The 111,060-nt window shown below is 67.5% G+C and carries 114 protein-coding genes and 1 tRNA gene (2 of these 115 running past the window's edge); 55 read left to right on the top strand and 60 right to left on the bottom strand.

What is annotated here, in order from left to right:
- The 15 genes from AC3WQA_RS14855 to murU form a co-directional block, all read left to right on the top strand.
- Nucleotides 1-184: the end of a TrbL/VirB6 family protein gene (locus tag AC3WQA_RS14855; protein ID WP_492675816.1), read on the top strand. Its footprint begins 854 nt before the window's first position; only the last 184 of its 1,038 coding nucleotides appear in the window; its start codon lies beyond the left edge, outside the window; the stop codon is at nucleotides 182-184.
- 5 nt (nucleotides 185-189) lie between these two features.
- Entirely contained in the window at nucleotides 190-666 is a 477-nt protein-coding gene (locus tag AC3WQA_RS14850; RefSeq protein ID WP_492675815.1) for a DUF4189 domain-containing protein, read from the top strand.
- A 73-nt stretch (nucleotides 667-739) separates the two neighbouring features.
- On the top strand, nucleotides 740-1,717 hold the full coding sequence (locus AC3WQA_RS14845; protein ID WP_492675814.1) for a TrbL/VirB6 family protein: 978 nt from the start codon (nucleotides 740-742) through the stop codon (nucleotides 1,715-1,717).
- 5 nt (nucleotides 1,718-1,722) lie between these two features.
- Nucleotides 1,723-2,202: a DUF4189 domain-containing protein gene (locus AC3WQA_RS14840; RefSeq protein ID WP_492675813.1), complete on the top strand. Its 480-nt coding sequence runs from the start codon at nucleotides 1,723-1,725 to the stop codon at nucleotides 2,200-2,202.
- Between the two features lie 2 nt (nucleotides 2,203-2,204).
- Complete coding sequence (locus tag AC3WQA_RS14835) at nucleotides 2,205-2,969, top strand: hypothetical protein (protein ID WP_492675812.1); 765 nt, start codon at nucleotides 2,205-2,207, stop codon at nucleotides 2,967-2,969.
- 77 nt (nucleotides 2,970-3,046) lie between these two features.
- The gene (locus tag AC3WQA_RS14830) at nucleotides 3,047-4,303 is read left to right on the top strand and encodes an XVIPCD domain-containing protein (RefSeq protein WP_492675811.1); all 1,257 of its coding nucleotides are present in this window, start codon (nucleotides 3,047-3,049) and stop codon (nucleotides 4,301-4,303) included.
- 159 nt (nucleotides 4,304-4,462) lie between these two features.
- Complete coding sequence (locus tag AC3WQA_RS14825) at nucleotides 4,463-5,038, top strand: hypothetical protein (protein WP_492675810.1); 576 nt, start codon at nucleotides 4,463-4,465, stop codon at nucleotides 5,036-5,038.
- 13 nt (nucleotides 5,039-5,051) lie between these two features.
- Nucleotides 5,052-6,218 (top strand): glucosaminidase domain-containing protein, encoded by a 1,167-nt coding sequence (locus AC3WQA_RS14820; protein WP_492675809.1) that lies wholly within the window; start codon nucleotides 5,052-5,054, stop codon nucleotides 6,216-6,218.
- A gap of 10 nt (nucleotides 6,219-6,228) precedes the next feature.
- Entirely contained in the window at nucleotides 6,229-6,669 is a 441-nt protein-coding gene (locus tag AC3WQA_RS14815; protein ID WP_492675808.1) for a hypothetical protein, read from the top strand.
- Between the two features lie 44 nt (nucleotides 6,670-6,713).
- Entirely contained in the window at nucleotides 6,714-7,034 is a 321-nt protein-coding gene (locus AC3WQA_RS14810; protein ID WP_492675807.1) for a hypothetical protein, read from the top strand.
- Between the two features lie 178 nt (nucleotides 7,035-7,212).
- Nucleotides 7,213-8,985 carry a type IV secretory system conjugative DNA transfer family protein gene (locus AC3WQA_RS14805; RefSeq protein WP_492675806.1) on the top strand — a complete coding sequence of 591 codons (1,773 nt, stop codon included), beginning with the start codon at nucleotides 7,213-7,215 and terminating at the stop codon, nucleotides 8,983-8,985.
- Nucleotides 8,986-9,104: 119 nt separating this feature from the next.
- On the top strand, nucleotides 9,105-9,650 hold the full coding sequence (locus AC3WQA_RS14800; protein WP_492675805.1) for a hypothetical protein: 546 nt from the start codon (nucleotides 9,105-9,107) through the stop codon (nucleotides 9,648-9,650).
- A complete protein-coding gene (locus AC3WQA_RS14795) occupies nucleotides 9,647-11,572 on the top strand; it encodes an alpha/beta hydrolase family protein (RefSeq protein ID WP_492675804.1) in 1,926 nt (641 codons plus the stop codon). Before AC3WQA_RS14800 ends, AC3WQA_RS14795 begins: the two co-directional genes overlap by 4 nt.
- Before the next feature lie 96 nt (nucleotides 11,573-11,668).
- Complete coding sequence (locus AC3WQA_RS14790; RefSeq protein ID WP_492675803.1) at nucleotides 11,669-12,676, top strand: aminoglycoside phosphotransferase family protein; 1,008 nt, start codon at nucleotides 11,669-11,671, stop codon at nucleotides 12,674-12,676.
- Nucleotides 12,673-13,374 carry an N-acetylmuramate alpha-1-phosphate uridylyltransferase MurU gene (murU, locus tag AC3WQA_RS14785; protein WP_492675802.1) on the top strand — a complete coding sequence of 234 codons (702 nt, stop codon included), beginning with the start codon at nucleotides 12,673-12,675 and terminating at the stop codon, nucleotides 13,372-13,374. Before AC3WQA_RS14790 ends, murU begins: the two co-directional genes overlap by 4 nt.
- Before the next feature lie 304 nt (nucleotides 13,375-13,678).
- Here the strand turns inward: murU and secF are convergent, their stop codons facing one another.
- The 5 genes from secF to queA all read right to left on the bottom strand — a co-directional run bounded on the left by secF (nucleotide 13,679) and on the right by queA (nucleotide 19,446).
- A complete protein-coding gene (gene secF / locus AC3WQA_RS14780) occupies nucleotides 13,679-14,635 on the bottom strand; it encodes a protein translocase subunit SecF (protein ID WP_492675801.1) in 957 nt (318 codons plus the stop codon).
- 76 nt (nucleotides 14,636-14,711) lie between these two features.
- On the bottom strand, nucleotides 14,712-16,595 hold the full coding sequence (gene secD / locus AC3WQA_RS14775; protein ID WP_492675800.1) for a protein translocase subunit SecD: 1,884 nt from the start codon (nucleotides 16,593-16,595) through the stop codon (nucleotides 14,712-14,714).
- Nucleotides 16,596-16,719: 124 nt separating this feature from the next.
- Nucleotides 16,720-17,046 (bottom strand): preprotein translocase subunit YajC, encoded by a 327-nt coding sequence (yajC, locus tag AC3WQA_RS14770; protein WP_492675799.1) that lies wholly within the window; start codon nucleotides 17,044-17,046, stop codon nucleotides 16,720-16,722.
- 105 nt (nucleotides 17,047-17,151) lie between these two features.
- Nucleotides 17,152-18,288: a tRNA guanosine(34) transglycosylase Tgt gene (gene tgt / locus AC3WQA_RS14765; RefSeq protein ID WP_492675798.1), complete on the bottom strand. Its 1,137-nt coding sequence runs from the start codon at nucleotides 18,286-18,288 to the stop codon at nucleotides 17,152-17,154.
- Nucleotides 18,289-18,414: 126 nt separating this feature from the next.
- On the bottom strand, nucleotides 18,415-19,446 hold the full coding sequence (queA, locus tag AC3WQA_RS14760; RefSeq protein WP_492675797.1) for a tRNA preQ1(34) S-adenosylmethionine ribosyltransferase-isomerase QueA: 1,032 nt from the start codon (nucleotides 19,444-19,446) through the stop codon (nucleotides 18,415-18,417).
- A gap of 110 nt (nucleotides 19,447-19,556) precedes the next feature.
- On the opposite strand from queA, the gene AC3WQA_RS14755 reads away from it, so the two are divergent.
- Nucleotides 19,557-20,108, top strand: coding sequence for a PH domain-containing protein (locus AC3WQA_RS14755; protein WP_492675796.1), 552 nt, complete (start codon nucleotides 19,557-19,559; stop codon nucleotides 20,106-20,108).
- 7 nt (nucleotides 20,109-20,115) lie between these two features.
- Here the strand turns inward: AC3WQA_RS14755 and AC3WQA_RS14750 are convergent, their stop codons facing one another.
- Genes AC3WQA_RS14750 through AC3WQA_RS14730 form a run of 5 tightly spaced genes read right to left on the bottom strand, consistent with a single transcriptional unit; the run spans nucleotide 20,116 to nucleotide 24,763 of the window.
- Nucleotides 20,116-20,718: a response regulator transcription factor gene (locus tag AC3WQA_RS14750; protein WP_492675795.1), complete on the bottom strand. Its 603-nt coding sequence runs from the start codon at nucleotides 20,716-20,718 to the stop codon at nucleotides 20,116-20,118.
- On the bottom strand, nucleotides 20,715-21,878 hold the full coding sequence (locus tag AC3WQA_RS14745) for a sensor histidine kinase (protein ID WP_492675794.1): 1,164 nt from the start codon (nucleotides 21,876-21,878) through the stop codon (nucleotides 20,715-20,717). Before AC3WQA_RS14745 ends, AC3WQA_RS14750 begins: the two co-directional genes overlap by 4 nt.
- On the bottom strand, nucleotides 21,875-23,044 hold the full coding sequence (locus AC3WQA_RS14740; RefSeq protein WP_492675793.1) for a sensor histidine kinase: 1,170 nt from the start codon (nucleotides 23,042-23,044) through the stop codon (nucleotides 21,875-21,877). Before AC3WQA_RS14740 ends, AC3WQA_RS14745 begins: the two co-directional genes overlap by 4 nt.
- 19 nt (nucleotides 23,045-23,063) lie before the next feature.
- Nucleotides 23,064-23,858: an ABC transporter permease gene (locus tag AC3WQA_RS14735; protein WP_492675792.1), complete on the bottom strand. Its 795-nt coding sequence runs from the start codon at nucleotides 23,856-23,858 to the stop codon at nucleotides 23,064-23,066.
- Entirely contained in the window at nucleotides 23,858-24,763 is a 906-nt protein-coding gene (locus tag AC3WQA_RS14730; protein WP_492675791.1) for an ABC transporter ATP-binding protein, read from the bottom strand. The genes AC3WQA_RS14735 and AC3WQA_RS14730 overlap by 1 nt, the downstream gene beginning before the upstream one ends.
- Nucleotides 24,764-25,051: 288 nt before the next feature.
- Between AC3WQA_RS14730 and AC3WQA_RS14725 the strand changes: the two genes are divergently transcribed.
- The 4 genes from AC3WQA_RS14725 (at nucleotide 25,052) to AC3WQA_RS14710 (ending at nucleotide 28,584) form a co-directional block, all read left to right on the top strand.
- Nucleotides 25,052-26,548, top strand: a complete 1,497-nt coding sequence (locus AC3WQA_RS14725; protein WP_492675790.1) for an aminotransferase class III-fold pyridoxal phosphate-dependent enzyme — start codon at nucleotides 25,052-25,054, stop codon at nucleotides 26,546-26,548.
- 190 nt (nucleotides 26,549-26,738) lie between these two features.
- Nucleotides 26,739-27,017 (top strand): PsiF family protein, encoded by a 279-nt coding sequence (locus tag AC3WQA_RS14720; protein ID WP_492675789.1) that lies wholly within the window; start codon nucleotides 26,739-26,741, stop codon nucleotides 27,015-27,017.
- Nucleotides 27,018-27,123: 106 nt separating this feature from the next.
- Entirely contained in the window at nucleotides 27,124-27,759 is a 636-nt protein-coding gene (gene upp, locus AC3WQA_RS14715) for a uracil phosphoribosyltransferase (protein WP_492675788.1), read from the top strand.
- Nucleotides 27,760-27,879: 120 nt separating this feature from the next.
- A complete protein-coding gene (locus tag AC3WQA_RS14710) occupies nucleotides 27,880-28,584 on the top strand; it encodes an arginyltransferase (protein ID WP_492675787.1) in 705 nt (234 codons plus the stop codon).
- 75 nt (nucleotides 28,585-28,659) lie between these two features.
- Here the strand turns inward: AC3WQA_RS14710 and AC3WQA_RS14705 are convergent, their stop codons facing one another.
- Together AC3WQA_RS14705 and purT are read right to left on the bottom strand one after the other, a co-directional pair.
- Nucleotides 28,660-30,180, bottom strand: coding sequence for an FMN-binding glutamate synthase family protein (locus AC3WQA_RS14705; RefSeq protein WP_492675786.1), 1,521 nt, complete (start codon nucleotides 30,178-30,180; stop codon nucleotides 28,660-28,662).
- Between the two features lie 313 nt (nucleotides 30,181-30,493).
- The gene (purT, locus tag AC3WQA_RS14700; protein WP_492675785.1) at nucleotides 30,494-31,675 is read right to left on the bottom strand and encodes a formate-dependent phosphoribosylglycinamide formyltransferase; all 1,182 of its coding nucleotides are present in this window, start codon (nucleotides 31,673-31,675) and stop codon (nucleotides 30,494-30,496) included.
- Nucleotides 31,676-31,814: 139 nt separating this feature from the next.
- On the opposite strand from purT, the gene AC3WQA_RS14695 reads away from it, so the two are divergent.
- Entirely contained in the window at nucleotides 31,815-32,435 is a 621-nt protein-coding gene (locus AC3WQA_RS14695) for an SCO family protein (protein WP_492675784.1), read from the top strand.
- On the top strand, nucleotides 32,432-32,872 hold the full coding sequence (locus AC3WQA_RS14690; protein WP_492675783.1) for a copper chaperone PCu(A)C: 441 nt from the start codon (nucleotides 32,432-32,434) through the stop codon (nucleotides 32,870-32,872). The genes AC3WQA_RS14695 and AC3WQA_RS14690 overlap by 4 nt, the downstream gene beginning before the upstream one ends.
- 9 nt (nucleotides 32,873-32,881) lie before the next feature.
- On the opposite strand, the gene AC3WQA_RS14685 is transcribed toward AC3WQA_RS14690, so the two are convergent.
- From AC3WQA_RS14685 to AC3WQA_RS14660, 6 genes are all read right to left on the bottom strand, one after another.
- A complete protein-coding gene (locus AC3WQA_RS14685) occupies nucleotides 32,882-33,739 on the bottom strand; it encodes a cytochrome c oxidase assembly protein (RefSeq protein ID WP_492675782.1) in 858 nt (285 codons plus the stop codon).
- A 63-nt stretch (nucleotides 33,740-33,802) separates the two neighbouring features.
- Nucleotides 33,803-35,713, bottom strand: coding sequence for a GldG family protein (locus AC3WQA_RS14680; RefSeq protein ID WP_492675781.1), 1,911 nt, complete (start codon nucleotides 35,711-35,713; stop codon nucleotides 33,803-33,805).
- 2 nt (nucleotides 35,714-35,715) lie between these two features.
- Nucleotides 35,716-36,450, bottom strand: coding sequence for an ABC transporter permease subunit (locus tag AC3WQA_RS14675; RefSeq protein ID WP_492675780.1), 735 nt, complete (start codon nucleotides 36,448-36,450; stop codon nucleotides 35,716-35,718).
- Nucleotides 36,447-37,373 carry an ABC transporter ATP-binding protein gene (locus AC3WQA_RS14670; RefSeq protein ID WP_492675779.1) on the bottom strand — a complete coding sequence of 309 codons (927 nt, stop codon included), beginning with the start codon at nucleotides 37,371-37,373 and terminating at the stop codon, nucleotides 36,447-36,449. The genes AC3WQA_RS14675 and AC3WQA_RS14670 overlap by 4 nt, the downstream gene beginning before the upstream one ends.
- A 134-nt stretch (nucleotides 37,374-37,507) precedes the next feature.
- Complete coding sequence (locus AC3WQA_RS14665) at nucleotides 37,508-37,771, bottom strand: hypothetical protein (RefSeq protein ID WP_492675778.1); 264 nt, start codon at nucleotides 37,769-37,771, stop codon at nucleotides 37,508-37,510.
- Between the two features lie 201 nt (nucleotides 37,772-37,972).
- Nucleotides 37,973-39,232: an NAD(P)/FAD-dependent oxidoreductase gene (locus AC3WQA_RS14660; protein WP_492675777.1), complete on the bottom strand. Its 1,260-nt coding sequence runs from the start codon at nucleotides 39,230-39,232 to the stop codon at nucleotides 37,973-37,975.
- Nucleotides 39,233-39,330: 98 nt separating this feature from the next.
- Between AC3WQA_RS14660 and AC3WQA_RS14655 the strand changes: the two genes are divergently transcribed.
- The 5 genes from AC3WQA_RS14655 to AC3WQA_RS14635 all read left to right on the top strand — a co-directional run bounded on the left by AC3WQA_RS14655 (nucleotide 39,331) and on the right by AC3WQA_RS14635 (nucleotide 44,186).
- On the top strand, nucleotides 39,331-40,620 hold the full coding sequence (locus AC3WQA_RS14655; RefSeq protein ID WP_492675776.1) for a hypothetical protein: 1,290 nt from the start codon (nucleotides 39,331-39,333) through the stop codon (nucleotides 40,618-40,620).
- Nucleotides 40,621-40,712: 92 nt separating this feature from the next.
- Nucleotides 40,713-41,096 (top strand): BlaI/MecI/CopY family transcriptional regulator, encoded by a 384-nt coding sequence (locus tag AC3WQA_RS14650; protein ID WP_492675775.1) that lies wholly within the window; start codon nucleotides 40,713-40,715, stop codon nucleotides 41,094-41,096.
- A 2-nt stretch (nucleotides 41,097-41,098) separates the two neighbouring features.
- A complete protein-coding gene (locus tag AC3WQA_RS14645) occupies nucleotides 41,099-42,331 on the top strand; it encodes a M56 family metallopeptidase (protein ID WP_492675774.1) in 1,233 nt (410 codons plus the stop codon).
- Nucleotides 42,332-42,389: 58 nt separating this feature from the next.
- On the top strand, nucleotides 42,390-42,944 hold the full coding sequence (locus AC3WQA_RS14640; protein ID WP_492675773.1) for a C40 family peptidase: 555 nt from the start codon (nucleotides 42,390-42,392) through the stop codon (nucleotides 42,942-42,944).
- A gap of 228 nt (nucleotides 42,945-43,172) precedes the next feature.
- Nucleotides 43,173-44,186, top strand: coding sequence for an IS30 family transposase (locus AC3WQA_RS14635; RefSeq protein ID WP_492673427.1), 1,014 nt, complete (start codon nucleotides 43,173-43,175; stop codon nucleotides 44,184-44,186).
- A 156-nt stretch (nucleotides 44,187-44,342) separates the two neighbouring features.
- Here the strand turns inward: AC3WQA_RS14635 and AC3WQA_RS14630 are convergent, their stop codons facing one another.
- A complete protein-coding gene (locus AC3WQA_RS14630; RefSeq protein ID WP_492675772.1) occupies nucleotides 44,343-44,828 on the bottom strand; it encodes an FKBP-type peptidyl-prolyl cis-trans isomerase in 486 nt (161 codons plus the stop codon).
- Nucleotides 44,829-44,865: 37 nt separating this feature from the next.
- Nucleotides 44,866-46,098, bottom strand: a complete 1,233-nt coding sequence (locus AC3WQA_RS14625; protein WP_492675771.1) for an MFS transporter — start codon at nucleotides 46,096-46,098, stop codon at nucleotides 44,866-44,868.
- Nucleotides 46,099-46,273: 175 nt separating this feature from the next.
- On the opposite strand from AC3WQA_RS14625, the gene AC3WQA_RS14620 reads away from it, so the two are divergent.
- From AC3WQA_RS14620 to AC3WQA_RS14570, 11 genes are all read left to right on the top strand, one after another.
- Nucleotides 46,274-47,605, top strand: coding sequence for a DEAD/DEAH box helicase (locus tag AC3WQA_RS14620; protein WP_492675770.1), 1,332 nt, complete (start codon nucleotides 46,274-46,276; stop codon nucleotides 47,603-47,605).
- 120 nt (nucleotides 47,606-47,725) lie between these two features.
- Entirely contained in the window at nucleotides 47,726-49,705 is a 1,980-nt protein-coding gene (locus AC3WQA_RS14615; RefSeq protein WP_492675769.1) for a DEAD/DEAH box helicase, read from the top strand.
- Nucleotides 49,706-49,855: 150 nt separating this feature from the next.
- Nucleotides 49,856-50,452, top strand: a complete 597-nt coding sequence (gene rnhB / locus AC3WQA_RS14610) for a ribonuclease HII (protein ID WP_492675768.1) — start codon at nucleotides 49,856-49,858, stop codon at nucleotides 50,450-50,452.
- A gap of 122 nt (nucleotides 50,453-50,574) precedes the next feature.
- Entirely contained in the window at nucleotides 50,575-51,942 is a 1,368-nt protein-coding gene (locus AC3WQA_RS14605; RefSeq protein WP_492675767.1) for a DUF6861 domain-containing protein, read from the top strand.
- Nucleotides 51,943-51,948: 6 nt separating this feature from the next.
- A complete protein-coding gene (locus tag AC3WQA_RS14600) occupies nucleotides 51,949-52,647 on the top strand; it encodes a GAD-like domain-containing protein (protein ID WP_492675766.1) in 699 nt (232 codons plus the stop codon).
- A gap of 53 nt (nucleotides 52,648-52,700) precedes the next feature.
- Complete coding sequence (gene dnaE, locus AC3WQA_RS14595) at nucleotides 52,701-56,246, top strand: DNA polymerase III subunit alpha (RefSeq protein ID WP_492675765.1); 3,546 nt, start codon at nucleotides 52,701-52,703, stop codon at nucleotides 56,244-56,246.
- Nucleotides 56,247-56,769: 523 nt separating this feature from the next.
- Nucleotides 56,770-57,726 carry an acetyl-CoA carboxylase carboxyltransferase subunit alpha gene (locus AC3WQA_RS14590; RefSeq protein ID WP_492675764.1) on the top strand — a complete coding sequence of 319 codons (957 nt, stop codon included), beginning with the start codon at nucleotides 56,770-56,772 and terminating at the stop codon, nucleotides 57,724-57,726.
- Between the two features lie 57 nt (nucleotides 57,727-57,783).
- Nucleotides 57,784-58,539 carry an NYN domain-containing protein gene (locus tag AC3WQA_RS14585; RefSeq protein WP_492675763.1) on the top strand — a complete coding sequence of 252 codons (756 nt, stop codon included), beginning with the start codon at nucleotides 57,784-57,786 and terminating at the stop codon, nucleotides 58,537-58,539.
- Nucleotides 58,532-59,833: a tRNA lysidine(34) synthetase TilS gene (gene tilS, locus AC3WQA_RS14580; RefSeq protein WP_492675762.1), complete on the top strand. Its 1,302-nt coding sequence runs from the start codon at nucleotides 58,532-58,534 to the stop codon at nucleotides 59,831-59,833. The genes AC3WQA_RS14585 and tilS overlap by 8 nt, the downstream gene beginning before the upstream one ends.
- Before the next feature lie 46 nt (nucleotides 59,834-59,879).
- The gene (locus AC3WQA_RS14575) at nucleotides 59,880-60,134 is read left to right on the top strand and encodes an exodeoxyribonuclease VII small subunit (RefSeq protein ID WP_492675761.1); all 255 of its coding nucleotides are present in this window, start codon (nucleotides 59,880-59,882) and stop codon (nucleotides 60,132-60,134) included.
- Nucleotides 60,118-61,014: a polyprenyl synthetase family protein gene (locus tag AC3WQA_RS14570; RefSeq protein WP_492675760.1), complete on the top strand. Its 897-nt coding sequence runs from the start codon at nucleotides 60,118-60,120 to the stop codon at nucleotides 61,012-61,014. Before AC3WQA_RS14575 ends, AC3WQA_RS14570 begins: the two co-directional genes overlap by 17 nt.
- Before the next feature lie 67 nt (nucleotides 61,015-61,081).
- Here the strand turns inward: AC3WQA_RS14570 and AC3WQA_RS14565 are convergent, their stop codons facing one another.
- Nucleotides 61,082-61,453: a DUF4870 domain-containing protein gene (locus AC3WQA_RS14565; protein WP_492675759.1), complete on the bottom strand. Its 372-nt coding sequence runs from the start codon at nucleotides 61,451-61,453 to the stop codon at nucleotides 61,082-61,084.
- 149 nt (nucleotides 61,454-61,602) lie between these two features.
- On the opposite strand from AC3WQA_RS14565, the gene AC3WQA_RS14560 reads away from it, so the two are divergent.
- The 4 genes from AC3WQA_RS14560 to AC3WQA_RS14545 are packed head-to-tail and all read left to right on the top strand — an operon-like array spanning nucleotide 61,603 to nucleotide 64,447.
- Complete coding sequence (locus AC3WQA_RS14560) at nucleotides 61,603-62,439, top strand: alpha/beta hydrolase (protein WP_492675758.1); 837 nt, start codon at nucleotides 61,603-61,605, stop codon at nucleotides 62,437-62,439.
- A gap of 1 nt (nucleotide 62,440) precedes the next feature.
- Complete coding sequence (locus AC3WQA_RS14555) at nucleotides 62,441-62,815, top strand: hypothetical protein (protein ID WP_492675757.1); 375 nt, start codon at nucleotides 62,441-62,443, stop codon at nucleotides 62,813-62,815.
- Nucleotides 62,812-63,225: a DMT family transporter gene (locus tag AC3WQA_RS14550; protein WP_492675756.1), complete on the top strand. Its 414-nt coding sequence runs from the start codon at nucleotides 62,812-62,814 to the stop codon at nucleotides 63,223-63,225. Before AC3WQA_RS14555 ends, AC3WQA_RS14550 begins: the two co-directional genes overlap by 4 nt.
- A gap of 16 nt (nucleotides 63,226-63,241) precedes the next feature.
- Entirely contained in the window at nucleotides 63,242-64,447 is a 1,206-nt protein-coding gene (locus AC3WQA_RS14545; RefSeq protein WP_492676370.1) for a DegT/DnrJ/EryC1/StrS family aminotransferase, read from the top strand.
- 32 nt (nucleotides 64,448-64,479) lie between these two features.
- Here AC3WQA_RS14545 and AC3WQA_RS14540 read toward each other — a convergent pair whose 3' ends face one another.
- Complete coding sequence (locus AC3WQA_RS14540) at nucleotides 64,480-65,358, bottom strand: hypothetical protein (RefSeq protein WP_492675755.1); 879 nt, start codon at nucleotides 65,356-65,358, stop codon at nucleotides 64,480-64,482.
- The gene (locus AC3WQA_RS14535; RefSeq protein ID WP_492675754.1) at nucleotides 65,351-66,421 is read right to left on the bottom strand and encodes a GNAT family N-acetyltransferase; all 1,071 of its coding nucleotides are present in this window, start codon (nucleotides 66,419-66,421) and stop codon (nucleotides 65,351-65,353) included. The genes AC3WQA_RS14540 and AC3WQA_RS14535 overlap by 8 nt, the downstream gene beginning before the upstream one ends.
- A 92-nt stretch (nucleotides 66,422-66,513) precedes the next feature.
- Between AC3WQA_RS14535 and AC3WQA_RS14530 the strand changes: the two genes are divergently transcribed.
- From AC3WQA_RS14530 to AC3WQA_RS14520, 3 genes are all read left to right on the top strand, one after another.
- Entirely contained in the window at nucleotides 66,514-66,783 is a 270-nt protein-coding gene (locus tag AC3WQA_RS14530) for an acyl carrier protein (protein ID WP_492675753.1), read from the top strand.
- Entirely contained in the window at nucleotides 66,783-68,015 is a 1,233-nt protein-coding gene (locus AC3WQA_RS14525) for a beta-ketoacyl-[acyl-carrier-protein] synthase family protein (RefSeq protein WP_492675752.1), read from the top strand. The genes AC3WQA_RS14530 and AC3WQA_RS14525 overlap by 1 nt, the downstream gene beginning before the upstream one ends.
- A gap of 181 nt (nucleotides 68,016-68,196) precedes the next feature.
- The gene (locus AC3WQA_RS14520) at nucleotides 68,197-69,258 is read left to right on the top strand and encodes a diguanylate cyclase (RefSeq protein ID WP_492675751.1); all 1,062 of its coding nucleotides are present in this window, start codon (nucleotides 68,197-68,199) and stop codon (nucleotides 69,256-69,258) included.
- Here AC3WQA_RS14520 and recQ read toward each other — a convergent pair.
- Entirely contained in the window at nucleotides 69,242-71,056 is a 1,815-nt protein-coding gene (gene recQ, locus AC3WQA_RS14515; protein ID WP_492675750.1) for a DNA helicase RecQ, read from the bottom strand. The genes AC3WQA_RS14520 and recQ overlap by 17 nt on opposite strands.
- Nucleotides 71,057-71,182: 126 nt before the next feature.
- Here recQ and lplB point away from each other — a divergent pair, with 126 nt between their 5' ends.
- From lplB to AC3WQA_RS14500, 3 genes are read left to right on the top strand one after another with little or no spacing between them, the layout of a single operon-like run.
- On the top strand, nucleotides 71,183-71,473 hold the full coding sequence (gene lplB, locus AC3WQA_RS14510; RefSeq protein ID WP_492675749.1) for a lipoate-protein ligase small subunit: 291 nt from the start codon (nucleotides 71,183-71,185) through the stop codon (nucleotides 71,471-71,473).
- Nucleotides 71,470-72,246, top strand: coding sequence for a lipoate--protein ligase family protein (locus tag AC3WQA_RS14505; protein WP_492675748.1), 777 nt, complete (start codon nucleotides 71,470-71,472; stop codon nucleotides 72,244-72,246). Before lplB ends, AC3WQA_RS14505 begins: the two co-directional genes overlap by 4 nt.
- A 44-nt stretch (nucleotides 72,247-72,290) precedes the next feature.
- Nucleotides 72,291-72,773 (top strand): YajQ family cyclic di-GMP-binding protein, encoded by a 483-nt coding sequence (locus AC3WQA_RS14500; RefSeq protein WP_492675747.1) that lies wholly within the window; start codon nucleotides 72,291-72,293, stop codon nucleotides 72,771-72,773.
- Between the two features lie 14 nt (nucleotides 72,774-72,787).
- Here AC3WQA_RS14500 and AC3WQA_RS14495 read toward each other — a convergent pair whose 3' ends face one another.
- From AC3WQA_RS14495 to AC3WQA_RS14485, 3 genes are read right to left on the bottom strand one after another with little or no spacing between them, the layout of a single operon-like run.
- Nucleotides 72,788-73,306, bottom strand: a complete 519-nt coding sequence (locus tag AC3WQA_RS14495; RefSeq protein WP_492675746.1) for an adenine phosphoribosyltransferase — start codon at nucleotides 73,304-73,306, stop codon at nucleotides 72,788-72,790.
- A complete protein-coding gene (locus AC3WQA_RS14490; RefSeq protein WP_492675745.1) occupies nucleotides 73,306-74,214 on the bottom strand; it encodes a DMT family transporter in 909 nt (302 codons plus the stop codon). Before AC3WQA_RS14490 ends, AC3WQA_RS14495 begins: the two co-directional genes overlap by 1 nt.
- A gap of 8 nt (nucleotides 74,215-74,222) precedes the next feature.
- Nucleotides 74,223-74,501 carry a putative signal transducing protein gene (locus AC3WQA_RS14485; RefSeq protein ID WP_492675744.1) on the bottom strand — a complete coding sequence of 93 codons (279 nt, stop codon included), beginning with the start codon at nucleotides 74,499-74,501 and terminating at the stop codon, nucleotides 74,223-74,225.
- Nucleotides 74,502-74,609: 108 nt separating this feature from the next.
- Between AC3WQA_RS14485 and AC3WQA_RS14480 the strand changes: the two genes are divergently transcribed.
- The 5 genes from AC3WQA_RS14480 to AC3WQA_RS14460 all read left to right on the top strand — a co-directional run bounded on the left by AC3WQA_RS14480 (nucleotide 74,610) and on the right by AC3WQA_RS14460 (nucleotide 79,784).
- Nucleotides 74,610-75,662 (top strand): sensor domain-containing diguanylate cyclase, encoded by a 1,053-nt coding sequence (locus AC3WQA_RS14480; protein ID WP_492675743.1) that lies wholly within the window; start codon nucleotides 74,610-74,612, stop codon nucleotides 75,660-75,662.
- A 39-nt stretch (nucleotides 75,663-75,701) separates the two neighbouring features.
- Entirely contained in the window at nucleotides 75,702-77,450 is a 1,749-nt protein-coding gene (locus AC3WQA_RS14475) for a glutamine--tRNA ligase/YqeY domain fusion protein (protein ID WP_492675742.1), read from the top strand.
- Nucleotides 77,451-77,459: 9 nt separating this feature from the next.
- A complete protein-coding gene (locus AC3WQA_RS14470; protein ID WP_492675741.1) occupies nucleotides 77,460-78,020 on the top strand; it encodes a deaminase in 561 nt (186 codons plus the stop codon).
- The gene (locus AC3WQA_RS14465; protein ID WP_492675740.1) at nucleotides 78,017-78,721 is read left to right on the top strand and encodes a TVP38/TMEM64 family protein; all 705 of its coding nucleotides are present in this window, start codon (nucleotides 78,017-78,019) and stop codon (nucleotides 78,719-78,721) included. Before AC3WQA_RS14470 ends, AC3WQA_RS14465 begins: the two co-directional genes overlap by 4 nt.
- Nucleotides 78,722-78,788: 67 nt before the next feature.
- Nucleotides 78,789-79,784 carry a YncE family protein gene (locus tag AC3WQA_RS14460; RefSeq protein WP_492675739.1) on the top strand — a complete coding sequence of 332 codons (996 nt, stop codon included), beginning with the start codon at nucleotides 78,789-78,791 and terminating at the stop codon, nucleotides 79,782-79,784.
- Between the two features lie 524 nt (nucleotides 79,785-80,308).
- Here AC3WQA_RS14460 and AC3WQA_RS14455 read toward each other — a convergent pair.
- From AC3WQA_RS14455 to AC3WQA_RS14430, 6 genes are read right to left on the bottom strand one after another with little or no spacing between them, the layout of a single operon-like run.
- The gene (locus tag AC3WQA_RS14455) at nucleotides 80,309-80,962 is read right to left on the bottom strand and encodes a hypothetical protein (protein ID WP_492675738.1); all 654 of its coding nucleotides are present in this window, start codon (nucleotides 80,960-80,962) and stop codon (nucleotides 80,309-80,311) included.
- Nucleotides 80,959-81,606 carry a hypothetical protein gene (locus tag AC3WQA_RS14450; protein ID WP_492675737.1) on the bottom strand — a complete coding sequence of 216 codons (648 nt, stop codon included), beginning with the start codon at nucleotides 81,604-81,606 and terminating at the stop codon, nucleotides 80,959-80,961. Before AC3WQA_RS14450 ends, AC3WQA_RS14455 begins: the two co-directional genes overlap by 4 nt.
- The gene (locus tag AC3WQA_RS14445; protein ID WP_492675736.1) at nucleotides 81,603-83,678 is read right to left on the bottom strand and encodes a YfjI family protein; all 2,076 of its coding nucleotides are present in this window, start codon (nucleotides 83,676-83,678) and stop codon (nucleotides 81,603-81,605) included. Before AC3WQA_RS14445 ends, AC3WQA_RS14450 begins: the two co-directional genes overlap by 4 nt.
- Complete coding sequence (locus tag AC3WQA_RS14440; RefSeq protein WP_492675735.1) at nucleotides 83,675-84,052, bottom strand: CHC2 zinc finger domain-containing protein; 378 nt, start codon at nucleotides 84,050-84,052, stop codon at nucleotides 83,675-83,677. The genes AC3WQA_RS14445 and AC3WQA_RS14440 overlap by 4 nt, the downstream gene beginning before the upstream one ends.
- A gap of 29 nt (nucleotides 84,053-84,081) precedes the next feature.
- The gene (locus tag AC3WQA_RS14435) at nucleotides 84,082-84,222 is read right to left on the bottom strand and encodes a hypothetical protein (RefSeq protein WP_492675734.1); all 141 of its coding nucleotides are present in this window, start codon (nucleotides 84,220-84,222) and stop codon (nucleotides 84,082-84,084) included.
- The gene (locus AC3WQA_RS14430; RefSeq protein WP_492675733.1) at nucleotides 84,219-84,437 is read right to left on the bottom strand and encodes a helix-turn-helix transcriptional regulator; all 219 of its coding nucleotides are present in this window, start codon (nucleotides 84,435-84,437) and stop codon (nucleotides 84,219-84,221) included. Before AC3WQA_RS14430 ends, AC3WQA_RS14435 begins: the two co-directional genes overlap by 4 nt.
- 229 nt (nucleotides 84,438-84,666) lie before the next feature.
- On the opposite strand from AC3WQA_RS14430, the gene AC3WQA_RS14425 reads away from it, so the two are divergent.
- Nucleotides 84,667-85,629, top strand: a complete 963-nt coding sequence (locus AC3WQA_RS14425; protein WP_492673425.1) for an IS1595 family transposase — start codon at nucleotides 84,667-84,669, stop codon at nucleotides 85,627-85,629.
- A gap of 48 nt (nucleotides 85,630-85,677) precedes the next feature.
- Here the strand turns inward: AC3WQA_RS14425 and AC3WQA_RS14420 are convergent, their stop codons facing one another.
- Nucleotides 85,678-86,214 (bottom strand): hypothetical protein, encoded by a 537-nt coding sequence (locus AC3WQA_RS14420; RefSeq protein ID WP_492675732.1) that lies wholly within the window; start codon nucleotides 86,212-86,214, stop codon nucleotides 85,678-85,680.
- 173 nt (nucleotides 86,215-86,387) lie between these two features.
- On the opposite strand from AC3WQA_RS14420, the gene AC3WQA_RS14415 reads away from it, so the two are divergent.
- On the top strand, nucleotides 86,388-87,401 hold the full coding sequence (locus AC3WQA_RS14415) for an IS30 family transposase (protein ID WP_492673427.1): 1,014 nt from the start codon (nucleotides 86,388-86,390) through the stop codon (nucleotides 87,399-87,401).
- Nucleotides 87,402-87,593: 192 nt separating this feature from the next.
- Here AC3WQA_RS14415 and AC3WQA_RS14410 read toward each other — a convergent pair whose 3' ends face one another.
- The 26 genes from AC3WQA_RS14410 to AC3WQA_RS14285 all read right to left on the bottom strand — a co-directional run.
- Nucleotides 87,594-88,805: a tyrosine-type recombinase/integrase gene (locus tag AC3WQA_RS14410; protein WP_492675731.1), complete on the bottom strand. Its 1,212-nt coding sequence runs from the start codon at nucleotides 88,803-88,805 to the stop codon at nucleotides 87,594-87,596.
- A gap of 177 nt (nucleotides 88,806-88,982) precedes the next feature.
- Nucleotides 88,983-89,058 (bottom strand) — tRNA-Lys (locus AC3WQA_RS14405).
- 60 nt (nucleotides 89,059-89,118) lie between these two features.
- A complete protein-coding gene (queC, locus tag AC3WQA_RS14400) occupies nucleotides 89,119-89,814 on the bottom strand; it encodes a 7-cyano-7-deazaguanine synthase QueC (RefSeq protein WP_492675730.1) in 696 nt (231 codons plus the stop codon).
- A gap of 166 nt (nucleotides 89,815-89,980) precedes the next feature.
- Nucleotides 89,981-90,670 carry a 7-carboxy-7-deazaguanine synthase QueE gene (queE, locus tag AC3WQA_RS14395; RefSeq protein WP_492675729.1) on the bottom strand — a complete coding sequence of 230 codons (690 nt, stop codon included), beginning with the start codon at nucleotides 90,668-90,670 and terminating at the stop codon, nucleotides 89,981-89,983.
- Nucleotides 90,671-90,680: 10 nt separating this feature from the next.
- On the bottom strand, nucleotides 90,681-91,505 hold the full coding sequence (ybgF, locus tag AC3WQA_RS14390) for a tol-pal system protein YbgF (RefSeq protein ID WP_492675728.1): 825 nt from the start codon (nucleotides 91,503-91,505) through the stop codon (nucleotides 90,681-90,683).
- Nucleotides 91,506-91,547: 42 nt separating this feature from the next.
- Entirely contained in the window at nucleotides 91,548-92,054 is a 507-nt protein-coding gene (pal, locus tag AC3WQA_RS14385; RefSeq protein WP_492675727.1) for a peptidoglycan-associated lipoprotein Pal, read from the bottom strand.
- Between the two features lie 241 nt (nucleotides 92,055-92,295).
- Entirely contained in the window at nucleotides 92,296-93,630 is a 1,335-nt protein-coding gene (gene tolB, locus AC3WQA_RS14380) for a Tol-Pal system beta propeller repeat protein TolB (RefSeq protein ID WP_492675726.1), read from the bottom strand.
- Entirely contained in the window at nucleotides 93,627-94,571 is a 945-nt protein-coding gene (locus AC3WQA_RS14375; protein WP_492675725.1) for a cell envelope integrity TolA family protein, read from the bottom strand. The genes tolB and AC3WQA_RS14375 overlap by 4 nt, the downstream gene beginning before the upstream one ends.
- On the bottom strand, nucleotides 94,558-95,013 hold the full coding sequence (tolR, locus tag AC3WQA_RS14370) for a protein TolR (protein WP_492675724.1): 456 nt from the start codon (nucleotides 95,011-95,013) through the stop codon (nucleotides 94,558-94,560). The genes AC3WQA_RS14375 and tolR overlap by 14 nt, the downstream gene beginning before the upstream one ends.
- A 14-nt stretch (nucleotides 95,014-95,027) precedes the next feature.
- The gene (gene tolQ / locus AC3WQA_RS14365) at nucleotides 95,028-95,711 is read right to left on the bottom strand and encodes a protein TolQ (RefSeq protein ID WP_492675723.1); all 684 of its coding nucleotides are present in this window, start codon (nucleotides 95,709-95,711) and stop codon (nucleotides 95,028-95,030) included.
- Nucleotides 95,712-95,743: 32 nt separating this feature from the next.
- Entirely contained in the window at nucleotides 95,744-96,148 is a 405-nt protein-coding gene (ybgC, locus tag AC3WQA_RS14360; protein ID WP_492675722.1) for a tol-pal system-associated acyl-CoA thioesterase, read from the bottom strand.
- The gene (ruvB, locus tag AC3WQA_RS14355; RefSeq protein WP_492675721.1) at nucleotides 96,145-97,188 is read right to left on the bottom strand and encodes a Holliday junction branch migration DNA helicase RuvB; all 1,044 of its coding nucleotides are present in this window, start codon (nucleotides 97,186-97,188) and stop codon (nucleotides 96,145-96,147) included. The genes ybgC and ruvB overlap by 4 nt, the downstream gene beginning before the upstream one ends.
- Before the next feature lie 213 nt (nucleotides 97,189-97,401).
- Nucleotides 97,402-99,285, bottom strand: coding sequence for a potassium transporter Kup (locus AC3WQA_RS14350; RefSeq protein WP_492675720.1), 1,884 nt, complete (start codon nucleotides 99,283-99,285; stop codon nucleotides 97,402-97,404).
- A gap of 167 nt (nucleotides 99,286-99,452) precedes the next feature.
- On the bottom strand, nucleotides 99,453-101,363 hold the full coding sequence (locus tag AC3WQA_RS14345) for a potassium transporter Kup (RefSeq protein WP_492675719.1): 1,911 nt from the start codon (nucleotides 101,361-101,363) through the stop codon (nucleotides 99,453-99,455).
- A gap of 13 nt (nucleotides 101,364-101,376) precedes the next feature.
- Nucleotides 101,377-101,970, bottom strand: a complete 594-nt coding sequence (ruvA, locus tag AC3WQA_RS14340) for a Holliday junction branch migration protein RuvA (protein WP_492675718.1) — start codon at nucleotides 101,968-101,970, stop codon at nucleotides 101,377-101,379.
- Nucleotides 101,967-102,539, bottom strand: a complete 573-nt coding sequence (gene ruvC, locus AC3WQA_RS14335) for a crossover junction endodeoxyribonuclease RuvC (protein WP_492675717.1) — start codon at nucleotides 102,537-102,539, stop codon at nucleotides 101,967-101,969. Before ruvC ends, ruvA begins: the two co-directional genes overlap by 4 nt.
- A 100-nt stretch (nucleotides 102,540-102,639) precedes the next feature.
- Nucleotides 102,640-103,353, bottom strand: a complete 714-nt coding sequence (locus tag AC3WQA_RS14330) for a YebC/PmpR family DNA-binding transcriptional regulator (protein ID WP_492675716.1) — start codon at nucleotides 103,351-103,353, stop codon at nucleotides 102,640-102,642.
- Between the two features lie 81 nt (nucleotides 103,354-103,434).
- Nucleotides 103,435-104,067 (bottom strand): esterase/lipase family protein, encoded by a 633-nt coding sequence (locus AC3WQA_RS14325; RefSeq protein ID WP_492675715.1) that lies wholly within the window; start codon nucleotides 104,065-104,067, stop codon nucleotides 103,435-103,437.
- 192 nt (nucleotides 104,068-104,259) lie between these two features.
- Nucleotides 104,260-106,023 (bottom strand): aspartate--tRNA ligase, encoded by a 1,764-nt coding sequence (gene aspS / locus AC3WQA_RS14320; protein WP_492675714.1) that lies wholly within the window; start codon nucleotides 106,021-106,023, stop codon nucleotides 104,260-104,262.
- Nucleotides 106,024-106,134: 111 nt separating this feature from the next.
- Nucleotides 106,135-106,683, bottom strand: coding sequence for a DUF3011 domain-containing protein (locus tag AC3WQA_RS14315; protein WP_492675713.1), 549 nt, complete (start codon nucleotides 106,681-106,683; stop codon nucleotides 106,135-106,137).
- A 114-nt stretch (nucleotides 106,684-106,797) separates the two neighbouring features.
- Nucleotides 106,798-107,085, bottom strand: a complete 288-nt coding sequence (locus AC3WQA_RS14310; protein ID WP_492675712.1) for an FmdB family zinc ribbon protein — start codon at nucleotides 107,083-107,085, stop codon at nucleotides 106,798-106,800.
- A 271-nt stretch (nucleotides 107,086-107,356) separates the two neighbouring features.
- The gene (locus AC3WQA_RS14305; RefSeq protein WP_492675711.1) at nucleotides 107,357-108,085 is read right to left on the bottom strand and encodes an adenosylcobinamide-GDP ribazoletransferase; all 729 of its coding nucleotides are present in this window, start codon (nucleotides 108,083-108,085) and stop codon (nucleotides 107,357-107,359) included.
- Nucleotides 108,085-108,642: a histidine phosphatase family protein gene (locus tag AC3WQA_RS14300; protein WP_492675710.1), complete on the bottom strand. Its 558-nt coding sequence runs from the start codon at nucleotides 108,640-108,642 to the stop codon at nucleotides 108,085-108,087. Before AC3WQA_RS14300 ends, AC3WQA_RS14305 begins: the two co-directional genes overlap by 1 nt.
- Nucleotides 108,639-109,682 carry a nicotinate-nucleotide--dimethylbenzimidazole phosphoribosyltransferase gene (gene cobT / locus AC3WQA_RS14295; RefSeq protein WP_492675709.1) on the bottom strand — a complete coding sequence of 348 codons (1,044 nt, stop codon included), beginning with the start codon at nucleotides 109,680-109,682 and terminating at the stop codon, nucleotides 108,639-108,641. Before cobT ends, AC3WQA_RS14300 begins: the two co-directional genes overlap by 4 nt.
- Nucleotides 109,682-110,200: a bifunctional adenosylcobinamide kinase/adenosylcobinamide-phosphate guanylyltransferase gene (gene cobU / locus AC3WQA_RS14290; protein ID WP_492675708.1), complete on the bottom strand. Its 519-nt coding sequence runs from the start codon at nucleotides 110,198-110,200 to the stop codon at nucleotides 109,682-109,684. The genes cobT and cobU overlap by 1 nt, the downstream gene beginning before the upstream one ends.
- A protein-coding gene (locus AC3WQA_RS14285) for a cobyric acid synthase (protein WP_492676369.1) crosses the window boundary here: on the bottom strand, nucleotides 110,188-111,060 show its 3' portion. Its footprint extends 582 nt past the window's final position; 873 of the gene's 1,455 nt are visible here — the last part of the coding sequence; its start codon lies beyond the right edge, outside the window — the gene reads right to left on this strand; the stop codon is at nucleotides 110,188-110,190. The genes cobU and AC3WQA_RS14285 overlap by 13 nt, the downstream gene beginning before the upstream one ends.

The raw sequence follows: 111,060 nt of genomic DNA, 5'->3' as shown, positions 1-111,060 counted from the left end.
GGCGCAGTACCTAAATCCAAATCCAAGTCCAAATACAGGTGCTGAATCGGGTGGAGGAGGCTACAACGCACTACCAGGTTCCGCCTCCTCCAGTGGTGCCCTTTTGGGCAAATCAGGCTATACGCAAGTAGCCGACGTCACCAAGCAAGGCGGCAGCTTGGCAAACCCACTGGTAGGAAGGTGATATTCATGCAAACCTCTTACTTACTCGTGCTTTTATTGGTCGCCACCACTGCTCATGCCCAGGACTGCGGCGGCATGGCGAACGCGGGAGGTGTATGCGTACCTCCCGATGTGGCTATGCCTGGTTATCAGCAACAAGCCCCACAACCGCCTCCGCAGATATGGGTGGATCATTGGGGCGCAATTGCCACTAATGAACCTACCGGAAGTTTGGGAGTGGCCAATAATATGGCCAGTCAAAGTGAGGCCGAACAGGCGGCTCTTGCAGACTGTCAATCGAAACACGGAGCTGCGTGTAAACTTGAAACGTCATATCGTAATGGGTGTGGCGCGTTAATCGGAAGCACTACAGGATATGTCGTCGCCTCGAAGGCCACCCTAGATAAGACAGTTCAAACCGGCATGTTGACTTGCACCAATGCTGGATATTCAAACTGCCACGTCTACTACTCCGCCTGCAGCCTTCCTGTCCGAGTTCAATAAATTCCCGCCGATGACTTGCGCACTCACCCTCGACAGCCATGTCTTTCGCGCTGCCCCAAGGCGACGCGATACCGTGGCTGTGCGCTACCGCGTCCTCACCAGCCAGATGCGCGAGTCGCTGATGGGCGTGGTTCTCAGCATGGCCCGCGTCGTCGTCATCGTCTCTGTCGCCACTACGGTCGGCATCTTCGCTCCCAACCTGCACACCCTCGCCACCAGCACGCTCTCCACCGACATCAACCAGCTCTTTACCGGCGACGATTCCACCCTCGCCCATACCATCGATACCAACTTGGCCGAAACCCAACTGGCCTTGTCCGCCATCGACACCGTGCAGGTACCCTCAGGCGACACCGAAGACGCCGCCGCCAAGGCCCGCGCCCAGACCTTCGTCATCTTCGGCACCGCCAGCCCGCCCATGGCCGCCGCCGCCATGCTGCTGCTCTACGACGTCGCCCTCGCCCTCATCATCGGTCTCGGGCCGTTGTTCATCATGTGCCTGCTCTTCGAGCAGACCAAGCCTCTGTTCCAGAAATGGCTGATGTACGGCATCGGCACCCTCTTCTCCATGGGCATGCTCGCCTTCATCAGTTCGCTGGTGCTCCAACTCACCTTGCGGGTGGCCGGAGCCCTGTGGTCGGCCGACGTCATCAACGGCATCACCGGCATCGGAGCCGAGGGCTTCACCAGCCAGTCCATGCAACAAGGTGGGCTTAGGCTGCTGATGACCTTGCTGGTCATTTCCGTGCCTCCCATGGCCGGCAATTTCTTCTCGGCTACGTTGGGCAGCTTCAGCCCCTACAACGTCTTCAGTCGGGCGGGCCAGCCGTCACCGAATGGGCAGCCGCCGGGGACGTATGAATATGGTTGGCATGGGCCGGCATTAGCGGGTACTGGGCATACCTCATTTGGAAATCAGCCTAGTAGTACAGGTATCCATAGCCCACCGGCTTCTACTGGCGGAACCCGTTTGGGCAATGCGGGTTACGCGCAGGTCGCCGACGTCACCAAGCAAGGCGGTGGTTTGGCTAATCCACCGGCATCAAGGTGACAACCATGAAAGTGTCATATCTCCTCATCCTTTTAGTAGTCGCCACCGCCACTCATGCCCAAGACTGCGGCGGCATGGCGAACGCAGGCGGCACATGCGTTCCTCCCGATGTGGCTATGCCAGGTAATCAGCAACAAGCCCCGCAACTGCCTCCGCAGAAATGGGTAGATCATTATGGAGCGATTGCAGTGGATGGCGACAAGGGGCTTGTCGGAATTTCAACGGATGCTAACAGTTACCAGCAAGCAGAACAATTAGCACAGTTGGACTGCGCATCAAAAGGAGGAATCACATGCAAAATTCAAATTTCCTATCGCAATCAATGCGTCGCAATGATTATTGGAAATGATGGTAAATTATTCAATACAAATGATGGACCTACTGTAGATGCAGCCACACAAAAGGGCATGCAAATGTGTACGCCAGAAGCAAATGATTGCCGTGTCTACTACTCCGCTTGCAGCCTTCCGGCACGAATTCAATAACCATGTCCACCGTTACGCTCCTTTCCAACCGCATCGCCATCGCGCTTGCCTTTGGCACCTTGCTGTGCGCCTGTAACGCCTCGTCAGGGCATGACTCGAAGGCGGCCGGAACGCAGACACCCCCTGCTCCCGCCGCTTCCGTCACCACACAGCGCGATGCCGTCTCACGGAAGAACATCATGACGCCACTGAACCAGTTGTTGCACATCCTCGCCGGCCCGGCAGCGCCATGGAGCGCCTTCGACCATGTGCCCGGTGTGCAATGGCGTGATGCCAAGCCGCAAACCAACCCGGATGCACCCGCGCCAGGCCTCGCCTACGACCGCAGCGGCGCGCTCATGCTCAGGGGTTTCGGCATGGTGGACGTACCAGACGGCCAGCAAGGCGCGAAAGCCGGCACCAAGCAAGACAATGAAGGCCATGCAGGCGTGACTCTGAGCGGCGATGCCAAGTCGGTGCAATCCCTTTCCGTACTCAAGTTCTACCCCAGCGAGAACTATCAGGACATTCTGCAAAAGCAGTTCGACAGCAGCGTTTCGATCAGGCCGATGGCCAGTGCCTGCGCACTCGACTACGGCACCACTGCACCCAACACACAAAACAACGCTTTCTACCAGATAACCCTTGATTCGACTTCCCTCCCGCTCTACGCGGAAGCTTTCATCGATGACGGCACGGAAAGCCACGGCCCGGGTTCGACCACGTTCGTGCTTTACCGCAACAAGCCGACAAAGCGCATCGCAGCAATGCATTGCAAGGAGCATTGACCTAATAACACCGCTTCATTCCACCCTTCGTCATATCCAAGAGGACATGCAGCATGGCTGATAGACGAGATCACGCAGTGGCCACTGCGGACGCATACCATCAGGGCAACATCGCCGGCCTGGACGACGCGATGACACGCCGTCTGATTGCTTCCACGGTGATGACCGAAAGCAATGGCGGCGATTTGGCGATCACCAACCGGCAGGGTTACGTCGGTCGCTACCAAGCAGGGGCCGGCTGGCTGGCCGACGCTGGCTACATCGACAAGCACAAGCTCGCCGAGGCCATGCAGGGCCATCGGAGCGAATGGGTCTGGGCCGTCTCGGGCGGCATGACCCGGTTCCTGGAGGATCCTTCCAACTGGGAAAACGGCCTGAACCTGGAGAAGTACAAGGCTTCTCCTGATCTGCAAGATCGGGCGTTCAAGATCAATAGCGACCATGCCTACCATCAAGCTGTCCGAAGCGGCGTGTTGAAGGAAGGCGACGATCCGGCCAAGGTGGCCGGCTTCCTGAAAGCACGCCACATCGCGGGCTATGCCGGTGCCGTGGCCACCGTGACCGGCGGTCGCGTGATCCGTGACAGCAACGGCACCAGCAACTACGACTACATGCACGACATCACCCGCAATCGTGACGGGTTGGATCAACGCATGGGCCACACGCTCCACAGGCAAGATGGCCAAACCGATCCGGCGCGCTCCCATGTAACTGATAACGTGCTTAAAGAAGGCACCTACGGCCAAGCCGTGCACGACCTGCAAGCCAACCTCGCCCAGCTCGGCTACACCGACCACCACGGCAAGCCGCTGGCGGCCGACGGCGTTTTCGGCATCGACACCCGCCACGCCGTGGAGCGCTTCCAGCACGACCACCACCTCGCCATGGACGGCAAGGCCGGCCCGTCGACCCAATATGCCTTGCACTCCGCTCTCCAGCGGCACACGACTGCGCTTGACCTGACCAGCCAGAAGCACCCCGACCATGCCCTGTTCGAGCAGGCCCTCGCTGGCGTGCGCGCGCTCGACGCGCACGGCCGGCCGACCGAACAGCAGCAGCTCAACCTCGCTGCCGCACTGGTCGTGGAAGCCAAGCACAACGGCTTGGCTCGCATCGACCAGGTCGCCTTGGGCGACGATGGCCGCAGGGTCATCGCCATCCAGAACCCTGGCTCGCCGTGGGAGGCGAAGTTTGGCTCCGTCGATACGGTAGCGGCCCTGCAGACGCCGGTGGCGCGCAGTGCTGAACAGGCTGCCGTCGGGCCAGCGCCGTCTGTTGCGCCGTCGGAACCCTTCGTTCAATCACCCGTGCCATCGCAGACATGGGCTTTGTAATGGCGGCCCGCCCATGACTGGCACACTCGACCGCCACGCCTTGTGCCTGGCCTCCGGGCAAGGTGGAGCCGTGCGTCATGCCGTGGCGACCGGTTCTTGCACCATCGCCACGTCGACTATCCCGCCTGCAGCCTGCCCGTCCGCATCCAATAGGCAAAAATGAAAGTATCCCTCGCTCCGACCCTTGCGCTCTCCATCCTTTTTGCAGCCAGCGCATGGGGGCAAAGCTCCAATGCTTCCATGCCATCCAGCGTCAGCCTCTATGCCAAACCCGGCATCGGCGGGGGGCAACAATGCCTGGTCGGAGCTCAGACAGACGACGACGGCATGAATGAAAAACCCGTTGCCTATCTCCAAAAATCATCCACCACCGTGATCTGGCATGCTTCGTTGCGGCTGCCTCCCCACACTTATCAGGCACGAGCGACGCACTGTGTCGGCACGCCCACCACGCTCTACGTATTGGTGCAGGGCGACACGCAGCCCGAGCAGTCCTTGTCGCAGACCCTGCTCGAGGTCGTCGCCCTGAACCGCGCAACGGGCGCTGTCACGGCTACCAAGGTGATCGAACCACCGAACGTCAGTGATGCCCACACGGCATGGGTCGAGGATGGAGACGAGCATTTTTCGACACGGGGCAACGATTTGATCGTCACGGGAAAATACGCCCTACTTTCCAATCGGGACAATCCACGGGACTTCTCATTAAAAGTCCCGCAGAACCTGCATCCTTGAAGAGGGTCGCACCATGAACGAGAAGGAGCGATTCATCGCCGAACTGTACCCGGCAGCCGTCAAGGTATCCCAGGAAACGGGCATGGCCTGGCAAACGATTCTGGCGCAGGCGGCGCAGGAGACAGGCTGGGGTCAACACCAGTTGTCAGGCACTCACAATCTTTTCAACATCAAGGCGGACAGTAGCTGGCACGGCCCCAGCAAGACGTTCCGCGTGTGGGAAATCGAAAACGGCCAGAAGGTATGGCTGGACCAATCCTTCCGCGTCTACGCCTCCCACGAAGACGCCTTGCGGGATCGGGTTGAGTTCCTGCGCGACAACCCGCGCTATGCCAAGGCGGGGCTGTTCGACGAAAGCACCAAAGGCAACCTGGAAAAGGAAGCCGCCGCATTGCAACGAGCCGGGTATGCCACCGATCCGCAGTACGCCAGCGGCCTGGCGCGCGTATTCAACAGCCCGACCATGCAGCACGCCATCAGGGAAGCGCAAACACTGGAGACAACCGGGCACCTCGCTCCGAGCGTCCATCCACAACATGTCGCTTATCCGCATCAGCAAGCGAGCCTCGAAGAAGGCGCCCGCGGCCCCGTCATCGCCACTTTGCAGGCCAACCTCGCCCAACTCGGCTACATCGACCGTCACGGCAAGCCACTGGCGGCCGATGGCACTTTCGGCATCGACACCCGCCATGCCGTGGAACGCTTCCAGCACGACCACCACCTCATCGTGGACGGCAAGGTCGGCCCGCTCACGCAGCAAGCTTTGCACGTTGCCTTGCAAGAGCAGGCCACCAGCCGCGATCTGGCCAGCCCGCGCCATTCCGACCATGCCCTGTTCGCCCAGGCGCTGGCCGGCGTGCGTGCGCTCGACGCGCACGGCCGGCCGACCGAACAGCAGCAGCTCAACCTCGCTGCCGCACTGGTCGTGGAAGCCAAGCACAACGGTTTGACTCACATCGACCAGGTCGTCTTGGGCGACGATGGTCGCAGGGTCATCGCCATCCAGAACCCTGGCTTGCCATGGGAGGCGAAGTTCGGCTCGGTCGACACGGTTGCGGCCCTGCAGACACCGACGACCCGCAGCGCCGAACTGGTTGCCGCCGTGCCGGCGCCGCCTGTTGCGCCGTCGACACCCTTCGTTCAATCGCCCGCGCTATCGCAGGCTTGGGTTTTGTCATGACGGCTCGCCCATGACTGGCACACTCGCACTCGACCGCCGCACCATGCGCCTGGCCCCCGGGCAAGGCGGAGCCGTGCATCATGCCGTAGCGGTTGGCCATTGCGTCATCGCCGGCCGGCTTCGTGAATCGCGGTTGGCCGTGGTGTTCAACATGACGCGCAGCGCGGTCATCGTTTTCTTCGCTGCCTTCATGTCCATCGGCAGCACGAGCCGGCATGACCTGGTCGCCAGCCAGTTGCCCACCGCAGTCACCCCGTTGTTCGCCGGCAGCAACGAGTCCACTCCGGACAGCATCAACAAGAACCTTGTCTGCCCCGTGGCCGCCATCAATGTCGTGCGGGCACCGAGCAACGACGCAGCAACTGCAATCCGCAATGCAACCCTGCTCATCAGCGATTCGACAGGCGAAGCAATTGCGATTGGAACCACCCCACTGTTTCACAACGCTTAACCGATCCACCATCCGCCGTTTTCGTGACCACAAGGAGTCAAGTCATGCAACTACGCACCCTGCTTGCCGCTCTCGCCATCAGCGCCACCGGATTGACCATTGGCACCGCCCGGGCCCAGGGCCCAGATCCGTGCAGCGTATTCCAGTGCATGGCAGGCATTTCCGGTTATGGCACTTCGGGCGGGCCAGCCTGTACCGCGCCCGTCCTCGCCTTCCACGCCATCCAGGTGTGGGATCCGGAATTCGACAGTGGGTCTACGGCGACAGCGCGCCGGCAATTCCTCATGACTTGCCCTGGAGTCCAGGAACCGACCAATCTGGCCATCCTCAATACCATCATCACGACATGGGGCTATAGCCCCTGAACCCCCTCCGCATAGCACCACAGTATGACCACACCTGATTAGCGACGTTGCTCGGCTGCAAATGGCCGCTCTCCCGCCAGCGCCTTTGGGAGAAGGGAACGTTAGCTGGGTCTCGTCGCCAACCAGGTGGCTACATGCCATCCATGAGCCACACAAACATCCAACGAGACTTTGAAGGATGAGCCAAAGCAAGTTGATCTTCGCGACGATGCTGCTCCTGGCCGCCCTGATGGGCGGCCTTTATCTCTCCGCCGAGCTCACCTCCTGGCTGCTTGGCCTGAAAGGCGTGCCGCTGCACTGGAACACCTGGTGGCAATATCACCAGGTCGCCAAGCTACCGGCATACGCCCCCTACGCTGGCAAGATCACGTTGGCCGGCGGTTTGGGTTTCGGCCTGCCCTTGCTGGCATGGTTGCTCCTGCTGATCCCACTGTTCCGGCGCAAGGCCGAGTCCCTGCACGGCAATGCCCGCTTTGCCAACCTCGCCGACCTGAAGCGCGCCGGCCTGCTCAAGCAGACCCCGCAAAGCCTGCTCATCGGCAAGTACAAAGGGCGCTACCTGTGGCTGGGGGGCGCCCAGCACGCCATGGCCATCTCGCCCACGCGCTCGGGCAAGACCACCAGCATCGCCATCCCGGTGCTGCTCTCCTACGCCCAGTCGATGGTGGTACTCGATCTCAAGGGCGAGCTGTTCAAGGCCACCAGCGGCTGGCGCGCGGCACAAGGCCACGCCATCCACGTGTGGGCGCCCTACGACGATGAAGGCCGCACCCACCGCTTCAATCCCCTGACCTTGCTGGCCAGACTGGACGCCGGCAAGCGCCTGGGCGATATCCAGACCATCGCGGCCATCCTGTATCCCGATGAGCCGGGCAAGGACCCGTTCTGGACCAGCCAGTCGCGCGCTGCCTTCGCCGCCTTTGCGGGGTACCTGTTCGAGGCCTGGGATGCGCAAGGCCGGCCCGACCCGAACACCTCGCCCTCGTTCCCCAGCTTCGAGCGCATCCTGCGCTTCTCCAGCGGAGCGGGCGGCACGGGCATCAAGGCAACCCTGCAAGGCATCCTCGCGGACGCCTCCAGCGCCAGCGCGCAAACGCGCACGGTGTTCGGCAACCTGGCGGGACTGGCCGAGCAGACCTTCTCCTCGGTCATTGCCACTGTGCAGGCACCGCTGCAGCAATTTCTCAGTCCCATCCTCGCCGCCGCCACCAACGCCACCGACTTCGACGTAACCAACCTGCGCAAGCGGCCCACCACCTTGTACGTCGTCATCCCCACCAACAAGCTGGACGAGAGCAGCAAGCTCCTGAACATCTTCTTCAGCACCGTGATCGGCGCCAACCTCGGCAAGCAACTGGGCGAGGAACCGGAGCTCAGGCACCAGTTGCTGATGCTGATGGACGAATTCACGGCGATGGGGCGCGTGGACGTGTGGGCCAAGCGCATCTCCATCTCGGCCAGCTACGGCGTGCGCGACCTGTGCATCGTGCAAAGCCGGGCGCAGCTGCGCTCGGCCTACGGCGAAGACGACGCACAGAACTTCATCACCAACCACGGCGCGCAAATCGTGTTTGCCCCACGCGAGCAGAGCGACGCCAACGAGTACAGTGAGATGCTCGGCTACAAAACGGTGCGCCGGAAGCAACGCAGCGAAAGCCGAGGGCGCGGCTCCAACCAGATCTCCATCAGCTACAGCGAAGAGAAGCGCGCGCTGTTCCTGCCACAGGAGATCAAGGAGCTGCCGCAGGACGAGGAAATCATCTTCTACGAGGGCTGCAAGCCCATCCGCGCGCACAAGAACTGGTTCTTCAAGGACAAGGAACTCAGGGAAAGGGCGAGCGCACCGCCAGCGAAGATACTGATACCTGCACAAACATCACTCGGCACCACGACCGACAAGGATGTAGTCCAACCACGGAGCGGCGCGATCGTGCGGCAACTGGCGCAATGAGGTTCCAAATCATGCAGGCATTCTCCACACAACGACGCTCATTGTTCCCCACGGGGCTTCAAAAGCTCGCTGCCGCGTCGGTTCTTGTTCTGACCCTGGCCACAGGATGTTCCCACTCCATGAACGAAATCGACGCTGGCAGCGTGAAAGCCCATCTCAATCCGCACCCCAAGGAACGGTACGAATTGACGTTCACGATCCACGATGCGCCGGGGCCGTTCGATTCGGTGACGGCAGGAGCGCAATACGAAGTCGGCAACCCCACATGCATTCCCACCGACACTTTCAGCGGCGGGAAAAGCGACTCGCCGGGTGTCACTCGACCTGTACCACTTGAGCGCATCGCGCCACAAACCTATCGCGGCGAGGTAGCGGTAGACCTGCTTGCGGACGAAGACCTCTTCGGCCTCGGGGTCTGCCATTGGAATGACATGGGCGCCGGTATCAACCTCGTTGCACATGGCGTCACTTTCAATGCGGTTATCGGGAAGGATGACATCGTGGCCCAACGAACGGCACCAACATATTTCTGGAAAGATCACTATACGAACCCACCAATGAAGGGCTATTCGGCAGGTGGGGTGCCATATTCGGTCTATGTAACCGCGCCGGATCGCACAAAGTATTTTTCCATTGAAATCCTGGCCACGAGGATCGTGCCATGATCGTCAATCTCGAAGATGCAGCAGCGCTCTCGAAAGACGCTTACCAAAGCGATGCCGACCGCCCGGTCAATGCGCCCAAGCCGTTCGCTATCAACGGCCATCCATACAAGATCATCGCCGCCATCAGCGATCCGACGACCGGCTACCGTGCCCGCGCCTACCAGCGCACCGACACGGGTGCGGTGGCGATCGTCGAGTGCGGCACCATGTCACCCCTCCAGGACGGCGGTCTCGATGCCGCCACCGACTTCCTGATGGTGCGCGACCAGACCAACCGTCAGTGGCCCGAAGCGCAGAAATTCGCGGAGAAAGCCATTGCCGTCGCCAAAGCTTCTGAGCCTACATTTCGCCACCCCATCGACATCACCGTCGTCGGCCACAGCTTGGGCGGCACGCTGACAGAGTTGACATCGGCGAAATTTGACCTCCCGGGCGTAACCTTCAACGCTTACGGCGCAGTGGATCTGGGTTACGGCGTGCCCGAGGGCGGCAGCCGGGTGACCAACTACGTGATGGCCGGAGATGTGGTGAGTGCGGGCAGCCGTCACTACGGAAAAGTCGTTACGCTCGCCAGCGACGATGACGTACAGGCACTGAAGGCTGGGCGCTATCTAGACGCGGCCCCGGGTACGCCACCGCCGAACCCGTACCTGACGATGAGTCTTGCCGACCATGGCGTAACGCACTTTTCACCCGACGCCGGCAGCCACATGGTGAGCGTGCTGAACCCCGTGATGCTGGCGCGATACGAGAAGAACTACGCCGACCACAAGGCCGCCATCGACCATTATCGCCACGATGTCTACGAAGGCCGGGCCGAACTGGGCGCGGCGCTGCGTGACACCGGCAGCCGCGACTTTGCCTCCACTTGGAAAAACCTTCCGCCACGCCTGCAGCAGCAACTGGCCGAATGGCATGCCCATGAAGTGGATACGCCGATCCGTGCGGCGATAACGCAAAACGCCGCCGCGCTCGGCATCGAGCACGGCTTTGATCAAGCGGGCGCCGCCATGCGCGCAGCCGGGCAGTCCGCGCACGCCATGGATCAGCGCATGGCAGCCAGCGTGCGCCGCACCGGCTTCGACGTCGCTCCCGCCATGCCCGCCGCGCCGCTGGCCGGCGTGGCCTTGGCCGAAGGCGTGCACCTGCACGGCGAGCTTGCCCAGGCTGTAGGCCGTTTCGCCGGTGCGCAAGCGGAGCATGCTCGGCAAGCCGTCCAGTTCGGCACGCGTGTCGCCGCAGCCGCCGCCACGACGGTTGTGCACGCGGCCGAATCCAGCGTCGTCGATGGCGCGGACTTGGCCCAGGGCACCTATCGCGGCGGGAAGGCTGCGTTTGATCGCACCGTTCAAGCCAGCGAGAGCGCCAGCCAAGCCGTGTCGCAAGGCATCGACGCCATCGGACGCGCCGCCCGTCGCACGGGTGGGTCGATCCACGACTTCGCCGAACGCACAGGCGCAGCTTATGCGGAAAGCACCATGCTTCGCGGGCAAGCGGCTGCCGACACCCTAACGCCCCGCTCGCCATCGGATGCGCACAGGAATCCCGCCATACCGGATCACCATGATCCACGCCACCCCGACAGCGCCCTGCATGGGCTCTACAACGAGCTGCACCGGCGCATCCCGGACGCCGGCGAGCGGCGCCTGTTACAGTTCACGGCAGCCTGCCATACACACCACATCGACACCCACAACCTTGGCGTAATCCATCTCGACGAAGCGAACGCGACCATGCATTTCAACGGCAACGACATCTGGGCACGACCCGTCGGCGTCAACTTCAGCCAACCCTCGCCCACGCCGGAGCAGTCCATCCAGCACATCTTGCAGCACGACCAGCTGCAGGCACAGTCGGGCCAGATCCACGCGCAGCAACAGGCGCAGCAGCAAGGATCACAACGCGGCGGCCTAACCTTCTGATCATCCGGCATGCGCTGGTGGCAACCACGCAGGACAATAGCCCTGTTTACCATGCAGAAGCCGGATACCTTGGCGGCAAACACCACGCTCATCTTTATGCCATCCAACGACCGCGCCACCGCCCGCCTCGCGTGGGCTCGCGCCACGCTTGACGACGCCGCGCTGACGCTGGAGTCCGCTTCCTCCGACGCCAGCTTCCGCAGCTACTGGCGCGCCACGCAGACGGGGCAGAGCTGGATCGTGATGGACTCGCCGCCGGAGCGCGAGGACCCGCGGCCGTGGCTGGCGATCGGCGAGCGGCTCGCGGCAGCCGGGCTGCACGTGCCGAAGGTGGCGGCGCGGGATCTGGAGCAAGGCTTCCTGCTGATCGAGGATCTGGGTTCGCGCCTGTACCTCGACGTGCTGGACGACACCAACGCGGACAGGCTTTACGGCGACGCGATGGACGCGCTGCTCGCGATGCAGACGCGCGTGGACGCGCGCGACCTGCCCGCGTTCGATCACCCTGTGCTGGTGGCCGGCCTGGAGGTGATGCCGCAGTGGTTCCTCGAACGCCACCTCGGCCACACGCCAAGCTGCGGGGAGTGGGACGTGCTGGAGGCGGCCTTCGACGCGATCATCCGCAACGCGCTGGCGCAGCCGCGCGTGTTCGTGCATCGCGACTACCACAGCCGCAACCTGCTGGTGACGGACGCGAACAACCCCGGCATCGTGGATTTCCAGGGTGCGCTGCACGGCCCGCTCACCTACGACCTCGCCTCGCTGCTGCGCGACGCCTATATCGCCTGGCCGCGCGAGCGCGTGGAGGGCTGGGTGGAAGCGTATCGGCAGCGGCTGCTGCACGCCGGCATGCTCGACGCCGGCGTCGACACCACGCACTTCCAGCGCTGGTTCGACCTGACGGGCCTGCACCGCCACGTGCGCGTGCTGGGACAGTTCTACCGGCTGTGGTATCGCGACGGCAAACCGGGGTATCTCAAGGACGTACCGCAGGTGTACCGCTACGTGGTCGAGGTGGCGTCGAGCTACCCGGAACTGCGCGACTTCGCGGCCTTGCTGCAACGCCATGCACAAGGCCGCGACCTCAGCCAGGTGGCGGCATGAGGCACGCGCTGATCTTCGCTGCCGGCCTGGGCGAGCGCATGCGACCGCTCACCGAACGCACGCCCAAGCCACTGCTCGTGGTCGGCGGCAAGCCGTTGATCGTGTGGCATCTGGAGAAGCTCGCCGCACTCGGCGTGAACTACGTGGTGGTGAACACCTCGCACCTGGCCGAACAGTTTCCCGAGGCACTGGGCGATGGTTCACGCTGGGGGCTGCGCATCCGATACGCCTACGAGGGTGCCACGCCGTTGGAAACCGGCGGCGGCATGTTGAACGCGCTGCCATTGTTGGGGCCGGCACCGTTTCTCGTGGTCAGTGGTGATGTATGGAGCGATGCCGATTACGCCGCCCTGCCCGCCGAGCCCACCGGCTCGGCGCATCTCTTGATGGTGGACAACCCGCCGCACCATCCGTTGGGCGACTTTGCGCTGGATGCGCAGGGATGTCTGCACGCGACAGGCGCGCCGCGCTGCACCTACAGCGGCATCGGCGTGTTCCGCCATGAATTCCTGGAAGGCTGGCGCGAGATCGTGGGCGAGGCGCCGGGCGCGGAAGCGAAGCCGCCGCGCTTCAAGCTGCGCCCGCTGCTGGAAGCGGCGATGGTGCGCGGCGCGCTGCATGGCTCGCTGCATCATGGCCGCTGGGCGGATGTGGGCACGCCCGAGCGGTTGGCGGCACTGGATCAGTCGCTGCCGTAGGAGCGCGCTGACGCGCGATGGCGCTTTTGGCGAAAGGCATCATCGCCCGCGAGCGGGCTCCTACAGTGGCATTGTGGAGAAAAGCGAAAGCTGCCCGCTCTGCCCTGCGGGCATCTCTCCCGCAGGCGGGAGAGAGATAGCGCAGCTGCAGGAACCGCCCCCTCCACCGCTTGCGGGGGAGGGGCTGGGGGAGAGGGCCAGCACCCTCGCGGCGAGGCTGCAAAGCCCCTTTCTGCCCTGCGGGCATCTCTCCCGCAAGCGGGAGAGAGTAGCCAGGATCGCCCGCGAGGCGGGCGATGCGATCTTATGGGCGGCGAGCGAGTTCCGGGTTTTCGCGGGTCACCGGCATCAGGTCCTTCTTCGACACGCCCAGCCACAGCAGGATGGGGCTGGCCACGAAGATGGAGGAGAGCGTGCCGACCACGATGCCGATCAGCATGGTGATGGCGAAGCCGTGCACGGCCGGGCCGCCGAAGAAATACAGCGCGGCCATGGTGATGCCGGTGAACAGCGAGGTGATGATGGTTCGGCTGAGCGTGCTGTTGATCGAGCGGTTCAGGATCTCTTCCGGCTCGGCCTTGCGCGCGAGGCGGAACAGCTCGCGGATACGGTCGAACACCACCACCTTGTCGTTGATCGAGTAGCCGATCACCGCCAGCACCGAGGCCAGCACGGTCATGTCGAACTCGCGCTGCACCAGCGCGATCACGCCCAGCGTCACCAGGGTGTCGTGGATCTCGGTGAGCACCGCGGCCACCGCGAAGCGGCGCTCGAAGCGTATCCACAGGTAGGCCATGATGCCCAGCATCACGAACACCGCAGCCACCATGCCATCGCCCTTGAGCTCCGCGCCCACCTCGGCGCTGACCGAGGCACGGCTTTTCAGCGTGGCGTCGGGGCGGGTGGTCTTGAGCGCCTGCATCACCGTGGTGGACACCTTGTCCAGCTGCACCTGGCCCTTGGCGTCCTTCATCGCGGCGGTGGGCTGCATGCGGATCGACACCTCGCGGGTGCCGCCCACGCTCTGCACCACCACGTTGTCCAGGCCGCCCTTCTCCAGCGCGCCGCGGACGTCGGTGGTCTGCACCGGCTTGTCGTAGTCCACCACCAGCGAGACGCCGCCGGTGAAGTCGAGGCCGTAGTTCAGCCCCTTGGTGGCGATCAGCACGATGGAGCCGAGCATCAGGAGCACGGCCAGCGCCACGCTGAAGTTGCGGATGCGCAGGAAGTGGATATTGCTGTTGTGGTTGAAAATTTCCATGGAATGGCTTCTCTATGCGGAAATCCGTTTCCGGGGTAAAAGCGGCCATCCATGGCCGCCATCTCGATAAGGCCTCTTACACCGACAGCGTCTTGAGCTTGCGGCGGCCGTGGATCAGCGCAGTGAACGCGTGCGTCATCACCACCGAGGTGAACATCGAGGTCAAGATGCCGATGCCCAGCGTCACGCCGAAGCCGCGGATCGCGCCGGTGCCCATGGCGGTCAGCGCCAGTGCGGCGATCAGGTGGGTGACGTTGGCGTCGAGAATGGTGGCCCAGGCCTTGTCGTAGCCGGCGTGGATCGCTGCGTGCGGCGTGCAGCCGTTGCGCAGTTCCTCGCGCACGCGCTCGCAGATCAGCACGTTGGCGTCGATCGCCATGCCCAGGGTGAGCACGATGCCGGCGATGCCGGGCATGGTGAGGGTCACCCCGATCATCGACATCACCGCGATCAGCACCAGCAGGTTGAAGAACAGCGCGATGTCGGCCACCAGGCCGAACAGCTTGTAGTAGATCGCCGCGGCGATCAGCACCAGCAACAGGCCCAGCATCACCGAGTCGAAGCCCTTCTTGATGTTCTCCTGGCCGAGGCTGGGGCCGATCACGTTCTCCTCGACAATGTCCATCGGCGCGGCCAGCGAACCGCTCTTCAGCAGCAGCGCCAGCTCGGAAGCCTCCTTGGTGCTGCCCAGGCCGTTGGTGGAGAACTCCTTGCCGAACGGACTCTGGATGGTGGCGTCGTTGATGACCGCATACGTGGTCTTGGGCGTGCGCACTTCCTTGCCGTTCACCGTGGAGGTTTCATACACGGTGTTGATGAGCACCACCGCCATCGGCTTGCCGACGTTGGCGTTGGTGAACTCCTGCATCTTCTTGGCGCCGGAGGCGTTCAGCGTGACGTTCACCGAGGGCGTGCCGTTCTGCTGGTCGACGCCGGAGCTGGCATCCACCAGCTCGTTGCCGGTGACGATGGGGCGCTTGCCGACCAGCACCGGCGCATGGCCTTCGCTGGTGTAGTAGAGGTTGGCGTCGGGCGGGATGCTGCCGGTGCGCGCGGCTTCCACCGCACGCGGGTCGCCGGGGTAGCCGATGCCGGCACGGTATTCCAGCGTGGCGGTGGCGCCGATCAGTTTCTTCGCCTCGGTGGGATCCTGCACGCCGGCCAGTTCCACCACGATGTGGTCTTCGCCCTGTTGCTGGATCAGCGGCTCGGACACGCCCAGCGCGTTGATGCGGTTGCGCAGCGTGCCCAGGTTCTGCTTGATCGTGCCCAGCGCGATGTCGCGCAGCTTGTCCGGCTTGATGGTGACGTTGAGCACGTAGCGGTCACCGGTGCTGGGGCCATTGATGACCACCAGATCCGGCGAGCTGTCAGCGATCAGGCTGGCCGCGCTGTTGCGGTCGTCGCTGGAACGCAGCACCACCACGATGCCCTGCCCGGCCACCGTGCTGCGCGCCACCGACTCGTAGCGCAGGTTCTTCTGGCGCAGCTGGCCGCGGATATCGTCGGCATAGCTGTTTTCCAGCTTGTCGACCACGCCGCTCTGGTCCACCTGCATCAGGAAGTGCACGCCGCCTTGCAGATCCAGGCCCAGCGGCATGGAATTGGCGCCGAGCATGGCCAGCCAATGCGGCACGGTGGACTGCAGCTTGAACGCCGCCGTGTAGCCGTCGCCGAGCAACGTCTTGATGGTATCGGCGCCGCTCTTCTGCACGTCGGCATTGGCGAAGGTGGCCAGCAGGTGATCGCCCTGCACCAGCACCTCGCCGGTGGCGATCTTGTCCTTGGCCAGCGCCGTCAGCACCTTCTGCCGCACGGCGTCATCGATGGGGGCCGAACCCTTGTTGGCGGTGACCTGCACCGCGGGCAGCGGCACGAAGGCGTTGGGCAGCGCGTAGAGGACGCCGAACAACATCACCAACACCACCAGCGCGTACTTCCAGCGTGGAAAATCGCTCATTCTGTGATCCCTCGCAGCCACTGCGCGCCGTCGATGCCGGACGGCCGTTTCCCCGGCTGCAATGTGTTTTTTATGCTCGCCCGCAGACGCGGGCGTCAGAAAATGCCAGACCTCGGCAACCGGCTCAGGCGGACTTCAGCGAGCCCTTGGGCAGCACCTGGGACACCATGCCTTTTTGCAGCTTCACCTTCACGTTCGGCGCGATTTCCACCGTGATGAAGGTCTCGCCCACCTCGTCCACGCGGCCGGCGATGCCGCCGTTGCTCACCACCTCGTCGCCCTTGGCCAGCGCCGCGACCATGGCGCGATGTTCCTTCTGCCGCTTGGTCTGCGGGCGGATCATCAGGAAATACATGGCGCCGAAGGCCACCGCCATGAAGATCAGCATGGAGAAGCCGCCGGTCTGCGGTGCGGCCGCCTGGGCCAGGGTGAAAGTGATCGGTAAACTCATCGTTCGCTAGCTCGCAAGTAGTGGCGCATGCAGGAAATTCCGCCCATGGCGCCCAAAAGATTCCCGATTATGCCATGCGCCCCCGCCGCCCGCACGGCGCGGTGGTCACGCCCTGGCGCCTTCGCCCGCGCCCTGCCGCCGCGCATGGAAGGCGGCCACGAAATCCGCCAGCCGCCCCGCCGCGATGGCCTCGCGCAGCCCCGCCATCAACCGCTGGTAATGCCGCAGGTTGTGCATGGTGGCGAGCTGGCTGGCGAGAATCTCGTTGCAGCGATCCAGATGGCGCAGGTAGGCGCGGGAAAACCCGCCGGCACAGGCATGGCAGTCGCAGCCCTCCTCGATCACCCGGGTGTCGGCGGCGTACTTCGCGTTGCGGATGCGCAGCGTACCCTCGGCGGTGAACAGGAAGCCGTTGCGCGCGTTGCGCGTGGGCATCACGCAATCGAACATGTCGATGCCGCGGCACACCGCCGCCACGATGTCCTCCGGCCGCCCCACGCCCATCAGGTAACGCGGCTTGTTTTCCGGCAGCAGCGGCACGGTGAAATCCAGCGCGTGGTTGCGCGCCTCCTCCGGCTCACCCACCGCGAGGCCGCCCACCGCGTAGCCGTCGAAGCCGATCTCCACCAGCCGCTGCGCCGAACGCCGGCGCAGCGGCTCGTACACGCTGCCCTGCACGATGCCGAACAGATTGTTCGGGTTGCGCAAATCGTCGAACGCGCGGCGCGAGCGCTCGGCCCAGCGCAGGCTGAGTTCCATCGAATCGGCCGCCACCTTTTCCGTGGCCGGGTACGGTGTGCACTCGTCGAAGATCATCGCGATGTCCGAATCCAGCGTGCGCTGGATCTGCATCGACACCTCGGGCGAGAGAAACACCTTGGAGCCATCCACCGGCGAGGCGAAGGTCACGCCTTCCTCGGTGAGCTTGCGCCGGTGCGCCAGCGAGAACACCTGGAAGCCGCCGGAGTCGGTGAGGATGGGCTGGTCCCAGCCGATGAAGCGATGCAGCCCGCCGAACTTCTCCACGATCTCCAGGCCGGGCCGCAGGTAGAGGTGGAAGGTGTTGCCCAGAATGATCTCGGTCCCGGTCTCGCGCACGTCGCGCGGCGTCATCGCCTTCACCGAGCCGTAGGTGCCCACCGGCATGAAGGCCGGCGTCTCCACCGTGCCACGCGGGAAGGAGAGACGGCCGCGGCGGGCGGCGCCGTCGGTGGCAAGAAGGTCGAAATTCAGGGAAGTCATCCAGCCATTATCGCAGGTCGCGGCTTTCTCCCCTCTCCCGCTTGCGGGAGAGGGGTCGGGGGAGAGGGTGCCCGCTCTGGCGGAAAATCCTGAAAGCCCCTCTCCCACACGTGGGAGAGGGGAGCTTCAAACCCCGTGCGGCAAAATCAGCATCGCATCGCCGTAGGAGAAGAAGCGATAGTGCTGCCCCACCGCGTGCCGATACGCGCCCAGCATGAACTCGCGTCCGGCCAGCGCCGACACCAGCATCAGCAGGGTCGACTGCGGCAGGTGGAAGTTGGTGATGAGGCCGTCGATGCTGGTGATCCGGTAGCCGGGGAAGATGAAGATCTGCGTCTCGCCCGCGAACGGGCGCAGCACGCCATCCACCGTCGCGGCTTCGAGCGCGCGCACCACGGTGGTACCCACCGCGATCACCCGGCCACCGGCGGCGCGCGTGCGATGGATCTGCTCCACCAGGCCGGCGCCCACGTTGAGCCATTCGCGGTGCATGTGGTGGTCGGTGATTTCTTCCGCCCGCACCGGCTGGAAGGTGCCGGCGCCCACGTGCAGGGTGACGTAGCCGAAGTCCACGCCCTGCCCGCGCAGCGTATCCAGCAGCGGCTGGTCGAAGTGCAGGCCGGCGGTGGGCGCGGCCACGGCGCCGGGCTCGCGCGCGTAGACGGTCTGGTAGCGCTCGCTGTCGGCGGCGTCGGGCTGCCGTTCGATGTAGGGCGGCAGCGGCATCTCGCCCAGCTTGAGCAGCAGCTTTTCCAGCGGTTCGGGCGCCTCGAAGCGCAACCGGAAGAAATCCTCGTCGCGGCCCAGCACCACCGCAAAGCTGCCGTCGGCCAGCGCGATGCGCGCGCCTTCCTTCGGTTTCTTGCTCACGCGCAGCTGCACGGTGGCCTCATGCGCGCCAGTGACGCGCTCCAGCATGATCTCCACCGCGCCGCCGCTGTCCTTGCGTCCGTACAGCCGCGCCGGCAGCACGCGGGTGTCGTTGAACACCAGGAGATCACCCGGCCGCAGGAAGTCAGGCAAGTCGCGGAACACACGATCCTGCCGCGTGCCGGCAGCCACGTCGAGCAGCAGCAGGCGGCTGGCCGAACGCTCGGGCAAAGGCGCCTGCGCGATCAGCTCGGGCGGCAGGTCGAAGTCGAAATCGGATTTCTTCAAGGTCGTGGCGGGTGGGCGGGGCAGCGTGCATTATCCCGCAACGCCGGCATGGCGATCAGCCTGCCCCACGCGCGCTTGCCGCCATGCCTGCCTGCGGACAGAATCGCAGCATGACCCACTGGCACCCCGCCGCCCCCTGGAGCGGCTTTCTCAAGGGCACTTCGGCCGCCGTCGTCGTGATCCTGATCGGCGCATCCTTGCTGGTCGCATGGCTCGTGCCGGCGCTGCAGTGGTGGCGCGGGCCGATCATCGCCTTGCCGCTCGTGATCCTGCTCACCGCCGCGCCCTTCGTGGTGCGCGGTTTCGCGCTGCAGGGCGGCGAGCTGCGGGTGCGCCGGCTGGGTTGGACGACGCGCGTGCCGCTGGGCGAGCTGCGCGAGGCCAGCGTCGATCCCAACGCCGGCGCCGGTTCGATCCGGCTGCTGGGAAACGGCGGGCTGTTTTCCTTCAGCGGCTGGTTCCGCAACGCGAAGCTGGGTCGCTATCGTGCCTTCGTCACCGACTGGCAACGCGTCGTGGTGCTGCGCGGCAGTGCCTGCACCGTGGTGCTGTCGCCGGTCGATCCAGCGGACTTCGTGCAGGCATTGCAGGCCGCTGCCATCGCACCGCGCGCCGTGGTGTCGCGCCGCTGGCGGCAACGCCGCAGCCAGCAGCGCCCCTGAAAAGGGCTCAAAGCCAGCCTTTCTGCCGCGCCAGCCGATAGGCTTCGATGCGGTTGCCCACGCCCAGCTTGCCGATGGCCTCGGACAGGTAATTGCGCACGGTGCCGTGCGAAAGATTGAGCGCCGTGGCGATGTCGCCGGCGCTTTGCCCTTCGCCGGCCAGACGCAGCACCTGACGCTCGCGGTCGTTCAACGGATCGGCCTCCGACCAGGCCTCCAGCGCCAGCTGCGGATCGATGGCGCGGCCGCCGCGATGCACGGTGCGCAACGCCTCGGCGAGATTCTCGGCCGGCGCGTCCTTCAGGAGATACCCCGACACGCCGGCATCCAGCGCTCGGCGCAGGAAGCCGGGACGCGCGAAGGTGGTGACGATGATGACCTTGCTCGCCAGCTCGTGGCGCGCGATACGCTGCGCCAGTTCCAGCCCGGTCAGGCCCGGCATCTCGATGTCGGTGACCAGCACATCGGGCTTGAGCCGCTGCAGCTCGCGCCAGGCCGCTTCGCCGTCGGCGGCGCTGCCCAGCACCTCGATATCGCTTTCCAGATTGAGCAGCGCGGTGAGCGCGCCGCGCACCATCGCCTGATCTTCGGCCAACAGCACACGGATCATGCGATGCCCTCGCGCAGCCTGGCGCACAGCGGCAAGGCTACGGTCAGCGTGGTGCCACGCTGCGCGGGCGAGTCGATGGCGAGCGTGCCACCCAGCGCCTGCACGCGCTCACGCATGCCGTGCAAGCCGTTGCCGTGGGCGACCAGCCCGCCGCGTCCGTTGTCTTGAATACGCATCCGCCACTGCTCCGCCTCACGGGTGATGGCTACGAGCGCCGTGGTGGCGCACGCATGCCGATGGATATTGGTGACCGCCTCGCGCAGCACCAGCGCCAGCGGCGCTTCGACTTCGGCCGGCAACGCCAGCGACGCCGGCAGGCTGGCTTCCAGCACGATATCGGAAGCTTCCAGCATCAGTCGCGCCGAGGCCAGCTCGGCCGCAAGATCACTGCGCCGCATACCGGTGACGGCGGCGCGCACTTCGGCCAGCGCGTGGCGCGAGACGCGCTCCACTTCCGCCATTTCCTGTTGCGCGCGCGCCGGATCGGCCAGCGCCAACTTGCGCGCCAGTTCGGACTTCAGCGCGACCAGCGACAGCGTGTGGCCGAGCAGGTCGTGCAGGTCGCGACCGATGCGCTCGCGCTCAGCCTGGGTGGCAAGACGGCGCACCTCCTCCTGCGACAGGCGCAGGGCGGCGTCTTTTTCCTTGTAGATGCGCTCCACACCGACGATGACGCTGATTTCCAGCGCACTGAGCACCGTCACCACCAGCAATACCCGCGGATAGCCGGCCCACCATCCGAGCCCGAGCAGGATGAGGTTGAGCGCCGCGAACTGCATTACCTGCGCGCGCCAGCCCGTCCGGCAAAGGCACATCATCACGCAGGCGTAGATGAAGTAATTGAGCCCGCTCGGATACCAGCGCAGCAACGCGAAGCACAGCAGGGCCATGCCCCACGGGTAGTACGGCGTGCGTCGCCGCGGCGCCCGCTGGATGCCGATGAACAGCAGCAAGAACAGCGGGTAGGACAGCAAGGTGCACAGCCACCAGGTGCGCGTGTATCCCTTGAGGCCGCCATCGAACAGCGGCGTGACGAAAACCCACGCCGACCACAGCAGGTGGATGCTGTCGGCCCAGGGCGACTTGCCGCGGCGGATGTCCTCGGCCACGCCCGAGTCCGGCGCCGGCGTGAGCCAGCGGACGAGCCACGCGGGCTTCATGCCGGCTCCGTGGACACGCCGCGCGCCAATGCCGCGAGCGGCAGTTCGATGCACAGGCGCGTGCCCTGCCCACGCGGCGAATCGATGGTGAGTCGCCCGCCCGCCGCGCGCACGCGCTCACGCATGCCGTCCAGGCCGTTGCCGTGCGTGGCCACGCCGCCGCAGCCATCGTCCTCGATGCACAGGCGCAACGCGTCGTCGTGCCGCTGCCAGTGCACGCAGGCGCGCCGGGCCTGCGCATGGCGGGCGATGTTGGTGGCCGCTTCGCGCAGCACCAGCGACAGCACACGCTCCAGTTCGGCCGGCAGCGGCGCCGGCAGCGGCGCGCAATCGAGCTGGACGCCGGAAGATTCCAGCAGCAGTCGCACCGAGGCCAGCTCACCGACGAGGTTGGCGGCGCGGATGCCGCTGACCGCGCTGCGCACCTCGGCCAGCGCATGCCGCGCCACCGCTTCCGCCTCCGCCAGCTCGCGCCGCGCGGCTGCGTGGTCGCGATCGAACAGCTTGCGCGAAAGCTCCAGCTTCAAGGTGATGAGCGAGAGCGTGTGGCCCAGGAGATCGTGCAGGTCGCGGCCGATGCGCTCGCGCTCGGCAGTGGCGGCGAGCTGGCGGATCTGCTCGTGCGACTGGCGCAGCTCGATGTTCTTGCGCCCATTGATGCGCGCCGCCAGTGAGCCCACGCCCACGCTGGAGCAGACGCAGATCACCATTACCATCACGTACCACGGCCAGCCCAGCAACTTGCCCTCGAGCACCAGCGATACCTGGATCAGCACGATCCAGCTCGCACTGTGCGCCACCGAGCCTTCGAAAGGCGCCATGGCGCAGGCAAACACGCCATAGGTCCAGGCGCCGGGGTTCCAGGGTATCGACACCCCGGCGAGCACCGCCATCGCAGTGGACCATGCGCCCGCCTCGCGCGCCGGGCGCACGTAGGCGCCGGCGAACAGCAGCAGGAACACCGGATAGCCCAGGATCAGCGACCACCAGAAGCCGCGCCCGACCGGCGTGAAGGCCGGCGGGATAAACACCCAGAACGACCACAACAGGTTGAGCGCATGGAAGCGCGGTACCTGCCCGGAGGCGCGCAGGCGCGCCACGACCGAATCCGGCGACGGACGCAGCCAGGCGGGCGGCAACATGCGCAGGGCAGTGATGGCATTCATGCCGGCATGCTACCCCGCCTCATCCGACCCGACGCAGACGGCGCGCGGCCAGGGCGAAGAACGCCGCGCCGAATCCGGCCAATACCAGCAGGTGCGGCAGCACCGGCTCATGCGCGATGCCCACCACGATCAGTGCAATGCGGTCGAGGTGGTAACTGGGCCAGATCGGCGCGACCCACTGCAGGGATTTCGGCAACATCGAAAGCGGCAGCCACAGGCCGGACAGGAAGGCCATCGGCAGGTAGACCAGCTGCAGCAGGCCGGGGGCGCCCTGCCCCTTCACCAGCGTGCCCACCAACATGCCCAGCGCGCAGAACGGCAGCACGCCGAACGTGCCCACCGTCAGCATCGCCAGCACACGCGGAAAGTCCAGCACCACGCCACCCACGGTGAAGCCCAGCGCCAGCAGCAGGATCACCACGAGGCCGGCGGCAAGCATGGCCATCACCATCTTGCCGAGCAGGTAGGCGCCCGCCGGCATCGGCAACGCACGCTTCAGCGTGAGCAGGCCGCCATCGCGTTCGATCGCCAGCGATACACCGAAGCCGAACAGGCCCGGCCCCATCACGCCGAAGGCGGTGTAGCTGGCCAGCAGATAGCGCGAGGCGTCGCTGCCCGGATGGCTCAACAGCACACCGAACATCAGGTAGAACACCGTGGAGAACAGCGTCATCGGCAGCATGAACGACGGCGCGCGCAAGTAGCGCAGGCATTCGCTGCGCGCCTCGGCGAGGTAGGCACCGAGTACGCGGCTCGGCGGCATCGTCGTCGTATCGGCCAGCGGCGCGGCCACGGGTGGGATCACGGCATTCATCAGGCGGCCTCCTGCAAGGCGGGATCGCGGGTGAGTTCGGTGAACGCCTCGGCCAGCCCGGCGCGCTGCACTTCCAGTTCGGCTAGGGCAGGATCGGCGTCGAGCAGCCGGCGCACCACCGTCTCGGCGTTCGCGGTGGCGATGCACAGGCGCGCGCCATCGCGCGTGGCGGAGGCCACGCTGGGCCACGCGGCGATCGCTTCGGCGTCGAGGTCGCTCACGCAGCGGATGCGGGTGAGCGCCACGCGCTTGCGCAGGTCGTCCACGCTGCCTTCGCTGAGCACGCGGCCCTGGCCCAGCACCACCACGCGCTGCGCCAGCGCCTCGGCTTCCTCCAGGTAATGCGTGGTGAGTACCACGGCGCAGCCTTCGGCAACCAGCGAACGCATCGCCGCCCACAGCCGCTGCCGCGCGGTGATGTCCATGCCCACGGTGGGCTCGTCGAGGAACAGCAGTTCGGGCCGGCCGCACAGCGCCAGCGCGAACTGCACGCGCCGCTGCTGGCCGCCGGAGAGTTTGCCGTAGGGCCGCGGCAGCAGGTCGGTGATGCCGGCCAGCGTGGCGGTTTCGCCGAAGTCGCGCGGGTTCGGGTAATAGCTCATCGTGAGGCGCAGCAATTCGCCCACGCGCAGCGTCGCCGGCAGGTTGGCCGACTGCAGCATCACGCCGATGCGCCGGCGCGCCTCGATGCGCTGCGGGTCGAGGCCGAACAGTTCGGCGCGGCCCGCGTCGGGGCGCATCAGGCCCAGCAGCAGGCCGATGCTGGTGCTCTTGCCGGCGCCATTGGGGCCGAGCAGGGCGAGCAGTTCGCCGCGCCGCACGGCGAGATCCACGCCATCGAGCGCGGTGAGCGGGCCGTAGCGCTTCACGGCGGCGGCAAGGCGGGCAACGATGGGGTCATGCATGTGGGCGTCTCCTCCTGCCGCACATCGTGGGCCGCGCGCCGCACCGGCCCCAGTCGCCGCCGTCAGCCATCGCGCGTGACAGCCGTCATCCGTGTGCAAGTTGCTGCAGTGCAAGGCGTTTCGACGCCGGCAGGGGGTACCGGACACCCCGCCCCGCAGGTTATCCTTGGCGTTCGTGAAAGCACGCCGCCCGCACTGCCGGACGACCTGGCGCGCACATCGCACCCTATTTCCGTCGGCCTGCTTCGCGCTGGGTGCGAGGCGCCGACGGCCTTGGAGGAGAAAACCATGAGTCTCATCGAACAGCTGCGCGAACTGCGCGAATTCGGCGGCAAGCCGCGCACCATCGGCCTGGACGACGCCAGCATCGAGCGTATGGCCGCCGCCGATCCGATGCTGGGCGAGGCGGTTGCCGCCGCGCTGGCGCACCACCGCGAACTGCGCGCGGAGCTGGGTGATTTCCTGAAGCTGGACGAGCCCGCGCAGCTGGCGCAGGCGCAGGCCGGCTTCGTCAACTTCTACCCCGACGACGCCATCAACCCCTACCTGCCCGCCGCCGCGCGCGGCCCGTGGATCGTCACCCTGAAGGGCGCGGTGCTGCACGACAACGGCGGCTACGGCATGCTCGGTTTCGGCCACAACCATCCCGGCATCGACGCCGCGCTGGCACGCGGCCAGGTGATGGCCAATGTGATGACGCCGAGCGTGGCGCAGCTGCGCTTCACCCAGGCGATGGAGAAGGAACTGGCGCGCCGCCCCGGCGGCAACCCGTACGCGCGCTACCTCTGCCTCAACTCCGGCTCGGAGTCGGTGTCGCTGGCCTGCCGCTTCGCCGACGTCAACGCCAAGCTGATGACCGACGCCGGCGGCCGCTACGCCGGGCGCACCATCAAGCGCCTGGTGGTGAAGGGCGCCTTCCACGGCCGCACCGAGCGCCCCGCGCTGTATTCGGATTCCTCGCGCAAGACCTATCAGCAGTACCTCGCCAGCTATCGCCACGAGGACAGCGTGCTGGTGGTCGATCCCTACAACGTGGCCCAGCTCGAAGCCGCGTTCGCCGACGCCGACCAGCACGGCTGGTTCATCGAGGCGATGTTCCTCGAACCGGTGATGGGCGAAGGCGACCCCGGCCGCGCGGTCACGCCGGAGTTCTACAGCGCCGCGCGCCGGCTCACCGAGGCGCACGGCAGCCTGCTGCTGGTCGACTCCATCCAGGCGGGCCTGCGTGCGCACGGCGTGCTCTCGATCACCGCCTACCCCGGCTTCGAACAGTTGCCCGCGCCGGACATGGAAACCTTCTCCAAGGCGCTCAACGCCGGCCAGTACCCGCTCTCCGTGCTGGCGGTGAGCGAGCGCATCGCCGCGCTGTACCGCAAGGGTATCTACGGCAACACCATGACCGCCAACCCGCGCGCGCTGGACGTGGCGCTGGCCACGCTGGGCGAGCTCAGCGACGCGGTGCGCAACAACATCCGTGAGCGCGGCAAGGAGTTCGTCGACAAGCTCAACGCGCTGAAGGGCGAGCTGGGCGGTCTCATCACCAAGGTGCAGGGCACCGGCCTGCTGTTCTCCTGCGAGCTGGCGCCGCAATTCAAGTGCTACGGCGGCGACTCCACCGAGGAATACATGCGCGAGCACGGCGTCGGCGTGATCCACGGCGGTACCAATTCGCTGCGTTTCACCCCGCACTTCAACGTCACCAGCGCCGAGGTCGACCTGATCGTGGCCCACGTGCGCCAGGCGCTGCTCAAGGGCCCGCGCAAGAGCGAAAGCAAGGCGGCCTGAGCCCGCGTTGCACGCCTGCCGAAGCCGCGCAACGCGCTTCGGCAGGCACCCGCGACGGACCGATCCTGCGGCCGACGCCGTCATGGGCGCCGCGCCTACAACGTCCCCCGCGCCACCGCGTGACGATCGTCCTTCCCGGTTCTAGACTGCCGCCACCGGCAGCCGCCGGCCACCCAGGGAGATCGTCACCATGTCCGTATCGTTCCGAGTGCTCTTCGCCGCTGCCGCCATGACGCTGGCCAGCGTCGCCATTGCCGCCCCCGGCGCCCCGGCGCAGGCCGCCAAGCAGCCGACGATGAGCGCCACCCCGATGGCGCCGGCCGCCAAGAAGCCGGCCACCGCCCAGCAGCAGCGCATGAAGGACTGCAACAAGGACGCCAAGGCCAAGGCGCTCAAGGGCGCCGACCGCAAGAGCTTCATGAGCACCTGCCTGAAGGGTGGCAAGGCCGCGCCGACGGCCGTCAAGTAAGGCCCCGCGCACAGCGAGCAAGCCCGCGCCCCTGCCCGGCCACGCCGCGCAGGGGCGCATCGTTTGTGGCTATGCTCCCGACCATCCATGCACACGCAGTCCGCCCATGAACATCACCGAAGTCCGCCACCCGCTGATCCGGCACAAACTTGGCCTGATGCGTCGCGCCGGCGTCAGCACCAAGGAATTCCGTGAACTGGCCGGCGAAGTGGCCGCCCTGCTCACCTACGAGGCCACCAAGGATCTGGCCACGGTCAGCGAAAGCATCGAAGGCTGGGCCGGCCCGGTCACGGTGGAGCGCATCAAGGGCGCCAAGATCACCGTCGTGCCCATCCTGCGCGCGGGCCTGGGCATGCTGCCCGGCGTGCTCAACCTGATCCCTGCCGCCAAGGTCAGCGTGGTGGGCCTGAAACGCGACGAGCGCACGCTCGAACCCAGCGCCTACTACGAAAACCTCAGCGGTCGCATGGACGAGCGCATCGCCCTGATCGTCGACCCCATGCTGGCCACCGCCGGCACCCTCATCGCCACCGTCGACATGCTCAAGCGCGCCGGTTGCAAACGCATCAAGGGTTTGTTCCTGGTCGCCGCGCCGGAAGGCCTCAAGCGCATCGAAGCCGCCCACCCGGACGTCGAGATCTACACCGCCGCCATCGACGAACGCCTGAACGAACGCGGCTACATCCTGCCCGGCCTGGGCGACGCCGGCGACAAGATCTTCGGCACCCGGCCGGGCGCCTGAGGCGCGTCGCCATCGCCTGAAAGACGACGCCCTGCCGCCGGTGCCGCACGCCGGGCATGCGACGCCAGCGGCCCACCCAGCGCGTGGAGGGCGCGGGCGTTTCCGGCCTAGAATCAACCCATGCGCTCCGAACACATCCGCCTGTTCCAGACCCTGCCGCACACCTGCGGCTACTACGCCGAGCGCACGGCGCAGAACCTGGTGATCGACCCGGCCGCACCCAACCTCGACAAGCTCTACGGCCCGGCGCTGGAACACGGTTTTCGCCGCGCCGGCGGCCACCTGTACCTGCCGCACTGCGGCAACTGCCACGCCTGCACGCCCTGCCGCATCGATGTGGAGGGCTTCGTGCCGGATCGCGCGCAGCGGCGCTGCACGCGGCGCAACGCCGACCTCACGCTGACCGCCTGCCGGCCTGGCTACAACGCCGAGCGCCACGCGTTGTACGCGAAATACCTGCGCCATCGCCACCCCGGCGGCGGCATGGACGAGGCCGCCGCCAGCGACTTCCGCCGCTTTCTCACCGCGCCATGGAGCCCCACGGAATTTCTGGAGCTGCGCTGCGGCGACCGCCTGCTCGCGGTGGCGGTCACCGATGTCACCGGCCAAGGCCTGTCGGCCGTCTACACTTTCTTCGATCCGGACGAAGCCGCGCGCAGCCTGGGCACCTACGCCATCCTGGCGCAGGTGGAGCTGGCTCGCCGTCGCGGCCTGCCCTTCGTCTACCTGGGCTTCTGGATCAAGGATCACCCCAAGATGGACTACAAGCGCCGCTTCAAACCACTGCAGGTGCGTACGGCCGCGGGCTGGCAGACGCTGCGGTAGGAGCCCGCTGGCGGGCGATGCTTCTGCTTTGATGCATCAGTGCAAAAGCATCGCCCGCCAGCGGGCTCCTGCCGGTCATCCGACGGGAAGCTTGGCACCCACCGGCGGATACGGAAACAGCTGCACCAGCGGCACCGAGATGCCGTCGTCGCCCATCACCCGGCAATGGCCGCGGTCGAGCTGACGCGGGTCGTCCACGCCGCAGCTGTGCGCGATGATGCCCACCTCGTGCATCACGTTCTTCGCGTAGTTCGCCACCTTCTCGCACTTGTCGGTCACCACCAGGCCGCGCTGCAGCTTGGGGTTCTGCGTGGTGATGCCGGTGGGGCAGGTGTTGCGATTGCACTGCAGCGACTGGATGCAGCCCAGCGCCAGCATGAAGCCGCGCGCGGAGTTGACGAAATCCGCGCCCATCGACAGCGCCCAGGCCACGTCGTAGGCGGTGATGCACTTGCCCGAGCAGATCACCTTCACCCGCTCGCGCAGGCCGTGTTCGATCAGGGTGTTCACCAGCATCGGCAGGGCCTCGTGCAGCGGCAGGCCGACGCCTTCCATCAGGGTCTGCGGCGCGGCGCCGGTGCCGCCCTCGGAGCCGTCCACGATGATGAAATCGGGCGCGCTCCTGAGGCCGCGCCGATGCACCTCGTCGCACAGGTCGGCAATCATGCGCATGTCGCCGAACACCGCCTTGAAGCCGGTGGGCTTGCCGGTGAGTTCGCGGATGTGCGCCACCGCATCCATCAGTTCGGCCACGTTGCCGATATCCAGATGACGATTCGGGCTTTGCGAATCCTGCCCCACCGGAATGCCGCGGATCGCGGCGATCTCCGGCGTCACCTTGGCCGCCGGCAAGAGGCCGCCCATGCCGGGCTTGGCGCCTTGGCCGAGCTTGATGCTGACCATCTTCACCTGCTTGTGCGCGCAGACGGCCGTGAGCTTGGCGTCGTCCAGCTTGCCGTCCGGCGTGCGCACGCCGTACTTGGCGGTGCCGATCTCGAAGATGACGTCGCAGCCGCCTTCCAGGTGGTACGGCGCCAGCCCGCCCTCGCCGGTGTCCATCCAGATGCCGGCCTTGGCCGCGCCGATCGAGAGCGCGCGCACCGCCGGCGCGGAGAGCGCGCCGAAGCTCATCGCCGAGATGTTGAAGAACGCGGCGTGCGCGTAAGGCTCGCGCGCATGCGGGCCGATCGTCACCGGCTTCGGCTCCACATGGTGATCGCCGAGCGCGGGAAAGGCCGCGTTGACGAAGAACGGCATGCCCTCGGTACGCAGGTCGCGGGTGGAGCCGAAGGCGTTGGTGTTCTCCGCGTTCTTCGCCGCGCGGTACACCCACACGCGCTGGGCACGGTTGAACGGCAGCTCCTCGCGGTCACTGGAAAACAGGTACTGGCGGAAGAACTCGCCCAGACGCAGGAAGCCATAGCGGAAGTGGCCAATCACCGGAAAATTGCGCAGCACCGCATTCGCGGTCTGGTTGCGATCCACCACCCACACCACCGCCGTCACCACCACGGCCAGCGCCAGCAGCAGCACGAACAGTGCCGCGAACGTCTCTACCAGCACCACCAACCAGTGCGCGAACCCCGTCGTTTGCATGTGCGACTCCTGTGCCTCGCGAGGAAATACCGATCACGTCGAGCGTAGCTCGCGTGGCGGGCGAACGCGAGCAGCAGCCATGGATGGCCGCGCTTTGGTGAGCGAGCAAGCCGAAGCGCGCTGTTCTTCCGCTCCCCGCCGGGGCGCGGGGAGCGGCCATGGATGGCCCTGCTCTGAGGAGCGAGGAAGAGGGTCGAGGTCAGGGGACAAGTCTCGCGACACCACTTATCGAAGCGCGCTTCGATTGCAGCGATTCCACAAGGACAGCCCCTCACCCCAGCCCTCTCCCCCGGCAGGGAGAGGGCGCAGGATGCTACAGCTCCACGCGCAGCTGCGCCGCGGCACGCACGGCCTTGGCGCGCGCCGCCTCGATGTCGACGTCACGCGCCAGCGTCACCGCCATGCGCCGGCGCCCTTTCACCTCGGGCTTGCCGAACAGGCGCAGCTGCGTGTCCGGCTCGGCCAGCGCAGCCGCCACGCCGTGGTAGCGCGGCGCGCGGCCCTCGCCTTCCACCAGCACCGCGCACGAGGCCGCGGGGCCGAGCTGGCGGATCACCGGAATCGGCAGACCGAGGATCGCCCGCGCGTGCAGCGCGAACTCCGACAGATCCTGCGAGATCTGAGTGACCAGGCCGGTGTCGTGCGGGCGCGGGCTGACCTCGGAGAAGATCACCGCATCGCCCTTGACGAAGAACTCCATGCCGAACACACCCCAGCCGCCCAGCGCGTCCGACACCGCGGCGGCCTGGCGCTGCGCCTCGGCCAGCGCCTGGTCGCTCATCGGTTGCGGCTGCCAGGACTCGCGGTAGTCGCCGTCTTCCTGGCGATGGCCGATCGGCGCGCAGAAGCTGGTGCCATCCTTGTGGCGCACGGTGAGCAGGGTGATCTCGTAATCGAAATCGACGAAGCCTTCCACGATCACCCGGCCCTGCCCCGCGCGACCGCCGGACTGCGCGTAATCCCACGCGTGCTGCAGCTCGGCTTCGCCATGCACCACGCTCTGGCCCTTGCCCGAGGAGCTCATCACCGGCTTGACGACGAAGGGATAGCCGACATCGGCCACCGCGCGGCGATAGTCGGCCTCGTTGTCGCAGAAGCGATACGGCGAGGTGGGCAGTTCCAGCTCCTGCGCGGCGAGCCTGCGGATGCCCTCGCGGTCCATCGTCAGCCAGGCGGCGCGCGCGGTGGGGATCACGTGCAGGCCTTCGCGTTCCATCTCCACCAGGGTCGGCGTGTGGATCGCCTCGATCTCCGGCACCACCAGGTCGGGATGCTCGGCCTCGATCACGCGGCGCAGCGCGGCGCCGTCCAGCATGTCGATCACATGGCTGCGGTGCGCCACCTGCATCGCCGGCGCGTCGGCGTAACGATCCACCGCGATCACCTCCACCGCGTAGCGCTGCAGCTCGATGGTGAGCTCCTTGCCGAGCTCGCCGGAGCCCAGCAGCAGCACGCGCACGGCGTGGTCGGAAAGGGGCGTGCCGAAGGGTTTCATGGATCGGTCCTGGGTCGTGATGGCAAGTCGTCGATGGATGGCACGGACGCAGTCGCCGGCTGACGCCGTGCCGCTGGCTGGTGTCGCATCGCCCGGGCGCCAGCGTATGCTTGGGCGTTCGCCGCCCACGGATTCTCCCATGAAGTTGCCGCGCGCCACGCGTTTTGCCCTGTTCCTGCTCGCCCTGGTCGCCGCCCTGCTGCTCGCCGGCTGCCAGCACGATGCGCTGCCGTTCAAGCTCACCGACCTCAGCGGGCACATGCCCGACCTGAAGTTCCAGCTCACCGACGACAATGGCAAGGCGGTCACCGGTGCCGACTATCGCGGCAAGGTGGCGCTGCTGTATTTCGGCTATACGCACTGCCCCGATGTCTGCCCGACGACCCTCGCGCAAACGGTCGCCGCGTTGCGCAAGTTGGGCGCTGCGGGCGATGACGTGCGCATCCTCTTCGTCAGCGTCGATCCGGCCCGCGACACGCCGGCCGTGCTGCACGCCTACGCCGGCGCCTTCGACAAAAAGCGGCGCGTGGTGGGGCTTACCGGCAGCCCGGGCGCCATCGAGGCACTCAGCAAACGCTACCGCTCCGCCTTCACCCGCGAGCCCTCCAGCAAGAGCGGCGACTACGAAGTCACCCACAGCGCCGGCATCTACGTGTTCGACCGCGACGGCCGCGCCCGCGTGCTCTCCACGCCGGCCACGCCGCCGGCCGACCTGGTGCACGACCTCAAGCTGCTGCTCGCTGCGGGAGCCTCCTCATGAAACGGATCGCCCTGCTGTTGGCTGGCCTGCTGGCCGCCGGCCTCGCCCACGCCGCCACGCCGCAAGTCAGTGCCAGCCACGCCTGGATTCGCGTCTTGCCGGGCGACCTGCCCGCCGGCGCCTACGTGGTGCTGCACAACGACGGCGACCAGCCGATCTCGCTCACCGGCGCCCACAGCGACGCCTACGGCATGGCGATGCTGCACCAGAGCGCGCAGGTGGGCGGCAACAGCCACATGACCATGGTCGCCGCGCTGCCGATCCCGGCCCACGGCACGCAGGCGCTCGCGCCCGGCGGCTATCACCTGATGCTGATGGACGCCAGGCAGCCGGTGCAGCCGGGGCAGCACGTGCGTATCACGCTGGAATTCGCCGGCGGCGGCACACTGCCGGTGGAGTTCACCGCGCGGCCGGCCAACGCGCTGGGCGATCCCTGATCGCGCCGATCAATCGGGCGTGGCCCGGTACGGCGCCGGCCACGGCTTGCGCGGCAGCCGGCCGGCGCGCGACAGCCGCATCCACTGGCGCAGCGCCAGCAGCGCGCCCAGCGATTCCATCAGCGCCGCCGGCACCCAGGTGATGATGCCGCCCACCATCTGCCCGGTGAGTACGTTGAAGCTGAAGGCGCGGCCGCAGATCTCGAAGATCGGGTAGAGGTCGGTGTGCGAGAAGGTGACGATGGCGCCAGCGAGAATCTGCGGCGCCATGGTGAAGCCCGGCGAGAGCACGCGCAGGCCCGCGCCCATGCGGCCCGGCGGATGCGGGCGGTGATCGAGGATCAGCGACCAGTAGACGAAACCCGACAGCAGCATCGTCCAGTTCATGAAACGGTAGACGCGCCAGTCCAGCATCGCCAGCGTCTGTGCCGGCGGCAGCAGCCAGACCAGCACGAAGAACACGAACAGCAACGACGCCACGGTCGGCTGAAACAGCACGCCGCTGGCCACGCGCCACGGCAGCGAGCGACGCCAGCGGCCGAACCGGCGCACGCGCCAGCGTCGCGGCAGGCCCGCGCGCAGCACGTTCGCGGGGAACGAGCCGCAGATCAGCAGCGGCGTGACGTGGTGCAACAGCAACTGCTGCAGGCGATGCACGAAGAACTCGTGCTCGGCGTAGAAATCCAGGTAGGTCTGCAGGCTGAGCCAGATGATGGCCATGCCGCTCCAGAACGCCAGCCGCCGGCCAAGGCTCACCGGCACCCGGCGACTGCCGCGCCAGTACAGCACGCAGGCCAGGCAGAAGCTCGCCAGGAATACCCACGAGAACTCCCACGGGACCAGCCATTTCAACAACGTCGCGATCACGTCACACCAACCTCGGGCAACAGCCGCGCAGCATAGCGTGCGCGGCGGCCTGCAGGGCCGTGCTCACGTCCGCCGCCGGCTGCGGCGACTGCGCCGCCAGCCGTAGAGCAGGCCGAGCAGCGCCACCAGCGCGGGCAACAGCACGATGTTGGCGATCTTCAGGCGCAGGCCCAATGCATCGATCTCGGCGTTCAACTGGTGCTGCACGTTGCGCAGTTCCTTGTTGATGGCGAGCTGGCGCCGGCGAAACTGCTCGATCTCGCGGCGCTGCTCGCCACCGGCATGGTCGCCACCCTTGCCCGGCTGCAGCTCGGCGAGCCGCTGCCGTGTCTCGGCCAGCTCGCGCTCCAGCTCCTGCTCCTTCTGCAGGAACTTCTGGTCGGCCACGTTGCGCAACGCCTGCACGCGGGTGAACGGCCGCTGCGAGCTGGAATGGCCACGGATGGACAACAGCGCCGACGATCCACTGAGGTTGTCCACCAGGTTGCCGACGAAATCGCCGTTGTTGGCGAAGGGCCGCAGCATGGTTTCGCCCAGCATGGTCTGCGGCTCCACCCACAGGCGGTCGCTGAGCAGGTCGGTGTCGGCCACCAGCACCACCTCGGCACCCGGCGCCGAATGCGTCCGCTGTCCCGGTTGGCTCGCCCGCGTCGGAAAGGCGCTGGCGAACGTACCGCGCAGGCGCGCGGCGTATACGTAATGCGTGCTGTCCGGCCGGTAGCCCTGCAGCAGCGCCGCCGGGTTGTCGGCGGCCTGCTGCACGCGCGCCGCCGGCACCGCCTCGGCCTCCGAGCTGCTCTGCATGAGCGGAATCAACCGCGCGCTCGCCCCGGCGGCAAGGTCGAAATGCCCGGCGCTGGAGAGATCGATGCGCTGCAGGCTGGCGGTAATCGCGTCGGCATGGTTGAGCGAGGGGTTGTCCAGACCCAGCATCGCCGGATGGCTGACGTTGCTGCCGTTCCACTCGATGGTGAGCGCCTGCGAGCGATCCAGCACCACCTGGTGGCGGTCGTAGCGCACCCCCCAGGCCGCGAACAGCCGCGGCAGGTCGGAGCTGCGATCCGGCGGCGCCGCGCCGGCGGCATCGGCCGGCGTATCGTCCAGTTCCGCATCGGGATCGACGAACACCGCCAGGTGCCCGCCGCGCAACACGTACTGGTCGATCGCGTACTGCGCATCCTCGCTGAGCTGCTTCGGCTGGATCACCAGCAGCACGCGGATGTCGGCATCGACCTGGTGGAGCGTCGCCGGGTCGATCGTGCGCAGGTCGAACAACTGGGCGAGCTGCTGCATCACCACCCACGGCGGCTGCCCCAGCGCGGGATCGCCCAGCACCGGCAGGCTGCTGATGACACCGATGCGCGGCTTGCTGCGCAGGTCCAGCTCATACAGCAGCTTGGCGATGTCGTATTCGAGGAAGGGCTCGCGCGCCGGGTCGAAGAACGGAATCGATAACGCGCGCTCGGGCAGCGCCCCTTCGACGGCCTCGCCCTCGGCACCGGCCGCCCACGCATTGCCCGCCACCCCAAAGAACAAGCGCTCGCCATTGCTGCCGCCGCTGGCCGGGGTGAGTCCGGCGCCCTCGGCGCTGGCCTCGTCGTCGGAGTACGGCACCGGGTCGACCACCGCGAACTGCACGCGCCCGTGCGAACGCGCGGCGATCTCCTGCAGCATGTCGCGCACGCGCTGCTCATAGCTGCGCAGCTTGGGCAGGTCGCGCGTGGCATGTTCGGAGAAATACAGCGTGAGCCGGATCGGCCGCTGCAGGTGCTCCACGATCTGCAGCGTGCCGGGGCTGAGCGTATACAGGTGATCGGCAGTCAGGTCGACGCGACGCACACGCAGCCAGTGCCCGCTGCTGACGATGAGCGCCACGCCCGCCACCGCCAGCAGCGCCAGCGCGGCAGACAGGCGTACGCGGCGCGTCATGCGCAGCGGCGTGGTGAAAACGGCGGGCAGGCGCAGGCGGGCCATGTTCAGCGCACCCGCTTGAGTTCAAGCAGCAGCACGCCGGCGGCCAGCCAGCCCAGGGTGCTCAGCAGGAAGTAGGCGAGGTCGCGCACATCCAGCACGCCACGCGCGATCGCCTCGAAATGGTGCAGCATGCTGAGATAGGCCAGTGCGTTGACGAGCTTGCGCGGCAAGGCGCCCGCGAAGAAATCCAGCACCTGCGGCTGGCCGGCGAGTATCAACAGCACGCACACCGTGGCAGTGAGCACGAAGGCCACCACCTGGCTGCGGGTGAGCGCGGAAAGGCAGGCGCCGATGGCCACGAAACTGCCGGCCATCAGCCAGCTGCCGAGATAGCCGGCGACGATCACGCCGTTGTCGGGCGCGCCCAGGTAGTTCGCCGTGAGCCAGATCGGGAAGGTCAGCGCCAGCGCCAAGCCGATGAACAGCCAGGCCGCGAGGAACTTGCCCAGCATCGCCTGCCACAGCGTCACCGGCAGCGTGAGCAACAGCTCCAGTGTGCCGCCCTTGGCTTCCTCGGCCCACATGCGCATGGTCACCGCCGGCACCAGGATCAGGTACAGCCACGGATGCACCACGAAGAACGGCTGCAAATCCGCCTGCCCGCGCTCGTAGAAATCGCCGTCGTAGAACGTGAGGATGCCCGCCAGCACGAGGAAGATCACCAGGAACACCCAGGCCAGCGGGGTGACGAAGAAACTGCGCAACTCGCGGCGCGCGATGGCGACGGCTGGCGTCATGTCCCCGCCCCCAGCGTGATCTGCCGGAACACCTCATCCAGCCGACCACGTTCCAGCTGGATTTCGGAGACTTCCAGCCCCTGCTCGTGCAGCAGTCGTTCCACCGGTTCCAGGATGCGCTCGCCGGGCCTGGGGAACACGGTGATGCGCCCGTCCAGCGCGTCCACCTCGATGGCCGCCACCTGTGGCAGGCGGCCCAGCATCTCCTGCGAAACACCGCTGCCCGGCGCACTGAAGGACACCGCGCCGTGATAGCGCGAACGCGCCTCCAGCTCGGCTGGCGTGGCGTCGGCCTGCAAACGACCGTCGGCAAGAATGACCACCCGGTTGCACAAGGCGTGCACCTCTTCCAGCAGATGGGTGGAGATCAGGATGGTGCGTTCGCGCGCCATCGCGTCGATCAGCTGGCGCACGGTGTGCTTCTGGTTGGGATCGAGGCCGTCGGTGGGCTCATCCAGCATCAGCACCGGCGGATCATGCAGGATCGCCTGGGCCAGGCCCACGCGGCGGCGCAAGCCCTTGGAGAGCGTATCGATGCAGACCTCCAGTACGCCTTCCAGCTGCAGCCAGCCCACCACCTCGTCGAAGCGGCGGCGCCCCTGCTCCGCGCCCAGCCGGCGCATGCGCGCGATGAACACCAGGAATTCGCGCACCGTCATCTCGCCATAGCTCGGCGCGCCTTCGGGCAGATAACCCAGCACCCGGCGCGCGGCCAGCGGCGCCTTCCGCACGTCGTGCCCGCACACCCGCGCGGTGCCGCTGGTGGGGGCGAGAAAGCCGGCAATCATGCGCATCGCGGTGGATTTGCCGGCGCCGTTCGGCCCCAGCAGGCCCAGCACCTGGCCCGGCTCGGCACGGATGCTCAGCGCGTCCACCGCGGTGAGCTGGCCGTAGCGGCGGGTGAGTCGGTCGGTCTCGATCATGCGGGCGCGGTCAAGGGAACCCCTGCAATGTACCGCAAGGCGGCGGCAAGGTTCAGCACGCGCCCGGCCCGTGATCGACGCCCACAAAAAAACCGCCGGCGAACCGGCGGTTTTTTTGTGTCATGCGGCAGGAATCAACCGGCGCTGGCGGGCGCGGCCGGTTCGGCCTTCTTTTCGGCCTTCTTGTGGTGCTTGGCAGCCTTGTGATGCTTGGCTGCCTTGTGATGCTCGGCCGTCTTGTGCTCGGCCGTCTTGGCCGGGGCGGCAGCGGGAGCAGCGGCAGCCGGGGCGGCGGCGGTCTGCGGCGCGGCGGCCGGGGCAGCTTCCTGGGCCAGCACCGAACCGGACAGGGCCACGCCGGCGACGAGCAGGGTGGCAATCGCAAGTTTACGCATCATGATGGTGAGCCTCGACGATGTTGTTGTATCGCGAACCCGGCCGGAACCCGGCGTCACGGGCGGCGCGACAACTCCACGATAACAGCATCGCAGGCATACCGAGACTGAACGGAACCGGGATTTTTTCGACCTCTCCCCCATCGGATATCGGCGCTTCAGCTTGGTGACGATGCCACTAACATTTTGCGTCGCGCCGCGCGCTCAAAGACCAAAGCGCGCCGGCGCGAACGGTGCCGGATCGATGCCTGGCGCGCCCCCTGTCAACTGCGCCGCCACCAGCTCGCCGGTGGCGGCGGACATGCTTACGCCCAGCATGCCGTGCGCAGTGGCGAAGTGCAGGTTGGCCCAACGCGTGCTGGCGCCGATGAGCGGCAGTTCATCCACGCTCATCGGCCGCCAACCCCACCACTCTTCCAGCACGCGCGGCCCTTCCGGCTCGCGCAATCCCGCCGCCGCACCACGGCGCAAGGCATCGAGGCGGGCGCGATTGAGCCCTTCGGCATAGCCGGAAAACTCCATCGTGCTGCCCAGTCGGTAGCCGTCTTCCCAACCCGTCACGCAGACCTGCGCCTCGCGCAGCACCAGCGCGCGGTGCGGTGCGCAGGCCGGTTTTGCATAGGTGATCGAATAGCCCTTGCCCGGCTGCATCGGCAGGCGCAGGCCCAGCGCGCGCGCCAGCAGTGGCGACCAGGCGCCCAGCGCCAGCAGCACGCGCCCGCCCGCGAACGCACCGCGGCTGGTACGCACACGGCGGATGCCACGTCCCTCGGTATCGAAGCCTTCGATGCGCGCGCCCTCCTCGATGACCCCGCCGAGCTGGCGCACGCGGCGCGCCAGTTCGGCGACATAGCGCTCGGGCCGCAGGCGCGCATCGCCGGGAAAATGCAGCGCGCCCAGCACGCCCGGCTTCAGCGCCGGCTCCAGCGTCTCTACCTCCTCGCCGCGCAGGCGCTCCACCGCGATGCCGAGCCGATCGAGCAACGCGCCATGCGTCCGTTCGTCGGCGGCCAGCTTCGCCGCATCGCGGTAGACGTACAGCTCACCTTCCTCGACGAAACCGCAGTCCAGCGGCTCGCCGCGCACCAGTTCGCCCAGCAAGGCTCGCGAACGCTGCAGGATCGCCACCCGCGCACCGGCCGCATACCGGAAGTCGCGCCAGTTGCAGCGCCGCGCAAAGCCCAGCAGCCAGCGCAGCCGCGGGCCATCGAAGCGTGGATCGAGATACAGCGGCGCATCCCGATGCCACATCGAGCGCAGCGCCACGCCAAGCATGCCCGGCATCGCCAGCGGCGCGGCGTGGCTGGGCGTGATCGTGCCGCAATTGCCATGCGAGGCACCGCTGCCCACCGCGCCCTGTTCCAGCACCCGCACGCCCACGCCCGCCTTGCGCAGGTACAACGCGCAGGCAAGCCCGATCACGCCGCCGCCGAGTATCAGCACATCCCCGGCTTTCACGTCCATGTCCGCATTGTAGGGGCGCTGCGTTGCTGCTTGCGGCACTTGAACTCCATCCATCCCGGATGCAGGCTGCCATGGCGACCGCTCATGGAGTCCCCGCCATGCTTGCCTGCCCGTCTTTGCGCGCCATGCTTGGCGCCGTCCTGCTTGTCGTCTGTACCGCGGCCGCCGGCTACTCCGACGAGGCGTTCTTTCGCCAGTACACCGCCCAACCCAACGCCTTGGCACGCCGGCAGTTTCTGGTTACGCAACTGGCGAAACTGCCAGCGCCGGCGCAATCGCTCGCGCGGCAACTGCTGGCCGGCACAGATTGCGAATTGGGCCTGTACGAACAAGCGCTGGCCGACTTCCCCTTCGATCAGCGCCAGCTGCCCAGCGTCGCCATCCCCAAGCCGGTCACGCTGCCCACGATCAGAATGCTCGACTACAATTTTTTCGTCGACCAGGAATTCGTCGCCGACGCGGTTCCCGCCGCCAGCTACATCGCCAAGGCGGCAGCCCAACGCCGCCTGCTGCTGGTCAACGAGGCCCATCACGATGCGCACACACGGGAACTGGTGCTGCAGCTGCTGCCCAAGCTGCGCGCCTTGGGTTACAACTATTTCGCCGCCGAAGCACTGACTGAAGGCAACTCCTCGCTGCAGCGCCGAGGCTATCCGATTACCACCAGCGGCACCGAATATCTGAACGAGCCGCTGTATGGCGAGATCATCCGCGAGGCCACCCAGCTGGGCTACATCCTGGTGCCCTACGACCCGACCCAGGCCGACGCCGATCGCGACGCCAGTCAAGCCACTACGCTCTATCAGCGCGTTTTCGCCCATGACCCCACGGCTCGGCTATTCGTGCTGGCCGGCTATGCCCATGTCGACAAGGCCACCGGACAATTGGGCAGCAGCACCCCCATGGCGATACAACTGCAGCGATTGAGTGGCATCGAACCGCTATCCGTCGACCAGACCACATTTCGCGAGATCCGCCCCGAGCCACCCCGCGATGTCTACCAATGGATTGTCGACAACTACCACCCGCACCAACCCGTCGTGCTGGACATGCGGGGCAGCGGCAAGCCATGGAGCAGCGATCCGGCGCGCTACGACATCAGCGTGATCCTGCCCCCGGCACGCGGCCGCGTGCGGCCAAACTGGCTCACGCTAGGTGGCATGCGGCATCCTTATCCGATCGATAGCCGCCTCTGTGCGGGCACCACGCCATGCGTGGTTTCCGCTCGCTATGCCGGGGAATCGGACGACGCCATCGCCGCCGATCGCTATGCCTTCCTCGAAGCGGGGGCGCGCAGTCGGCTCTACCTGCGCCCGGGTCGCTATCGGCTGCTTGCACGGGACAGCCAAGGCCACACGCTCAGCGAGCAGGACATCACGGTGCAATAAGCCGTTGCCAAGGCTTGCGAAGCACTTGCATTTATAAAACTACGAATGTAGTCTTCATTTCGCATTACAAACGTAGTCCAACGGAGCCCACCATGCCCACCCCCGTTCTCATCAGTGAAGCCGAAAGCCGTGTGATGGAGCCGCTGTGGCGCAAGGCACCGCAAAGCTCGGAAGACATCGTCACCGCCGTGCTGCGGGACAGCGACTGGCACGAGAAGACCATACGCACCCTGCTCAGCCGGCTGGTGCACAAGGGCGCGGTGGTCGCGGAGAAGGATGGCCGGCGCTATCTGTATTCGCCCGCATTGACGCGCGAAACATGGCAGTCGCAGGAAAGCCACAGCCTGCTCGATCGCGTGTTCGGCGGCCGGCTTGGCCCGCTGCTGGCACATTTTTCCGCGCACGAAAAACTCAACGACAAGGAAGTGGCCGAGTTGCGCAAGCTGCTGGAACTGATCGAGCAAAAAGGCCGCTGACGATGGACGCCCCGCTGCACAGCCTCACCCTGGTCAGCGCGGCGCTGACGCTGGTGCTGCTCGGCCGACGTGCGGCGCGGCGCAGCTTCGGTGCCGGCCCGGCCTTCGGCCTGTGGTCGCTGCCCCTGTTCGCCGCGTTGCTGCCATGGCTGCCCAGCCTGCCCGCCCATGGACTCGCGGTGCCCGCCCTGTCCGGCAGCGTGGCCTACGCCGCCGGCATCGTCGATCACGCCCCCGCCACGCCATGGCTGCGTTGGCTGTGGCTGCTCGGCACGGCGCTGATGTCGCTGCGCCTGGGCCTGCATTATTGGCGCCTGCACCGGCAACTTCGCCCCCTGTCCGCCAGCATCCTCGCAGCCCTGCGCGGCACGCTCACCGCGCAGGCCCTGGCGCGCCTGCGCCTGCATCCGGCCGGCCCCGCCGTGCTATGGGCGCCGCGCAGCCTGGTGCTGTTGCCGGTGGATTTCCTGCAGCGTTTCGAGGCCGCCGAACGCGACCTGGTGCTGCGCCACGAGTTCATCCACCTGCGCCACGGCGACGCGCTGTGGAGCCTCGTGGCGGAACTCGCACTCGCGCTGCTGTGGTTCCACCCACTGGCCTGGCTGGCGCGGTCGCGCTTCCGGCTGGACCAGGAACTGGCCTGCGACGAGCGCGTGCTGCGCGACGCGCCGCACGCGGCGGCACCCTATGCCCACACCTTGCTGCACAGCGTCGGCCTGGCGACCCAGCCGGCGCTGATCCCCTGGCTCACCGAGCCTCAACTGAAGGAGCGACTCACCATGATCCAACGTCATCGTCCCGGCGCGCTGCGTCGTCGTGCAGGTTCCGTCGCGCTGGCCGTCCTGATCGCTGGCAGCGTGTTCGTGGCGCAGGCGGCCACCAGCAGCCACAAGGCCGGCCAGGATCTCAGCTACAACGCGCGCATCCAACCGCGCTATCCCCTGTCGGCGATCAAGAACAAGGAACAGGGCACTGTGATCCTGAAAGTGCTGGTTGGCACGGACGGCATGCCACTCAAGGTCGACGTCGACCCGGTCACCAAGGCCGCGCCGGATCTGGTCGAGGCCGCCCGGCAAGCCGCCACGCACTGGCACTTCGGCCCCGAGATCAAGAACGGCAAACCGGTCGAGGGTTATGCCCGGGTGCCCGTCACCTTTTCGCTCAACGAAATACCCGACAAGATTGACAAGGATGATGTTGAGAAACAAAGCTCGAAATACAAGAAAATTGATTGATTTGCATATGAATTGTTGAATTGATAACCTCGCCGTGCCCCACGTCGAGGTTGTCATCGTGAATCCGCAGACCCTCGCCCGGTTCGCCGCCTCGCCCGCGCGACTCGCCCGACTCGCGCTGTTGGCCTTCACCCTCGCCTTGCTCGCCGCCTGTGCCAGCACGCCGCACCGCCGCGACACCACGCCATCGGCCCTCGCCCACGAACCCGCGCGCGGCCCCGAGGGCGAGATCGCCGCCGCCAACGATGTGCTGTTCCGCGCCATGGCCCTGGTCGGCACACCCTATCGCTACGGCGGCAACACACCCGCCAGCGGCTTCGACTGCAGCGGCCTGGTCGACTACATCTACCGCGAGGCCACCGGCCTCGCGCTACCACGCACCTCGGGCGAGATGGCCGCGATGGACGTGCGCAAGGTGAAGCGCATGAACCAGTTGGTCAGCGGCGATCTGGTGTTCTTCGACATCGGCGGCCGCATCAGCCACGTTGGCGTCTACGTCGGCAAGGGCCGCTTCGTGCACGCCCCCGACAGCGGCGGCACCGTGCGGCTGGACACCATCGACGCGCCATACTGGATCGGGCATTTCGCGTTCGGGCGGCGGGTGCTGGATTGAGCCGGCTGACGCAGACAGTCGGCTCAATCCAGCCGATCCATGGATAGATCGACATTGGCCAGTCGCGTCAGCGACTGGCCAACGGAGCCCGCCCGGGCTTGCCCGGGTGGGCGAGCCGATAAAGCGCAAGGAAGCGCTTTATCGGCATAGGTAAAGGCTTTTGTTGTAGGCAGGGCCGTCTCAAACTCCACGTGCAACACCTTGCCGATTCTGACATAGGCTGTTGCGATGAGAACGTACAACGAACTGACCCTGGAAGAGCGAGTGGAGATTCAGCGCCGCTTGGAGGCGGGTGACAGCCTGCGTGCCATTGGCCGCTCGCTGGGACGTGCGACGAGCACGATCAGTCGCGAGCGCCGCCGGGCACGTGTCGACCCGGCGAACTACAAGGCGCAGGCGGCGCATCAGCGTAGTCGGGAATGCCGGAGCAAACCGCGCGTGACGCGAAAACTGGACGACCCTGCGCTGTGGGAAACCGTGCAGGCGCTGTTGCGGGCACGCTGGTCGCCGGAGCAGATCGCCGGGATACTGGCGAGGGCCTTTCCTGACGCGGCGAGCTATCGGGTGTCTCACGAAACGATCTACACCGCGGTGTACCTGGTGCCGCGCGGCGAACTGCGCAAGGAGTTGATCGACTGCCTGCGCCAAGGCCGCAGCACGCGCAAGCCACGCACGCGCGGGATGGATCGACGCGGCCAGATACCGAACATGCAGAGCATCCACGTACGTCCACCGGAAGTGGCGGATCGCTTGATTCCCGGACACTGGGAGGGCGACCTGATCAAGGGCGCCGGCAACCGTTCGTCCGTGGGGACACTGGTCGAACGCACCAGCGGCTTCGTGGTGCTGGCCAAGATGAGCAGCGCCAGCGCAGCCGACGTACTGGAGAGTTTTGGCAAGGCGCTGAAGAGCATCCCTGAAGCCTTGCGCAAGACGCTGACATACGACCAGGGTAAGGAGATGAGCTACCACGACGCCCTGACCTTGCGTACCGGCGTGCAGGTGTACTTCGCCGACCCGCACAGCCCCTGGCAGCGCGGCAGCAACGAGAACACCAATGGCCTGCTTCGACAGTACCTGCCCAAGGGCACCGACCTGTCGGTCTACAGCCAGGACGAGCTCAACCAGATCGCCCTCAGCCTCAACACCCGACCGCGAAAGCGTCATCAATTCCGTACCCCGCTGGAGGTCTACAACGACCACCTGAGGCTCGCCGAAGCAAGCGCCGGAACAATTCATTGATCATGTTGCACGTGGACCTTGAAACCGCCCAGCAAAAGCGAAAAGCAGCATCCCGCAAGGCCGCACCCTCCCCCCAACCCTCCCCCAAAGAGAGAGGGGACGAACAAAAAACGGCGCCCATCGGGCGCCGTTTTGTTTTGACCGTCGATCCGCGGCTCAGTGTTCCGCGCTGCCCGGCGGATGGGCGTGGCCGTGCTTCACCTCTTCCTCAGTGGCCTCGCGCACTTCCTGGATGCTCACGTCGAAATCCAGCGTCTTGCCGGCCATCGGGTGGTTCAAGTCGACGTCGACGGTGCTCATGCCGACCTTGTGCACGGTCACCGCGCGGTGGCCGCCTTCCTTCAGCGCGAGCACGGTGGCCATGCCTGGCTTGAGGTGTTTGGCGTCCTGAAAATACTTCTTCGGCACGCGCTGGATGCGACCTTCCTCGCGCTCGCCGTAACCGTCGGCCGGGGCGATACTGGTCTTGACCTCGTCGCCGGCGGCGTGGTCTTCCAGCGCCTTCTCCAGCCCGGCGATCAGCTGGCCATGGCCGAGCAGAACCCACAGCGGCTCGCCGTTGTCGTGCGAGCTTTCCACCTTGTCGCCGTCCACGTGAAGCGTGTAGTGCAGCGCGACGACTTTGTCCTTGCCAGCCTTCATTGCCTGTCTCTCGAATGGGTGCAAAACAGCGATTCTATCAGGATGCCTGCCCGCCGAAGCCCACGCCGCGCGCCTCCGGCCCCAGCCACACCAGCGCGGCCAGCAGCACGGCCACCACCGCAATCCACAGCGACATGGCGAAGGCGTAATCGCCGCCCTGCTGCTGCGCCAGCCATGCCTGCGCGGTGGCGGTGCCGGCGGCGAGCAGGTTGCCGAGCTGGTAGGCGAAGCCCGGCAGGGTGCCACGCACGGCATCGGGCGACAGCTCGTTGAGGTGGCTGGGGATCACACCCCAGGCGCCCTGCACCATCACCTGGATCAGGAAGGCACCGAGGCCGAGCAGCCACAGCGAGCCGCCGTGCATCCACAGCGGAATCACCGGAATGGCCAAGAGCGCCGCCACCATCATCGCGCGCCGCCGGCCCACCTTTTCCGACCAGGCGCCGAAGCACAGGCCGCCCGCCAGCGCACCGAGGTTCAAGAGCGCCACCAGCACGAAGGCGGCACCCGAGCCGCTGGGCAGGTGCAGGTTCACTTCCTCGAAGGTGTGGTACATGTCCTGCGAGCCGTGGCTGAAGGCGTTGAAGGCGCACATCAGCACGATCATGTAGGCGAACCGCTTCCAGTGGCCGCGCATCGCCGGCCAGATACCCGTGCGTGCGCGCTCGTGCCGCCCGGCTTGCCAGACCGGCGACTCCGGCACCTTGCGCCGGATGTACAGCACCAGCAGCGCCGGCAAGGCGCCCACCACGAACAGGCCGCGCCAGCCGATGGCATCGACCAGCAGCCAATTCGCCAATGCGGCGAGGAAGAAGCCGCAGGGATAGCCGCTCTGCAGCAGGCCGGAAACCAGCCCGCGCGACTTCGCCGGTATCGACTCCATCGCCAGCGAGGCGCCGATGCCCCACTCGCCGCCCATCGCCACGCCGAAGGCGAAACGCAGCACCAGCAGCATGGCCAGCGAGCTGGCGAACGCGGTGGCCAGCTCGAACAGCGAGAACAGCACCACGTCCAGCATCAGTACCGGCCGGCGGCCGTAGCGATCCGCCAGTCGCCCGAAGAGCAGCGCACCCAGCGGCCGCGCCGCCAGGGTGAGGAACAAGGCGAAGGTCACCTCGGTGTTGCCCACGCCGAACTCCTTCGCGATGGCCACGATCACGAAGGTGAGCAGGAAGTAGTCGAACGCGTCCAGCGTCCAGCCGAGGAAGCTGGCCAGCACGGTGTGGCGCTGCGCGTGGCTCAACTCGCGCAGGGGCGACAGCAACGGCATGGCACGGCTCTCCCCGGGTGATGCCGCACGGTAACGCGCCCGGCGGGCAACGTCGAGGCACATCAGCTATACTGGGCGGACGGCATCACCTGCCGTAGCGGCTCACGCCGCCCCATTCCCCAAGATCGCAACACGGTTCCGCTTGAACGCTCCGGGTTGCACAGGAGTCGTTCCCATGTCTTTCGAATCGCTGGGCCTTGCGCCCGCGTTGTTGCGTGCGCTTGCCGATCAAGGCTATGTGCAGCCTACCCCGGTCCAGGCCGGTTCCATCCCGCTGGTGCTGCAGGGCCATGACCTGCTGGCCGCTGCGCAGACCGGCACCGGCAAGACCGCCGCCTTCGCGCTGCCGCTGCTGCACAAACTCATCCATGCCGGCCCGACGCAGACGCGCCGCCCGCGCGCGCTGGTGCTCACGCCCACCCGCGAGCTGGCCGCGCAGATCCTCGACAACGTGCAGGCCTACGGCAAGCACCTGCGCGTCAGCGCCACCACCATCTTCGGCGGCGTCGGCATGGGCCCGCAGATCAACGCGCTGCGCCGCGGCGTGGACATCGTGATCGCCACGCCCGGCCGCCTGCTCGACCACATGCAGCAGCGCACCGTGGATCTCTCCGCGGTGGAAACGCTGGTGCTGGACGAAGCCGACCGCATGCTCGACATGGGCTTCCTGCCGGCGATCAAGCGCATCCTTGGCGCCGTGCCGAAACAGCGCCAGACGCTGCTGTTCTCGGCCACCTTCGCGCCGGAAATCAAGACGCTCGCGCTGCAGTTCATGCGCAACCCGCGCGAAGTGTCGGTGACCCCGCCCAACACCGTGGCCGCCACCGTGAGCCACCGCGTGCACCCGGTGGATGCCGAGAAGAAACGCGACCTGCTGCTGCACGTGCTGGCCGAGGACTCGCGCCGGCAGACGCTGGTGTTCAGCCGCACCAAGCATGGCGCCGACAAGCTGGTGACCTACCTCGAACACGCCGGCCTGCGCGCCGCGGCGATCCACGGCAACAAGAGCCAGAACGCGCGCACCCGTGCGCTGAGCGATTTCAAGTCGGGCCGCGTCACCGTGCTGGTGGCCACCGACATCGCCGCGCGCGGCATCGACATCGACCAGTTGCCGATGGTCATCAACTTCGACCTGCCGATGGTGGCCGAGGACTACGTGCACCGCATCGGTCGCACTGGCCGCGCCGGCAGCGACGGCATGGCGGTATCGCTGGTGAGCCACGAGGAAGCTGGCCTGCTGCGCGACATCCGCAAGCTGCTCAAGGACGAAATCGTGGTGATGGACGTGGCGGGTTTCGAGCCCTCGACCCCGCTGCGCACCGACGCCAGCGCACCGCGCCCCAAGCAAGGCCAGCGCCAGCCGCGCTCGGCGCCGCGCTCCAACGCGCCGCGCCAGGCCGGCACGCCGTCGCCGCGCCCCAACGGCTTGGGCAAGCAGGCCAGCGGCGAACACGCCGCCGGCAACCGCAAGCGGCGCCACTCGCACCGTCCCGCCGCCAAGGCCTGACGCCCCCTTGCATGGCGGCCGCCGCGGCGGTCGCCTGCGCGCCGCCGCGGACTTCACGCGCGCGGCCGCTTCCCTGTGCCACTCTTCCGCGTGCGCCCGCGCACGCCAGCCGAGGTTTCCATGTCTTCCTCCGATACCGATACCACCCCGGTCGCTGCCGGCTTCGGCGCGCTTGCGCTTTCGCCCGAAGTGATGCGCGCGCTCACCGACGTGGGCTACGAATCACCCTCGCCGATCCAGGCCGCCACCATTCCGCCGCTCATGGAGGGCCGTGACGTGCTGGGCCAGGCGCAAACCGGCACCGGCAAGACCGCCGCGTTCGCGCTGCCGATCCTCTCGCGCATCGACCTCAAGCCCGGCAAGCCGCAGGCGCTGGTGCTGGCGCCCACGCGCGAGCTGGCCATCCAGGTGGCCGAAGCGTTCCAGCGCTACGCCGCGCATCTGCCCGGCCTGCAGGTGCTGCCGATCTACGGCGGCCAGAGCTACGGCCCGCAGTTGCATGCGCTGCGCCGCGGCGTGCACGTCGTCGTCGGCACGCCCGGCCGCGTGATCGACCACCTGGACAAGGGCACGCTGGATCTTTCCGAGCTGAAGTACCTGGTGCTCGACGAAGCCGATGAAATGCTGCGCATGGGCTTCGTCGACGACGTGGAGAAGGTGCTCGAAGCCACCCCGCCCACCCGCCAGGTGGCGCTGTTCTCCGCCACCATGCCGGCGCCGATCCGCAAGATCGCGCAGAAGCACCTGAAGGAACCGGCGGAAATCACCATCAAGGCCGCCACCACCACCGCGGCCAACATCCGCCAGCGTTTCTGGTACGTCAGCGGCATGCACAAGCTGGACGCGATGACGCGCATCCTCGAGGCCGAGCCCTTCGACGCGATGATCGTGTTCGCGCGCACCAAGCTGGCCACCGACGAGCTGGCCGAAAAACTTTCCGCGCGCGGTTTCGCTGCCGCCTCGATCAACGGCGACATCGCCCAGGCACAGCGCGAGCGGGTGATCGGGCAGCTGAAGGACGGCAAGCTCGACATCCTGGTGGCCACCGACGTGGCCGCGCGCGGGCTGGACGTGGAGCGCATCAGCCACGTGCTGAACTACGACATTCCCTACGACACCGAAAGCTACGTGCACCGCATCGGCCGTACCGGCCGCGCGGGACGCAGCGGCGAGGCGATCCTGTTCGTCACCCCGCGCGAGAAAGGCATGCTGCGTGCGATCGAGCGCGCCACCCGGCAAAAGATCGACGAAATGAAGCTGCCCACGGTGGAGGCGGTGAACGACCACCGCATCGCCAAGTTCAAGCAGCGCATCAGCGACACCCTGGCCGCCGGCGAGCTGAGCCTGTTCCAGCAGGTGATCGAGCAATTCGAGGCCGAACACAACGTGCCCGCCGTCGAGATCGCCGCCGCGCTGGCGCGCATCGCCCAGGGCGACCGCCCGCTGCTGCTCGACCCGCCGGCCAAACGCGAAGTCGCACCGCGCGAGCCGGAAACCCGCGAGCATCACGGCAAGCCCGAGCGCCGCGAACACACTGAACGCCACGGCAAACCCGAGCGCGCGCCGCGCGAGCACGCCAACCACGAGCGCGGCGACCGCGCTCCCGCCCGCGACTTCGCCAAGCACGCGCCGCGCCAGCACCCCAGCGAGCCGGGCAAGATCACCTACCGCATCGACGTGGGCCACGACCACGGCGTGAAACCCGGCAACATCATCGGCGCCATCGCCAACGAGGCCGGACTGGACAGCCAGTTCATCGGCCGCCTTTCCATCCGCGGCGACCACAGCCTGATCGACCTGCCCGAAGGCATGCCCAAGGAAATCTTCGATCACCTGAAGAAGGTGTGGGTGGCGCGCCAGCAGCTGCACATACGCGCCTGGGACGGCAAGGACGAGGCCGGCGACGCGTCCACGCACCACGCCCCCACGCACGACGCCCATCCCGCCCGCCGCCCCGGTGGCCCGCACCAACCCACCGGCTTCAAACCCGGCGGTTTCAAGCCTGGCAACGCCAAGCCCGGCGGCTTCAAGTCCGGCAGCGCCAAGCCCGGCCCGCGCAAGCCGCGCGCACACGACGGCAAGCCGCCGCACGGCAAGTAACCCGAAGGCACTTCCGCTCCCAAGGGAACAAGCCAGGGGAAAACCCGGGGTGAGAGGGCTGCGCCTTGCTTCCTTTCCCCTCCGGGGAGAGGAGGCGAACGGGCCTCGCGCGGCTGCAATACACACACTTTGAGTGACGTGGAGACCTTGGTGCTATCCGATTCGAGCCTCATAAAAGCGGGTGTGGACGAAGCCGGCCGCGGCCCGCTCGCCGGCCCGGTGGTGGTGGCCGCGGTGATCCTCGACCCGGCGCGCCCCATCGCCGGGCTGGACGACTCCAAGAAGCTCAGCGAGAAGAAACGCGAGGCGCTGTTCCCGCTGATCGTCGAACGCGCTCTGGCGCAGTGCGTGGTGATCGTCGAAGCCGAGGAAATCGACCGCATCAACATCTTCCAGGCCACCATGGCCGGCATGAGCCGCGCCGTGGCCGGCCTCGCCATCGCGCCGCACGAGGCGCTGGTGGACGGCAACAAGCTGCCGAAGGATCTGCCCTGCCCCGGCCGCGCCATCGTCGGCGGCGATGCGCTGGAACCGGCGATCAGCGCTGCCTCCATCCTCGCCAAGGTCACCCGCGATCGCCTGATGGTGGCGCTGGACGACGTGCACCCCGGCTACGGTTTTGCCGTGCACAAGGGCTACCCAACGCCCAGCCATCTCCAAGCCCTGCGCCAGCTCGGCCCCACGCCGCAGCATCGGCGCAGCTTCGCGCCGGTGCGTGAACTCATCGACCAAGGGCAGTTGTTCTGACATTGACCCTGTCAAGCTTGTGAGCCACCGGTACGCCCACGTGAAACCGCAGGAAGACCGCAGCGCCTGGTCGGATTCGCCGGTCATCCTTCACCATTACCCTTCACAAGGACGTTCTCCGCGTGATTACCTCATGGCACAGCGCCCTGTTCGCCATCACCGACTGGGCCAGACGGCTCGACACCAAGGCCCACGCCAACGCCATGCTGTTGAAGGCGCGCGGCGAGTGCCTGCACCGCGCACTATGGCTGTCGATGCATGACGCGGTGGTTCAGATCGAAGGCGAATTTCGCGATATGAACATCCGTGTCATCGCCGCCCAAATCGTGCAGCTTCTGATCGAGTGCCTGGGCATCATGGTGACGACTACCGCCCTTGGCGCAACGCTGGGAGGCATCATCGGCTTCTTCGGCGGCGCAGGAGTAGGCGCCGCACCGGGTGCCGCCGAGGGCGCCGTGCTCGGCGCCGAACTCGGGCAATGGATACTCGCCGCCATGGGGCTGGCGGGGCTGATCGAATTTGTCACCCAAGGCCTGCCGACCATCGGTCGTGATTACTGGGACGGCCTGTGCCAGGCCTGGCTGGCCGCCCAGCCGGGGCCGGTGACGGGAGGCCAACCGCATGTCGACTCAGTGGCTGTCTGCCGCGCCGCCAGCATTCTCGCCCGCGCCCATGTCGCCACGGTGGTGCTGCTGCTCACCGCCATCGTCGCTTACCTCAGCAAAGGGCGCGGCAGCATGAGCGACTTGGCCGAGAGCGCCAGCAAGGGCCGCCTGGGGCGCAAATTCGGGGACTGGCTTCTGCAAAACGAGACCAGGCTCAAAGAGCATCCGCGCCTGCGGCCCGCCACGCCCCTGCGAAATGAGGTGCCCGCCACTCCTGAAGCCGCATCCACTGGTCGCTCCCAACCACGACCAGCGCCCAAGTCCGCCGAAACGGAGCCCACGGCACCCACGCCGATGCCGCGCAAGCGACTACCCTGCTTCAAGACACAGAAGCTGCCACCGGGTAAATTTGCCGAGATGGATCGCCAACTGGCGGGGCAGCAGCGCGCGCTGAACAAGATGACCGTGCAGGACTATCTGGACGGGCGGGCACGCTACGCGGCCGATGGGCGAAAGGGAGCGACGAAGGCGGCCTTGGAGGTGCGCCGAGATTTTCAGACAAAGATGCAAGAGGTGTTGACAAAAAATCATCGACAAAACGGCCTTGACGCGGGCACGGCAAAAAGCCTCGCCCGTGAGCAAGCATCCGCGTTCATGACCACACAAAACGCCCTGCACGCACCCGACATGGTTGCCGGCGGCCAACCGGATGCCATCGATGGCCTGGGCGATGGCGAGGTGAACCAGACCATCGGCAGGCAATGGAACAACGGCGCCGCGACAAGCCTGACCCGTGTCGGGCACCTCGATGCCGCCGCCCATGCCATTCCGGTTGAGGCGCGAAAAACCACCTTGATGCGCGTTGAACTACACCGCTGCCCGTGAGGATTTATGGATCAGGACTTCAGCTACTTCTACCACAAGGAAAGCTTCGGCCCGGCCCTGGAGACCCGTCAGGTGCCCGAAGAAAGCCTGGAAAAATACCGCAACCACCTGCCCGACCAGCTGCTTCAGTATTGGCGCGACTACGGCTGGAGCGGCTACGGCAACGGCTTGTTCTGGACGATAGATCCGGATGAGTACGCGCCTGTCGTCGCGGCCTGGCTGGAAGGCACACCCTTTGATGGCATGGACAACTACCACGCCATTGCTTTGAGCGCCTTCGGCAAACTTTTCCTGTGGGGCGAAAAGACAGGACCAAGCCTTTCCATCAACGCCATCTGGGGCATGATCTCTCCCAACGACGATAGCAAGCGCGTGTCTGAGGGAAAGAGCGACTTTTTGATACGTACATTCTTCAGCAACAAGGAGAAAGATCAGCTTGACCAGACCGACGAAGACGAACACCCCCTCTTCGACCGCGCCGTCAAGCAACTGGGCATCTTGCGCCCCGGAGAAATGTACGGCCTGTTCCCGGCACTCGCGCTCGGCGGCTCCTGCGAGCTGGAGCATCTGAAAAAAACCGACGCGGTGACCCACCTCACCATGCTGGCCCAACTGGGCGAAAAGCAGATACTGCGCGACATCGTGGCCGACCTCAGCGCATCCGGTCTGCTGGAACAAATCGCGGCGTACAGGCCAAAGCCCTGATCCGCAGGAGTCACTACCCGGCCTGATTGTTCATCAACATCCACTGAGTCCGCATGTCCGCACGCTTCGTCCATACCAACCTGCACAGCGAGTTTTCGCTGGTTGATTCGACCATCCGCATCAAGGCGCTGGTCGCGGCCTGCGTGAAAGCCGGCATGCCGGCGGTGGCGCTCACCGACGAATGCAACATGTTCGCGCTGGTGAAGCTGTACAAGACCGCCACGGCGGCGGGCATCAAGCCGATCGGCGGCAGCGATCTGTGGGTATCCGCGCCGGATGATCCGCGCCCCTGGCGGCTCACCCTGTTGTGCCAGCACCGCGAGGGCTATCTCAACCTCTCGCGGCTGGTGTCGCGCCTGTGGCAGGAAGGCCAGCAGGCCGGTCGCCCGCTGTGCGATGCACGCTGGCTGACGCCGGCAGCCACCGGCGGACTGATCGCTCTGCTCGGCCGCGAAAGCGAGGTGGCGCGCCTCGCGGTGAACCAGGGTTGCGACGCGGCGCTCACCAAGCTGCGTCCGCTAGCAAAACTCTTCCCGGATCGCCTGTACCTGGAACTCACCCGCTGCGGCCACGAAGGCGAGGAAGCCTGGAACACCGCCGCGCTGACGCTGGCCGCCGAGCTTGAACTGCCGGTGCTGGCCAGCAACAACGCCCGCTTCCTCGCCCGCGAGGATTTCGAGGCGCACGAGGCACGCGTGTGCATCCACCAGGGCCGCGTGCTGGCCGACCCCAAGCGCCCGCACGACTACACGCCCGAGCAATACCTGAAATCGCCGGAGGAAATGGCCGCGTTGTTCGCCGACCTGCCCGAGGCGCTGGAAAATTCGGTCGAGCTGGCCAAGCGCTGCAACCTGGAACTGCAGTTCGGCACCTACTACCTGCCCGACTTTCCGGTGCCCGACGGCCACGACCTCGCCAGCCACATCCGCGAGCTGGCGCGCGCGGGCCTTGAAGAGCACCTGGCGGTGAACCCGCTGGCCGAAGGCCACAGCCGCGCCGACTACGACGCGCGGCTGGAGCGCGAGCTCGACGTCATCATCGAGATGGGCTTTCCCGGCTACTTCCTGATCGTGTCGGACTTCATCCGCTGGAGCAAACAGCAAGGCATTCCGGTGGGCCCGGGGCGCGGTTCGGGCGCCGGCTCGCTGGTAGCCTGGGCACTGAAGATCACCGACCTCGACCCGCTGCAGTTCGACCTGCTGTTCGAGCGCTTCCTCAACCCCGAACGCGTGTCGATGCCCGACTTCGACATCGACTTCTGCATGGATCGCCGCGACGAGGTGATCGACTACGTGGCGCGCAAGTACGGCCGCGACCACGTCAGCCAGATCATCACCTACGGCTCGATGGCGGCCAAGGCCGTGCTGCGCGATTCGGGCCGCGTGCTCGGCATGGGCTACGGCGCGGTGGACAAGATCGCCAAGCTGATCCCGCCGCGCCCGCTGGATCTCACCCTGTCCGACGCGCTGGGCCGCACCGAGAAATCGCAGAAGGAGCCCGAACGCGTCGTCAAGGAATTCTGCGAGCTCTACGAAACCGACCTGGACGAGGCGCGTCCGCTGATCGAGCTCGCGCTCAAGCTGGAAAACCTCACCCGCAACGTCGGCAAGCACGCCGGCGGCGTGGTGATCGGGCCCAGACCGCTCACCGAATTCGCGCCGCTGTACTGCGAGCCGGGCGGCGGCGGCGTGGTGACCCAGTACGACAAGAACGACGTCGAAGACGTCGGCCTGGTCAAGTTCGACTTCCTCGGCCTGCGCACGCTCACCATCATCGACTGGGCGATGAAGGCGATCAACGCGCGCCGCGCCAAAAACGGCGACGCACCCATCGACATCGCCCGCATCGCGCTGGACGACGTGCCCACCTACGAGCTGCTCAAGCAGGCGAAGACGGTGGCGGTGTTCCAGCTCGAATCTTCCGGCATGCAGCGCATGCTCAAAGACGCCAGGCCCGACCGCTTCGGCGACATCGTGGCGCTGGTGGCGCTGTACCGCCCCGGCCCGATGGACCTGATCCCCAGCTTCATCGCGCGCAAGCACGGCCGCGAGGAAGTGGAATACCCCGACCCGCGCGTCGAGCCGATCCTGAAAGAGACCTACGGCATCATGGTCTACCAGGAGCAGGTGATGCAGATGGCGCAGATCGTCGGCGGCTATTCGCTCGGCGGCGCCGACCTGCTGCGCCGCGCGATGGGCAAGAAAGACGTCGAGAAGATGGCGAAGGAACGCGCCAAGTTCCGCGCGGGCGCGGCCAAGGACGGGCTCAGCGGCGACAAGGCCGACACCATCTTCGACCTGATGGAGAAATTCGCCGGCTACGGCTTCAACAAGTCGCACGCCGCCGCCTACGCCCTGGTCAGCTACCAGACCGCCTGGCTGAAAACGCATTACCCCGCCGAATTCATGGCCGCCACCATCTCCTCGGACATGGACAACACCGACAAGGCGGTGACCTTCATCGAGGAATCCAAGGCCATCGGCATCGACGTGCTGCCGCCGGACGTGAACGCCTCGGAGTTCATGTTCGTGGCCACCCAGCCCAAGGAAATCCGCTACGGCCTGGGCGCGATCAAGGGCGTGGGCCAGGGCGCCTGCGAGGCCATCGCCGAAGAACGCCGTCGCAGCGGCGCCTACACCGACCTTGCCGACTTCTGCCGCCGCGTCGATCCCGGCAAACTCAACCGCCGCGTGCTCGAAGCGCTGATCTACTCCGGCGCGCTGGACGCGCTGGCCACGAACCGCGCCAGCCTGATGCTGCAACTGCCCGACGCGATCAAGGCGGCGGAGCAGCATCTGCGCGACAAGCAATCGGGCCAGAACGACATGTTCGGCGCCGCCATGGGCGCGGCCACGCCGGTGTTGCAGATCGAACTGCCCAGCGCGCCCGAGTGGCCGCTCGAACAAAAACTGCAAGGCGAGCGCGACACCCTGGGCCACTACCTCTCCGGCCACCCCACCGACCCGTGGCGCGAGGAGCTGGCCCAGCTCGCCACCTGCCCGCTGGGCGAGATCGCCGAGCGCTACCAGCCGCCACGTCCGCGCAAGAGCGACGACGGCGAGGCCAACCGCTTCCGCCGCGGCCCGGATACGCCGTGGACGGTCGCCGGCATGGTGGTGGCCGTGCGCAAGCGCGGCGACAGCGACGCCTTCGTGCGCCTGGAAGACGGCAGCGGCGTCATCGAAACCAGCTTCTTCGGCGAGCTGTACCAGCAGGTGGCGCCGCTGCTGATCCGCGACGAAATCCTCATCGTGGAAGGCGGGCTGCGCATCGACGATTTCTCCGGCGGCGGCTTCCAGCTGCGCGCCAGGAGCGCCACCACCCTGGCCGACGCCTGCCGCCGCCACGCCCGTCTGCTGCAGCTGAAATTGAACGGCGTCACGCCCGACTTCCCCAACCGACTGCGCCAGACCCTGCAAGGCTTCTGCGGCGGCCGCGCCGGCGTCACCCTGCACGGCTACCACAACGCCATCGCCCAGGCCGACCTGGAACTGGGCGAGGCCTGGCGGGTGGACGCCGTGCCGGATCTCCTGCGCGCGGTGCGGGCGCTGCCCGGGGTGGCCGCGGCGCGCTTGCGGCTGGTGAAGAGCGAGCATTGAGTCCGGCACCCCACCCGTAGGGGCGCGCTGGCGCGCGATGCCTCTCACTGGCGCCCAACCATCAGCGCCAGAGCCGCCATTGACCTTCCCGTGCCGCCGCCCACACCTCCGTTCACGCTGAGCGTAGCTTGCGGCAGCAGGCGGAGTCGAAGCGCCGCGAGCTCGAACATCAGAGCCAAGGCCGTCGTTGATCTTCCCGCGCCGTCGCCCACACCTCCGTTCGCGCTGAGCGTAGCTTGCTCCAGCAAGCGGAGTCGAAGCGCCGCGCGTAGCCACGCATCAGAGCCAGAGCCTGTATTGATTTTCCCGTGCCGCCCTCCTGGCGTCACGGGAAGTCGGTGGGCCGGTGCAGCCGGCCCACCTCCGTGCGCAGGCGCGTTGCGCCTGCGCACGGGCGGCACATCCTTGTGCCGCGCCGCCGCGGCATGCGGCGTATGGCTGGTGGAGCCAGCCATACGCCCCCGTTCCCGACATTTTTGCGCGGCGGCTATACTGCCCGGCTATCGTGTCCCGAGCTTTGCGCATGAATCCCAACTTCCTCGATTTTGAACAGCCCATCGCCGAACTGGAAGCGAAGATCGAAGGGCTGCGCCATGCCAGCGACGGCCAGGCGTTCGACATCGACGAGGAAGTCGGCCGCCTGCGCGAAAAGCTCAAGCTCAAGACCAACGACATCTTCAAGAACCTCACCTCGTGGCAGGTGGCCCAGCTCTCGCGCCATCCGGCGCGGCCGCACACGCTCGACTACATCGGCGTGATGTGCGAGGAGTTCCACGAGCTGGCCGGCGATCGCATGTATGCCGACGACGCCGCCATCGTCGGCGGCCTGGGCCGCATCAACGGCCGCGCGGTGATGATCGTGGGCCACCAGAAGGCGCGCGATACCAAGGGCAAGCTCAAGCGCAACTTCGGCATGCCGCGCCCCGAGGGTTACCGCAAGGCGCTGCGCCTGATGAAGATGGCCGAGCGCTTCGGCCTACCGGTGCTCACCCTGATCGACACCATGGGCGCCTACCCCGGCATCGACGCCGAAGAACGCGGCCAGAGCGAGGCGATCGCGCGCAACCTGCTGGAAATGGCCGACCTGAAAACACCGATCATCTGCACCGTGATCGGCGAAGGCGGCTCCGGCGGCGCACTTGCCATCGGCGTGGGCGACCGCACCAACATGCTGCAATATTCCACCTACTCGGTGATTACACCGGAAGGTTGCGCCACCATCCTGTGGCGCAGCGCCGAGCGCGCCAAGGACGCTGCCGAGGCGCTGGGCCTCACCGCGCCGCGCCTGTTGGAACTGGGCCTGATCGACAAGCTGATCCGCGAGCCGCTGGGCGGCGCCCACCGCAACCCGCGCGCCATGGCGATCCGTTTGAAGGCCGTACTGATGAACCAGCTCGACGAACTCTGCGCGATGCCGCTGGCCGACCTCGCCGAACAGCGCTACCGTCGCCTGCGCGGCTACGGCGCGTTTCAGGAATAAACGCCGCGCGGCGCACGGCGCTACCATCGGCGGCAACCCTTCGCGCAAGGCACCGCCATGGCCCACGACGCCACCAAGCTCACCGTACTGATCGATGCCGACAACGCGCGCCCCGCCATCGTCGAGGGCCTGCTGTCCGAGGTGGCCAAGTACGGCACCGCCCACGTCAAGCGCATCTACGGCGACTGGACCAAGCCCGAGTTGAACGGCTGGAAAGAGGTGCTGCTGCGCCACTCGATCCAGCCGATCCAGCAGTTCCGCTACACCGTGGGCAAGAACGCCACCGACTCGGCCATGATCATCGACGCGATGGATCTGCTCTACAGCGACCGCTTCGACGGCTTCTGCATCGTCTCCAGCGATTCGGATTTCACCCGGCTGGCCTCGCGCATCCGCGAGGCGGGGCTCACCGTGTACGGCTTCGGCGAGCGCAAGACGCCGGCCCCCTTCGTCGCCGCCTGCGACCGCTTCATCTACACCGACGTGCTGGGCAAGAGTGAAACCGACGAGGGCAAGCCCACCGAACCCGCGCCGCGCAAGGGCGCGCAGGAGCTGCGCAAGGACACCCGCCTGGTGAACCTGCTGCGCCACGCCATCGACGACGCCGACGACGACGAAGGCTGGGCCAGCCTGGGCACGGTGGGCAGCATGGTGGGCAAGCGCGCACCGGATTTCGACTCGCGCAACTGGGGCTACGCCAAGCTCAGCGGCCTGATCAAGGCGATCGGCCTGTTCCAGACCGAGGAGCGCCAGCTCGGCAACGGCAAGCACCTCTTCGTGCGCCACAAGAAGAAACCCGCCGCCAGTGCGTGACGCGCTCGTCGACGCGCTGCGCCGCGCCCTCGCCAGCCAGGTATCCGGCGCGCTGTGCGTAGCCTTCAGCGGCGGCCCGGACTCCACCGCCCTGCTGCACGCGCTGGCGCAATTGCCCGAAGCACGCGCGCACGGCCTGCGCGCGCTGCACGTCGATCACGGCCTGCACCCGGATAGCGCCGGCTGGGCCGAGCACAGCCGGCAATTCTGCGCGACACTCGGCCTGCCCTGCGAGGTCCTGCGCGTGCAGGTGGAAACCACCCGTGGCGAAGGCCTGGAAGCCGCCGCCCGGCACGCCCGCTACGCCGCCTTCGCCGCCAGCCTGCGCGCCGGCGAAATCCTGCTTGTCGCCCATCATCGCGACGACCAGGCCGAAACCGTGCTGCTGAAACTGCTGCGCGGCGCCGGCCCGGAAGGCCTGGGCGGCATGCGCGAGCGCCGACCGCTGGGTGCGGGCACGTTGTGGCGCCCGCTGCTGCACGTCATCACCCGCGCGCAGTTGCACGACTACATCGCCGCGCATGCGCTGCCGTGCATCGACGACCCCTCCAACGCCGATACCCGCCTCGCGCGCAGCCATCTGCGCCACGCCATCCTGCCGCGCCTCACCGCACACTGGCCGCAGGCAGTGGACTCGATTCTGCACAGCGCCACGCTCAGCCGCGCCGCTGCGGACACCCTGCGTGCGCAGTGGCTGGCCGCCTTCGACACCCTGCACGACCCGGCCAGCGGCAGCCTGGCCGCCACCGGCTGGCTGGCACTGCCGCCCGCGCTGCGCCACCCGCTGCTCGACCATTGGCTGCATTCGCGCGGTCTCAAGGCACCCACCATGGCGCAACGCACGCAGATCGAACGCCAGTGCATGGCGCGCGCCGGCACGCTGCCGTGCATCCGCTGGGGCCACACCACGCTGCATGTATGGAAGGGGCGGCTGTGGGCGCGCGCGCTGCCGCCCACCATCGACCCCGCCTGGCAGGCGAGCTGGCGCGGCGAGCCGCTGCGGCTGCCTGACGGCGGCTGGCTGCGCCTGCCGGACGCCGGGGCGCGCCTGCCCGCACCGCTCACCGTGCGGCTGCGCCGTGGCGGCGAGCGCATCAAGCCCGCCGGCGATGCCCACACCCGCGAGCTGCGCGACCTGTTCCAGCAAGCCGCGCTGCCGCCATGGCAACGCCTCGCCTGCCCGCTGATCTGCGAAGGCGAGGTCTTGATCGCCGTCGCCGACCGCTGGCTGAGCGCACGCGCGCACGTCGTGTTCGGCGCCACCGGGGCGCCACGCTGGCAGCCCGTCGCGTGACCCATCGCATTGATTCGCAAGCCCCGCTGCGTTAGCGTTGCACGCCATGGCCAAGACCGCTTCCACCGCCAAGACCCCGCCCGCCGCCGACTTCGAGCACTCGCTGGACGAACTCGAACAACTGGTGGCAAAGATGGAAGGCGGCGAGCTCAGCCTGGACGAATCGCTGGCCTCCTTCGAGCGCGGCATCGGCCTGTACCGCCACTGCCAGCAATCGCTGGAGCAGGCCGAACTGCGCGTGCGCCTGCTGCTCGACCCCGAAGCCCCCGACAGCGCCGAACCGTTTGAACCCGAACATTGAACTGGGATCTTCGCTGCAAGCCTTGATCCGCCGCGCCGACGCCGCGCTGGATGCCTGCCTGCCGCCCGCCGACCAGGCGCCCGCCGAACTGCACCGCGCGATGCGTTACGCCGCGCTCGGTGGCGGCAAGCGCCTGCGGCCACTGCTGGTCTACGCCACCGCCCACGCGCTGGGCCGCGACGACGCCCCGCTGGACGCGGCCGCCGGCGCGGTGGAACTGATCCACGCCTACTCGCTGGTGCACGACGACCTGCCCGCGATGGACGACGACGCGCTGCGTCGCGGCCGCCCGACCTGCCACATCGCGTTTGGCGAGGCGATGGCGATACTCGCCGGCGACGCGCTGCAGGCACTGGCCTTCGAACTGCTCGCCGCCCCCGGCGCCGCGCCCGACCCGGCCACCGGCATGCGCATGCTGCACGCGCTGGGCCGCGCCTGCGGCGCCGAGGGCATGGCCGGCGGCCAGGCGCTGGATCTCGCCGCGGTGGGGCGCCGGCTCACGCTGGCCGAACTCGAACACATGCACGCCTGCAAGACCGGTGCGCTGATCCGCGCCTCGGTGCACCTGGGCGCGCTGGCCGCCGGTGCGGACGCCGCCACGCTGGATCGGCTGGATCGCTACGCCGCCGCCGTGGGCCTCGCCTTCCAGGTGCGCGACGACATCCTCGACGTGGAAGGCGAGGCGGCGGTGATCGGCAAGACCGCCGGCAAGGACGCCGCCGCCGACAAACCCACCTTCCCCGCACTGCTCGGGCTGGACGCCTCGCGCGCGCGGCTGGCCGAACTCACCGCTGGCGCGCTCGACGCCATCGCGCCGCTGGGCGAACGCGGCGTGCTGCTGGCCGAACTGGCGCACTACGCCGCGGCGCGCCACCACTGATCTTCCGCTAGCCGCGCAAAAAGAAGGCCCGCATGGCGGGCCTTCTCGCAACGCTCGAAACAGGCCCTCAGTTCACCAGGCGCAAGCAGATCGGGTAGCGATAGCTGCCGTCCGAACTCACCTTGACCGCGGCGAGGATGCAGAACACCAGGTTGGCGATCCACAACAGCCAACTGAGCAGGAAGCCGATCAGGACGAACATGAGTATCCAGCAGATCACGTAGGCGATCAGCACGGTGATCTGGAAATTGAGCGCCTCCTTGGCCTCCTTCACGAGATAGGCCTTGTCGGCGCTGTCCTTGTGCAGCAACCACACGATCAGCGGCACGATCACGCTGAGCAGGAAGCCCGACAGGTGGGTGAGCATGGCCAGGTTGCGGTCATTGCTGCCGGGCTCCTGGACGGCGGGCGGCGGCATCGGGTCGGACGGGGTTTCCATGGACGTCTCCTGGTCGGGTGGGCAGTGCCCGCCCAGCATGCCGCAGCCACCGCCGCGCCGCCACTGCTGCGGCGCACGAAAATCGAAAGACTGGGGAAACCGCCCTCTGCCACGCTGTCCCCTGCAGACGCGCGTCCCGGGCAAGAGCAGTGATCCAGCAAACCGATTTTTTCCTTGAAGGCGGCAGGAGCGGTGTGCTGCTGATCCACGGCCTCACCGGCACGCCGATGGAGATGAAACTGCTCGGCAAGGGCCTGAACCGCGCCGGCTACACCGTGCACGGCATGCAGTTGGCCGGCCACTGCGGCAACGCCGAGGATCTGCTAGCCACGACCTGGCACGACTGGTACGCCAGCGTGGAGCGTGCCGCCGACGCGCTGCGCGAGAAGGTGGATCACCTGTTCGTGGGCGGCTTGTCGATGGGCGCGGTGCTCTCGCTCAAGCTCGCCGCCGACCGCCCGGAGCAGGTTCGGGGCGTGGGCGTGTACGGTGCCACCTTCCGCTACGACGGCTGGAGCATCCCCAGGCTGGCGCGCCTGTCCTTCCTGCTGCCGCTGTTGAAGAAGCTCGGCATCGGGCGCGACCGCAGCTTCATGGAACAGCCGCCCTACGGCATCCGCGACGAACGCCTGCGCGCGCAGATCAGCGGCGCGATGCTGGGCGGTGACAGCGCCGCCGCCGGCCTGCCCGGCAACCCTTGGTATTCGCTGGCCGAGATGTATGAACTGGCCGCCACGGTGCGCCGGCAACTCGCGCAGGTCACCGCGCCTTGCCTGGTGGCGCACGCCAGCGAGGACGACGTGGCCAGCGTCAAGAACGCCGAACTGGTGATGCGCGAGGTCAGCGCCCCGGCCGAGCTGCTGCTGCTGGACGACAGCTACCACATGATCACCATCGACCGCGACCGCCGCACCCTGGTCGAGCGTTCCGCCGCGTTCTTCGACCGCATCGTCGCGGCCGATGCCGCCCAGCCGGTAGCGGCCTGACATGCCCACCGGCGGGATCTCGCCCCTGGTAGCGTTGTTGTGGGTGCTGAACGTGGTGATCGACACCGGCGGCCAGCTCGCCTTCAAGGCCGCCGCCGGCGACCAGGACGCCGGCGACGGCCTCGCGCGCTGGAAGCACATGGCCGCGCGCCCATGGCTGTGGCTTGGCATCGCCAGCTACGTGGTGGAGTTCCTGGTGTGGATCGCCTTCCTGTCGCTGGTGCCGCTCTCCCAGGGCGTGCTGCTGGGCTCCATCAACATCGTGGCGATCATGGTGGCCGGGCGCTTCCTGTTCGGCGAAAAACTCACCCGCCTGCGTATCGCCGGCATCCTGCTGGTGACGCTGGGCGTGGCCATCGTGGGGGTGGCCGGATGAAGCGCGGCTGGTTCTACCTCATCGGCTTTGCGCTCTTGATGGGTTTCGACACCCTGGCGCAGATCAGCTTCAAGTACGCCGGCACGCAGGCGCTGCCGTTCACCGCCAACCCGGCCTGGCTGCTGCGCGTGTTCGGCGCGCCCTGGGTGTACGGCGCCATCGTGGGCTACATCGGCGCCTTCTTCACCTGGATGAGCCTGCTCAAGCACGCGCCCATCGGCCCCGCCTTCGCCGCCTCGCACCTGGAAGTGGTGTCGGTGATGCTGCTTTCGGTGTGGCTGTTCGACGAGCCGCTCACCGCGCCACGCGTGCTGGGCGCGCTCGCCATCGTCGCCGGCATCATCTGCCTGGGCCTGGCCGAAAACCGCGAGCACGTGCCCGTCGCGGACGACGAACCGGCGCCGACCTGAGCGCAGGCCGGCCATGTTGCCCCTTCGCCGCCACGAGCTCCCCCCCACCGCCGGCCTGCCACTGGAACTGGCCGATCTGCGCCCCGGCGCGGCCACGCTGGCTGCCGACGTCGCCGCACAACTGGGCACGCCGCCGCTCATCGCCACCTGCTCCGGCACCGCCGCGCTACTGATCGCACTGGCCACGCTGCGCGAGTTGCACCCCACGCGAAAGCGCGTGGTCGTGCCGGCCTATACCTGCCCGCTGGTGCCGCTGGCCGTGCACCAGGCAGGGCTGGAACCCGTGCTGTGCGACCTGCGCCGGGGCCACTTCGACTTCGATCCCGGCGCGCTGCGCGCCGCCTGCGACGAGCGCACGCTGGCGATCCTGCCCACCCATCTCGCCGGCTGCGTAGCCGACGTGGACGACGCGCTCGCCGCCGCCAACAACGTCGGCGCGCTGGTGATCGAGGACGCCGCGCAAGCCGTGGGCGCGCGTCGCGAGGGCGGCGCCAGCGTGGGGCTGGCCGGCGACCTCGGCTTCTTCAGCCTCGCCGCCGGCAAGGGCCTGTCCATCTACGAAGGCGGCCTGCTCGCCGCGCGCGATCCCGCGCTGCGCGAGCGCCTCGCCCGCACCGCCGCGCGCCTCGCGCCGTTCAAGCTCGGCTGGGAACTGCGCCGCAGCGTGGAACTGCTGGGCTATGCCGCGCTATATCGTCCGCGCGGCCTGCGCCGCGCCTACGGCGATCCCTTGCGCAAGGCGCTGCGCCAGAGCGATCCGGTGGCCGCCGTGGGCGACGATTTCTCGCTGCCGCTGCCGCTGCATGCGGTGGGCCGCTGGCGGCAGGCCGTGGGCGCGCATGCCGCCGTGCGCCTGCCGGATTTCATCCGACAGTGCGCGGCACGCGCGCAGCGCCACCTGCCGCACCTGCGCGCCCTGCCCGGCGTCAGCGTGCTGGACGATCCCGCCGGCGCGCACGGCAACTGGCCGTTTTTCTTCCTGCTGCTGCCCGACCAGCGCCGCCGCGACGCCGCACTCGACCAGCTCTGGCAAGCCGGCTACGGCGTCAGCCGCCTGTTCATCCACGCCCTGCCCGACTACACCTACCTGCGCGGCATCGTACCCACCGCCGACGTGCCGAACGCCCGCGACCTCGCCGCGCGCAGCCTCACCATCGGCAACAGCGCATGGCTGACCGACGCCGACATGGACGCGATCTGCGGCGTGCTGGGCAGCCTCTGATCTTGCCCGCATGGGAGCCCGCTGGCAGGCTCCTACGAAACGGTGGCGATGGCTGCCAGCAGTTTGAGATTCAACGCATGCTGCTGCGCCTGCCAGCCGGCGAGCTGGGCGGGATCGATGGCGGGTTGTTCGTCCATCGCGGAGAGCTTGCGCTTCCACCAGGCCTGATAGCGGTAGTGCGAGACTTCGCCATTGATGTCGCTGCCGACGAGGCCGGGCCGCAGGCTGTCGATCAGCGCCAGCGCGTGGTTCAATTGCAGGCGGCCCTGATCCCAGTTGGTGCGCGCCACCTCGGGCGCGAAGGCATCCTTGTCGATGGTGAGGTAGCTCGGCAGGCGCTGCGTGCGCTGCGCCTCGACGAAGGCATCGACCAGCGCGTCCGGCGTGTCGAAACCGCGAAAGGCGCGCGTGATGCCCAGCCACTTCGCCCAGCCGGTGTCCACGCCCATGCTCCAGTAGCTGAGCTTGCCGCGCAGGAGCGGCGCGAGGTAGTTCTCCCACGCGTGGCCCGCGCCGATGTCGTGCGAGGTGATGCCCAGCACATGCACATGCTCGACGAAGGGCAAGGCCGCCACGCGGCGCACCCAGGAGCCGCAGTGCACGCCGAACGGGAAGCGCATGTTGTCGGGGTGGTTGTCCAGCACCACCACCTGGATGGGCGTGGCGGGCTTGAGCCGCGCGATCAGCGGCCAGGAGAGATGATGGAAGTCGCCCGAGCCGGTGAACACGGTGCCGTAGTGCGCGGGCAGCTGCGCCTCCAGCGCCGCCGTGAAACGACGCATCGCGGCCAGCGAGCAACCGAAGCGGATCGCCTCCTGCCACCCGGAAAGCGGCAGCACACGGCGGTTCGGCAGTTCGCCCACCGAGTTGTCGATGTCGAGCACCACGGGGTGCCGTGCCGTTTCACTCATCGCCTTGCTCCACCGCGTCCTGCCATTGCCGGTCGCTCTCGAAATGCCCGCCTAGCCGGTGCAGCAGCGCGCGCAGCACGGGGTTGCGCGCATACACCGCGTGGCGGGTGAAGGTGAAGCTGGCGCCGAGGAAACGCTTCACCTCGGGATCGGTCCAGCCGGCCACGTAATGCGTCAGGCCGCGTTCGCGCGCATGGCGCAGGTTTTCCATCCAGCTGACGAAATACAGGTTGTGCTCGCGCGCCTCGGGGTAGGCCAGGCCGATGTATTTGTCCACCAGCTTGCCGCCATGTTCGTAGCAGAGGTTCCAGCCGAGCAGCCGGCCTTCGTGGCGATAGACGAACACCACGCCACCGCTGGCGCCATCGCGCAGGAGGCGGGCAAAAAAGGCGCGCGAGAGCCGGTCGAAGTGGATCTCGCTTTGCGCATACACCGCGTCGAACAGCGCGTAGTACGCATCCAGCACGGCCTCGTCGTCGAAGCGCGCATCGCCGGTGCGTACGGTTTCCACGTCGAGCCGCGCACGCGAGCGCAGCTTGCGCCGGATGTTCTTGCGCCGCGACGGACTCTGCCGGGCGAGATAGGCCTCGTCGGAGTCGAAGTCGATCGCCACATAGGCCAGCGCCTGTCCCTCCAGCAGCACGAAGCCGGCGGCCTCGCAGGCGGCGGCGAAGGCGCGCGCATGGGCATTCTCGGCGGCGCCAAGCAGCGGTGAATCCTGCGCGATGTCCTTGACGATGAGCAGCTTGCACTGCCGCCCCCAGGCCGACTTCAGCTCCTGCGCCAGCGCGGCGGGCGCCACGCCCGCCGGCAGCGGCGCGTACTCGGACGCCGTGGTGCCGGCGAAGCGTGTGCGCCAGGTGAGCAGGCGGCGCCAGTGGCGCGCCAGCGGCAGGGCTTCCACGCGGCGGCGCAAGGCGTCGTCGGCCGTGGTCAGCAGCTCGAACGGCGCCACGAAGCCCGGCATGCCCGACGGCGAGCGATCCGCCGCGAAGCCGACGGGCGGCTCGGCCATGAACGCGGCCAGCAGGGCATCCGGTTCCAGTTGGGAAATGAAAGGCATGCGTAAGCGGTTTTGCCTAGACTAGGCGGGCCAGCCTGCGCCATGCACCTTGCGCAGGCCTTCCATTGTTGCCCGCCACCAAGGACCCCGCCATGCCCGGTACGACCCAGCAGCAAGTGTTCGAGATCATCGCCAAGCAGGCCAAGGTGGACGTGGCCGTGGTCAAGCCCGAATCCACCCTGAAGGACCTGGGCATCGCCTCGCTGGAAGCCATCGAGCTGATCTTCGACATCGAAGAGCAGTTCGACATCCACTTCCCCGAGCAGCAGGGCGCCAACTTCGACAGCGACACCGCGCAAAGCCTGGTCGACGCCGTGCAGCAGGCGCTGGACGAAAAGGCCGCCGGCGCGGGCCACGCGTAATGCCCGCCATCGAAACCCGCCGCGTCGTCGTCACCGGCATGGGCGCGATCAGCCCGCACGGCGTTGGCGCCGGCGCCCTGTGGCAAGGCCTGCGCGAAGGCCGCTGCGCCATCGGCCCGCTGCGCCACAAGGATGCCGACGCGCTGCGCGTGAAGATCGCCGCACAGGTGCCGGAGAGCTTCGACCCCGCCAGCGGCATCGACGAGCGCACCCTGCCCCTGCTCGACCGCACCTCGGAATTCGCGCTGCACGCCGCGCGCGAGGCCATCGCGCAAGCGGGCATCGACTTCGCCGCTGCCGGGCTGGGCGCGCGCACCGCGGTGGTGGTCGGCACCGGCGTCGGCGGCGAGCTCACCCAGGACGAACAGAGTCGCCGCCTGTACGCGGAGAAATCCAGCCGCACGCATCCGCTCACCATCGTGCGGCTGATGACCAACGCCTCGGCCAGCCAGATCAGCATCGCCCACGGCCTGCGCGGCCCCACCTATGCGGTGGCCAGCGCCTGCGCCTCGGCCAACCACGCCATCATCCAGGCCGCGCAGATGATCCGCTTCGGCATGGCCGACGCCGCCGTCGCCGGCGGCACCGAGGCCTGCCTCTCCTACGGCGCGCTGCGCGCCTGGGAAGCCATGCGCGTGCTTGCCGACGACACCTGCCGGCCGTTCAGCGCCAACCGCCGCGGGCTGGTGCTGGGCGAAGGCTCCGCCATCTTCGTGCTGGAGTCGCTGGAACACGCCCGCGCGCGCGGCGCCACCATCCTCGCCGAACTGGCCGGCACCGGCATGAGCGCCGACGCCAGCGACATCGTGATGCCCAGCGCCGACGGCGCCGCCGCCGCGATGCGCCAGGCGCTGGCCGAGGCCGGACTCAACCCCGAGGACGTGGACTACATCAACGCCCACGGCACCGGCACCCAGGCCAACGACGCCACCGAGACGCGCGCCATCCGCCTCGCCTTCGGCGCGCATGCCGACAAGCTGGCGGTGTCCTCCACCAAATCCATGCACGGCCATGCGCTGGGCGCCTCCGGCGCGCTGGAACTGGTGGCCGCGATCGGCGCACTGCGCGACGGCGTGGTGCCACCCACCGCGAATCTGGACAAACCCGACCCGGCCTGCGACCTCGACTACGTGCCGAACACCGCGCGCGAGATGCCGGTGCGGGCGGTGCTCAGCAACTCCTTCGCCTTCGGCGGGCTCAACGCCGTGCTGGCGCTGAAGCGGGCGCCCTGAAAACACCGGGGCTGCTGGCGGCGGGCACGCTGCATGGCAGCCCCGCCTGGGAGCGTGGGCGGTAGAAACGCAAGCGGCTGCGGCTTTGCCCCGCCAGCTCGGCTTCTGCTGCCCAGGCTCCTGGGGTAACGTGGGCGGCAACATCCGCTACGTTTCGGACTGACTGTCGTCGGGGGACGCCGTGTCGCCACCACAGGGAAGCAGCGCACAGGCGCAACTGCCGCGCCGGATATACCGTTTCCGCATGCTGGGCATGGGCGTATCGGCCTTGCCGATCGCGCTGGTGCTGGGGCGCCTCGGCTGGACGCCGTGGACAGCCGCCCTGCTGGCGTTCACCGCCGTCGCCTGGCCGCAGCTGGCCTGGCTGCTGGCACGGCGCAGCGGCAACCCGTTCCGCGCCGAGTTGCGCAACCTCATGGGTGACTCGCTGATCGCCGGGCTGTGGGTGCCGCTCATGCACTTCAACCTGCTGCCCTCGGCGCTGCTGCTCACCGTGGTCACCGCGGACAAACTCAACACCGGCGTGCGCGGATTGTGGCTACGCGCCCTGCCCGCGATGGTGCTGGGCGTGCTGGCGGGTGGGCTGGCCACCGGCTTCGTGGTGCAACTGCCCACCGACACCGCCACCATCCTCGCCTGCCTGCCATTGCTGGCGGTACATACGCTGGCGGTGAGCATCAGCACCTACCAGCTGGTGCGCAAGGTGCAGCGGCACAACCGGCAGTTGCTGGAGCTGAGCCGGAAAGATCCGCTCACCGGCCTGGCCAACCGGCGTTACTGGCATGAGGAAGGTCTGCGCCGGCTGGCCGGGCGGAGCGCACGCGGCGAATCATCCACCTTGCTGATGATCGACATGGACAAGCTCAAGGCCATCAACGACCAGCATGGCCACGCCGCCGGCGACGAGGCGCTGGGCACGCTGGCCGCGCTGATCCGCGTGCATGCCGGCGAGGGCGCGCTGGCCGGCCGCCTGGGCGGCGACGAGTTTGCCGTGCTGCTGCCTTGCGCGCCGGACGCCGCCAGCGGCATCGCCGAACGCCTGCGCGAAGCCATGGCCGCGGCACGTTGGCCGGATCGGCCCGAACTGCGCTGCACGATCAGCCTGGGCCTGAGCGAGGCGACCGGCGGCGCGGCCACGCTGCCCAACTGGAGCGAAAACGCCGACCGCGCGCTGTACCAGGCCAAGCAGGCCGGCCGCAACCAAAGCATCACCGGCGGCGCGGCGCTTATTCCGCCGCGTTGATGACAGCGAGGAAATCACGCCCGTAGCGCTTGAGCTTGGCTTCGCCCACGCCGCTGACCTGGGCCAGCTCGGTTTCGTCCGCCGGCATCGCGCGCAACATGGCGAGCAAGGTGGCGTCGTGGAACACCACGTAGGGCGGCACGCCCTGCTGCCTGGCCAACTGCGCGCGCAGGCGCCGCAGCGCATCCCACAAGGGCTGCTCATAGGCCTCGATGCCGAGGTTGGCGCCGGTCACCACCTGGCTGTCGCGGCGGCGGCGCACGCTGCGCTCGGGCCTGGCGTCCTCGCGCAGGCGCAGGCGCTCGCCGCCCGTGAGCACGGCGCGGCTGGACGCGGTGAGCCGGAGCGTGCCGTAGCCCTCCGCATCGGTGGCGAGCAGGCCAGCGGCGAGCAGCTGGCGGAATACCGAGCGCCAGCCCTTCTCGTCCATCTCCGCGCCGATGCCGAAGGTGCTGAGCTTGTCGTGGCCCTGCTGGCGCACGCGCTCGTTGTCGATGCCGCGCAACACGTCGATCACGTGGCCCGCGCCGAAGCGCTGACCGCTGCGGTACACCGCCGACAGCGCCTTCTGCGCGGGCACGGTGGCATCCCAGGTCACCGGCGGCGCCACGCAATTGTCGCAGTGGCCGCAGGGGCCGTGGAAATCCTCGCCGAACGCGCCCAGCAGCAGCTCGCGGCGACAGCGCGTGGCCTCGGCATAAGCCAGCAGCGACTCCAGCTTCTGCCGCTCCACACGCTTGCGTTCGTCGCCGGATTCGGACTGGGCGATCATCTGGCTCATCGTCACCACGTCGGACAGGCCGTAGATCATCCACGCCTCGGCGGGCAGGCCGTCGCGGCCGGCACGGCCGGTTTCCTGGTAGTAGCCCTCGATCGAGCGCGGCAGATCCAGGTGCGCCACGAAGCGTACATCGGGCTTGTCGATGCCCATGCCGAAGGCCACCGTGGCCACCATCACCACGCCGTCCTCGCGCAGGAAGCGCTGCTGGTTGGCCGCGCGCGTGGCCGCGTCCAGCCCTGCGTGGTAGGGCAGCGCCTCGATGCCGGCCTCCAGCAGCCAGGTCGCGGTGTCGTCCACCTTCTTGCGGCTCATCGCGTAGACGATGCCGGCCTCGCCGCGGTGGCCGTCCAGGAACTGCCGGAGCTGGCTGCGCGGGTTGTGCTTCTGCATCACCCGGTAGCCGATGTTGGGGCGATCGAAACTGGCAACGAACTGGCGCGCCTGCGCCAGCGCCAACCGCTCCACGATCTCCGCGCGCGTGCGCGCATCGGCGGTGGCGGTGAGCGCGACGCGCGGCACGGTGGGAAAGCGCTCGTGCAGCACGCTCAGCTCGCGATACTCAGGGCGGAAATCGTGCCCCCACTGCGACACGCAGTGCGCCTCGTCGATGGCGAACAGCGCCACCTCGCGCTGGCCGAGCAGTTGCAGGAAACGCCCGGTGAGCAGGCGCTCCGGCGCCACGTAGAGCAGGTCGAGCGCGCCGGCCATCAACTGCCGCTCCACCTCGCGCTGCGCACCCGCATCGAGGCTGGAATTGAGATAGGCCGCCGCCACGCCCGTCGCGCGCAGCGACTCCACCTGATCCTGCATCAGCGCGATCAGCGGCGACACCACGATGGCAGTGCCTTGCCGCATGAGCGCGGGGATCTGGTAGCACAGCGACTTGCCGCCGCCGGTGGGCATCAGCACCAGCGCATCGCCGCCCTCGGCTACGTGTTCCACGATGGCCTGCTGCTGGCCGCGAAAACCGGGGTAGCCGAAAACGCTGCGGAGTATGTCGAGGGCGGAGGCAGGCATCCGTGCCATGTTACCAGCCGCCTCCGGGCACCGCTGGCGCCGCCTTGCCACGGATCAGCTGCGCCGCGGCGCCGCCACGCTAGACTCGTGGCCATCGCCCGCCCTGGGCGCCCGCGGTGATGCACCATGCATGGCGAATACAAGATGCCCGGCGGCAAGCTGGTGGTGATCGACCTCGCGCTGCGCTCGGGCCGGCTCGCCGACGTGCAGCTGAGCGGCGATTTCTTCCTGGAGCCGGACAGCGCGCTGCCCGCCATCGACGCCGCGCTGGAAGGCCAGCCGGCCAGCACCGGCGACGCCGCGCTCGCCGCCGCCATCGACGCCGCCCTGCCCGTGGGCACCTTGATGTACGGCATCGACAGCGATGCCGTGGTGGCAGCGCTGCGCCGCGCCCTGGACGAAGGCGCCAGCGCATGAGCCGCAGCCACTGGAACGATCACGCCTGGCAACTGATCCACACCGCGCCGCAGGCGCCGCTGCTGCACATGGCGCTGGACGAAGCCCTGCTCGATGAAGTCGCCGCCGGCCGCCGGCCACCCACGCTGCGCCTGTGGGAATGGGCCTCCGCCGCCGTGGTGATCGGCCGCTTCCAGTCGCTGCGCAACGAGGTGGACGGCGACGCCGCCAGGCACCACGGCATCGAGGTGGTGCGGCGCGTCTCCGGCGGCGGCGCCATGTTCATCGAACCGGGCAACACCATCACCTATTCGATCTACGCGCCACTGTCGATGGTGGAAGGCCTCAGCTTCCAGGAGTCCTACGCGCTGATGGATGCCTGGGTGCTGGCGGCGCTCGGCGAGCTGGGCATCGAGGCCTGGTACCAGCCACTCAACGACATCACCTCCGCCGGCGGCAAGATCGCCGGCGCCGCGCAGACCCGGCGCGGCGGCGCGCTGCTGCACCACGTCACCATGGCCTACGACATCGACGCGGCGAAGATGCTCGACGTGCTGCGCATCGGCCGCGAAAAGCTCTCCGACAAGGGCACCACCAGCGCCGCCAAGCGCGTCGACCCGCTGCGCAGCCAGACCGGCCTGCCGCGCGCGGAGGTGGTGGCGCGCATGCTGGCGAGCTTCCGCCGTCGCCACGGCCTCGCCGACGACCACCTGCGCGACACCGAACTGGCCCACGCACAGGCGCTGGTGCAGACCAAGTTCGGCACGTCCGGCTGGCTCGCCGACGTGCCCTGACCCGCAGCACGTAAACTGACGTCCTTTCCCCAGCGAGCACGCCCATGCCCTCCTTCGATGTGGTTTCCGAAGTCGACACGCACGAATTGACCAACGCATTGGATCAGGCCAACCGCGAGCTGGCCACCCGCTTCGACTTCAAGGGCGTGGCCGCCAAATACATGCTGGAAAAAAGCGAGATCACGCAGAGCGCGCCCAGCGAATTCCAGTTGCAGCAGATGCTGGACATCCTGCGTGCCCGCCTGATCGCCCGCAAGATCGACGCCCGCGCGCTGGACGTGGGCGCGGTGGAAACCAACCTCGCCGGCGCCCGCCAGAAGATCACCGTGAAGCAAGGCATCGAGCAGACCGTGGCCAAGCAACTGGTGGCCGCGCTCAAGGGCGCCAAGCTGAAAGTCGAGGCGCAGATCAATGGCGACAAACTGCGCGTCACCGGCAAGAAGCGCGACGATCTGCAGGACGCGATGGCCGTGCTGCGCAAGGCCGAGGTGGCGATCCCGCTGCAGTTCGACAACCTGCGCGACTGAGGTTCGCCCGCGGCTCAGTAATGCAGCAAGGCGCGCAGCGGCAGCGCACCCGCCCAGCGCGCGCGACCCTGCAGGGCGTCCAGCTCGATCAGCACCGCGGCGCCCAGCAGGCAGGCACCGGAGGCTTCGATCAGTTGCCGCGCCGCGACCAGCGTGCCGCCAGTGGCCAGCACGTCGTCCACCAGCAGCGTGCGCGTGTCGGGCGCGAGCGCGTCGCGACGCACCTGCAGGCGGTCGTTGCCGTATTCGAGCTGGTAATCCACGCTGAGCACGGGCGGCGGCAGCTTGCCGGGTTTGCGCAGCGGCACGAAGCCGGCATGCAGTGCCTGCGCCAGTGCGGCACCGAAGATGAAACCGCGTGCCTCGATGCCGCACACCGCCGTCACGCCGGCCTCGCGCCACGGCGCGGCCAGCGCGGCGACGGCTTCGGCGAAACCGCGCGCATCGGCCAGCAGCGGGGTGATGTCGCGGAACACCACGCCGTCCTGTGGGAAATCCGGCACGGCGCGGATCAGACGGGCAAACTCATGCATCACGAACTCCTTGCGACGGGGCGCCGCATACCCAGCAGGATACCCACGAGGGCCAGCGCCAGGCCCAGCCAATCGCCCATGCTGGTGGCGCGACGGAAGATCAGCACATCGAGCACGAAGGCCAACGCGGGCTGCAGCAGCAACAACAGGCCCACCAGCGACGCCGGCAGGCGCGGCATGGCGCCCACCATCCAGAGCCAGGCCAGCACCTGGCCGAAGAAACCCAGCGCCAGGAGCGCGCTCCAATCGCGCAACGTGGCGAGCGCAAAGGCATTGCCCGCCGCCCAGCCCCAGGCGCCCAGCAGCGCCGCGCTGAGCAGGCTCATCACGCCGAGGAACTGCGCGCTCGACAAGCGCGTGCGCCCCGACAAGGCGTACCGAAAGCTCAGGAGATACACCGCATAGGCCAGGCCGCTGCCCAGTCCCAGCCACACGCCGCGCCGATAGGCCGCGCCGAACAGCGACCAGTGCGCCCCCACCAGCAGCCACAGTCCGGCCAGCGCCAGCCCGGCACCGGGCACGAACCAACGCCCCAGCCGCTCGCGATAGGCCAGCAGCCCCACCAGCGCCAGCAGGAACACCTGGAAATTGGTGAGCAAGGTAGCCACGCCCGGCCCCACCACGAGGATGCTCCGGTGCCATTGCAGCAGATCGCCGGCGAAGCCCAGTGCGGGCAGCGTGGCCAACACCAGGTCCGCCACAGCGATCCGCCGCCAGCGTCCGGAGAACGCCACCCAGGCCAGGAGCATCGCGCCGCCAAACAGCATGCGGTAGAACGCCGACACCGTGGGCGGCACCTGCGCCAGCGCGACGAAGATGCCGGTGGTGGAAAGCAGCATCGCGCCCAGCGCCATGCGCCAGACATCGCGGCCCGCCGGATGCGGCGCAGCGTTGCGCGCGACCGGCACGGATCGACTCAGCCGGGCACGGCCAGCGGCGCGCCGAAGTCGTCGCCCTGCGCCAGCAGCGCCGCGCGCGCCTCGGCCAGTTGCGCCGACACCTCACGCACCACGCCTTCGGCGGCGGCCACGCCGGCCTCGGGCACCATCACCGCGAGATAATCCAGCGCCGGCAGCTGGCCCACGCCGCCGATGAGATGCTCGCCGGCGATGAAGGCCGGAATCTCCGCATGCTCCAGCGCATCCTTGACCAGATGCGCGTCAAACAAATTGTCGGCGTGGTAGACGGTGTGCATGGACGCAAGCTACATCGCCCACGCCACGTCGACAAGGCACCGGCGACGATTGGCGCAGCCCCTGCTTCCTGCACTATCGTCGGGGCGGTCGCCGTACCGGGAGCGCCGATGGGATCGCACGCCAAGGGCCTGCAGTTCATCACACTGACGTATCGCATGCGCACGCTGGGCCTGTTGCTGGCGATGCTGCCGGTGGCGGTCGTGCTGCACCGCCTGGCGGCGCCGGCATGGCAATGGGCGCTGCTGATGGCCAGCGCCCTGCTCTGGCCGCAGCTCGCTTGGCTGCATGCCTCGCACGCCGCCAAGCCGGCCCAGCGCGAGCGCTGGAACCTCCTGGCCGACGCCGGTTTGCTGGGCATCTGGATCGCCCTGATGCGCTTCAATCTGTTGCCCAGTGTGCTGCTGGTGGCCATCGTGGCGATGGATCGCATCAGCGCCGGCGGCTGGCAACTGCTGCTGCGCGCCATGCTGACGGGCACGGCGACGTGCGCCCTGACCGTCTGGGCAAATGGCTTCGCCTGGCAGCCGGACAGCAATATGCACGACATCCTCGCCTGCCTGCCGCTGATGACGATTTACCCGGTGTGGCTGAGCACGGTGACCTTCAAGCAGGGCCGCCGCATCCGCGAGCAGAACCTGCAACTGGCGCGACTCAACCGCACCGATGCACTCACCGGGCTGGCCAACCGCTCCTGCCTGCTGGAAACCGCCGAGCGCGAGTGGAAGCACTTCCGCCGCCACCACCGGATCTCCAGTCTGGTGATGCTGGATGCCGACGGCTTCAAACAGATCAACGACCGCCTCGGCCATGCCGCCGGCGATGCCTTCCTGCGCGCCATGGCCGGCGTCTTGCACAACAAGCTGCGCAACGTGGACACCCCCGGCCGCCTCGGCGGCGACGAGTTCGCCATCGTGCTGCCCGAAACCGACCTCGCCGGCGCGCTGGTCGTGGCCGAGCGCATCCGCGAGTGCATCGAGCAGCGGGGTCGGCGGAACGCCACCCTGCCGCCGTGCACGCTCAGCCTGGGCATCGCCGAAATCGGGTCGCGGCACGACAGCGTGGAAGCCTGGTTCAAGGAAGCCGACGCTGCGCTCTACCGCGCCAAGGAGCAAGGCCGCAACCGGGTCTGCGCCGCGCCAGCACCGCTGCCAACACGGTAAACTGTGCCGATCACCTGGCCTGATCGCGAGCCCCGCACGATGTCGAGTCACCTCAGCCCCGCCGAGTCCGCCGCCAACGACGGCCCGCGCGATTTCATCCGCCAGATCGTGCGCGAGGATCTGGCCGCGGGTAAGCACGCCACCATCCACACCCGCTTCCCGCCCGAGCCGAACGGCTACCTGCACATCGGCCACGCCAAGGCGATCTGCCTCTCCTTCGGCATCGCGCGCGAATTCGGCGGCTGGTGCAACCTGCGCCTGGACGACACCAACCCGGGCAAGGAAGACCCGGAGTTCGTGCAAGGCATCAAGGACGACGTGCGCTGGCTGGGCTTTGACTGGCACGAGCTGCGCCACGCCTCGGACTACTTCGAGGTGTTCTACCGCGCCGCGCTGAAGCTGATTGAAGACGGCCTCGCCTACGTCGACGATCTCGACGCCGAGCAGATGCGCCAGTACCGCGGCACGCTGACCGAGCCGGGCCGCCACTCGCCGTACCGCGAGCGCAGCGTGGCGGAAAGCCTCGACCTGTTCCGCCGCATGCGCGCGGGCGAGTTCGCCGACGGCAGCCGTACCTTGCGCGCGAAGATCGACATGGCCTCCGGCAACATCAACCTGCGCGACCCGGCGCTGTACCGCATCCGCAAGGTGACCCACCAGAACACCGGCGACGCCTGGCCGATCTACCCGATGTACGACTTCGCGCACGCGCTGTCCGACGCGATGGAAGGCATCACCCATTCGCTGTGCACGCTGGAGTTCGAGGACCACCGCCCGCTGTACGACTGGTGCGTGGACAAGGTGGACCTGCCGAACCATCCAGAGCTATGGCAGTCGGTGGTTGCCGCCGGGCTGGAAGCCAAGCCCGCCAAGCCGCGCCAGATCGAGTTCTCGCGGCTGAATCTTTCCTACTGCATCACCAGCAAGCGCAAGCTGGCGCAGCTGGTGAACGAGAACTTCGTGGACGGCTGGGACGACCCGCGCATGAACACGCTGCGCGGCCTGCGCCGGCGCGGCTTCACCGCTGCCGGCATTCGCCTCCTGATCGAGCGCGTGGGCATCTCCAAGCAGAACAGCGTGATCGACTACGCGGTCTTCGAGAACTGCGTGCGCGAGGATCTGGATGCCCACGCACCGCGCCGCATGGCCGTGCTCGACCCGCTCAAGCTCGTCATCACCAACCTGCCCGAAGGCCACGCCGAAACCATCGCCTTCGCCAACCACCCCAAGGACGAGGGCTTCGGCACCCGCGAGATTCCGTTCTCGAGCGCCGTCTGGATCGAGCGCGAGGATTTCGCCGAAGTGCCGCCCAAGGGCTGGAAGCGCCTGGTGCCCGACGGCGAGGTGCGCCTGCGCGGCGTCGGCATCGTGAAGTGCGAAGCGGTGCTGAAGGATGCCGCCGGCAACATCACCGAGCTGCGCGGCACGCTTGATCCCGCATCACGCGCCGGCCTGCCGGGCGCCGATCGCAAGGTGAAAGGCACCATCCACTGGGTCAGCGCCACACACGCGGTGGCCGCCGAGGTGCGCCTCTACGACCGCCTGTTCACCGTGGCCGCGCCCGATGCCGAGGACGACGGCCAGCCGTGGACGACGCACATCAACCCCGAAGCCAAGCGCGTGGTGCAGGGCTGGGTCGAGCCAGCGGCCGCGCAGGCCGATGCCGAGCAGCACTACCAGTTCGAGCGCGTCGGCTACTTCGTCGCCGACCGCGTGGATCACCGCGCCGGCGCCCCGGTGTTCAACCGCGTGGTCACCCTGCGCGATACCTGGGCGACGAAAGCCTGAGGCCAGACCATGTTCCTGCCCCGGCAAATCCACCTCACCCTGCCGCCGTGGGTCGACGAGTTCGTTGACGACACGCGTCGCTACACCACGGCCGAGGAACGCGTCGGCCTGGCCGTCGCGCTGGCCGCGCGCAACATCGAACACGGCGCGGGCGGCCCGTTCGGCGCGGCGATCTTCAACGCCGATGGCCGCGTGGTGTCGGTGGGCGTAAATCGCGTGGTGCCACAGACCTGCTCGGTGGCGCATGCCGAAATGCTGGCCTACATGAGCGCGCAGCAGCGCCTCGCCAGCTACCGCCTGAACGCGACCGGCGGCCGCTACACGCTCGCCACCAGCGCGCAGCCCTGCTGCCAGTGCTATGGCGCCACCATCTGGGCCGGCATCGACGAACTGCTGATTGGCGCGCGCGGAGAGGATGTCGAGGAGCTCACCGCCTTCGACGAAGGCCCACTGCCCGCCGACTGGGTAGGCGAACTGGAACGTCGCGGCATCGCGGTGCACCGCGATGTCCTGCGCGAGGAGGCGCGCCGCGTGCTCGCCGCCTACGGCGCACGTGGCGCCTCGTATTGAAACGCCTGCGCGCCGCCCTGCCCTTGCTGCTGCTGCTCGCGGCGGGCTTGGCGCTGTTCGCCTCCGGCGCGCTGGATCGACTGAACCCGCAGCATCTGGTGGCGCACCAGCGCGAGCTGCATGACAGCATCGCCCAGCATCCCTGGCTGAGCCGGCTCGGCTTCATCGCGCTGCTCACGCTGGGCACGTGCACCGGCCTGCCCGGCGTGCTGGTCATCATCCTCGCCGGCGGCTTCGCCTTCGGCGTGGTGGATGGCACGCTGTGCTCCTCCGTCGCGCTCACCCTGGGTTCGCTGATCCTCTACCTCGCCAGCCGCCGCGCCTTCAGTGCCGGCACGCGCGAACCGCCACCCGTCGTGGCCAGGCTGCACCAGGGCTTCGAGCGTCACCCAGTGAGCTACACGCTGTTCCTGCGCTTCGTGCCGGTGATGCCCTTCGGCGGCGTCACCATTGCGCTGGCCTGGCTGCGCACGCCGTTGTGGCTGTTCCTCGGCGCCACCTGGCTGGGCGGCACCACCTCGCTCGTCTTCGAGACCTCGATCGGCGCGGGGCTGGGCGAGGTGCTGGCGCACGACCAGCACGTCGGCATCAACCTGTTCCTGCACCCGCAGGTGCTGCTGCCGATGGGCGCGCTGGCCGTGCTGGCGCTGCTGCCGCTGGCGCTCCAGCGCTTGCGGCGACGCAAACCACCGCAAGCGTGAACGGCCACAGCGTTCGCTAATCATGCGTCAGGCATGCTGGCGGGATCGCCCCCACCGGACCTTCGCCATGCGTCGCCTCGCCCCGCTGTCCCTCCTCGCCATCGGCGGCCTCGCCGTCGCCACGGCCTGCGCCGCCGCCCAGGCGTACGCCGTCCTGCAACGCCACCCACTGGGCGGCAGCGGCGGCTGGGACTACCTCACCATCGATCCACCCACGCACCACCTGTTGATCGCCCGCAGCGATCGCGTGATGGCGGTGGACACCCGTAGCGGCCAGCTGGTCGGCGAGGTCGGCGGCATGGGGCACATCCACGGCATCGCGCTGGATCAGGCGCGGCGACACGGCTACGTCAGCGACGGTGCGACCGACAGCGTGCACGTGATCGACCTCGACACGCTGAAAAACCTGCGCAGCTTCAAGATCGCCGGCAAGGGCCCCGACGCCATCGTGTTCGACCCGGCCAGCGGCCACGTGCTGACCATGAACGGCAAGAGCGGCAGTGCCAGCGTGATCGACCCAACCAGCGGCCAGGCCGGCGCCGACATCGCCCTGCCCGGCCGCCCGGAGTTCGCGGTGGCCGACGGCCACGGCCACGTCTACGCCAACATCGAGGACAAGAGCGAATTGGCGCGCATCGACACCGCGACGAACCAGGTCGACGCCGTGTGGAAACTCGCGCCCTGCGACTCACCCAGCGGCCTGGCCATCGACCCGCAGGCACGCCGCCTGTTCGCGGTCTGCGACAACCGGCTGATGGTGGTCACCGACGCCGACAACGGCCATCAGGTCGCCACGTTGCCCATCGGCCAGGGGCCGGACGCGGCGCGTTTCGACCCCGCCACGAAGCTCATCTACAGCTCCAACCACGACGGTACGCTGACCATCGTGCACGAGGACGATGCCAACCACTACCGCGTGCTGGCCAACGTACCCACCCAGGTCGGCGCCCGCACCATGGCGCTGGATCGGGAAACACACGACATCTGGCTGGTTGCCGCCGCGCCCGCGCCGCGCCGCGCGCCGGTGAAGGACTTCACTGCGCTGGTGGTCGGCTCGCCTTGAGGTTCCCGTGGCTCCCCGGACACAGCCGAGGGCGGTCATCCGGGTGGCACTTCCAAATGAAAAGAGCGCCACGATGGCGCTCTGGAGTCGTCCGTCTATCGAACAATCGCCGGCAAGCCTTGTGCTGCAACGGTTCCACGAATCAGAAAAATGAAGATGCCCCCAAATATGCCCCCAGCGCGTCGCGGTGACTGCCGTTTGTGAGGCTACCCTTACACGCTGCATTAGTAGTCACCCGCAGCGCCAGCAGCACGCACCACGGAATGATGGCGTCGCTCCCGTGAGTCTGGCTTCATCCGATGGCTGTCCGGCAGCAGCCGACAGCACAAGTCAGGCGCGAGCCGATGCCCGGGCGCCCCCGCGCGCGATATGGGCGCCTTCCATGGGGTTTGTTTCGCAAACACGATGCGCGGACGGTTGGTCAGCCTTCCACCTCGTCCAGCCATTCCCGCTGCGCGCGTAGTTCTTTCGCAAGCTGGCGCAGCATCGGGCGTGTGCAGCCCTTCCATCCGTTACGGCTGGCGCTAGCCTTGCCCGCCTTTGTGCGTGGGCCGGTGGATTGCTTCCACGGCTGCCAGCGCCGGATTGCTTCGGCCTGCCGCGCTCGCCGCTCGGGTGTCCAGCCATTCGCCATGATCGTGCTCCAAAAGTTCGGTCTGCGGCTTTTCGGTTTCTCGCGCGGGCGCGACCGGCGTGCCGTTGTTCACTTGCTGGTGTCCGTGCGCGATGTTGGCCTGCTTGGCGAACACCACGGGCGGGTTCTTGATCGCCGCCAGCGTTTCCAACGTGGCGCGGCACTGGCTTTGCGCCCGTAGCGCCAGCTTCAAGTACGTCTCGGCGGCGCCCAAGTATTCGCCCGCGTTCATCGCCGCCCTGCGCGCCATGTCCGTGAAGATGCTATTCAACGCCACGGCCTGCGCCGTGAGTGTGGATTCCACCTCGCGCAGGTTGCCGTCATGGACGCGCTTCGTCTTGTCCAAAATGGCGCCGTGCAGTTCGGCCAGGTCGATATCTCCGAAGGTTCGCGCGAAGGCAGCAGACACACAGGCAGCCGCCATGCACGGTTCAACGGCCAGCCTCGCATTCATCGCCTCGCGTGATTCGCCCGGTTCGCTTTGAACCTTCAACGTGTTGGATTTCGGCGGCTCGGGTTTGGCCTTCTTTGACTTGGCGGTCATGGTGTCGCCCTCGGGTTGTGGTCGCCGCAGCCATGCCGCTGCATCGGGTAGTGCATGCCGTGGCCGCTGGCGCAGTCGCCCACGCCTGCCGGTGGATTGATCGTGTCGGGCCGATAGCTGGCGCAGGTTTCGCAGGTGACGCGCGGACGCGGTATATAGCCACCGGCCTTGCGGATCGCGCACCACGGGCAGCCCAGCGCACGCGGCCAGCCGTCCACCACGGGCAGCACAGCGGCAATGTTCGGGTGCGCGTAGACCGGGCCGCAGTGCTGGCAGTAGATCGCCGCCGTATCGTCTAGCGGCGCTTTGCCGGCCTGCCGCGTGGCGGTGTCATCCAGCGCCAGCAAGAACGCGCGCAGCGAGCCGTCGGGGATGGCAGCCCATAGGGCCAGGTCGGTACTGGGGATGCGGTGAACGTGGGCGCCGTCGATGCCCAGGCGGTCGGCCAGTTCCAGCAGGCGGACGCGTAGCACCCTCACAGCAGGGTCGCCGGCTGGTGCGAGGCAAAGTGCAGTTTCAACCTTCACCCCTTGCGAATCCTGCGAATCCTGCGAATCGGCCAGCCTCAACCTTGCCGGATTAGCGGAATTAGCGGGATTAGCAACGGTGCGTGCGCGTTTCTGCAATTCGGCCAGTACGTTCATGCTTCGCCCTCCCGCATCCGCCAGACCTTCGCCCGGCGCTTGCCGTCCAGTACCGCGCCGCCTTTGATCCACTCGGCCCAGCCTGCCGCCTCTAGCCGCTCCATAGCCGCCTCAAAAGCATCCTTTGTGCGTATGACGTTCGGGCCTTTGGTCAGCGCGTCGCTGGAATACAGGAAGGTGCGCCCAGTTTCCCTGCACCAGTCGCGCAGCAGTTCGGCATGCCGTACCGGCGCCGGCACGCTGGCAGTGCCCACGATCCGCGCCGCTTCGTCCAGGTGGTACATGGTCAACTTGGCGGCACGCTCGATGGCGTCGCACTGGATGATGCCCGCGTTCGGATCGTCCACCAGCGTCAATACGCCCGCGATCCGCGCCACCTGCGAACCGCCCTTGCTCGCCCAGGCATGAATGCCGGCGTACGCGCCCAGCATCGCCGCCTCGATGGCGTCCTTGACCTTGATCCATAGCGCCATAGCGTCTGGTGCCAGCGCCAGCACGCGCGGTTGCAGTTCGTTGCGGGTGCCCGGCGCCATGATCGGCGCCGCCGCCAGCAGGTCGCGCATGCGCTGCCAGTAGTGCAGCAGGTCGGCATCGCGGGACAGGTCGATATCCTGATATTCGCGGGTGCCGATGGCAGACTGCGGCCACGCCAGCAGGCAGCGCGCAAGGAAGCCTTGCCCGGTCAGAACGTCATCGCTTAGCACGCCTTCCGCGATGATCGGCTGCACCATCAAGTGCAGCGCCAGCCGGCGCCCGTAGTATTTGCCCGCGCCGTCGCCAGCCCGCACGCGGTCGAATCGGCCGGCATCCCAAAGCTTTGAGAAACTCGCGGCGGACTTCGTGCGGTTGTCCTTGTTCATCGCGTGGCCGCCCAGAAAATCGCCCGCATCGTCGTTGAATAGCCCGATGCTCGGCTGCCCGGCCTGATACGCCTTGTGCAAGCCCTCCATCGTCGGCTCGCTCACCAGCAGGTACGGCAGCAGCGGCGCCTCTGGCGGGGCGCCCAGCGCGTCCAGTGCGCTGCGGATGACGGCGACGTCCTTGCCCCTTTCGGCATTGCGCGCGGCGGCGTTGTAGGCGGACACGTCGATGTCGTGCGCGGCCTTCGCGTTCCTCCACTCGGCAAGCCGCGCCTTTTCGTGTTCGTCGTGTGCCTTGAGTGCCCACTTGTCGGCGGCACTTTTGCGCTCTCCACTCTCGGCAATGGTGACGTGCCACAAGCTCAAAGGCTCGACACTGCCGGACAAGCTCATGTCCGCATGCGCTTGCACCGCCAGCGATGCGGCAGCGAGTACCGATTGGCCGCATAGGCCGGCTGGCGCCTGTACAACCGCGTGAATGCGCCTAGCGGCATTGCCCAGCACCGCGCCTAGGGCGTCGATGGGGTATTCCTGCGGCGGCGACAGCGGACGGCGTAGCGGTTCGGGTGCGCAGGCTTCCGCCGCTGACGCTGGTGCCTGTTCCGCCCTGATAGCAGGCAGCGCCAGCACGTCATCCGCCGTGGCGTTCGGATGCTGCGCCAGCCAGTCCATCACGTCGCCTTTCTCGGGCAGGCTCAGGGTGGTGACGTCGATGCGCTCCACGGTGCAGCCGATGGCGTGCAGCTTGGCCGCGACTTCGCGCATGTACTTGTCGCCGGGTGCGTCGTGGTCGGGCCACAGCACGCAATGCCGGCCTTGCAGTGGCGTCCAGTCCGCACCGCTGGCGCTGGTGCAGCTACCGGACGTGGTGGCAGCCATGCCCAGCTTGTGCAGCGCTTCCACCTTTTTCTCGCCCTCGACGATCCACACGGGTTGCGCAGGATCGGCGGCCAGCAGTTCGGGCAGGCGATACAGTAGCTTTCCCGCCGCTGGCGCTTTCGGTTCTTCCGGCACGAAGGCGGTTCCGTTCCAGCTCATGGCGCGCATTTCCTTCTTGCCGTCGGCCTTGCGCACGCGCCAGCGCCAGAATGCCGGCGTACCGTCGGCGTGCTGGTATTCGTGCAGACCTTCCGGCGTGAACGCGCCGCGCACCACGGCTTGCGCAAGCCGGCGGGCAGCTTGTTGCGGTGATTCTTGGATGACGGCGTTCATGCGCGCGCCTCCAAGCCGATCAGGTCGCGCACCGCTTCCTTGAAGCCGTAGCCGGTGCGTGCCATGTGGAACGCCACCACGTCGCGGCCCTTCGCACCGCAGGCCATGCACCTGTAGGCGCCACCGTCGGCAACGTGGACGCCCAGGGACGGGGAATGATCCTCATGGAAGGGGCACAGCCCCTGCGCCCAGCCCTTCGGGTTCGCGCTGCCCAGCTTGGCGACGTGCTGCGCGTAGTAGCTGGCGGGGTTCGGCAGGCGCTGGCGCCAGTCCGTCGGCAGGTAGGCGCTGGCGCGGCTGCCGCCGTACAATGCGCCCGCGCGGTTGAGATATTCCCGACTGCCCTTGCGCTCGATCCCGGCCCCGCCTCGCACGCGGGGCTTTTCGTTTCCGGGGTGCCGGTTCATGGCTTCACCCCCAGCCAGCAGCGCACGCGCTGCACGCCATCCAGCGCCAGCAGCGGCACGGCAAGCGCGCACGCGGCGCAGTAGATGATGGCCGTAACCAGGGCATCGGCCATGCGGTGCAGTGACGGGCGGGTCATTGCGCACCGCCTTGGATTAGGGCGCGGATATCTTCAACACGCCATGCCGTAATGCGCTCGCCCAGCTTCACGGGCTTGGGGAAGCGGCCAGCGCGGACGCCTGCCCACCACGTACTCGCGCAGACAGGATACAAAGCCGGAACCGGAGGCTCTGCCTTGGGGTTGCCGACAATCTGGCGCAGGCGCAGAAAGCCGGTTTCGGGGAGTAAGTGCATTGCGGTGTTTCCCTGTGCGGTGAAAGACAGGGAAAAGCGTGACGTGTATCACTTCGTATGGATATCGTTCTAACTAGGACAACGCGAGCTAGTTAGCTCCATCGGTCTATCTGCCGAAGCCAACACAAAATAGAGCAACCTGATTAGCGACTTTGCTCAGCTGTTCGTCGCGTGATTTGAGACGCGGCGAGCGCAACCTCGGTGCCATGTTCGAAGCGGGAGAACGATCATGGCGATGAACCAAGTGCAGTTCCAGGCGGGATTGTCGATGGCGCAGTTCATCCAACGCTACGGTACCGAGGCCAAGTGCTATCGAGCGCTGTATCGCGCCCGCTGGCCGCACGGTTTCCGGTGCCCCCATTGCGACAAGCGGCCGCGCTCGCGCTTCCGTCGCGATGGGCGGGTGTACTACCAGTGCCGCGCCTGCCGCCACCAGACAACGCTGACCAGCGGCACGCTGTTCGGTGCCAGCCACCTGCCGTTGACGACGTGGTTCCTGGCCATGCACCTGCTGACAGGCAGCAAGACCAACATGTCGGCGCTTGAGCTCAAGCGCCATCTCGGCGTCAGCTACGACACGGCGTGGAAGCTCAAGCACAAGGTCATGCAGGCGATGACCGACCGCGAGGCGCCGCGCCAGTTGGACGGGTTTGTCCAGATCGACGATGCGTACCTTGGTGGCGAGCGCAACGGCGGCAAGCCGGGGCGCGGTTCGGAGAACAAGCAGGCCTTTGTGGTGGCCGTTTCGACCGACGCCGAGCTGGAGCACCCGACGTTTGCCGTCATCGAGCCGGTGCGCAGCTTCGACAATGCGTCGATGAACGACTGGCGCACGCGGCGACTGGCGCCGGGCGCCGAGGTGTTTAGCGACGGCCTGGGTTGCTTCCGCCGCTTGGCCGAGGGCGACCACGCGCACACGGTGCTGGTGACCGGTGGTGGCCGCGCCAGCACCGAGGTGAAGGGCGCGCGCTGGGTCAACGTGCTGATGGGCAACGTCAAACGCGCCATCAGTGGCTGCTACCACGCACTTCGCCAAGCCAAATACGCCCGCCGCTACTTGGCCGAAGCCGCCTACCGCTTCAACCGCCGTTTTCGTCTCGCGGACATGTTGCCGCGACTGGCGCGAGCCATGACCCTCTGCAACCCTTGGCCAGAGCCGCATTTGCGTGCTGTCGACAATTTTCATGGCTGAGCGAAGTCGCTAATCAGGTAGAGCAAAGGGAGTTGAATTCGCCGCCATTCAAGCGTCCCTTGCCGGGGCAATTTTGGCTACGTCCGCTGCCGTCATGTTCTCGCAATCGAAAAAAATGGACGTCAGGGCTAGAGTCGCCTCTCTCAGAGGGGAACCGTACAAACGAACGAATGCATCCGTCATGGATCGAATGAAATATGTCCTAGCAGAATTCACCTTGTTCGGACGCTCAACAACGACATCTAGCGCCCAAACCGCCGCATCATTCTCGATCGCTGAAAGCACTTCATCCATGTGACCGCAAACCGCATTACTCACCGCTACGCGAGCTCCAATCAGAAAATCTACTTCATCAATTCCATCACCAATGGCTCCACGATCTATGGTTCCAATGAATCCACTTGCGTCTATGGCTTCTCTAGTTGAAATCCGCATGGCGAAATCATCCAGATGTCGCAGAGGGACTTGAGTTGAAGCCAACCCTTCCCGCAACGTCTTTGTAGCAGCGATTATTGCGTCAGCTTTCCGCTTTCGTTCCGCCTTACCCATGGTCGCCGCGCCCGAAAAATCTAACGCAAGCTGCACAGACGAAAATATCCTCGCCGCCACTGGTCGACCGGGCTTCTCGACCCGTCGTTCGATAGCACTCCAAACCACTCGACACGCCTCTGACGCTATCAACGAGTCAGCACCCTTTAGGCAGGGCCGTCTCAAACTCCACGTGCAACACCTTGCCGATTCTGACATAGGCTGTTGCGATGAGAACGTACAACGAACTGACCCTGGAAGAGCGAGTGGAGATTCAGCGCCGCTTGGAGGCGGGTGACAGCCTGCGTGCCATTGGCCGCTCGCTGGGACGTGCGACGAGCACGATCAGTCGCGAGCGCCGCCGGGCACGTGTCGACCCGGCGAACTACAAGGCGCAGGCGGCGCATCAGCGTAGTCGGGAATGCCGGAGCAAACCGCGCGTGACGCGAAAACTGGACGACCCTGCGCTGTGGGAAACCGTGCAGGCGCTGTTGCGGGCACGCTGGTCGCCGGAGCAGATCGCCGGGATACTGGCGAGGGCCTTTCCTGACGCGGCGAGCTATCGGGTGTCTCACGAAACGATCTACACCGCGGTGTACCTGGTGCCGCGCGGCGAACTGCGCAAGGAGTTGATCGACTGCCTGCGCCAAGGCCGCAGCACGCGCAAGCCACGCACGCGCGGGATGGATCGACGCGGCCAGATACCGAACATGCAGAGCATCCACGTACGTCCACCGGAAGTGGCGGATCGCTTGATTCCCGGACACTGGGAGGGCGACCTGATCAAGGGCGCCGGCAACCGTTCGTCCGTGGGGACACTGGTCGAACGCACCAGCGGCTTCGTGGTGCTGGCCAAGATGAGCAGCGCCAGCGCAGCCGACGTACTGGAGAGTTTTGGCAAGGCGCTGAAGAGCATCCCTGAAGCCTTGCGCAAGACGCTGACATACGACCAGGGTAAGGAGATGAGCTACCACGACGCCCTGACCTTGCGTACCGGCGTGCAGGTGTACTTCGCCGACCCGCACAGCCCCTGGCAGCGCGGCAGCAACGAGAACACCAATGGCCTGCTTCGACAGTACCTGCCCAAGGGCACCGACCTGTCGGTCTACAGCCAGGACGAGCTCAACCAGATCGCCCTCAGCCTCAACACCCGACCGCGAAAGCGTCATCAATTCCGTACCCCGCTGGAGGTCTACAACGACCACCTGAGGCTCGCCGAAGCAAGCGCCGGAACAATTCATTGATCATGTTGCACGTGGACCTTGAAACCGCCCAGTGACTTCCAACTTGATAGGAACTCCATACCCAATCGGGAACCCAGCTTGGCTGCTTGTGTAGCACGCGCGCACCTCTGCGCCCTTCAAGAGGGGCCGCGCCAGCCGGGGAAGGTGCCCGGTGTTCGGGGATCAGCCTAGGCGCGGCGTGAAGCGATCAGATCAGCTTGCCTTGCGCTTGAACGGCAACACCTCGCCACCGGCGCGCAGCGTGTCCAGATAGTCAGCCCATCCGGCCATCATCTTGCGACGCTCAGCAAGGTGGGCGGTGCGGTTGTAGGCGCGACCGTTCGGGTCTTTCACCGCATGGGCTAGCTGGTGTTCGATGTAGTCCACACGATAGGCCAGCACTTCGTCCAGCATCGTGCGTGCGGTGGCGCGGAAGCCGTGGGCGGTCATGGTTTCTTTGCTGAAACCCATGCGGCGTAGGGCGGCGTTCACCGCGTTGTTACTCAGCGGGCGACGCGGCGAACGGCCGCCCGGAAACACGTATTGCCCGCGTCCGGTGAGCGGTTGAAGCTCGCGCAGGATCGCCACGGCCTGCTCGCACAACGGGACTAGGTGCGGCTGGCGCATCTTCATCTTGCCGGCGGGGATGTTCCACTCCCCCGCGTCCATGTCGATTTCCGTCCACTCCGCATGGCGAAGCTCGCCGGGGCGCACGAATAGCAGCGCCGACAGCTTCAAGGCCGCGCGCGTGGCGGGGTCGCCCGAATAGCCTTCGATGGCGCGCAGCAGTCCGCCCAGCTCGGCGGGGTCGGTGATGGCGGCATGGTGGCGTCCAGTCCGTGCCGCCAGCACGCCGCGCAGGTCGGCCACGGGGTTTCGGTCGGCTCGCCCGGTGGCGATGGCGTAGCGCATGACCTGCCCGCAAACCTGCAACGCGCGATGCGCCGACTCCACCGCGCCGCGTTCTTCGATGCGCCGCGCCAGCCGTAGAAACTCGGGCGCGCTCAGCTCGGCCACAGCACGGTTGCCGATGTACGGGAACACGTCATTCACCATGCGCGCTTCGACTTTCACCCGGTAGCCATCTACCCATCCCTGCCTTGCAGCCCACTCGCGGGTGATGACCTCGAAGCTATTGGCCGCGCGTTCTTCGCCTGCGGCTTTCTCGGCCTTGCGCTGCTCGCCGGGATCGACGCCAGCGGCCAGCAGCTTGCGTGCCGCGTCGCGCCTGTCGCGTGCATCGGCCAAGCCGGTGTCGGGATAGATGCCCAGGGCTAGACGGCGCTCCTTGCCGTTGAACCGATACTTGAGCCGCCACAACTTGCCGCCGGCTGGCGAGATTTCCAGATACAGACCGCCGCCGTCGAACATGCGCGCAGGCTTGTCGGCGGGCCTGGCCTTGCGAATCGCGGTATCGGTGAGCATGGGGGCATCCTCGCTGGGGGCATCGCACCTTACAGAATGCCCCATGCCCCCAAGGATGCCCCCGGCTGGGGGCAGATTGCAACGGATGCCCCCGGACGATATTGGACAAGAAAAAGGCCGGAACCGTTGCTATCGCTAGGGTTTCCGGCCTTCGTTGGATGCCATCGGATGGCTATTTGGTGGGTCGTCCGGGACTCGAACCCGGGACCAATAGATTAAAAGTCTACTGCTCTACCAACTGAGCTAACGACCCACGCTTTGGACAAGCGGGCAATTTTATGAGCTACGCGCGTGCCACACAAGCGCGGCCACCTCAGACATAACGCGTGGGGTCGGGCAGTCCCGCTTCGCGGAAGCCTTGCGCGCGCAGGCGACAGGCGTCGCAGTGGCCGCAGGCGTGGCCTTCGGTGTCGGCCTGGTAGCAGCTCACGGTCTGCGCGAAGTCCACGCCGAGGCGCGCGCCTTCGCGGGCGATGTCGGCCTTGCTCATCGCCATCAAGGGCGCATGGATGCGAATGCCGGCGCCCTCCACGCCAGCCTTGGTGGCGAGGTTGGCGAGCCGCTCGAAGGCTTCGATGAAGGCGGGACGGCAATCGGGGTAGCCGGAGTAATCCACCGCGTTGACGCCGCACCAGATGTCGGTGGAACCCAGCACCTCGGCCCAGCCCAGCGCGATGGACAGCATGATGGTGTTGCGCGCCGGCACGTAGGTGACCGGGATATGCCCGTCGCCGTCGTGCGCGCCGTCATCCAGCGGCACGGCAATGTCGGCGGTGAGCGCCGAACCGCCGATGCTGCGCAGGTCGATGTGCACGGTTTTGTGCTGGGCCGCGCCGAGCATCGACGACACCCGTTCGGACGCCTCCAGCTCGGAGCTGTGCCGCTGGCCGTAGGCCACGGAGAGCGCATGCGCTTGGTAGCCCTGCTCACGGGCGATGGCCAGGACGACGGCCGAATCCATGCCGCCGGAGACGAGCACGACGGCCTTGCGGGGAGCATTTGCAGACATGGGACGATCCACTGGGAGTACGGCCGGTCACCGGCCGAAAGTTGCACGCGGCGACACAGGCCACGGCAGGTTGACACTGACAGGGCTGCTGCGCCGGACTGGGCGCCGCGCCGCGCGATTTACCGCGCCCGGCGCCCTCCCGCAAGCCGGAGGACGGCGGACCAGCTCAATGCCCCGGCGCGTCGTTCCACAGCAGCTTGTGCAACTGCAGCTGGAAGCGCACCGGCAGCTTGTCGGCAATGATCCACTCGGCCAGGTCGCGCGGGGCAAGCTTGCCCCACACCGGCGAGAACAACACCATGCAGCGCTCGGCGAGCCGGTGTTCGACCAGTCGGGCACAGGCCCAGTCGTAGTCCTCGCGACCGGCGAGGACGATCTTCAGCTGGTCGCGCGGCGTGAGGTGGTCGAGGTTCGACCACAGGTTGCGCGCGCATTCGCCCGAGCCGGGCGCCTTCAGATCCATCACCTTGCACACGCGCGGGTCGACCACGGAAACATCGAGCGCGCCGGAGGTTTCCAGCGACACCGCGTAGCCGGCGTCGCACAGCTTGCGCAGCAGGATGGGGCAGCGCTTCTGCGCCAGCGGCTCGCCGCCGGTCACACAAACGTGAGACGCACCGTGACGCGCGACTTCGTCGAGGATCTCCGCGATGTCGTGCCACTGGCCGCCATGGAAGGCGTATTCGGTGTCACACCACACGCAGCGCAGCGGGCAACCGGTGAGGCGCACGAACACGGTGCGCCAGCCGGCGGCGTCGGCTTCGCCCTGGATCGAGTGGAAAATCTCGGTGATGCGCAGCCGTTCGGTGGCGTCCGCGGGCGCGGCGATTGCCGCGCTATGGCCGGTCTCGCTCACCAGAGCCGCCTCAACCAGCCGACGACTGGATGCGGCGCAGCCGCTCCTTCGCCAGGTTGGCGGCATTGCTGCCCGGATACTTCTTGAGCACGGCTTCCAGCGTGGCCTTGGCGGCCGGCGCCTGTTTCAGCGCGTACTGGCAATAGCCCACCTTGAGCAAGGCGTCGGGCGCCTTTTCGCTTTGCGGGAACTGGCTCAGCAGATGCTGGAAGGCTTCCAGCGCCACCTGATAGTTGGTGGTGACGTAGTAGGACTCGCCCAGCCAGTAGAACGCGTTCGAGACGAGCGGATGGCTGGGGTACTGCTCGATGAACTTGCGGAAGGCACGCGAGGCGGACACGTAATCGCCACCACGCAGGGTCTTGAAGGCGGCATCGTAGGCGGCCTGCGCCGCGGCGTTGTCCGCGGCAGAAAGCGGCTTGGCATTGCTCGTGGCCGCCGGCGCGGCGCCACCGCCAACCGGCGAACCGGCCGCCGGGCCATTGCCCTTCGCTGGCACGGCATTGGCCGCCGTCGGCGCGCTGCCGGCAGAGGCCGGCGCGCTGCCCTGGTTGCCGCCCTCGAGTCGCCCGAGGCGGGCGTCGAGATCGGCGTATTGAGCTTTGTTCTTGTCCTGCAGCTGCTGCAGCTGATGCTGCATGTCCTCGATCTGGCCCTGCATGTCACGCAGTTGGGATTCGAGCTGCTGGATCTGGTTGACCTGCTGCGCGCTGCTCTGATCCTTGTTCTGCGCCCGCTGCTCCAGCAGCGACACGCGATCGGCGAGGCTCAGGCGGGAATCCTGCGCGAACACGGGCAGCACGAACAGCATGGCGGACGCGAATGCGCCCGCCATGCCCATCCTGGCTGCAAATTTGCCGGCCAGCGTCTTCATCGCTTACTCGGCGGTGTAGACGATCTCGACGCGACGGTTCTTGCTCCAGCACTCTTCGTTGTGCTCGCGGCACACCGGCTTTTCCTTGCCGTAGGAGATCACGCTGACCTGGCTGGCGGAAGCGCCATTGGCCTGCAGCGCGCTGGAGACGGCATTGCCACGACGCTCGCCGAGGCCCAGGTTGTATTCCTTGGAGCCGCGCTCGTCGGTGTTGCCTTCCAGACGCATCTGGGCCATCGGGCGATCCTGCAGGTACTTGGCGTGGCAAGCCATGATCTGCTGGAACTCCGGCTTGATCTCGGACTTGTCGAAGTCGAAGTACACCACGCGCTGGCGCAGGCAGGCGTCGGTGTTGAGGTCGGCCGGGGTGTACTTGTTGCTGGCGGGGGCCGGGGCAGCGGGCTGCTCGGCGGGAGCCGCCGGCTGCGGCTTGACTTCCTGCTTCTTGGAGCAGGCGGCTGCGCCAACGCACAGCAGGGCGACCAGGGCGACGCGAACGGTCTTATTCATGGTGACATGTTCCTTCAGACGTGTTGGGTTCCGCCATGCAGTGGCGGACTGGTTACGGGACAAAATCGCCGGTGGGCCGGCTGTTGTTTATGGGTATTGCAAAAAACTGACGACGAGTGACGCATGCCTTCAATGGCTGACCCTGGCGCACCGAAGCGTTGCGGCCGGCAAAGCCACCGGCGGCGCCAGACCGGCCGCTTCCGGTGTTGGCCGCCACGCGCAAACGTGGTGGCCAGGAAACTCATGGCTGTCGGTACGGCCCCCAGGAGGGGTCGCTGACACTGCCATTGGCCAGCGCCAGGCGCTGGCGCACCATGCCGTCGGCCGAGGTGGCGTACAGCACGCCGCGCGGGCCTTCGGTGGCGCCATACAACAACATGCTGGCGTTCGGCGCCCAACTGGGGCCGAAATCCAGCGGGCCGGGCGAGAGGAAATGCACCTGTCCGCCGAGGCCGAGATCCACCACCGCGATACGATACACGTTCCCGTTGCCCTGCACCATGGCAAGCTCCTTGCCGTCGTAGCTCAGCGCGGCGTTGGAGTTGGTCTGGCCTTCGAAGCTGACGCGCTGGGCTGTGCCGCCGCTGGCGGGGATCTGGTAGATCTGGGCGCGGCCGGAGCGATCCGAGGTGAAATAGAGACTCTGGCCGCCCGGCGCCCATACCGGCTCGGTGTCGATGGCCAGGTTGTGGGTTATCCGGGATTCCTGGCGGCTGCCCAGGTCGAGCGCGAACAACTCCAGGTTGCCCACGTAGGACAGCGCCACGGCAAGCCGCCTGCCGTCCGGTGACCACGCCGGCGCGCCGTTGATGCCCTTCTTGTGCGATTCCACCAGTTGGCGGGCGCCGGTGGTGAGGTCCTGCACGTAGATCTGCGAGTTGCCGCTCTCGAAGGAGACGTAGGCGATCTTCTTGCCGTCCGGCGACCACGCCGGCGACATCAACGCCTCGTGTGAGCGCGCCACGACCTGGGGGTTGTAGCCATCCGAATCGGCCACTACCAGCGCGTAGGTGGTGTGGTCGCCCAGACCCACCTGGGTGATGTAGGCGATACGCGTCCAGAAGGCACCGCGCACGCCGGTGATCTTCTGGTAGATCGCATCGGCGATCTGGTGGGCCACGCCACGCAGGTCGCCGGTCGGCGCGGTATAGCTCTGCGCCAGCAGGTTCTGCTGCTTGTTCACGTCCCACAGTTCGTAGTCGATCTTGACCAGGCCGCCACCGGCGTCGCTGATCTTGCCGACGGTGATGAAATCCTGCTTGAGCAAGCGCCAGGTGCCGAAGTTGATGTCGGCGCCACGCGAGGGAAATTCGACGATGTCGCTCTTGGCCAGCGCGCGGAACTTGCCGCAGCGGTTCAGGTCGTTGCGGATCACGTCGGCCACGTCGGTGGGCAACGGCGCCACGCCCGGCTGGGCGAACGGCACCACCGCGATCGGGGTCGCGGTTTTCACGCCGCCGACGATCTGGATGTCCAGGCCGGAGGTCTGGGCCGTCGCCGTGCCGGCGAAGAACCAGGCCACCAGACACAGGATGAGGACGTACAGCGGGCTCGTTTTGCGCATCGGTCTCATCATTGCGGCATGAAGGTGAAGGTCAGATGGCGCTGGAACACGCTCTCAAATCCTTTGTACGGCAAGGTTTTGGTGCGCAGGATGGCGTTTTCGACGGAACGCCGGCCGGCCTCGTCGTACGGACAGCTGGTGTCGACGGTGGCGCCCATCACGTCGCCGCCCGGCGACTGCACGATGTGAACCTTGCATGGAACCTTTGGCATGTTATCCGGACGCGTCCAGTTTGGCGTGACCGCATTCTGAATGGCCGCCACGTAGGCATCGGCCAGATTGGTGCTGTTCGCGTTGTTGCCGCTCTGCCGCTGGGCGGCGTTGGGCAGGTCGGCCTGGCCGTCGTCCTTGGCATTCTTGAGGTCGGCGAGCTGCTGCTTGGCCTGCTTGGCCTTGTTGTCGGCGCGCTTGGTCTGCGCCGAGGCGGCGTCCATCTTGGCGAACAGCTCGTCGATCTTCTTCAGCTCTTCCTGCTTTTTCTTCTGCGCCGCCTGCGCGTCCAGCTCGGCCTGGCGCTGGCGCTGCTTTTCCTCCTGCACCTTCTTCTCCTCGGCCTGCTGCAGGCCCTCCTCCACCACGCGCTCCTGATCCTTGAGGTCAGGCTGTTTGGGCGGCGGCGGCAACGGCGCGACCTTGGGCTTCACCTCCGGCGGCGGGGGCGGCGGTGGCACCGAAGGCGGTGGCGGCACGGTGTTGGGGATCGGTTTGGCCTTCACCGCCTTGGGCGGCGGGCTGCCGGTGGGACCGATCAGGGTAGCCTCGATCACCGGTCCCTGCAGCTGCAACGGGCGCGAGCAGGTGATCGGGTTCATCCACGCCGGCAAGCCCAGCGAGCTGATGAAGCTCTCATAGCTGGCGCACGGCAGCACCGCGAGGAACAGGAACGCGACGATGCCAAGGTGCAGCAATGCGGACAGCAGCACTGCCCGCGGGGTGGTCTTACTTTCGTCCATGGGTGGTCTGACCCGAGGCGTCACCGGGGTTGCTCATCAGGCCGACCTTGTCCACCCCGGCCTGCTGCAGCTCGGCCAGCACCTTGTAGACGCCGCCGTAGTCGCCCGCGCTGTCGCCGGCCACCAGCACACTGAGCTGCGGATTGGCGTCCATGAAGGCCTTGACCTTGACCTGCAGGCCGGCCGCGTCCACCGGCTGCGGCTTGCCGCTGCCCAGGATCAGCGCGAGCGTGCCGTCCTTCGCCACCTGCACGATCAGCGAATCCTTCTTGCCGTGCAGCGCCTTGGCGTCGGCCTGCGGCAGGTTGACGTCGACGTTGGAGTTCATCATCGGCGTGGTCACCATGAAAATGATGAGCAGCACCAACATCACGTCGATGTAGGGAACGACGTTGATCTCGGACTTGAGCTTGTAGCGCTTGTGGCGCCGTGCGTTCTGCATGTCGGCCGCTCCGCTCAGGTCGCGTCGTCGGACTGGACCTGCCGCTGCAGCACCGAGGAGAACTCCTCCTGGAACACCTCGTAGCGCGAGGCGATGCGCTCGACCTTGGTGGCGTAGCGGTTGTAGGCCCACTGCGCGGGGATCGCCGCGAACAGGCCCATGGCGGTGGCGATCAGCGCCTCGGAGATGTGCGGCGCGACCACGGCGATGGTGACGTCCTTCATGTCGCCCAGGCCCTGGAAGGCGCCCATGATGCCCCACACCGTGCCGAACAGGCCCACGTAGGGGCTGATCGAGCCGACGTTGGCGAGAAACTCCAGGTTGCGCTCCAGCGCGCCGATCTCGCGCGTGCCAGCCACCTGCATCGCACGCTCGGAGCCCTCGATGGCGCTGCGGCTATCGCGCGTCTTGCGCTGGCGCTGGCGGGCGAACTCGCGGAAGCCCGACTCGAAGATGGTTTCCATGCCGCCACTGGGGCCGCGGTGGCTCACCTCGCGGAACAGCTGGGCGAGGTCGCCGCCGGACCAGAAACGCTCCTCGAAGCCTTCGGCATTCTCCAGCGCCGCCTTGGTCTGCCCGTACTTGCGGATGATGATGACCCAGGACATGAAGGAGAACGCGAGCAGGATCAGCAGCACGCCCTTCACCGGCAGGCTGGAACTCGCGATCAGGTCGAAGACGTTCAATCCGCCGTTCATTGGCTTGGGGTACTCCGCGCGGGCAGGTGGGGTCAGGAGGTGAGCTTGGGGATCAGGCTCGCGGGGATGGGCGCCGGGGCGAGCCGGCGCATGTCCACGCAGGCCACGCGCACGTCGGCCCGGATCAGGCAGGTGCCGTCCGCGCGCTCGATGGTCTGGCGGAACAGGATACTGGCTGCGCGGCGTTCCTTGACGTCCACGGTTACCGTCAATTCATCGTCCAGCAGGGCTGGGCGCAGAAAATCCAGCTCCATCCGGTGCACCAGGAAGGCCAGCCCGGTGGCCTCCTTGAAGGCCATCTGGTCGATGCCCAGCGCGCGCAGCCACTCGGTGCGGGCACGTTCGAGAAAGCGCAGGTAGCTGGCGTGGTAGACCACGCCGCCGGCATCGGTGTCTTCCCAGTACACCCGCACCGGCCAGCGGAAGGTGCCGCTCACGGTGTGTCTCCGGTGAACAGATCGACCGCCTGTACCTGGCGCGGCGGCGGGTTCAGCCCGAGGTGGCGCCAGGCCTTGGCCGCCGCCATGCGGCCGCGCGCGGTGCGCACCAGGAAACCCTGCTGGATGAGATACGGCTCCACCACGTCCTCCAGCGTGCCGCGATCCTCGGACAGCGCCGCCGCCAACGATTCCACGCCCACCGGGCCGCCATCGAAGCTCCCGATGATGGTGCCGAGCAGGCGGCGGTCGAGTTCGTCCAGGCCGTCCGGATCGATCTTCAGCATGTCCAGCGCGGCGCGTGCGGCATCCAGCGTGATCTGCCCGCCCGCGCGCACCTCGGCGTAGTCGCGCACCCGGCGCAGCAGGCGGTTGGCGATGCGCGGCGTGCCGCGCGCGCGGCGCGCGATCTCCTGCGCGCCGTCGACCACGCAGGCGATGCCGAGGATCTTCGCGGCACGGCGCACGATGGCGGTGAGCTCGTCCACCGTGTAGAACTCCAGCCGCTGCACGATGCCGAAACGGTCGCGCAGCGGCGCGGTGAGCATGCCGGCGCGGGTGGTCGCGCCGATCAGGGTGAACGGCGGCAAGTCGAGCTTGATCGAGCGCGCGGCCGGGCCCTCGCCGATCATGATGTCGATCTGGAAATCCTCCATCGCCGGATACAGCACTTCCTCCACCGCGGGCGACAGGCGATGGATCTCGTCCACGAACAGCACATCGTTGGGCTGCAGGTTGGTGAGCAGGGCAGCGAGATCGCCGGCGCGTTCCAGCACCGGGCCGGAGGTGCTGCGCAGGCTCACGCCCAGCTCGTTGGCGATGACGTGGGAGAGCGTGGTCTTGCCCAGGCCCGGCGGGCCGAAGATCAGCACGTGATCCAGCGCGCCGCCGCGTTTCCTGGCCGCCTCGATGTAGATCGAAAGCTGCTCGCGCACCGGCTGCTGGCCGAGGTATTCGGCGAAACGGCGCGGACGGATCGTCGCCTCCAGCGCCTCGTCGTCGAGCTGGGAGACGGGAGTGATGAGGCGGGATTCGGTCATGGGGGGATTATGGCGGTTTACACCCTTGAATGTGGCGGAGCGCAAGAGCGAGAGCGCCGTATTCATGAGCCAAAGACGGGCTCTCCTGCCCGTCTTTGGCTCGCCTGGCCGGGCCATGCCCGACCAGGCTCCGCCAGCCGATCGCGCAGCGATCGGCTGGCGTGCGGCCCATCCATGGGCCGCACGCAGGTGGAAATCTGATCCGCGAGCGGATCAGATTTCCACCTGCGCCCCGAGTTCGATCAGCCGGTTGCCCGGGATCTGGAAGTACGCGGTAGCCGGCAACGCGTTGCGCGCCATGAAGACGAACAGCTTGTCGCGCCACAGCGCCATGCCGGGGCGGCGTTTGTCGGCCACGATGTTCTCGCGCGACAGGAAGAAGGTGGTGTCCATCATGTCGAAGCCGAGCCCGTCGCGCGCGCAGCGCGACAGCGCCAGCGGCACGTTGGGATCCTCGGCGAAGCCGAAACGCAGCTCCAGTCCGTAGAACTCGCTGCCCAGCGCGTGCAGATGGATGCGTTCCCCGGCCTCGGCCACCGGTGCCTCCAGCACCTCCACCGTCAGCAGCACATTGCGCTCGTGCAGCACCTTGTTGTGTTTGAGGTTGTGCAACAGCGCGTGCGGCACCGCCTGCTGGTCGGCAGTGAGGAACACCGCTGTGCCCGGCACCCGCAGTGGCGGATGCTCGCCCATGGCCTGGATGAAGGGCTCCAGCGCCAGCCCGCCCTGCTTGATCTCGCGCACCACCAGCTCGCGGCCGCGCCGCCAGGTGGTCATCACAGCGAAGATCGCCACACCCAGCACCAGCGGGAACCAGCCGCCGAACTCGATCTTGATGAGGTTGGCGCTGAAGAAGGACAGATCGATGGCGAGGAACAGCACGCCCGCCGCGATCACCGCCGGCAGCCGCCAGCCCCACTGCCGACGCGCCACGACCAGGGCGAGGATGGTGGTGATGGTCATGGTACCGGTCACCGCGATGCCGTAGGCCGCGCTCAGGCTGTCGGCGCTGCGGAAGCCCAGCACCGCCAGCAGCACCATGATGAGCAGGAAACGGTTGACCCACGGCACGAAGATCTGCCCGGACATCTCGCGCGAGGTATGCACCACCGGCATGCGCATGGAATAGCCCAGCGATATCGCCTCGCGCGTCATCGAGAACGCACCCGAAATTACCGCCTGCGAGGCGATCACCGCCGCCGCCGTGGCCAGTGCGATCATCGGGTACAGCAGCAACGCCGGCACCAGCTTGTAGAACGGACTGTCGACCGCCTCCGGATGCATCAGCAGCAACGCGCCCTGGCCGAAGTAGTTCAGCAGCAGCGCCGGCAGCACGAACCCGAACCACGCCACGCGTATCGGCTTCTTGCCGAAGTGCCCCATGTCCGCATACAGCGCCTCGGCGCCGGTCAGCGCCAGCACCACGCCGCCCAGCGCGACAAACGCCTTGATGCCGTGGCTGAGGAAGAACTTCACCCCGTACCAGGGATTGATCGCCAGCAGCACCTGCGGGTGGCGCACGATCATGTTCACGCCAAGCAGTGCGATCACCACGAACCAGACCATCATCACCGGGCCGAACAGCTTGCCCACCCGCTCGCTGCCGTGCCGCTGCAGCAGGAACAACGCAATCAGCACCACCACCGTGATCGGCACCACCCAGTCGGCGAGTCCCGGTTCCGCCACCTTCACGCCCTCCACCGCCCCCAGCACCGAAATCGCCGGCGTGATGACGCCATCGCCGTAAAACAGCGCCGCGCCGAAGATGCCCAGCATCACCAGCACCCAGCGCAGGCGCGGCCGCTCGCGCACACAGCGCCTGGCCAGCGCCATCAGCGCCATGATGCCGCCCTCGCCCCGGTTGTCGGCGCGCATGATGAACACCACGTACTTCAGTGACACCACCAGGATCTGCGCCCAGAAGATCAGCGACAGCACGCCATAGATGCTGGCTGGCGTGGGATGCATGCCATCGTGGCTCAGCGTGGTCGGCAGGGTGTACAGCGGGCTGGTGCCGATGTCGCCGTAGACCACGCCGATGGCGCCAAGCGCCAGTGCGGCAAGGCGACGCCCTGCGGGAAGGTCGGTGGAAGTCATGTGCGGAAGGAAGCCGGCGAATGGATGGACAGGAAACCGGGAAGGGCTCGGCGCATGTCCATGCGCGCCTGAAGCGATTCAGTCACTGGCAACAGCGGCGCGCACGATACTCCAAAACCAGGGAAATGCCTGCCACCCCGTGCTCCGGCCGAACCGCCCTGCGGCGCTCAGATCTCCACCTGCGCCCCGAGTTCGATCAGGCGGTTGCCGGGGATCTGGAAGAACGCCGTGGCCGGCAGCGCGTTGCGCGAAAGGAAGGCGAACAGCTTGTCGCGCCACAGCGCCATGCCGGGGCGATGCTTGTCGGCCACGATGTTCTCGCGCGAGAGGAAGAAAGTGGTATCCATCAGGTCGAATGCCAGCCCCTCGCGCGTGCAACACGACAGCGCCAGCGGCACGTTGGGGTCCTCGGCAAAGCCGAAGCGCAGCTCCAGCCCGTAGAACTCGTTGCCCAGCGCCTGGAGATGGATGCGCTCCTCGGCCTCGGCCACCGGCGTCTCCAGGATCTCCACCGTGAGCAGTACATTGCGCTCGTGCAGCACCTTGTTGTGCTTGAGGTTGTGCAGGAGCGCGTGCGGCACCGCCTGCTGGTTGGCGGTGAGGAACACCGCCGTGCCCGGCACCCGCAGCGGCGGATGCTCCCGCATCGCCGCGATGAAGGGCTCCAGTGCCAGCCCGCTCTGCTTGATCTCGCGCACCACCAGCTCGCGGCCGCGCCGCCAGGTGGTCATCATCACGAACATCGCCAGGCCCAGCACCAGCGGGAACCAGCCGCCCTGCGGAATCTTCAGCGTATTGGCGCCGAAGAAACTGAGGTCGATGGACAGGAACGCCAACGCCAGCAAGAGCACCAGCGTGCGGCTCCAGCCCCACATGCGGCGCGCCACGATCATGGTGAGCGTGGTGTCGATGGCCATGGTGCCGGTCACCGCGATGCCGTAGGCGCCGGCCAGCGCGTTGGAGGAACCGAAGCCGACCACGGTGGCGATCACCGACACCATCAGCGCGCGGTTCACCCACGGCAGGAAGATCTGCCCGATCGCCTCGCGCGAGGTGTGCACCACCTGCATGCGCGGCACGAAGCCGAGTTGGATCGCCTGCCGCGTCACGGTGAAGGCGCCGGAGATCACCGCCTGCGAGGCGACCACCGTGGCCAGGGTGGCCAGGCCGATCATCGGGTACAGCGCCCAGCCGGGCACGGCGTGGTAGAACGGATTGGCGATGGCCTCCGGATGCCGCAGCAGCAGGCCGCCCTGCCCGTAGTAGTTGAGCAGGAGCGCCGGCATCACGAAGAAGAACCAGGCCGCGCGGATCGGAAAGCGGCCGAAGTGCCCCATGTCGGTATACAGCGCCTCGGCGCCGGTGACGCACAACACCACCGAGCCCAGCGCCAGCAGGCCCGCATCGCCGTGGGTGGCGAAGAAACGCACCGCATACCAGGGGTTCAGTGCCTGCAGCACCTCGGGCGCCCGGATGATGTTCCACAGCCCGATCAGGCCCAGGCTGAGGAACCACAGGATCATCACCGGCCCGAAGACCGCCCCGACCCTGGCCGTGCCGTGCCGCTGGAACCAGAACAGGCCAAGCAGCACCAGCACCGTCAGCGGCACCACCCAGTGCACCATGCCGGGCGCGGCCACCCCGAGGCCTTCCACCGCCGACAGCACCGAGATCGACGGCGTGATGACGCCATCGCCGATGAACAGTGCCGCGCCAAGCAGCGCCATCAACACCACCAGCCTGCGCATGCCCGCCGATTTGCCGCTGGCGCGCTGCGCCAACGCCATCAGGGCCATGATGCCGCCTTCGCCCTTGTTGTCGGCGCGCATCACCAAGCTTACGTATTTCACCGCCACCACCATGATGATGGTCCAGGTGACCAGCGAGAGCACGCCCAGCACGGTGTCGTGCGCGGCATGCAGGCCATGCACGGGCAGGAAAGTTTCGTGCATGGTGTACAGCGGGCTGGTGCCGATGTCGCCGAACACCACGCCGATGGCGCCCAGGATCAGCGTCTTCCTGTGGTCAGGCGACGCCTCGCCGGCCGCCGCCGGGGCCGCCCTTGCCTGGTCGCTCATGCCGGTTCCATGGCTAGCCACCCAGCGCGGCGCGTAGCGCCTTGCGGATGATGGCTTCGGCGCGGTCGCCGTCGACGACCACCTGCTGCACCAGACGGTTCGCTTCGGCGGGCTTGTAGCCCAGCTGCTGCAGGGCCACCGTGGCCTCGCCCGCCGCGTCCAGCGGCACGCCGGCGGCCGTGGTGCCGGGCAGGCTCGCGGCCATGCCGTCCACGCGGTCGCGCAGCTCCACCACGATGCGCTCGGCGGTCTTCTTGCCGATGCCGGGGATCTTGGTCAGCGCCACCACGTCGCCGGCATGCACCAGCCTGGCGAAATCGTTCGTCGACACGCCCGACAGCACCGCCAGCGCGATCTTGGCGCCGATGCCGGACACTTTTTGCAGGTTGCGGAACAACGTGCGCTCGGCCTCGGTGAGGAAACCGTACAACGACACGCTGTCTTCCTTCTGCGCGTAATGGGTGAGCAGGATCACTTCCTGGCCCAGCCCCGGCAGGTCGTAGATGGTGGACATCGGCGCCTCCAGCTCGTAGCCGACGCCGCCCACCTCCAGCAGCAGCCACGGCGGCTGCTTGGAGACGAGCATGCCGCGCAGGCGGCCGATCATCGGCCACGTCTCCAAGCCGCCCGCGGGATACCCACGCAGGCCAGGCTGGCACGGGTGTGCGCGTGCGCCACCGCGATGGCCAGCGCATCGGCGGCATCAGCCTGCAATGGCCCCTTGAGGCCCAGCAGGATGCCGACCATGTGCTGCACCTGGGCCTTGTCGCCACGGCCCGTACCCACCACCGCCTGCTTCACTTCGGTTGCCGCGTACTCGTGCACCATGATTCCTCGACTCACCGCCGCGCAGATCGCGGCGCCCCGCGCCTGCCCCAGCTTCAACGCCGAATCGGCGTTGCGCGCCATGAACACGCGCTCGATCGCGCACTCGCCCGGACGATGGGCGGCGATGATGTCACCCAGCTCGTCAAAAATGCGTTTCAGGCGCAGCGGAAAGCTCGCCTCGCCCGCCACCGCCAGGGCCTCATGAAACACATGCGTGAGCTTGCCGGCGGCATCCACGTCGATGATGCCCACGCCAGTGCGCTGGCTGCCGGGGTCGATGCCGAGGATGCGCACGCCGCGGGATTCGGAACTCGGGGCTTGGGACTCGGCAAAGCCTGGCCTGACCATGGCGCAGCCTACGCGCAGCCGGAAACGTGCATCCCACGCCGGCTCCGTGCATTGGGCGAAACACCGAGTCCCGAGTCCGGAATCCCGAGTGCCGGCATCATCACGGCAGATCGGCGTTGTGATAGACCTCGCTCACGTCATCCAGCGCGTCGAGCTTGTCGAGCAGGGTGAGCAGGGATTCCAGCGCCTCGCCTTCGATGGCGGTGCGGTTGGCGGGACGCAGGCCGACGCCGGCGTGCAAGGCCTCCAGCCCGGCGGTGGAAAGCGCCTGTTGCACGGCCTCGAAGGCTTCTGGCGCGCACAGCACGATGCTTTCGCCGTGCTCGTTCACCACATCGTCGGCGCCTGCCTCCAGCGCGGCTTCCAGCACCTTTTCCTCCTGCGCCTCGTCGCCGTGGGTGGCGAACACGATCTCGCCGCAGCGGGTGAACTGGAAGGCCACCGAGCCGGAGGTGCCGAGGTTGCCGCCGTGCCTGGCGAGCGCATGGCGCACATCGGCCACGGTGCGCACGGGGTTGTCGGTGAAACAGTCGATGATGAGCGCGATGCCGCCAGGGCCGTAGCCTTCGTAGCGGGCTTCCTCGCCGGCGCCGTCTGCCCCCGAACCGCGCTTGATCGCGCGCTCGATGGTGTCCTTGGGCATGTTCGACGCCAACGCCTTGTCGACCGCCGCGCGCAGGCGCGCGTTCAGCGCCGGGTCGGCAACGCCGGAGCGCGTCGCGATAGTGATTTCGCGAATCAGCTTGGTGAACAACTTGCCGCGCTTGGCGTCTTCGGCATTCTTGCGGCCTTCGACGGTTGGACCTCTACCCATGGCGATACCTGGACGTGCTGGAGAAGGACAAGCCGGCGATTTTACTGCATGAACGGGTGGCAACCGCCAGTGCGCCGTGCGTCAGCCTGTCGCAGCATCGAAATGCCCGTGCCGCAGGAAGGTATCCACCAGGCCGGCCACCTCCTGCGAAAACAGCAGCCCGGTGTGGTTGGCCTCCACCACGCGATGGTCGGCAACACCCGGCAGGCGGGTTTCGGCCACCGCCACGGTGCCGTCGTGCTCGCCTTCGAGATGCCCGAGCATCGCGCCCAGGCCCAGCGGCAGGCGGCCGGCGATCACACCCACCTCGCGCGGGCCATCCCAGCGTTCGAGGCCTTGTTCCAGCAGCTCGCGGTTGTGGCCCAGGAGCACCTCGCCGCCACGCCCCCAGGCGGCGAAGGCGCGCGCCGCCGAACTGCCCTTGAGCGGCGAACCGAGGCAGACCACGCGCCCCGGCGGCAAGGCCGGCGCATCGAGGCAGACGCGCAGCGCCAGCAGGCCGCCCAGGCTGTGCCCCACCAGATGCACCGGCGCGGCGCCACAGGCGTCGATTCGCGCGCGCAGCTGGGCCAGGATGCGTTGCTGGCTTGCCGCCACGCTCAGGTAGTCGAAGCGATGCACGCGATAGCCCGCCGCCATCAGCCGGCGGTGCAGCAGCCCCAGCGCGAAGCCGCGCATCCACAGGCCGTGCAGCAGGATCACGTGTTCGGTCATCGTTCCGCGCTTCATCTTTGCCCCGCTCCCCATCGGGGAGCGGGTTGGGGTGAGGGGTGAGTCTTGCGACCAGGAGCTTGGTTTCCACCGCCCACGCTCCTTGCCGGAGCGGAGCGGGCGTCGATCCAGAACTTCCCGCACGGATCGTCCCTCACCTCGATCCTCTCTCCAGAGGTAGAGAGGAAGTCGAAGTCAGGCTTTCGTGGCCGCCACGGCCACATGCAGCTCTTTCAGCTGTGCCTCGCTCACCGGCGACGGCGCATCGGTCATCAGATCCTGTGCGCTGGTGGTCTTGGGGAAGGCGATCACGTCGCGGATCGACTCGGTGCCGGCCATCAGCGCAGCGATGCGGTCGATACCGAAGGCCAGGCCGCCGTGCGGCGGCGCGCCGAACTGCAGCGCCTTGAGCAGGAAACCGAACTTCATCTGCGCCTCCGCCGCGCCGATGCCGAGCAGCTCGAACACCGCGCTCTGCATCTCCGGACGATGGATGCGGATCGAGCCGCCGCCGATCTCGTTGCCGTTCAGCACCATGTCGTAGCCGCGGCTGACCGCGGTGGCGGCATGCGTGCGCAGGTCGGCGATGTCGTCGATCTTCGGCGCGGTGAACGGGTGGTGCAGGGCCACGTAGCGCTGCTCGCCCTCGTCGTATTCGAACATCGGGAAGTCGGTGACCCACAGCGGCTTCCAGCCCTCCTCGACCAGACCGCGATCCTTGGCCACCTTCAAGCGCAGCGCGCCCATGAAGTCGGTGACGGCCTTCCACTTGCCCGCGCCGATGAAGACGATGTCGCCCGACTGCGCGTCGGTGGCCGTGAGCACGGCGGCCAGCGCCGCATCGTCGAGGAACTTCGCCACCGGCGAGTTCACGCCTTCACGGCCCTTGGCGAGCTCGTCCACCTTGATCCAGGCCAGGCCCTTCGCGCCGTAGCGCGCGACGTATTCGCTCAGCCCATCGATCTCCTTGCGCGACAGCACCGCACCGCCCGGCACGCGCAGCGCGGCCACGCGGCCGGCCGGGTCGTTGGCCGGCTCGGCGAACACCTTGAACTCCACGCCCTTCACCGCCTCGGCGATATCCACCAGTTCCAGCGCGATGCGCAGGTCGGGCTTGTCCGAACCGAAACGGCGCATCGCCTCCATCCAGGTCATGCGCGGGAAGCTGGCGTCCAGCGCCACGCCCTGCACTTCCTTGAACACGTGGCGGATCAGTTCCTCCACGAAATCCTGCACGTCCTTTTCCTCGACGAAGGCAAATTCGAGGTCGAGCTGGGTGAATTCCGGCTGGCGGTCGGCGCGCAGGTCCTCGTCGCGGAAGCAGCGCGCGATCTGGTAGTAGCGGTCGAAGCCCGCCATCATCAGGATCTGCTTGAACAGCTGCGGCGACTGCGGCAGCGCATAGAACTGGCCCGGGTGCACGCGGCTCGGCACGAGATAATCGCGCGCGCCCTCCGGCGTGGCCTTGGTGAGGATCGGCGTCTCGATGTCCTGGAAGCCGCGCGCGTCCAGATACCGGCGCAGCGCCTGCACCAGCTTGATGCGCTTGCGCAGCATCGCCTGCATTTCCGGGCGGCGCAGGTCGAGGTAGCGGTAGGTCATCCGCAGATCCTCGTTGGGGTTCTCGTGCAGCGCGAAGGGCAGATCCTTCGCGGCGTTCAAGATTTCCACCTCGTCCGCCAGCACTTCCACCGCGCCGGTCTTCAGCTTGTCGTTCGCCGCAAGACGCTTGCGCAGCGTGCCGGTGACGCGCACGCAGTACTCGTGGCCCAGTTCGCCGGCCACGGCGAAGGCGGCCGCGTTCTCGCGCTCCACCACCACCTGGGCCAGGCCTTCATGGTCGCGCAGGTCGACGAAGGCGACGTGGGCTTGCAGGCGGATCTTGTTGACCCAGCCGCACAAGGTGACGGTCTGGCCGGTCAGCGACTCGTCGATGAGGCCGCAATAGTGCGTGCGCATGCGCTTGAAACTCCGGGCCAAAGCCCTCGGGATGCAGGAGGAAAGGCCGACAATCTTAGCATCCCGGGCCTTTTTCCACGCGCGCCGGTCGCCGTGCACACGCCATGCGCATCACCAGTGGCGATAACCGCCGCGCGCCTCGCGGAATTGTCCACGGCAACCGTCCTTCACCCACACGGTATAAGGGTCGTTGCCCCAGGTCTGGCCTTCGATGCAGGCCGCACTGGACATCTGCCGCGACAGCTCCGCGTGGCGCCACGGCATCTGGCAGCGCGTGCCGCGGTTGTCGTTGCTGGCGCAGTACACCTCACGGTCGTCGTCGCGGCGACGGTCGCCGCCGGGCCAGCCGAAGGCGCGGGCATCACGGAAATTGCCGCGGCAGCCGCCCTTCACCCACACGCTGTACGGGTCGCGCCCCCAGGTCTCGCCTTCAACGCAGGCGGTGCGCGACATCTGCTGCGACAGCACCGAATCGCGCCACGGCATCTGGCAGCGGGTGCCACGACCGTCGTTGCTGGCGCAATAGACTTCGCGACCGCCACCGTCGCGGTAACCGCGGTCGTAGTCGTCATGATCCTGCGCACGGGTGACGCCAGCGCAGGAAGCCAGCACCATGAGCAGCGCACCGGCAACGAAAACGGCGGAGAGTGAGCGGTTCATGCAGACCTCGGGCGTGGGCGACGGCACCACGGTAGCCAGGCGCCACGCCGCGCGACACTCCCCCTCGGCAGACCGTCATGGCAAGGTTCAGCTTGCGCCTTCAGCCGCGCGCTTTCAGTCGGCCGCGGCAGGGCTGGGTGACGGTGACGGTGCGGGTGCGGCCGCCGGCGCGGGCGCCGCCTGCCCGGCATCGCCGGCCAGGTTGTGCTTCTTGTCGCCGTCCTTCTTGAAATCCGTCTCGTACCAGCCGCCACCGGCCAGCCGGAACGACGGCGCGCTCACGCAGTGACGCAGCTTCGGCGCGCCGCAGCTGGGGCAATCGACTGGATCGGCGTCCGAGAGCTTCTGCAGGCGGTCGAAATGATGGCCGCACTGGCGGCATTCGAATTCATAGATGGGCATGGCGGTTCCGTGGTTGCCGGTGCACCGCACTCCCGCAGGGAACACCCCCCGACGGAAACCGGCACCTTTGGCAGACCGCCATTATTTGGGCGACATCGGCGATTTTCAATGCGTGGACACCGTCTTCGCGCCGACTGGGGTTGCGTGCTGGAGTGGCCGGGGATCGCGACGGATCATCACGAAGGACGCAAGGCAAATAATCATTTGGACATCTAACCGACTTGTCATTCATCCCGAAGAAAACATGGGCAACAAGTCCAGCGTAGCCACCTCACAGCAACCAGGCCACCAGCACCGCCACCTCCACCAACTCGGCCAACGCGCCGCAGAGGTCGCCGGTCATGCCGCCGAGGCGACGCAGGCAGGCACGGCGCCACAGGGCGAAGACGGCGGCGGCGACGGCGAGGCAAACCAGACCGCGCCAGCCGGGCGCCAGCAGGCACAGCGCGGCGGTGAGCAGCAGGCTGATGCCGCAGGCGCTGCGCGGCGCCGCGCGCAGCCGACTGCCCAAGCCACCGGCGCGCAGATAGGGCGTAACCAGGAAGGCGGCGGTCAGCGCGGCGCGGGCCAGCAGCGGCGCCAGCAGCAGCGCAGGCCAGTCACCGGGGGCGAGGCTGGCGAGGGCGGCGAACTTCAGGCCCAGCAGCAAGACCACCACCACGATGGCGACGGGGCCGCTGCGCGGGTCTTTCATGATCGCCAGGGTGCGCTCGCGATCGCCCAGCCCGCCCACCCAGGCATCCGCGCTGTCGGCCAGGCCATCCAGATGCATGGCGCCGCTCAACCCCACCCACAGCGCCAGCAGCAGGCCGGCGGCCAGCAGCGGCGGTGCGCCGTGCAAGGCCCAGGCGGCGACCAGCAACACCTGCCCCACGATCAGCCCCACCAGCGGGTACCAGGCCAGCGCACGAGCTTGCGCCTGCGCATCGTCGAACACCTTCACCGGCACCGGGATGCGGGTGAGAAAGCCCAACGCCGCGAGCAGGCCGCCGGCAAACATCAGGCGAGCGCCGCCGACGCTGGCCAAGGCAAGCGATGCAGCGAGGCATGCGGCACCGGCAGGCTGGCCATGTCGCCGTAGGGGCGGCCCTCCACCAGACAGCGCAGCAGGCGGATCGCGCCGCCATGGGTCACCACCAGCACGCGCCGGCCGGGGGAACTCGCCGCCGCCTCGTCCAGCGCGGCGGACAACCTGGCGCGGAACGCGGCGAAGGATTCCGCCCCCGGCGGCGAGTGCGCCACCGGGTCGGCCCAGAAGCGGCCCAGCGCCTCGCCATCGCGCTCGGCCAGGGTTTCGATGGGCACGCCCTGCCAGTCACCGAAGTGGTATTCCATCAGCCGCGCATCCAGCGTCAGCGGCAGGCCGCGCGCCGTGGCCAGCTCCTCGGCGAAGCGGGCGCAGCGCGACAGCGTGGAGGCCACCACGACGTCCCAGTGCTGGCCGACCACGGCGGCACGCAGCTGCGACCAGCCCAGCGCGGTGAGCGGGTCGTCACTCTGCCCGCGGTAGCTCCGTTGCCCGGTATCGCCATGGCGCAGCAGTTCCAGCGTGCTCATGCTGCGGAAACCCCCGCCTGCTCGAAGGTAGCCATCCCGTTGTGCAGGGCGCAGGCCAGCCGCAGCAGTGGCACGGCGGTGGCGGCGCCGCTGCCCTCGCCCAGGCGCAGGTCGAGATCCACCAGCGGCTGCGCCTTGAGTGCGGCCAGCACGCGGGCATGGCCCTGCTCGGCCGAGCGATGCGCAAACAGCATCCAGGCGCGGCAACCGGGGGCCAGCCCCACCGCCACCATCGCCGCCACGGTGCTGATGAAGCCGTCCACCAGCACCGGCAGGCCGGCCTGCGCGGCGGCCACATAGGCGCCCGCCAGTGCGGCGATCTCGAAACCGCCCAGCCGGCGCAGGCAGGCCAGCGCATCCACCGCGCCGACGTGGCGCTGCAGCGCGCGGGCGATCACCTGCGCCTTGTGCGCGATGCCGGCGGCATCCAGCCCGGTGCCGGCGCCGGCCAGTTCCGCTGGCGCCAGCTTGAGCAGGGCGCAGGCCACGGCGCTGGCGGCGGTGGTGTTGGCGATACCCATCTCGCCGCCGATGAACAGCTCGGCGCCCCACGCGCGCGCCAGCGCCACGCTGCGCGCGCCCACGCCCAGCGCCTCGCGGCACTGCTCGGCACTCATCGCCGGGTGCACGCAGAAGTTGGCGGTGCTGGCGGCGATGATGGCGCGGCGCACGCCAGGCAGCTCGCCCGGATCGTTCACCGTGCCCAGGTTCACCACCTCAAGCCTGGCGCCCAATGCGCGCGCCAGCACGCTGATCGCCGCGCCGCCACCGGCGAAGTTGCGGATCATCTCGCCAGTGACCGCCTGCGGAAACGCGGAGACGCCCTCCTCGGCCACGCCGTGGTCGGCGGCGAAGATGCTGATCCACACCTTGTCCAGCGCCGGCCGTTCGCGCCGCTGCAGCGTGGCCAGTCGCACGGCCGCGCTCTCCAGCCGGCCCAGCGAGCCGGGCGGCTTGGTCAGTTGCGCCTGTCGCGTGCGCGCCGCCGCGGCCACGGCAAGATCGGGTTCAACACAGGGTTCCAGCCACCAGTACGCCATCACAGGGTTCCTTTCATGGCCAGCGGCAAGCCGGCCGTCACGAAGATCACGCGCTCGCACACGCCGGCCAGCGCCTGGTGCAGGCGGCCGGCCTCGTCCACGAAACAGCGGCTGAGCTCGCCCATGGGCACGATCCCCAGGCCCACCTCGTTGCTCACCAGCAGCAGCTCGCCGGGCAGCGCGGGCAAGGTGTCGAGCAGGGTCTGACGCTCGCGCGCGAAGACGGCGGCGTCCTCGGCCAGCAGCAGGTTGCTGAGCCACAGGGTGAGGCAATCCACCAGCAGGCAGTGGCCGGGGCGGGCGTGCGCGCGCAAGGCGGCGGCCAGCGCCAGCGGTTCTTCCACGCAACCCCAGTGCGCGGGGCGGCGGGCGCGGTGGTGGCTGATGCGCTCATCCATTTCGCCATCGCGCGCCTGCGCGGTGGCGACGTAGGTCACCGGCAACGCGCTGTTCTCCGCCAGCCGTTCGGCCAGCGCGCTCTTGCCAGAGCGGGCGCCGCCCAGGATCAGGGTTTGCATGCGGGTACTCCCAAAAACTCACGCAGCTGGCGCGTGTCCAGATGTTCTTCCACCGTGTCGGCCAGCCGCTCCAGCGAGGCCTCGCGGCGGGCGTGGATGTCCAGCGATTGCGCGTCGGCCAGCCCGGCCCAGCGCAGCAGCGCGGCCAGTGCTTGCGGATGGTCGAACAGGCCGTGCAGGTAGGTGCCAAGCAGTTGGCCATCGGTGGAAAGCGCGCCATCGACGCGGCCATCGGCGAGGCGCACGGCGGGCCGCGCCAGCGCCGCGCCGGTGCTCACGCCGCAGTGGATCTCGTAGCCGCTCACGGCGGCATCGGCGACGGCCAGGCGGCCCTGCACGTTGCGCAGCTGCTTCTCCGCTGCCAGCGTGGTCTCCAGATCGAGCCAGCCCAGCCCCGCGCTGGAACCGGGCGCGCCCTCGAGGCCCAGCGGATCGTGGATGGCGCGACCCAGCATCTGCAGCCCGCCGCAGATGCCGATCAGCTTGCCACCGTAGCGCAGGTGCCGCGCGATGGCGGCCTCCCAGCCCTGCGCGCGCAACCAGTCCAGGTCGGCGCGGGTGGCCTTGGAGCCGGGCAGCACGATCAGCTCGCAGGGCGGCGGGGCGTCGCCGGGGCCGACGAAGACCAGCTCCACCTGCGGGTGCGCGCGCAGCGCGTCGAAGTCGGTGTGGTTGCTGATGCGCGGCAGCGCCGGCACCGCCACGCGCAGGCCGGCGCGGTCGCGCGCCACGCGTTCGCGCGGCAGCGCGTCCTCGGCCTCCAGCTCCAGGCCGTGCAGGTAGGGCAGCACGCCCAGCACGGGCTTGCCGGTGTGTTGCACCAGCCAGTCCAGTCCCGGCTGCAGCAGACTGGGGTCGCC

The organism is Rhodanobacter sp. FW106-PBR-R2A-2-24, assembly GCF_058789615.1.
This window is presented reverse-complemented; position numbering and strand designations above follow the sequence as displayed.

Coding starts and splice junctions, on each gene's coding strand:
- AC3WQA_RS14600 (WP_492675766.1), top strand. CDS start 51,949: ATGGATCAGGACTTCAGCTACTTCTACCACAAGGAAAGCTTCGGCCCG.
- AC3WQA_RS14550 (WP_492675756.1), top strand. CDS start 62,812: ATGAAGCGCGGCTGGTTCTACCTCATCGGCTTTGCGCTCTTGATGGGT.
- AC3WQA_RS14330 (WP_492675716.1), bottom strand. CDS start 103,353: ATGGGTAGAGGTCCAACCGTCGAAGGCCGCAAGAATGCCGAAGACGCC.
- yajC (WP_492675799.1), bottom strand. CDS start 17,046: ATGAGTTTACCGATCACTTTCACCCTGGCCCAGGCGGCCGCACCGCAG.
- AC3WQA_RS14755 (WP_492675796.1), top strand. CDS start 19,557: ATGACCCACTGGCACCCCGCCGCCCCCTGGAGCGGCTTTCTCAAGGGC.
- cobU (WP_492675708.1), bottom strand. CDS start 110,200: ATGCAAACCCTGATCCTGGGCGGCGCCCGCTCTGGCAAGAGCGCGCTG.
- AC3WQA_RS14615 (WP_492675769.1), top strand. CDS start 47,726: ATGTCTTCCTCCGATACCGATACCACCCCGGTCGCTGCCGGCTTCGGC.
- dnaE (WP_492675765.1), top strand. CDS start 52,701: ATGTCCGCACGCTTCGTCCATACCAACCTGCACAGCGAGTTTTCGCTG.
- AC3WQA_RS14790 (WP_492675803.1), top strand. CDS start 11,669: ATGCCATCCAACGACCGCGCCACCGCCCGCCTCGCGTGGGCTCGCGCC.
- AC3WQA_RS14665 (WP_492675778.1), bottom strand. CDS start 37,771: ATGATGCGTAAACTTGCGATTGCCACCCTGCTCGTCGCCGGCGTGGCC.
- purT (WP_492675785.1), bottom strand. CDS start 31,675: ATGAAACCCTTCGGCACGCCCCTTTCCGACCACGCCGTGCGCGTGCTG.
- AC3WQA_RS14740 (WP_492675793.1), bottom strand. CDS start 23,044: ATGAATGCCATCACTGCCCTGCGCATGTTGCCGCCCGCCTGGCTGCGT.
- AC3WQA_RS14470 (WP_492675741.1), top strand. CDS start 77,460: ATGTTCCTGCCCCGGCAAATCCACCTCACCCTGCCGCCGTGGGTCGAC.
- AC3WQA_RS14810 (WP_492675807.1), top strand. CDS start 6,714: ATGCAACTACGCACCCTGCTTGCCGCTCTCGCCATCAGCGCCACCGGA.
- ruvC (WP_492675717.1), bottom strand. CDS start 102,539: ATGGTCAGGCCAGGCTTTGCCGAGTCCCAAGCCCCGAGTTCCGAATCC.
- AC3WQA_RS14670 (WP_492675779.1), bottom strand. CDS start 37,373: ATGATCGAGACCGACCGACTCACCCGCCGCTACGGCCAGCTCACCGCG.
- tolB (WP_492675726.1), bottom strand. CDS start 93,630: ATGATGAGACCGATGCGCAAAACGAGCCCGCTGTACGTCCTCATCCTG.
- AC3WQA_RS14840 (WP_492675813.1), top strand. CDS start 1,723: ATGAAAGTGTCATATCTCCTCATCCTTTTAGTAGTCGCCACCGCCACT.
- ybgF (WP_492675728.1), bottom strand. CDS start 91,505: ATGGCGGGCGCATTCGCGTCCGCCATGCTGTTCGTGCTGCCCGTGTTC.
- AC3WQA_RS14745 (WP_492675794.1), bottom strand. CDS start 21,878: ATGAAGCCCGCGTGGCTCGTCCGCTGGCTCACGCCGGCGCCGGACTCG.
- AC3WQA_RS14735 (WP_492675792.1), bottom strand. CDS start 23,858: ATGAATGCCGTGATCCCACCCGTGGCCGCGCCGCTGGCCGATACGACG.
- AC3WQA_RS14430 (WP_492675733.1), bottom strand. CDS start 84,437: ATGCACTTACTCCCCGAAACCGGCTTTCTGCGCCTGCGCCAGATTGTC.
- AC3WQA_RS14460 (WP_492675739.1), top strand. CDS start 78,789: ATGCGTCGCCTCGCCCCGCTGTCCCTCCTCGCCATCGGCGGCCTCGCC.
- AC3WQA_RS14730 (WP_492675791.1), bottom strand. CDS start 24,763: ATGCATGACCCCATCGTTGCCCGCCTTGCCGCCGCCGTGAAGCGCTAC.
- upp (WP_492675788.1), top strand. CDS start 27,124: ATGAACATCACCGAAGTCCGCCACCCGCTGATCCGGCACAAACTTGGC.
- secF (WP_492675801.1), bottom strand. CDS start 14,635: ATGGAAATTTTCAACCACAACAGCAATATCCACTTCCTGCGCATCCGC.
- AC3WQA_RS14630 (WP_492675772.1), bottom strand. CDS start 44,828: ATGAAGGCTGGCAAGGACAAAGTCGTCGCGCTGCACTACACGCTTCAC.
- AC3WQA_RS14625 (WP_492675771.1), bottom strand. CDS start 46,098: ATGCCGTTGCTGTCGCCCCTGCGCGAGTTGAGCCACGCGCAGCGCCAC.
- AC3WQA_RS14850 (WP_492675815.1), top strand. CDS start 190: ATGCAAACCTCTTACTTACTCGTGCTTTTATTGGTCGCCACCACTGCT.
- AC3WQA_RS14695 (WP_492675784.1), top strand. CDS start 31,815: ATGAAGTTGCCGCGCGCCACGCGTTTTGCCCTGTTCCTGCTCGCCCTG.
- lplB (WP_492675749.1), top strand. CDS start 71,183: ATGCATGGCGAATACAAGATGCCCGGCGGCAAGCTGGTGGTGATCGAC.
- AC3WQA_RS14500 (WP_492675747.1), top strand. CDS start 72,291: ATGCCCTCCTTCGATGTGGTTTCCGAAGTCGACACGCACGAATTGACC.
- AC3WQA_RS14325 (WP_492675715.1), bottom strand. CDS start 104,067: ATGACCGAACACGTGATCCTGCTGCACGGCCTGTGGATGCGCGGCTTC.
- AC3WQA_RS14680 (WP_492675781.1), bottom strand. CDS start 35,713: ATGGCCCGCCTGCGCCTGCCCGCCGTTTTCACCACGCCGCTGCGCATG.
- tolQ (WP_492675723.1), bottom strand. CDS start 95,711: ATGAACGGCGGATTGAACGTCTTCGACCTGATCGCGAGTTCCAGCCTG.
- AC3WQA_RS14300 (WP_492675710.1), bottom strand. CDS start 108,642: ATGAGCACGCTGGAACTGCTGCGCCATGGCGATACCGGGCAACGGAGC.
- AC3WQA_RS14555 (WP_492675757.1), top strand. CDS start 62,441: ATGCCCACCGGCGGGATCTCGCCCCTGGTAGCGTTGTTGTGGGTGCTG.
- murU (WP_492675802.1), top strand. CDS start 12,673: ATGAGGCACGCGCTGATCTTCGCTGCCGGCCTGGGCGAGCGCATGCGA.
- AC3WQA_RS14815 (WP_492675808.1), top strand. CDS start 6,229: ATGACTGGCACACTCGCACTCGACCGCCGCACCATGCGCCTGGCCCCC.
- AC3WQA_RS14705 (WP_492675786.1), bottom strand. CDS start 30,180: ATGCAAACGACGGGGTTCGCGCACTGGTTGGTGGTGCTGGTAGAGACG.
- tolR (WP_492675724.1), bottom strand. CDS start 95,013: ATGCAGAACGCACGGCGCCACAAGCGCTACAAGCTCAAGTCCGAGATC.
- AC3WQA_RS14410 (WP_492675731.1), bottom strand. CDS start 88,805: ATGCTCACCGATACCGCGATTCGCAAGGCCAGGCCCGCCGACAAGCCT.
- ruvB (WP_492675721.1), bottom strand. CDS start 97,188: ATGACCGAATCCCGCCTCATCACTCCCGTCTCCCAGCTCGACGACGAG.
- AC3WQA_RS14525 (WP_492675752.1), top strand. CDS start 66,783: ATGCCCGCCATCGAAACCCGCCGCGTCGTCGTCACCGGCATGGGCGCG.
- AC3WQA_RS14305 (WP_492675711.1), bottom strand. CDS start 108,085: ATGTTTGCCGGCGGCCTGCTCGCGGCGTTGGGCTTTCTCACCCGCATC.
- AC3WQA_RS14375 (WP_492675725.1), bottom strand. CDS start 94,571: ATGGACGAAAGTAAGACCACCCCGCGGGCAGTGCTGCTGTCCGCATTG.
- AC3WQA_RS14660 (WP_492675777.1), bottom strand. CDS start 39,232: ATGGACGTGAAAGCCGGGGATGTGCTGATACTCGGCGGCGGCGTGATC.
- pal (WP_492675727.1), bottom strand. CDS start 92,054: ATGAATAAGACCGTTCGCGTCGCCCTGGTCGCCCTGCTGTGCGTTGGC.
- tgt (WP_492675798.1), bottom strand. CDS start 18,288: ATGACTTCCCTGAATTTCGACCTTCTTGCCACCGACGGCGCCGCCCGC.
- AC3WQA_RS14505 (WP_492675748.1), top strand. CDS start 71,470: ATGAGCCGCAGCCACTGGAACGATCACGCCTGGCAACTGATCCACACC.
- AC3WQA_RS14315 (WP_492675713.1), bottom strand. CDS start 106,683: ATGAACCGCTCACTCTCCGCCGTTTTCGTTGCCGGTGCGCTGCTCATG.
- AC3WQA_RS14635 (WP_492673427.1), top strand. CDS start 43,173: ATGAGAACGTACAACGAACTGACCCTGGAAGAGCGAGTGGAGATTCAG.
- AC3WQA_RS14650 (WP_492675775.1), top strand. CDS start 40,713: ATGCCCACCCCCGTTCTCATCAGTGAAGCCGAAAGCCGTGTGATGGAG.
- AC3WQA_RS14310 (WP_492675712.1), bottom strand. CDS start 107,085: ATGCCCATCTATGAATTCGAATGCCGCCAGTGCGGCCATCATTTCGAC.
- AC3WQA_RS14455 (WP_492675738.1), bottom strand. CDS start 80,962: ATGACCGCCAAGTCAAAGAAGGCCAAACCCGAGCCGCCGAAATCCAAC.
- AC3WQA_RS14620 (WP_492675770.1), top strand. CDS start 46,274: ATGTCTTTCGAATCGCTGGGCCTTGCGCCCGCGTTGTTGCGTGCGCTT.
- AC3WQA_RS14445 (WP_492675736.1), bottom strand. CDS start 83,678: ATGAACGCCGTCATCCAAGAATCACCGCAACAAGCTGCCCGCCGGCTT.
- AC3WQA_RS14835 (WP_492675812.1), top strand. CDS start 2,205: ATGTCCACCGTTACGCTCCTTTCCAACCGCATCGCCATCGCGCTTGCC.
- AC3WQA_RS14725 (WP_492675790.1), top strand. CDS start 25,052: ATGAGTCTCATCGAACAGCTGCGCGAACTGCGCGAATTCGGCGGCAAG.
- AC3WQA_RS14565 (WP_492675759.1), bottom strand. CDS start 61,453: ATGGAAACCCCGTCCGACCCGATGCCGCCGCCCGCCGTCCAGGAGCCC.
- queC (WP_492675730.1), bottom strand. CDS start 89,814: ATGTCTGCAAATGCTCCCCGCAAGGCCGTCGTGCTCGTCTCCGGCGGC.
- AC3WQA_RS14485 (WP_492675744.1), bottom strand. CDS start 74,501: ATGCACACCGTCTACCACGCCGACAATTTGTTTGACGCGCATCTGGTC.
- AC3WQA_RS14345 (WP_492675719.1), bottom strand. CDS start 101,363: ATGAGCGACCAGGCAAGGGCGGCCCCGGCGGCGGCCGGCGAGGCGTCG.
- AC3WQA_RS14450 (WP_492675737.1), bottom strand. CDS start 81,606: ATGAACGTACTGGCCGAATTGCAGAAACGCGCACGCACCGTTGCTAAT.
- AC3WQA_RS14495 (WP_492675746.1), bottom strand. CDS start 73,306: ATGCATGAGTTTGCCCGTCTGATCCGCGCCGTGCCGGATTTCCCACAG.
- AC3WQA_RS14350 (WP_492675720.1), bottom strand. CDS start 99,285: ATGACTTCCACCGACCTTCCCGCAGGGCGTCGCCTTGCCGCACTGGCG.
- AC3WQA_RS14435 (WP_492675734.1), bottom strand. CDS start 84,222: ATGACCCGCCCGTCACTGCACCGCATGGCCGATGCCCTGGTTACGGCC.
- AC3WQA_RS14415 (WP_492673427.1), top strand. CDS start 86,388: ATGAGAACGTACAACGAACTGACCCTGGAAGAGCGAGTGGAGATTCAG.
- AC3WQA_RS14750 (WP_492675795.1), bottom strand. CDS start 20,718: ATGATCCGTGTGCTGTTGGCCGAAGATCAGGCGATGGTGCGCGGCGCG.
- ruvA (WP_492675718.1), bottom strand. CDS start 101,970: ATGATCGGCCGCCTGCGCGGCATGCTCGTCTCCAAGCAGCCGCCGTGG.
- AC3WQA_RS14535 (WP_492675754.1), bottom strand. CDS start 66,421: ATGCCTTTCATTTCCCAACTGGAACCGGATGCCCTGCTGGCCGCGTTC.
- recQ (WP_492675750.1), bottom strand. CDS start 71,056: ATGCCTGCCTCCGCCCTCGACATACTCCGCAGCGTTTTCGGCTACCCC.
- AC3WQA_RS14480 (WP_492675743.1), top strand. CDS start 74,610: ATGGGATCGCACGCCAAGGGCCTGCAGTTCATCACACTGACGTATCGC.
- aspS (WP_492675714.1), bottom strand. CDS start 106,023: ATGCGCACGCACTATTGCGGCCTCATCGACGAGTCGCTGACCGGCCAG.
- AC3WQA_RS14655 (WP_492675776.1), top strand. CDS start 39,331: ATGCTTGCCTGCCCGTCTTTGCGCGCCATGCTTGGCGCCGTCCTGCTT.
- AC3WQA_RS14585 (WP_492675763.1), top strand. CDS start 57,784: ATGGCCCACGACGCCACCAAGCTCACCGTACTGATCGATGCCGACAAC.
- AC3WQA_RS14820 (WP_492675809.1), top strand. CDS start 5,052: ATGAACGAGAAGGAGCGATTCATCGCCGAACTGTACCCGGCAGCCGTC.
- AC3WQA_RS14805 (WP_492675806.1), top strand. CDS start 7,213: ATGAGCCAAAGCAAGTTGATCTTCGCGACGATGCTGCTCCTGGCCGCC.
- AC3WQA_RS14710 (WP_492675787.1), top strand. CDS start 27,880: ATGCGCTCCGAACACATCCGCCTGTTCCAGACCCTGCCGCACACCTGC.
- AC3WQA_RS14720 (WP_492675789.1), top strand. CDS start 26,739: ATGTCCGTATCGTTCCGAGTGCTCTTCGCCGCTGCCGCCATGACGCTG.
- AC3WQA_RS14590 (WP_492675764.1), top strand. CDS start 56,770: ATGAATCCCAACTTCCTCGATTTTGAACAGCCCATCGCCGAACTGGAA.
- AC3WQA_RS14475 (WP_492675742.1), top strand. CDS start 75,702: ATGTCGAGTCACCTCAGCCCCGCCGAGTCCGCCGCCAACGACGGCCCG.
- AC3WQA_RS14530 (WP_492675753.1), top strand. CDS start 66,514: ATGCCCGGTACGACCCAGCAGCAAGTGTTCGAGATCATCGCCAAGCAG.
- AC3WQA_RS14675 (WP_492675780.1), bottom strand. CDS start 36,450: ATGACGCCAGCCGTCGCCATCGCGCGCCGCGAGTTGCGCAGTTTCTTC.
- AC3WQA_RS14690 (WP_492675783.1), top strand. CDS start 32,432: ATGAAACGGATCGCCCTGCTGTTGGCTGGCCTGCTGGCCGCCGGCCTC.
- AC3WQA_RS14800 (WP_492675805.1), top strand. CDS start 9,105: ATGAACGAAATCGACGCTGGCAGCGTGAAAGCCCATCTCAATCCGCAC.
- AC3WQA_RS14425 (WP_492673425.1), top strand. CDS start 84,667: ATGGCGATGAACCAAGTGCAGTTCCAGGCGGGATTGTCGATGGCGCAG.
- AC3WQA_RS14575 (WP_492675761.1), top strand. CDS start 59,880: ATGGCCAAGACCGCTTCCACCGCCAAGACCCCGCCCGCCGCCGACTTC.
- AC3WQA_RS14540 (WP_492675755.1), bottom strand. CDS start 65,358: ATGAGTGAAACGGCACGGCACCCCGTGGTGCTCGACATCGACAACTCG.
- AC3WQA_RS14645 (WP_492675774.1), top strand. CDS start 41,099: ATGGACGCCCCGCTGCACAGCCTCACCCTGGTCAGCGCGGCGCTGACG.
- secD (WP_492675800.1), bottom strand. CDS start 16,595: ATGAGCGATTTTCCACGCTGGAAGTACGCGCTGGTGGTGTTGGTGATG.
- AC3WQA_RS14795 (WP_492675804.1), top strand. CDS start 9,647: ATGATCGTCAATCTCGAAGATGCAGCAGCGCTCTCGAAAGACGCTTAC.
- AC3WQA_RS14825 (WP_492675810.1), top strand. CDS start 4,463: ATGAAAGTATCCCTCGCTCCGACCCTTGCGCTCTCCATCCTTTTTGCA.
- cobT (WP_492675709.1), bottom strand. CDS start 109,682: ATGGCGTACTGGTGGCTGGAACCCTGTGTTGAACCCGATCTTGCCGTG.